A 115,343-nucleotide genomic window follows, 5' to 3' on the forward strand; every position below is an offset into this window, starting at 1 on the left:
GAGAATTAACACAGGAAAAAAATCAATAATCTAAATTAAATTAGAGGATTGTGTAAGGCGAATACTGTATCTGTACACATCGTATTCCGAAATTACATTGATCGATACACATCCCCTTGTTTCCATAATAGAATCAATAGTAGTTCTTACTATCCGATCAATGATTGTTTCCTTATTTAGCATTTTCAAAAGAAAATCTTCAATCATTTTGATTCGCATTTCTGTATTTTTTGCATGAATTATTTCTTCTACCAAGTCTTTCGCAATATCCATTCCAAATAATTGATCCAGTGGCGTTTCCTTATTTGCCAAGCGCTCAATGGAATCATTTACAAAGTGAATGATTCCATAAGGATAAAATCGAACAGCAAAGGTTTTCACAAAACCTGTTGGTTCAATGTAAAATGGTTCGGTGATTTGTCCAATGAGAGAGGCGCGAGGCTGCAGAATAAAATCTTCTTCACTAGTGAAACGTTTGATATTGTCTCCCAAAATAAATGCCATTTCCATACAACCATCGGGAACGATGCGCTGCCTTGGATAAGAGGATGCCTTCGGGATTTCCAAAGTCCAATAACATTTCACAAAGGAACTCAAATCGGGATGTGGTGAAAAAGTTTGGTAGTCCATACAAATTTCTTCAAATATCTTTCACGATTCTAGCCACATATCGACAATCAATCATAACTTAAAATCGAATGCCTATATTTAAATCATACCGCAGGCTAAAACAACGCCATCCCACTGTGGCCGACAAAAATTTGTATTGTTATCATTAATCATCACACATATTTGATGAATTTTCCAAGCATTCGAACAATCTTTCGAATCTTTCCCTTTCTTTGATTCGCAGTTTATAATAAACGGAAATATAAATACAAAAAGAAACAAACTGAACCGATTATCTATAGAATTATGTTTCACTATATTTTCTCTTATTTTGACTTTCTATTTCCAAGGAATAAAAACTTAAATCATTGAACCTAGATTTTTCTATGTGTCAATCAATCTTATTTCAAATATTCCCGAATCAATTAATTGAGGAGGAGTTTTTTTCCGGCTATCAAGAGATTGGCAGTTTATCTATGGATCCAAGATGTAATCGCTTGCATGATTTTGAAAGGAAAAGCAAAAAGAGTAGTCTTAATATAAATTCAAAAACTATCAAAAGAGATGAAAAAATAATTCTAAGGCATCAATTACACGTATCTCACTCATCTAATACCTCCTCATACTTGATTTGTTTTATCTTATTACGATTAGGATCATTTCATCCAATTCCGAAGAGACCATTTTTTATCGAATCATTTAAGATCATACTGTTACTTTATAAAAATCTTATCTCCTACCTGACCTCTCCGATTAGGTTTCTAGGGATATGTTATGATTGCTCCCTATGGGTCGGCGAAGTGGATTGTTCTAGGAAATTCAGAGAATAGTAGATAATGATTGTTTAAGAGAGATTTCTTTTAGAATCCCTTTGGCGATTCGAAATAGATTTTATATTTAAACTAAGTTGCTCCTGGACTTGCCTCTTTCGCTGCAAACACTTCCGTGTGTTTGCTACGCTTCGAGGCACGGCTCCCTTCGTCGCATGCCATCCGAGCATGCTCTATGTTATGATTGCTCCCTATGGGTCGCAACCATAACAGGCTCAGGGAACTGTTCAAGTCCCTTAGGCTTTGTTGTCATTTGAATGTTTGGATTGTTTTAAGGAGAGTTGTTATGCGGGCGGAGGGACTTGAACCCCCATGCCTCTCGGCGCCAGAACCTAAATCTGGTGCGTCTGCCAATTTCGCCACGCCCGCATTGAGCATGTATAAGCAGGTTTTTGTACTAGGGAATTCTGTCTAGTGAGTTTTTGTGATTCACTTGCCTTTGTTTTGAATTTTTGTTCTCATGTAAGATACCAATAGGACAACTCCGATGAACATACTGGAATTTATGCAAAATATCTCTACGCAAGTGTATTTGCGAGGGGATGTGATTTTTCGCGAAGGAGATCCACATGATGGAAGTATGTATTGTATCATGAGCGGGATGTTTGCCGTCACCAAACGGACGCCAGATGGAACGCAAGAAGTCATTAAAGGTTTAGGGCCGGGCGAGTTTTTCGGCGAACTCTCACTTCTCACAAGGAGGCCCAGGGCTATGACCATCAGCGTGGTTTCTGCCAATGCACGAGTCGGAATCCTCAGAGAGGATCAGTTTGAAAAATTGGCTCGGATCAATACACATTTTTTATTCCAACTGACCAAAAGTACGGTCGAAAAACTCCACCGGGCAGAAGCCAGGCTCACCGAACTGGATCAACTGTTAGAAGAAATCAAAAAGGAAGAAGAGAAATGAACGTCGACCATTTGCGAAAGTACATCACCGAAGTGCGAATCGATCATTTTTCAGAAGGAACCAAAGTCTTTTCTGAAGGCGAAGATTGTAACGGGAAAATGTTTTTTGTTTTTGCAGGTAAACTCCAGGTTTTCAAAAGAAAAGCCAATGGTGAAGATCATTATGTTCGAGATATCAACCCAGGAGAGTTTTTTGGAGAAATGGCACTGGTATTTCCATCACCGAGAGCTGCCACGGTGGTTGCTTCAGCAGAAGATACAAAGGTCGGAGTCATCACAAAAGAGATTTTTTTCTCTATGGGAAAAGAGAGTCCAGGATTTCTTTCTGTGATTCTTCATAGCATTATAAATCGCCTAACCTCCGTAGAAGATACCATCTCCGAAAGACAACAAGAATTGCATATTCTTATCAACGGAATGCCTTCCTTACAAATCGCTCCCGTTACCACAGAATCCGTCACATCCAATGAGGACAAAACACAAGATTTGCAAGAACCAGAGGAGAAAGACTAGGATGGAACTTCTGTTTCCCGAACCCTTTAGCTTTAAAAATAAGTTGACTAAATCCCTAAAATCGAGTTTGATTTGCGGGTGACTTTGCGGTTCTTTAACTATCCCATCCCCGTTCTACTGGTGACCCTAGGTTTTCTTGCGGTTCCCTTTTTAAATGTCTATATTACGGCTTCCTTATATGATCTTGATTTAGATCATTTTGGAATGATTCTTTCTAGAATCCAGCCATTACAATATGTACTCTCTGGTCTCAGTGCCATCATCGCCTATGGCCTTGTTACCAAAAAGAAATTTGGATACTACCTCTTCCTTTGTTTTACCTTTCTTATCCTTACTTATAATGTTTGGATGGTTTTGTCTGTCACTCTCGGAAAGAAGATCTTTCTTGCCGGTATCCGCATTCATACGGCTGACATCGTTTGGAATATGGTCACCACCACACTACTTCTTGGGACTGTATTTTATTTCCTACGGCGAGAAATTGCCGCACCTTACTTAAGTGGAATCCGTCGCGGTTGGAGAACTAAATACAGAGAAACACACCCTGTCCCCTTCCATTGGACCAATGCCGATGGCGAACGTGACGGAGATGGGCAAACTATCAATATCTCGCGTAACGGTATCCTCATCCCTATCCCCGCACATCACTTTCTAAAGGTCGGAGACCCCATCAATCTCCTCTTAAAATTAGAAAAGGAAAATAGAGAACCAGTATCTATTTCTGTACAAGCAAAAATCGTAAGGATCGACGAAGAGAGTGATGGATCCGAAATTGCCGGTGTCCAACTCTTCTTCCAAATCAACCAAAGAGAAGAAAAACAAATCTATGAAGCTTTTTTAGCTAGAGTGTTTGCACCGAGGTATCCTGTTTCCAATCCAGTAAACTTCTCAAGCAAAGATAACAAAATCTGCCAAGGTACACTTCTGAATGTTTCCCTAGAAGGATTGTATATTGAAACAAGTTCGGTTCTAGACCAAGATCAAATTTGTAACGTAAAAATCCAGACCCGATCGGGAGATATATCTGTAGGTGGTGTGGTTCGTTGGTCCAACCCACAAGGGAAGTATGGAAAACCTAGCGGGTTTGGAATTCAAATTGATACGATAGAAAACAAAAACCTATTTCGCATTTGGATTTGGAAACAACGTTTTAAGTTATTCCACGGGAGGTAGTTCTTCCCAAAACAAAGAGTCAGCAAGTTCTGCATCGCCGGGACTTGTGACTTTGATGTTATGGTAGTCGGTTTCCACAATTCCTACCCTTCTTTTTCCCATCCAAGTGCAAAGGTCCGTCGGATGTTTTTTTTGATCCGTTGGAAGTTCCACAAGCAAAAGTTCCTGAATCATAAACCCAGCAATGGATTGCGGAGTTTTGACAGAATACACTTCTTCTCTTTTTAATGGTTCTTCGGTATAGTTTTGGTGCAGACGCACTCGCACCAAACTTTCTGTAGATTTTCCTACAAGGGTAGCCCCACCGAAAATTTTGGTTTGTTCGATTAATTGATAAAGTTCATTTTGTTTGAAGTTAGGGCGTGCCACGTCATGGATAAAAATGATATCTTTAGAATCATAAGAAATGGATTCCAGTCCACATAACGTAGACAGATGGCGACTCTCCCCCCCAGGAACAATCCGGTCGTTCCCTTCCAATAGATCATCCAATTCTTTTTCAGTTTCTAAAATCCAATCGGGATGAGAGACAACAGTGATGGATTTGGTAAGTCCAAAACTTCGGAATCGTTTGACCGAATGCCGAAGGAGGGACTCCCCCCTAACTTTCAAAAATTGTTTGGGAACCTCCGTCCCCATCCTGGAACCTGTCCCACCTGCAAGTAGGACCACATACAATTGGTTCATTCGGTCATTCTACAACGAGGATTTCGTTTCGAAAGATCTCAAGCACTGGTTCTTTTTTGCGGATGAGTTTTCCTTCGCCGTTTTTACGAAGTAACACTTCTGCAGTTTCTGGAAAACTATTGTAGTTCTTGGTCGACATACTGGCACAGTAGGCACCAACCGCATCCATTACCACATAGTCACCGACTTCTGCTTCTCCCATAAGACGAGTGATGGGCTCTCCCCCCTCTTTTTGAGTGAACACATCTCCTGATTCACAACAGTGGCCCACAACCACATACTCTGTGTTTGATTTTGGGACTCCGCCTTCTTTTTTGACTGTGATGAGAGGGTGCTTTGCACCGTATAACGAAGGTCTGGTGTTTGCATCCATCCCTGTATCGAGTTTTAAAAATCGAAATCCTTTCGGGCCAGTATCCACCAAATCATCCACAGTGGTAAGGAGGGCCCCGCAAAGTGCAATGAGGTAGGTTCCGGGTTCAATTTCTAAAATGAGTTTTCTACCGTGTTTACTTGCAAATTCTTCGAATTGTGGTTTTACAGGAGCACCAATCTTTTGTAAGTCGGTCGAAGTTTCCTCAGCCATCCGCCCTACTTTGTAACCACCACCGAGGCTCACAACAGTCACTGTGGGAAAAGCTTCGGCATATTCTAAAGTATACTTAGCAACTGCCTTCCAGACTTCCGGGTCACTTCCTGATCCAATATGGGTATGTACTTTTTCTACTATGATTTTGTATTTTTCAACAATGGCTTTCACTTCCGGCAATTTTTCATGCCAGATTCCAAAGGAAGAAGTGACTCCACCCACATCCGTTTTTTTGGTATGTCCCGAACCCAGGCCCGGATTGAAACGAATAGAAACTGACTTTCCAGGGAAGGTTTTTCCAAAGGCTTCGAGTTGGCGAAGAGAACATGCGTTGAATTTTACGCCTTTGCCAATGAGTTCCGCGAATGCTTTCGGTAATTCTTGGGAAGTGAGCATGATGGATTCGGGTTTGAATCCAAAGTGAAGGGCTCGCACCACTTCATGTTCCGAAGAAGCATCGATGAGAATGCCCTTCTTTTTCATAATCTGAAGGATATTCGAATTGGGATTTGCCTTCATGGCGTAACGGACTTGTAACCCAAAGGCGTTCGGAAACGCGAGGGCTTCGTCACATTTTTGTTCAATTTCTTTCTCGGAATAGACAAAGAGCGGGGTTCCAAATTCTTTTGCCAAAGCTCGCACTTGGTCTTCTTTCAAAAACTTTAGTTTTTCGATTGATGTCATAGGATTTAAGATAAACCTTTCAATAGGTTCCATTCCATAAAGTCAAAAAAGTAGAAAATGGCAGGAAAGATTACACATATTGAAGCTCTCTCCCAAGTGAAAAAACATTTGGAACATGGAAATGCGACCCAACGTCGGATTGCCGCATTACTCTCAAGACCAGACGTTGCATCTTACGCAAACCTCGGTGCCGTGGCACCTGATATCTTTTACTTCTATCACGTGTTACAACCCAAACGCACAAAAAAGGCCGCTTTCTTTGGTGACCTGGCCCACCATGACCGAGTTGCCGAACTCATCCTTAGTTTTCTAGACCAAGTCTATGATACAGAGATGGGACTGTACCGGGACCGGTTCCTTGCTTTCACTTTAGGATACATCTGCCACTGCGTAGTCGACATCCAAACCCATCCTTATATTTTTTATATTTCGGGCGATTACTATAACAACGATAAGAAGATCTCTTACCAAGCACAAGTGAACCATATGAAGGTGGAGTTTGGACTGGATACCCTTCTTATCAACCACCGCTGGGGAATGAGTGCCAAAGAGTATGACTTCCCACAATACATTGACATCCGCCACAGAACCGTTGGAATCAAAAACAAAATGGATCCTGTACTTTGGAACTTTTGGTTGCAGTCCATCAAAGAAACCTACCCCGATGAATTTGCCTCTGCCTATTTAGGATCTGAAAAAAAGATCATCCCCGGGGATATTTTAAATGAATCCTATCTTGGATTTTACCGGTTTACCTCCACTTTGGATTCGAGAAGTGCTTTTATGCGTGGGCTTGTGAGTGTAGTGGATACTTTGACTTTTCATAAATACAATGCGAGTGTGCTCATGCTTCCGGCAATGGATGAAATCAATCCCAAGATTATGAACGATGAAAAGAGGGAATGGTTCTATCCTGCCGACCCCAAAAGAAAGTTTAACGACTCCTTTATCGAACTTTTGAACCAAGCAAGCCAAGCTAGCAAAGAAATTTTAACGAGAGCCTATGAATATAGTTTTTCTCCGGAAAGCAGATCGAAAATTCTGGATTCTCTTGGTGGTTATAATTTAGATACTGGTCTGCGTTACCACGGAATTGACCATATGAAGGAATTTTCTCCCCTCGTTTGATGGGGATTAAAAGTTAAGGGAATTTTATGAAACAAGAACCCGTTGGGCTCTTTGAAAAGTATTTTATCATTTGGTTTCGGATTGTCACAGAAAGGATTTGGACCGGAGACAAAAAATTAAGAAACACTGCCATAGCCATTTTCGCCTTTGGTGCATTGAATGTTTTTTTACTTACCGGTTCTATCAAAGACTTCTTTCGACTAGGAGAAGCTGCGGTCTATGACATCCCTTCCACCTTGTATGGATTAAATGACAAGGGGCAATACGAACCCATTGCCGAGTATTATAAATTTTCTCGAATCCCCGTTCGTTTGGAACAACTAAAACCAGACGAAACCACTCTCTCTCCAGATAACAGACACAAGGTGATCCAATGTTTTTTATCTACAGAAGATAATTCTTTTTATTCCCATAATGGAATTGATTTAAAAGGAATTGCTCGTGCCTTTGTGGTAAACTTGATGGCGGGGCGAGTGAAAGAAGGTGCCTCCACCATCACCCAACAAGTAGCACGGCTAAAATTTTTATCCATCGAAAGGTCCATCGCAAGGAAGGCTCGGGAAGCATGGCTTGCCTTTTTACTAGAGCTTGCTTATCCAAAAGATAAAATTCTAGAAGTATATTTAAATGAAATTCCTCTGGGACATGGAACCATTGGGGTCGGAGCAGCTTCTCGGTTTTACTTTCGTAAAGAAGTGCAAGATGTAAGTTGGGGAGAGGCGGCCATTCTTGCAAGCCTTACCACAAGACCCACCCAATTCAGTCCTATCGTCAATCCTGTTTCCAGCATGAACAAGGTGCGAGTCGTCTTTCGTAAGTTAGTCGAAAATGGAAGGATGTCTGTTGCCGATGCCGAAAAAGAATATGCCGCTCTCGAAGAATACTATACCAATCTCAATCGTTCCCCCAATGATTCCGCTTTTTCTGACAGATTAAACCGCTTTCCTTATGTTACCGAATACATCCGAAAGAACTTAATTCGTTCCATTGGTTCGGGCCGTTTGTACAATGGGGGCCTAAAAATTTATTCCACCATCCAGATCCGCCACCAAGAAGAAGCAGAAAAAGCCCTACTTCCGGCCCTTCAAAGACAAACTTTAGAATCCAACCAAAGAGCCTTTCGCAATATTGATGCCTTTGATGATTTGTATGGAAGCGGGTATTCTCTCATTGCTGATCTCTATGATCTGCCTGATTTTAAATTTCATATTTCTCGGACAGAACGTACGTTTTCTTCTGCCTACCAAGAAGACCTGCGAGATGAATTCTTTGCATTGAATTTATTAACTGGGGATGATTTCCTTGGGGACTTAATTGACAAAAATTATACGTCGCAAACCACAAAAGACCATTTACTTCCTGTAGAAGGTTCTCTTATCGCCATCCGTCCCGAAACCGGATACATCACAGCCATGGTGGGAGGTTCGGGGTTTCGTTCCGACAACCAACAAATCCGTCCTTTCCAAGCCTTCCGCCAACCGGGATCTGCTTTCAAACCCATTCTATATGCAGCGGCCATGGACCATTCAGGTAAAAACCCAGACCCCGAAAAAAATGTGACACCCGCAACTCTATTTGCGGACTCTCCCCTCCAATACTTAATGGAAGACGGAGACGAATGGGCCCCCGAAAACTATAGTAGCGAATACTCTGGATTTATTTTATTACGGAAAGCCTTGGAACAATCCAAAAATTCCGTGGCCGTTCGCGTTTTGGAACAAGTGGGACTTTCCAACCTAATGGAAAGTTTACGAGGACTATTACAACTTCCCGGTCGAGACATTCCTTATAACTTTAGTGTATCCCTTGGTTCCTTTGAACTCACTCCTTATGAATTGACAAGGGCCTATGCGGCTTTGGCTTCGGGTGGCAAAACGGTAAATCCAATCTCTGTTTTGTATGTGGAAGACAATGCGGGAAATGTCATCAAAGACTTTCGTAAAGAGTTCGATGAAGATGATCGCAAACAAATCATCTCCAAGGAAGCAGCCTTCCTCATCACTTCCATGATGAAAGATGTTGTAGAAGAAGGGACCGGACGCGGGGTTTTGTCGTATGGACTAAACCGCAAAGCCTACGGAAAAACAGGAACCACAAACAACTTTCGAGATGCATGGTTTGTGGGTTACACCCCAGAACTTGTGACTTCTGTTTGGTTTGGGTATGATGTGGGAACCATTTCCCTGGGACGAGGGATGACAGGTGGAAAATTGGCAGCTCCTGTTTGGGGAAGGTTTATGGCCCGCGCTCTCGACCGCGAACCGCATATCGATTTTCCTTGGCTTTCCGAGGTCAAAGTCACCAAAAAGACGGTCTGTCGGATGTCAGGCAAACTTCCGAGTAACCAATGCCACGACCTATTTGAAGAGTATTTTATTCCACAAACAGCCCCAAAAGAGATCTGTAATGACCACGGATCTTCCTGGAACGTAGTGGAAACAAAATCGAACACACCCGCAACAACAGTGGTGCATTCAGAAAAGAAAAAACAGGAAAAAGTAGAAAAACTCACCCCCACAGCCAAACCACCAAAACGAAAAAAGTCGGTGTTTAGTGGAGATGAGGAAATCGACTACTAAAAAGGCTTGTCAAGAAGACCTAAAATTTTGATTCTCACAGAAGGGGAAAAGGAGCAGGAATGGCAATAGGTAAGGATTCCATCAATAGCGTTATCGGACCAGGGTCGATATTTGAAGGTAAGTTTTATATCGCAGGTTCACTCAGAATCGATGGAAAATTCGAAGGTGATATCAAAACTGAGGATGCACTCGTTATCGGTGAAACCGGTAAAGTAAAAACCAACATCAGCGCAAGAGAAGTCATTGTATCAGGTACCCTCATCGGAAACATCAAAGCCGAAAACGAAGTCAAACTCGAAGGTACAGGACGTATGTTAGGTGATATTACTGCTCCCTACTTAGAACTACAAAAAGGTGTAGTAGCAAAAGGAAATATCACAATCACTGGCGGCCAAAAAAAGGACGTTCGTAAGATTGTGGAAGAATCCTTTGGTGGGATTAAGTCTTTAGATACCAAGGATTAACACACCCCTATTAACACATGCTACTTCGATCACCAGAAAAGTCTACGATCGGTAAGCATGTGTTACGTTGGGGAAACGTAAATGTAATCCAAGTTTCCCCCGGTAAGTATTTTTATAATCTCCAATCACAATCCAGTGTCCTTCATGGAACGATTGATCTCAACCGCAAACGGTATCGGATCCTTCCCCTACTCACTTCTTCCTTTATCTTAGCATTTTTTATCTCCATCATCGTAGACAAACAAACCTACGAAGAAAGTTTGATGGAAAAAGAATTCCTCAGTATGTCGACCGAGGTAGAAGAAAACGACGTAAAGGACAAAGAAGCAAAACTTGCCGATGCCAAATACCTCCAAGAAACAGAAGATAAAAAAATGGCCATCTTACGTTCCGCTGATTTGGATGCTCTGGCTGAAAACAAAAACAAAAAACTAAAAGTCACTCAGTACAAAGTCAAAAAAAATGAAACCCTATCTGACATTGCACGCCGGTTCAAAGTTTCTGCGGAATCCATTGCAGGAAGTTCTGGAATTAACCCAGAAGTATCTATCCTTCCTGGACAAATCTTAAACATCCCCAACAAACAAGGTTTAGTGTATAAACTAAAAAAAGGTGATACACTTGCCAAAGTTGCCGACTACTACAAAGTCAAAATCGATGATATTTATTCAGAAAACCAATTGGATGATTACGACCTATTCAAATCAGGGCAAAAAGTATTCCTTCCTGGTGCCGTGATTCCAGACACAGGGCCTGTGTGGAGAATCCCCGTGGTATCCAAAGTCATCACTTCGGGTTGGGGAACTCGTTCCTACCCACAATACAAATTTCATATGGCCCTCGACTTACGTGCCAATTACGAATCGGTTTATGCCGCAAGAAAAGGAAAAGTCACCTATTCCGGCTGGATGGGTGGGTATGGAAACGCCATCATCCTCACTCATGATGACAGTTACCAAACTTTATATGCTCATAATTCCAAACTCTTTGTGAAAGAGGGGGATTATGTGAGTGCCGGTAAAGTCATCTCGCGTTCCGGTTGTACAGGTTATTGTTTTGGCCCCCACCTACACTTCGAAGTCATCAAAGATGGAAAAAACGTAAACCCAACCAAAATCATCAAAGGATTTTCTTACAAATAAACTGGATACTTTCAATATGAACTACAACACTTATCACAAAAAACATTCAATTTTCCTAATATTCCTCATTTTGTTTTCCCATTTTATATTTTCCTGTAGTCCCAAAATTGGAGAACAAATCAACAAACGGATTGTAGATCCCTTCGATGAAACCAAAATTCTAAATGTTCACTTTGTCACTTCACGCAGGGAAATGTCAGTCAAAGACAATTGTGATCCGCAAAGTTTTGGATTCATCACCGACATCAATCCGCATTATGGAATCTGTTTGGTCAATATCCCGTCCAAACATATCATTGGTGATATCTCACAGGACAATGCCCAAGACAAAAACCAATTCTTTCAATTCAAAGGTCGCATCAACACTGACGATAAAGAATTTTTAACCAAAATCAAATCTTCTGCTTCGGATGAAGTGTTGGTTTTTGTACATGGATTCAATGTTAATTTTGATGAAGCAGTGCTTCGTGCAGGACAAATCAAATACGATCTAAAATTTCCCGGAGAAGTGGTAGTGTATTCTTGGCCTGCCGGAGCCGATCCGGGAATCCTTTCCCAAGTCATGGTGAAGTCCACTTACGAACTAAACTACACAGAGGCTAAAATCAACCGGGAACCATTCGCTAAATTTTTAACTGATATCACAGGGCTTGGAAAAAAAGTCCACTTAGTCGTCCACAGTATGGGTCACCAAGTGGTGCTACCATCGGTGGCAGCTCTCGCCAAACAAGGCAAAAAGAAATTTCTATCGGAACTTATCTTAAATGCACCAGACTTTGATAAAAATGAATTTGAACTGATCTTAAGTGACCTAACCAATTCCTCCGAACGAATCACTCTCTACTGTTCTCCTGGGGACAACGCCCTTGTTGCTTCTCAAAAAGTGAACGGAGCCCCTCGTGCGGGAATGTGTTTTAAGTATTCTGGAGTCGATGTGATCAATGTCAACGAAGTAGATGATCCTGTATTTGGTGTGGGTGGACTTGGGCATGGATACTATTCTTCAAGACCCATCCTCACAGACATCTACCAAGTGTTACTGGGCGTGTCTGTGGAAAGAAGACTTTTTATTCGGAAGTCCGGACCCAAAAACGGAGAAAATTTTGTCCTGAGAAAATAACTAAGGCACAAGTAGATCTTCTCCTTTGGTTAGGGAACGGTTTGTTTTGATGATCGCTCCCTCTTCTTTCTCCTCCCCTTCTTTTCCCTCATCGACTTTAGCTATTACTAATTTGAATTTAATTTTCTTGGCCAAACTCAAACTTTCTTTCGACAACTGAACAAGCCTGTCTCCACCCGCGATTTTGGGATGAGTGGGATTGGAAAGTCCTGCAAAGATAACATGCCTTGCATGGGTCACTCCAGGTTTGGATTTTGGGGGAGCCAGCGGTTCCATAGGAATCCATCCAAGTCCTTCTACCCAAACTTCCACAAACTTATGATTAAAAGTAATTTCCTTGGAAGATTCAGTAGGTAGATAGTTCCAAACCAAACGGGATGGAATACCGATACCACGTAACAAGGCCATGGTGACGTAAGAATGTTCCGTACATCCTCCATTGTTTTTTTCAATCACTTGGGGTGCAGGTTCGAAACTCCCTGACTTGTAAGGAATGGATGCCACATACTCTTGGGTTTTGGTAAGTACATCCTTTAGATTAAAACTCTCTTGAAAAAGAGCATTTCTTTTTTCCAAGACCAAGGGAGAATTCATTTTTAAAAACCAATCATCTTGCAGGTAACTTTTAAATCCTTTTTTACTTTGACTTTGATTCAGCGCTATACTCAGCTTTGGATCCAAATTCCATTGGATTTTATAGCGAGTGAGTAACGCTCGATATACGGTAATATCCTTTGTATCACCGGCCTTCATTGTTTGTATGGTCAGACTGAGAGAACGGTTTCCGCCGCTATCTATCTCGGACCTAGTCTCAGCGGGAAAATAGAATTCCCAAGTATTTTCCATTCCCCATAGGTTTTCGTTAAGGGATCAAAAATAAGAAACTGATCCTCACCTAAAACGGCCAATTTGAATAAGGCTCTGTGCGAAACAGGAAACTTGAACTCACTAATAGCCATTTGTTTTTTTGGAGAATATGTTTGGATGGTATTTCCCCAAAAAGAAGAAATAAGAAATATTTCCGTTTCGCTTCTCTTGATAATTCGTTGCACCGAAGGAAAAGGAAGAGGAATTTGGGAAACCAGTTCTCCCGTATTTACGTTGTAAACTTCCAATTGGTTTTTATCCAATCGGTAAATTTGATTTTCCAAACAAACAATGTCTTTCCAAGACTTTCCCTTATCCGGCCACGGAATTTTTTTTTGCACAACCAATGTCTGTGGATGGATCTCCCAAAGTGTATTTGCCGTTTGAAAGAAAAGGTTCCCACGACACTCCGTCCAACCAGTGACCTTTCCACCCTCCCAAGGAAGTCTCTTCGCTTCCCCAGATCCTAAATTCCAAACAACAATCGATATTTGTTTTGTGACATCTCTTGTTTGAAAAAATAGCCTACCTTCTGAATACAAAGTCGATTCAAAAAGATCCACAGATTCTGATTCAGGAAATTTAGGGGGTAGTTTCCAATTGTACTTCGCTTGCAGATCTGTCCAAGAGATTGGTTCTTCTGGGAATATTTCTGCCAAAAGAGAAGAAAGGAGAACTTGCAAAAGTAAAACCCAAACTATTTTTTTCATTCGATAATCCTTGCCTTTTTCAGAATGGCCTTTAGAGTTTTTCTAATTTATGGATTCTAAAAGAAAAGGAAGTCTTTTTTATTTTGGAGAGCGTATTCTCCTAGGAACGGATGGGATTGTCACCGAACCCCATTCTCATTATGCAGTTTCTATCTTAGTATCTCTCCGTGGATCCTTTCATTTGTATACCAAATCGAACACTGTAATTGAATCCAATGGTATCATCATCCCTCCCAATTATTACCATAGATTGGACGGCTCAAAGTCCGAGATGGTCATCATCCAATTAGATCCAAAATCAGAGGAATACAAACGGATTGAAATGGATCAGTCTCCTAAAACAATAGACAAAGAAACAAGATTGAAAATTCAAAAAATCGCCAACCCATTGTTTGGTGAATCACTAACCTGTGAATCTGCAAGGTCCCTCTACAACCAAATCCTTTCTCTCCTTGGTTCGGAAACTGTTTCAAAAAAATATGATAAACGAATCGAAATGGCAATTCAGAAAATCAAAGAACAAATTCCAAATCCAGTGACTCTCGCGGAACTTTCAGAAATTTCAGGAATTTCTACTGACAGGTTTATGCATTTGTTTAAAGATAATATGGGAATTCCTCTCCGGCAGTATCTGTTATGGCAACGCCTTCATATTGCCGCAAAATTGTTGCAAGGTGGCGAGAATCTCACAACAGCTTCGCATGCGGCCGGTTTTAGCGACCAGGCACATCTCTCTCGTACTTTTAAAAAAATGTTTGGAGTGAAACCCTCCCTATTTTTAGGAAGCCAATCACTGAATAAGGTATGTTTTTGTGAGAATTGAAATCTAAGTCCAAACAGAAACCAAACCAACTATAGGAAGTGGCCTCTGTTTGATCATATAAAATGAGTCAGAAGGATCGTAAACCAAGGTTATCTGAAGAAATCAAATCCCTAGAGTCCATTTGACAAGCCTTACAAAATTGATTTAGGCAGGTTTGTGAGAGAAGTCTTTCCAAACTCCACGAGCTTTTAGTTCGTTATCCACTGCCGCTTTTAAGTCCAATCGATATCCCAACTCAAAGAAAACATCTGCCACCACAAAGAGCGGTGCCGAAACTAAAGCTTGGAATAGATTGTCAAAGAGAGCAGGTCTACTTTTTTCGAAAATAAAATGTCCATAAAACTGCGCTCCCCATCCAATCACTTGGCCGAGACCAAAAATGGTCCAAGCAGTGGTCGCTGGCAATTGTGTTGTGATCCACTCGGAGGTCAAATAGAGTCCCCCGAAAACGAGAGTCGCCACAAAAGCAAATAAAACATCCAAAGTATAATAGTAACCAAGCACTGCTAAAGTGAATACAAGGGATGCAGACACGTGAAAGCCATTATATTCAAAAAGACTAAAACGGCTGAGGACAACAAACAAAGTGAAGGTGATTGTCGGAACACCAAGCACATGGATCAGTACATTACGTTTTTCCTGATGGTAAGCGGAATAAAACGCCATTTCTTTTGCAAATCTCAAAGGAGACCTCCGGGTGTAAAGATCCATACTACCAGAAACTGAGTTGTCTGACTTGAACGAACCTGTCATAGAGCTAAAAATTTAAGAATTTCTTTCGGACTCGAAAATGAGCTTTCTAAGGGTAAAGTTACGCTGAAAATCGGAAGCAAAGTCTTCAATGAGCATGGGAAACCGGTAAGTCCAATTGGAGTGGTCCGGGGTTCCCGGTAGGTTGATTCGATGTTTTTCGGGATTTTTTAAAACATCCGAAACTCCGAGAGCCAAATCCTGGAAAAGTTGGATGGAAAAAAGACTACTTGTTTGGAATACAAAACGAAGAAGCCCGACAAGTGCCTCTTCTTCCGATTCGGGTCTCGGTTTTCCGACTCGATCAAAGAAAAATTGAAGTTTAGATTCCAGATCTCCTTCGTTTTTCCACCAATCCATCGCCAAACTTGTATCATGTGTAGATAAAACAGAAATTGCGTTTTCTCGATACAATTCTTCAGGAATGAACTCACCCGTAGTGAAAGATCTTGTCCAACGAACTACATCGATTCCAATCATCTGGCGTTCAAATAAAGAATCTCGAATAAAACCAGGAACGGAACCTAAATCTTCTGCACAAGGAACCATTGAGGAAAAGGATTCAAAGATCTCTAAAATTTTTTCCCCAGCCTCTTTCCAATGTTTTTCCTCTTCTTGGATATGAAGTTCTGATAAAGGAAATAGTTTTGCCTTGGTCTCTTCTTCCAAATTTTGGTAGGAACCTTCTTTCCAAAAGTCCCAATAGAAAATATAATGATCGGGGATAAATTCGTGAATGAGACCTAATGATTCAAATTTTTTAGGATCTAATCCTTCTTTGATAAATTCCTCTTTGGCTATTCCAAATTGAGGATGAAACCAACCATGGAGAGCCGTTGTATCATCCTTTGGGATAGACCAAATTCTATACATTCCAATCACATGGTCAATCCGATAGAGATGAAAAAAATGTTCTAAATAAGACAAACGATCTTTCCACCAAGAGTAGTTTGTTTTTTCCAAGGCTTCCCAATTCAAAACAGGGAATCCCCAAGTTTGTCCGGTTTTAGAAAAGTCATCGGGTGGAGCACCTGCTTGCAGATCCATAATAAAAAACTCAGGATGTTCCCAAACATCACAAGAATTTCTAGAGGTGAGGATGGGCATATCCCCTTTTAGATAAAGGCCCGCATCTTCAAAGTGAACTTTTACTTCAGATAACTGATCATAGGCGATCTTTTGCAAATATACCCAAAAGAGAGCTTCTTCTCTTCGATTGGAGAATATATATTCCTTGGCATGGTTTGGATCCTGGAATTCCTTAGGCCATTCCCACCAAGATTTTCCTTCGAACTCTTCATACAAGAGCCGAAAGGCAGCATAGGAATAACACCAAGGATGTTCTTCTAAAAAGTATGTAGTCTTCCGTATCGCTTCTTTTTGGTTTTCCGTATAGAATTTACGGAGAATCTCTAATTTCAGATTACGAATGCGGAGGGGATGGTTTTCTAAAAATCGAATCTCACGTTTGCGAGATTTAATATTGAGATTTAATTTATGTAAGGATATATAAAGCGGATCAATGGCAAAGGCAGAGATGGCACTATAAGGAGAGTATCCAAAGCCTGTATCGTTTAAGGGTAATAATTGAATGATGCTAAAACCTACATCCTTTGCCCAATCGCAAAGAGGATATAAACTGTAAATGTCTCCACATTCAAAAGAATGTTCAGAAACAATAGAGGGCAGAGATACAAGTACCCCTGCCCTTCTTTGTTTTACATTTCGATAGGATCCCAAGTCTTTTAAGCGACTGTGATTTCTTTCGATAGGTATACGTCTTGGATGGCGTTGAGTAGAGCAACCCCTTCCTTCATTGGTTTTTGGAAAGCTTTTCTTCCAGAGATAAGACCCATTCCACCAGCCCGTTTGTTGATCACGGCTGTTTTTAAAGCGTCCTGTAAATCGTTTTCTCCAGAAGCTCCACCGGAATTGATAAGTCCCGCTCTTCCCATATAACAATTGGCTACTTGGTAACGAGTGAGATCAATTGGGTGGTCAGATGTGAGGTCGGAATAGATACGTTTGTCTGTTTTACCATAAGAAGATTCTTGGTTTAAAACATTGTATCCACCGTTGTTCTCAGGTAACTTTTGTTTGATGATGTCCGCTTGGATGGTAACACCTAAGTGGTTTGCTTGTCCTGTTAAGTCAGCAGAAACATGATAGTCTTTGTCTTTTTTGAACGCATTGTTTCTTACATAACACCAAAGAATCGTTGCCATTCCGAGTTCATGTGCCATTTGAAAGATTTTAGAAATCTCTACAATCTCACGTCCTGAATCAGCAGAACCAAAATAAATGGTCGCACCCACGGCCACACAACCTTGGTCATAAGCTTGTTTTACAGTCGCAAACAAAATTTGTTCACTTTTGTTTGGGTAGGTGAGAAGTTCATTATGATTGATTTTCAAAATGAAAGGAATTTTGTGAGCATACTTTCGAGCTACCGATCCAAGAACACCGAGAGTGGTAGCAACACCGTTACAACCGCCTTCGATAGCCAATTTGATGATATTTTCGCCATCAAAATAAATGGGGTTTTTTGCAAATGAGGCACCAGCAGAGTGTTCAATTCCTTGGTCCACCGGGAGAATGGAAACATAACCAGTTCCACCAAGGCGGCCACTTCCGAGAAGGGTTTGGATGCTACGAAGAACAGGTACAGACCTGTCTGTGGGAGCAAAAATTCGATCAACCCAGTCAGAGCCGGGTACGTGGATTAGTTCTTTAGCGATTTTTGGCGATTTGAATCCAAGAAGGGATTCCGCATCGTTTCCAAGATGTTTCGAGATTTCGTCGAAGTTCAAAGTTGTTCTCCTAAAAAATAAATTCTCGGGTTCTTCCAATGTGACAACATCTTTTTTTGCTCGTCGTCCATCCGCATGGCCTTAACTTGAATTGAGAGGCAAATTTGAGAGGATCCGCACAATTTCGAATGTTTTTTTCCCTAGCTTGGCTTTTCCTCACTCTCTCTTTAGGAGTGTGGTGGTGGATTTTAGGCTTTCGCCAAGCAAAAACTATATCGGAAATTTCTATCAGTGCCGCTCGCCAAGAGGAGCTAAACCGAGTCAATCGGATGCTTCAATTGGAAGGATCTTTTTTCCTTTCCCTATTGACCTTCGGTGGAGTGACTCTAGCTGTTTTATCTTATAGAGACCACAAACGTTCTAAACTTATATCTGACTTTTTTTCCACTGTCACTCATGAAATGAAAACACCTATCGCCAGCTTACAACTGCAAGTTGAAGTTCTCCTAGAAAACACTAAGGAACCAGAACTCAAAAGAAAATTAGGAAAGATTTGGAAAGAAAATCAGAGAATTGAATCCCAAATGGGGAATGCATTTTATCTTGCAAGTCTCATGCAAGGGGAATCCTTGTATATGGAACCACTCACCATTTCTGATTTATGTGAATCCTATTCCCACCATGAACCCGATTTGATTTGTAATGTTTCCGTTCCGAAAGAAACAAAAGTCTACGTTGATAAAAAAGCTTTTTTTGCAATGCTTAAGAATTTAAGCGAAAATGCAAAGCGCCATGGAAAAGCGAAGACCATTAAACTTACAATTACAAAAGAAAACAAAGACATTTGTTTTCTTTTAGAGGATGATGGTACCGGATTTGTTGGAAACAAAAAAAATCTTACGCTACCTTTCCTTCGCCATTCCAAAACAAGTGGAAGTGGAATTGGTTTATACATCGTCAAAAAATTAATCGAAAAAATGAAAGGTTCCTTGGAATTTCCGAACAGTTTGTACGGGTTCCAGGTAAAACTTAGTTTAAAAGAGGTTCCATGAAACCAAGGATCTTACTTGTCGAAGACGACGAAGGACTCGGTGAAACTTTAAAAGAAAGACTGGAGCAGGACCGCTACCGTGTCCAGTGGGCCAAAACAGTAGCAGAGGCGGAAACTCTTTTTTCTCCCGACCAATTTGATTTGGTGGTTCTCGATTTACGACTCCCCGATGGAAATGGATTCCAACTTGCCGAACTCTTTCTATCCAAAGAAAAGGACATCCCCTTTTTATTTCTCACTGCCCAAGCCGGTGCCCAAGAAAGACTTCGTGGGTTTGAACTGGGAGCCGCCGAATTTATTCCCAAACCTTTCCATCTCAAAGAATTTCTTATCCGTTTAGAACGGGTAGTGGCTCAAACCCGTCCCCATTTTGGTCAAAAATGGAAGATGGAGGAGAAAGAAATCCACCTAGATTCTTTCCTGGTGAAAAAAGAAGACGGAACTTCTGTATTACTCTCGAAACGGGACTGTGCCTTACTTGCCCTCCTCCTCTCCGATGCGAGAAAAGTCTTTAGCCGTTCCGAAATTCTAGACTACCTTGTGGGAGAGGAGAGTTTTCCAACAGAAAGGACTATCGATAACGCCATCGTTCGGCTTCGGGATGCCCTCGGAGAAGAATCTATCCGGAACGTCCGGGGGGTCGGTTACCAATGGGTAGCGGAGGTCTTCCCTCTAAAATAAGAATCCTTGGGTTGGGGAATCGGAAACTTCCGCCGATACTTTGAGTAATGAAACAAGGATTTTTACTTTCCCTCGTATTTGCCTTATCCTTGTTCTCAAATTCCCTCGGTGCCTGGGAAACCGACATCGATTACAACTATGAATACGAAAAAAATGGACCCTATACTAAGTTTTCTGATTGGGTTCCCTACAAACTCCACAAATGGGAACCAAAGTATCTAGAAGACTTTTATGAGTTGTACAACCTCAAACAACATTACAACGATAATGAAATCAGAAAAAATATTTATTGGCTGAAAATTGCCTTGGGGAAACGTTTCCGCCACCCCAAACACTCATTATGTGAGACTAAAACAGAAAAAGAATACTACAAATATCGTAATTTGATGTTTATGCACATCAACATTCAAATCATGCGTTCCTACATGAGACTTGCTTCCAAATTTGACAAACGCCATGTATATTTTTATAATTTAGATTTTGCACATGAACTGAAAGAAAGTTTCGGTGTGGCAGAAGCCTTTTACAAAGAAGCGCTTCCTTATTGGGAAAAGGCAAAAGAATATGCCGACAAAGCGAATGAAGTGCCGGTGGATTTGGATTTAGGGACCATCGAAACAGAACGGTATGAAATTGTTTCCGGCAAATTAGATTTCGGCCATATCATTGAAAACCATTTAGATCGACTTGATGGGAAAAAGAAAATTGTATCCGAGTATTTGGCAAAGTATCCCGAAGCTGATGCAAAAGTCTTGGACCTTGCCGATAGAGAAAATTAAAATTCCAAAAACAATACAGCAATATCATCATGAATGATTCGATCTTTATCAACGAGGCAATTGGCGATCATCTTTTGGATTAAGGTATCAGTATTATCGGAAAAAGAAATCATCTCCGAAAGCTCTTGTAGAAAAACATCGAGCCCAATATAACCACCACCCTCTTCCTCTAATTCATAAATCCCATCCGAATAGAGTAACAACCTGTCCCCTGGCTCAAAAGTTTTAGAAATGGTTTTTCCTTCCCATGTATCTAACAATAAAATCGGATACATTTCGTCCTTCACCAGTTTCATCACCCGTTCGTTCTGTTTCCAAAATACAACAGGAGGATGACCTGCAAAACTAAACTCAACCCTTCTTTCCTTGGGAAAAAGACGAAGTACACAAGCAGATATATGATGTTTAAAAATGATTGTTTTTAAGTCCAAATGCATGGCTGCCAAAATACCAGCAGGGGTTGCCTCTAATTTGGAATGTTTTTTAAAAGAAACCGCAGCAATTCCCGAAACAAGGGCAGAGGAAATCCCATGACCGGAAATATCTCCAAAGAAAATATCAATACAATCTTTGGTTGGTTTTTCGTAAAGAATTAGGTCACCCCCAATTTCATCGTAAGGCAAAAACCGAGATTGAATCTTTACGTTTGGAATTTCGCCGAAGTCTTTGGCGACCCAGGCTTCTTGGGTGAGTTTTGCTAAAGCCAAATCTTCTTTGACATCGGAATAAAATCTTTGCAGGACTTTTTCTTTTTTCATCAATTTGATTTCGTTTTTAGCTCGAACTAATCCTTGCGAAACAAAACCAGCAATCAAACCTAACAATTGCTTGGTTTCTTCCGACCAATTACCTATCCGTTCATATGTAGTGATTCCCAGAATCCCAATCACATTCCCCTCGTCTCTTAACCCCACCACTAAAATGGAGCGAACTTCTGCTCGTTTGAAAAGATCTAGATGCCAAGGTTCATCTGCCATCAAAGATGTGTCTGCAATATGAATCACACCATCCGATGCGAGGATTCCCAATCGTTCAGGATTCATCTTGGCGATCGGCAGTTTGGTTCCGGCTTCAAATAAAGACGGAATTCCATCTAACACCCATTCATGGGTCACAGAAAGAAATTGTTTGTCCGAAGAAATTTCTGCGGCAAAAACACGGTCGGCCCTTGAGTATTTTCCCAATTCTTCTAAGGCAAACTGAATGGCATCGGACACAAATTCTGCTTTGGAATGGACAAAGGTTTTGGATACTTCTGTTACAATCTGAGAAAACCGTAATAGGCCAGAAAGTTTGACTTCTGATTCTCGAATGGATGAAATCTCAATTTGTTGGCCCCAAATACGAACAAGAAATCCATCCTCCACTTGTCCGTGGGAATTCATTAAAAAGACACGTTGGTGTCCGTCCGACAAATCCACAATGTACTCGTAATTTTCTAATTGGTAGGTGTTCGCAATGAATTTGCGAAGTAAAAATACACTCTTTAAAGTAACGAGGTCTTTCAAATACTTACCATGGATGTCTTGGACAGACAAGTATCCATAGAATTGGGCCATGGCCAAATTACATTCCCGAATGATGCTATGGTTCCAGATGAATTCCATCTGTTCGTCCTGGGAAAGAGAGATTGGCATCGGGATGTCTAACTCGTAACACCAAATGGCGTCTTTGGACAGGTGGATAAAGCTCTCTAAATGTTGGTAACGCCCAAAATCGGCTTTTCGAGAACTCATCTAGATTCTAACCTCTAGGAATCTTCGGCCACTGCCACAAAAAAAACATACATAGTAGAGATTTCAAAAAATTTCCAAATTCTCTTCGGAAATGCTCCGATTCCGTTGACCAAATCACCCCTTTTGTAGATAGTAATTCGAAATGGCGGAGGCTTAAATAGTGCATTTTTGCACAATATTTGAGCATAAAGTATCCACTGGATGCAATTTGTGTAGATTCTGGGCGTGATTTTAAAATCATTTTGCTTAGAAACTCCACGAAACCCTTATATTTAGGTCGAAATGCCTTGGTATAAATCTTGCATCTCAATGGACATCAGATTACAACAATCAGACCGACCTCTGAAAGAAGGAGAACCAAATGCAGTTCGCAACCCCAAAATTTACTTCCGGAAAGGAAGTGGTTGAGTATGCCAAAAAAAATGGAGTCATTTTCTACGACTTCCGCTTCACGGATATCAAAGGAATGTGGCACCACGTTTCCTATTATGTGAATTCAGTTGATGAAGAAACATTCAAAGGGATTCCTTTTGATGGATCTTCCATTGCTCGTTGGCAGCCAATCAATGCTTCTGACATGCAACTACACCCAGAAATTTCTACGGCTTTTTTAGATCCGTTTACTGCTGACAAAACACTCGTTATGTTTTGTGACGTATGGGATATCTACAAAAAACAATACTATGAAAAATGCCCACGTTCCATTGCAAAAAAAGCATTAGAGTTCATGAACAAATCCGGAATTGCAGATACTGCATACTTCGGCCCGGAAAATGAATTTTTCGTATTTGATAGTTTGAAAGTACGTGATGAAATCAACTGCCAATACTACGAATTGGATTCAAACGAAGGGATCTGGAACACTCACTCGGAAATCCCTGGGTCCAATAACACAGGTAAAATCAACTTTAACTCCGGACACCGTCCTGGTACTAAAGGTGGATACTTCCCAGTGGCTCCGATTGACTCTCAAGTGGACCTTCGTGCTGAATTTGTAAAAACTCTGGAAGCCATCGGAATGGAAACATTCGTTGTGCACCATGAAGTGGCACAAGCACAAGGGGAAATTGGTGTTAAGTTTGGAACTTTGATTGAAGCTGCAGACAATGTGCAAAAGCTAAAATACATCGTTAAGATGGTGGCTCATAAACACGGAAAAACTGCTACTTTTATGCCAAAACCTCTTTTTGGTGATAACGGTAACGGTATGCATGTTCATATCTCTCTTTGGAAAGGTGGAAAAAACCTTTTCGCTGGAGACAAATACCAAGGTCTTTCTGACTTCGCATTCAACTATGTTGGTGGAGTTTTGAAATACGCTAGAGCTTGTGCAGCATTTACAAATGCATCTACTAACTCTTACAAACGACTCATTCCAGGATTCGAAGCTCCATCCATTCTAGCATACTCTGCTCAGAACCGTTCCGCTTCTTGCCGTATCCCTTTTGTTAGCGGCGAAAAAGCAAAACGTGTGGAATTCCGATTCCCAGACTCAACAGCTAACCCATATTTGGCGTTTGCATCCCTACTTATGGCAGGTATGGCTGGAGTAACAGAAAAAATTGATCCAGGTCCTGCACGTGAAGAAGATCTTTTCGAACTTTCTTTGGACGAAATCCGTGAAAAAGGAATTCGTCAAATGCCTCACACACTTCGTGAAGCAATGGAAGAAATGCTCGCTCAAAGAGAAATTTTCAAACAAGGTGATGTGTTTACAGAAAACTTTCTACAAACATACCAACACTACAAGTTTGAAACAGAAATTTGGCCATGGGAAGGTCGCCCTCACCCATACGAATTCCTCACTACTTACTCTTGTTAAGAGTAAAAGCCCCGGCAACCGTCGGGGCTTTTTTTTGTTTACCATTCTTTATCTCTTCAAAAAATGACAAAAGAACTAAAGATTTAGTTCTACCAAACGATCTAAGGTGATAGGGCGAGGTAGCTCAGATGGTTAGAGCACAGGATTCATAACCCTGAGGTCACGGGTTCGACTCCCGTCTTCGCTACCAAAGATCGAGAGGACAAGGTATGAAAAAAACAAACCGTTTCTTTTCAATTCTGGCTCTGGTACTATTTACCGGATCCGTGCAAGCAGCTGACTTTCCAAAATGTAAAGAGGCTTGTGATAAATTCTACACTTGCTCAGTTCAAGTAAACCCGAATGCCACAGAAGAGCAAAAAGCAACACTCAAACGTGGTTGTGAGTTCAACTGCAGCCGCCCTAAATATTACAATAAAATTGCAGGCTGCCTTACTGGCGGAGATTCTTGCAAAGCTTTCTCTACTTGCATTATGAAAGAAATGCAAGCCAACAAATAATAAAAGATCTCTAAGGTAAAAACGAACCAAGGTGAGGCTGTGTGATACAGCACTTACCTTTTCTTGCATCCAAGTCGGAACCGACTAGTTGTCGGTTCCTGTTTTTTGTGTGATCTGTTTGGAAAGGGATTTGGCTTCGTCTAGTCGAAGTGATAGGATTTTGGAAATTCCTGGTTCTTCGTTGGTGACTCCAAAAATGGCATTAGCTCTGGAAATTGTAGACTGAGCATGGGAAACAACAATGAACTGTGTTTTATCCTTGAACCGATCTAAAATTTGACAAAACCGAAGTTTGTTGGCCTCATCCAAGGCCGCATCAATCTCATCTAAGAAACAGAACGGGCTTGGTTTCACCATATAAATCGCAAAAAGAAGGGCAATCGCTGTGAGTGATTTTTCCCCACCAGATAACAGGCGTAAATTCTGAACATGTTTGCCAGGAGGTTCTGCCATAATTTCCACACCGGAATTGAGAGAATCTTCTTTTTCAGTCAGTTCTAGTGTAGCCCTTCCCCCATTAAATAGTGTTGAGAAGGTTTCTTGGAAATTCTGTTTGATCTTTTCAAATGTTTCCTGGAAAAGTTTTTCCGACTCTTCATTGATTCGTTTCAAAACTTCTTCAATATCTTTTTTAGAACTTTCAATATCCAACTTTTGTTTTAGATTGTGTTCGTAGATTTCTTTGATATTACGATACTCTTCAATCGCAAGTGGGTTAATGGAACCAAGAAGTTGGATTTCCGATTTTGCCGATCGTAATCTTCTTTCCTCGGCCTTTTGGTCGAGTTCAAGTCCCCCTCGCTCCGTTTCCAATTCTGAATCAGTTAGGGAGTAGTCATTGTATAACTCTTCCACAAGAGAATCAATTTGCACTTTGAGTGCAGAACTGGTTCTTTCCTTCTCCGAAAGTAAAGGCAAAAGATTTTGGAAGACTTCTTGGTTTTTGGAAATATTAGATTTAATTCCAGAAATTTCTTCCACAAGCGACTGTAAGGTTTCTTTTTCTGATTCCAAAATTCGACTCATAGACAAAAATTCTTGGTAAGACTCTGCAATTTCTTTTTCTAAAACTTCGACTTCCTTCTCTAAACCATCCTTCTTTTCACGAATGACGGATTCTTGTTCTTTTGCACCCAAAATTCGTTTTTGGATTTCACCAATTCGTTCATCAAGGACTGCAATTTCCTTTTGTTGGTTTTCTAATCGAGAATTGGATTCGAGAAGTTTTTTCTCGAGTTCCACGATATGGGTTCTTGTTTCTTCCCAATGATTTCGGTGTAAAATGATATTACTTTGGTTATCTCGAATTCCCCGTGTTAGGTTTTCGTTTTCTAAAATTAAATCTTCGATCGCTTGGTCTATGGTTTCTTTTTTGGAAAGGATCCCATCTTTATCAAAAAGTAAGTTTCTAAAATCATCTTCCCGTTTCAAAAACCCTGTGAGGTTTTCCTTATAACGATCGAGTTGGATTTCGCGAAGTTCCGCAATACCATTCGGAACCTTAGAAGACTCTAAATTTGTAATAGCAGATTTTAATTTGTTGGTAAAACTTTCTAAATCGGAAAGAAGAGCGACTTTATCGGCATTTCGAATCGCCTCTCCTTCGCTCGATTCTTTCTTTTTGTTTTCTAACTCTTGGATGAGCTCAAGGATTACCGTTTTTTGTTTGTCCCGAAGAGTGATATGGCGTTTTTCATTTTCTTTGATGCGACCTTCTTTTTCCTCAATAGACTTTTCTTCCTCTTTGATGGAAAGCTCCAATGAAACTCGGGTAGTTTCCAAACTTTGGATCTCTTCCTGGAGAGTGGTTTGAATTTCTCTTTGGCGTTCGTTTTCGAGTTCAATCGCTCGTTTTTCCACTTCCAGTTTGATGGTGGCTTGGTTTTCCGTTTCTAAAGCAGATAGAATTTCTCCAATCCGAAGCTCATACTCCAAAATAAAGGTTTTGTTTTTGGCAATTTTCTCTTTTTGGATTTGGCTTTTAGAAAGATGATCAAATAATTTTTTATCAATTTCAGCGATCTCTCTTTCTTTCACTTCTTTGGTAGTTTCTTTTTCAGAAATTAAATTGGTTTCGTTTTGGATGAGAGATAAAATCGATTTATTTTTTTCGCGAATTTCAAGTAAGTCTTCATCAGATTTTTTCATTCGACGTTTGAAATCACGTAGTTTGAGAAACCTTAAGTTTTTATCCGATTCATCCAAATCCGATTTGAGTTTGAAGTATTGCTCTGCTTTTTCAGATTGTTTTTCTTTCACTTCCAGGTCTTTGACCATGGAGTTCATAATGTCTTGGATGCGAAGTAAGTTCTGGTTGGTATCATCCAACTTTTTTGTGGCTTCTTTACGATCGAGTTTGAAACGAGAAACTCCAGCGGCTTCTTCAAAGATGGCCCTTCTTTCTTCTGGTTTGGAATTGAGAATTTGGTCTACTCGACCTTGTTCCAAAATGCTATAACTAGACTTACCAATTCCTGTATCGAGGAGAGTTTTTTCGATATCCTTTCTTGTGGTTCTGATATCATTCAGATAGTATTCGTTTTCCCCGTCTGGATACAAACGGCGAGTGATTTTGACGGATGGATAATCAATGTTGAAAAACCGGTCATCATTATCAAAAAGGATCGAAACTTCAGCGAAACCTGCAGCTCGCCTACTCTCTGTTCCGTGGAAGATGACATCATCCATCTTCTCGCCGCGAAGTCCTTTGGCACTTTTTTCTCCAAAGACCCATTTTACGGAATCCACGATATTTGATTTCCCCGAACCATTCGGTCCGACGACAGCAGTAAATCCAGGATCAAAATTGATCTCTGTTTCATCCGCAAATGTTTTGAATCCAACAATACTCAGGCTCTTTAAATGCATATATGTTTCGCCGTTCGATTTCCCTGTTTCCCGGTTGACACAACTTGGGAGACATAAGAAAAAACCTTAGATAGTATTATGTCCCAAATTATCGATCCCATTTCCAGTGAAATTTTTGAAAGGAAGCCGTACTTACAAAATTATTTCAGAAACTTCCAAACTGGAAATCTCTGGGAACTGGGTTCTGCCAAGAAGACGGGGGAATATTATGTCTCATTAAATGGCGCTCCCCTCTCTTCTTCCTTCTCTCCACTCACGCAAGCCCTTCGCCTTTTAGATACCTATTCTTTAAAACCCACTGACATAGTCATTTTATTTGGGCTTGGAAATCCCCACCTCATTCAAAAAATTAGCGAAACCTTAGCGCCCGGTCAAATTCTCATTCTCATTGGAGACGATGAAACCCTAATCCCCGTTATTTGGGACAAAATTTTAAAATCAGTAATGACAGTTCCAGGCCGCCATTTATTCTCAGGCGAACTTTTTTTCCCTTTGTTTTTTAACTACTTAGATTCTCTACCAATCGAACGTGTGAGTGGACTGAAAATCATTCGTAATCCTACAGACACAAATCGTAATCCCGTCTATCGTGAGTTAGAAGAAAAAACCCAAACTGTTTTTTCAGCCAAAATGAGTGACCTACTCACTAAGTTTGAATTTGAAAGGTTATGGATCAAAAACTCCATTTGGAACTTGGTCCATGTAGGAAAAGAGTCTCCCGTTCGTTTTCCCATCTCTTCTTTGAAAGATAAATTCCAAGGACTTACCGCTGTACTCGTGTCAGCGGGCCCTAGTTTACGAAAAAACCTTCCTTGGTTACAATCTGTTCGGGAAAAAGTATTTGTTTTCTCTTGTGATACTTCACTCAAAGTTCTTTTTAAAGCAGGGATTTTGGCGGATGGGGTAGTCACACTGGACGCCCAAACCAATTCCTTTTTCCATTTTATGGGCGAGACTCTCCACCAAATTCCCCTCTTTGCCGATTTGGTAAGCTCCCCCACACTTTTACGAGAACCTCTGTTTCAATCGGTAGTTCATTCGGTCACTGCAAAATACCAAGTCGATGCGGAAGGATCTCTTGTCCGAGAAGTCACTGCCGGCGGGGAACTCGCCGAACAGGTGTTTACTGAAGTGGGCGATATCCAATCAGGGGGATCTGTTGCCACTACTGCCTTTGATATGTTACGTTTTATGGGATTTACTTCCGTGTATTTTCTCGGCCAAGACTTGGCTTATTCCGGCAGAGAGATCCATTCCACAGGAACTCATCACAATGAAAAATGGCTGACCCTCCTAAACCGGAAAAACAGTTTAGAAAGAATCAATGAAGTGATCATTCGAAAAAGAGAAACCAGGTTTGTTCCCAGGGCCGATGGAAAAGGTTCTGTTCTGACCGATTATGTTCTGGATTTATATCGTCACTGGTTTGAAGAATCAGCAACCACTGTGAGTGGGATGCGACTTTTCAATGTGAATGAGGACGGGGCACTCATTGCAGGCATCGAATCGGTAAGCCCGGAAAAAGCAAAAAAGACCTTGGACGGTACTCCCGCCCACAGCTACCCTTGGCGAGATCTTCCCATTTGGAAATCGAACCATGCCGATGGAGATTCTTCCAGTGGCACTGTTTCCTCGCTGGACAAAAAAATTCAAAAAAAAGAATCCCAGCGGAATCAAAAAGGCAAACCACCCCACTACTTACATCACCAAGGTTCCGAATTACTATTCCGGCGAATCCAAAAGGACATTCAATTTATGGAAGATGGACTCGGACGATTTGAAAGAGAAACACCGAAAGAGTCGTTTCAGGATTCCGATATTTGGATTTGGATGAGAGAAGAGTCGTATTTAAGGAGAATGGTGCGTAAAACCGAAATTTATATTTTGCGTCATAAAGATTTGGAGTCGGAGAGAAAAAACCAACTTTTGATCCAATCGATTAAAAAAGAAATTCGTTACTTAAAACGAAGCCTTTATCCAATGATGGATTCATTTCCTGAAAAAGGATGAAAAACAGAATTGTCTTCAAACTCAGGAAAATAGTCAAAAAATAGTTTTTGAGAGACCACTCGATAAGCAAAAGGATTTTTTTTCACATAACCATCAGTATATGGTAATGCGGGCAATTGGTGGAAGTTAATTCTTTCTTCAAAATTGATAAAGTCGCGACGAGTGAGTTCTGGTCGTAATTCCAAAGCGGTTTCTTTCATCAAATTCCAATCCAATTTGAAACTCATCCTTGCCCCACGAAAGGCAGGAGACCTTTCCAGTAAATTGACGAGGCGTTTCACCGGACAATCCATATGGTAGTATTTGGTTACATAAACTTTGACAAAGCGTGCAGCAAGTCCCATCGGTTCCCAAATCAGTTCTGACTCAGTATTTTCTGATTCTTCTTTTTTGATTTCGCTAAGTACAACATGTAACTCTGGAATGGATAACCTTCCCGTCATAATGAGAGAAGATTCTTCCATTCCAAATTCACCGTAATACAACCATTTGTAGAAGTCTTGGATATCCGCTTCCGGATGGTCTTCTACAAATTTAGTAAGAAGGAATAATTTTTCCTTTTGTGTGAGTGTTGATTCTCTTTCGGTTTGCATTCCTAAGTTGCTCGTAGTTCTTTACCTAACACCAAACGTTTGATGTTTTCTCTATGAGAATAGGAAATGAGAAAAAAAGTAGCAACTAACACAAAAAAGATGATTGGTTGGTATTCAGAATCAGGAATGAACTTTGTTGTTCCAAAATACCAAATAGGCATGGATAATGTCGCAAGGATGGACCCGAGTGAGACAAATCCCGAAATCTTATATACGATAAAAAAGATCAGAACGGCACAAACAGTGACAATGGGAACCAGAGTCATGTACACACCGAGAGCGGTGGCGACACCTTTCCCCCCTTTGAAGTGGAGGAAGGGAGTGAACGTATGCCCAAGGATGGCAACAGAACCAAGTAGGATTTCTGTCGTGGTGAGAGAATAAGGCGATTCAATATAAGAGGCTAGAACGACCGGGATGGCACCTTTCAATGCATCTAAAAAGAGAGCAATGATTCCATACTTCCAACCGATGACCCGACCAACATTGGTCGCACCAATATTTCGGCTGCCGTGTTCACGGATGTCAATCCCACGCACTTGTTTGGCCAGGAGAAACCCAACCGGAATGCCACCCAAAAGGTAGCTAAATAGGACCATGGCAAGTATCATTCCTTGCCCTCCTTACCCTCGTTTCTGTTGCGGAGTTCGATCTCAACGGCTAGGCCATCTAACCCAAACTCTGTTACTATACTCTTTCGGTAAAAACTCAGTATATTTGACGGAAAGAGTTTCGTATCATTAACAAAGAATAAAATTTTAAAAGGAATCTGGGAAACTTGCGTGGCGTAATACACCTTCGGAGGTCTGTTCGATGCCTTCTGCACCTTATTTTTGCCCCCCCACTTGCTTAACCAGTCATTTAAGGCACGAGTGGTCAGCTTTTTCTGAGACTTTTCGTAGAGGGCTACGACTGATTCTAGGAGTTTGTGGGTTCGGAGTTTCTCTTTGGCCGAGAGGGAAAGAAGTGGTCGTTCCTTCAAAATCGAAAGTTTTGCTTCCATCCGGTCTTTGAAATGTTTCCAAGAATTGGATTCTTTTTCGGGAACGAGGTCCCACTTGTTGACCGCTACAATCATGGGTTTTCCGAGTTCTTGGATTTCCCCAAAGATCTTTTTATCAAATTCACCGAGTCCCTTCATGGCATCGATAAGTAGGACCACAACATCAGCCTCCCCCAAACTATGAAGGGTTCGTTTGTAAGAATAGAATTCTAAACTTTCGCCGGTTTTGGATTTTCTTCGAATCCCGGCTGTGTCTATAATTTCTAATTTATGGTTTTGAAAATAGAACTGATCAGATACAGAATCTCTGGTGGTTCCTGGCACATCACTTACCACTGCCCTCTTGTAACCAAGGAAGGTATTCAGAAGTGAGGACTTACCAGAGTTAGGTTTTCCGATAATGGCAATTTTGCAATAGGGGTCTTCCGGCATTTTGATTTTGTCGGGAAGGAAAAAATTGATCTTTTGGTAAAGTAGATCGAAGTTTCGACGCCCCAATGCCGAGATCGGAAGGAGTTCGTTTAACCCCAGTTTGTAAAACGGTTCCAAGTCATATTCATCTTGTTCTGTATCAACTTTATTGATGAGAGTCAAAACCATTTTATCTTTCAGAACTTCATCTTTTTTCAAAAGTTCGATGAGTTTGTAATCATACTTACGTAGGTCTTTATGATCGATCACATGTAGGATTAAATCCGAATTTCGTAAATGTTCGAAAGCTATTTCAATGATCTCACCTGAGATTTCGTCGATATTTTCGATATCTAAACCGGGTGTGTCAGACAATGTGAAAGGAATTTTAAACTCTGCCCTTTCGACTGTCTTTTGTAATACGTCTCTTGTCACACCAGCTGTATTTTCTGTGATGGCACTTTGTGCTCGGAGAATGGCGTTGAATAATGTGGACTTACCCACATTTTGACGGCCAACGATGGTGACCACTGGAAGTCCTTTCATTTGCGTAGGTGTTCCTTCATGGCTCTTTCCATATCGATTTTGGCTTCCTTTTTTTGAATGTCGTCACGTTTGTCGTAAAGTTTTTTTGGTTTGGCTAGAGCAACATCTATCTTTACCAAACGATTGTTTTTAAAGAAACAGCGAGTGGCAACGAGTACAAGACCTTTTTCTTTAATAGATCGATCTATTTTTTCAATTTCTTTTGCCTTAAGTAATAGTTTGCGAGGTCGAATTTCTGGATGGTTCGCATAACCTCCGTTTTTGTAAGGAGGGATTTGAAAGTTTTCTAAAAACACTTCCCCATTTCGCACTTTAGCAAAACAATCCGTCAGGTTTCCTTTTTTTTCTCTAAGGGCTTTCACCTCAGAACCTGTGAGTACAACACCGGCCTCGAACGAATCCAATAGTTCGAAATTGAACTTTGCCTTTTTATTGATTAAAGGATCGGTTCCGCGTGGTTTGTCGTCTTTTTTGGTTTTGCCCATATTGATTACGAACGAAGGGAATGGTGGGTTTGCACCAGTCTTGCAATTTCTGCTCCAATGAGATTTGGCATGGAATAAAAGTTATCAGCCGTAATCTGCAGGGAGTCATGGAACACATGTTCCGCAATGTAGCGAGACCCAAGTCCCACCCCTAAAAATACATAATTTTTCTCCTGGTTTTTCAGTACAGCTTCTTTCAGTTTTCTGGTGTCAAAAGATGCCAGTTCGTCCTCTATATAGGTCTTGGCTCTTTGGCCGCGGAAGTCCGATAAAATCACTATGATTTTGGTTTGGGCATCGGGGGAAAAATACCGTTCCGAATTGGTAAGGACTTGGTATTCTGGAATGCTGTCCCCATGCCAATTTTTGCAGAGTGCGCTAAAGACTTCCTCTTCTTTTTCGGCAGTATAGTCTTCCTCGGCAGATTTTAGATTATAAATGTCAACAGTGTCTTTGGAGTTTTTGATATCACAAAAAGTGTGGACACTGGTTTTGATATCATGTTCGTTTAAGATATGTAAGCTGACAAGAAGTGCCGAAAGCATGGCAATCGAATACTCGAAGTTAAAGATCCTTCGGCATTTTGACACGAGGAATGTCACTTCCACACCTTTTAGTTTTTCATCGTTTTTTTCGATTGTGGTTTTATCGAAGATTTTTGTATCTCCCCTGCCACTTTTGTAGGAAATGTATTTCCTGGCATCAACCCTAGATCCTTCATTTTTGTACATCCGGTTGATGTCAATTTCTGGATCAAAGAGTTGTTCTAAATTGAGTTCTACCTCTTCCAATTCTTTTCCAAACACAGACTTAAACTCTTCTAGACCGACCATAATGGAATAGTCCCAAAGAAGACGGCGTTTTTTTAAGAATTGTTTGTAGAGTTCTTCCGTTCGGTAACCCCAAGCCCCACCGCCACCTTGTGGTTCTCCCTGTCCTTGGTTTCCTTGGGTGTCTTGTCCATACCATGCATCCGGTCCTTCTTTGGTACCACCCCCGGTTTCTGGCGTATTGATCTCAATTCCTCGTTTGGTCTCTGCACCTGAATTCAGTTTTTTTGCAATACCTGTTAGTGGGTCACGTTTATGAAGTTCCGGATCCCACCAATTCTTTCGATTTAGTCCTGATTCAACGGTAAACGTTTTTTTTTTCTCTTCGATTTCCTCGAAGAGTGTTGAGACCACTTCCACACCCGAAAGAAATCCTTCGAGGAGTCTTTCGAGTTCCTTTCTTTCTTTGGGATCAGCAATTTGGTTTGTGTAATAGATCTTTCCCCCACGGATCGCGATATCTTTCACATCGGTTTGGTTGTAACGATAGATATGATTTTTCCATTTGAGAAGATTGGAGATTCCAAATCGATAGGGCATTAGGTTTGCCGAACCAATCGTACGTTTTTCTGCGAGTTCCTTTGCTTTGAGATGGAAGCGTGCCAAACTGCGAGGAAGGACACCTTCCGGAAGGTAAAATTCTAAAATTTCTTCTAGGACTTTCACATCTTCGAGTTCTGGAAAAAGAATAGGAGTAAAACGGTTACGAAATGCTCGAGAGATCGTGGTCACCGATTTGGAAGCTCGGAACGATTTCATCCCAAAAACAACAGAAGTCTCTGTGAGTTGGATCGGAAGATACTCACCCGACTCCGGTGGCAAAGTGAGAGACCTGGCATCATCGGTGAGCATATTCATCTTTTCGACAAGTTCCGCTCCAGCAGATTCGAGTCCAGAGATAAGGATGATATGACCCTTTCGGATAGAGCGTGTTAGGGGGCCGTCCACCCAAGCGACACTTTCGATATTTCCTTCTTCTGTCGGTTTCAAAGCACCAACTACATCAGAGGTATGCATTCCTTTGGATAACATCACGGACTCAAGTTCAATACCTGTGAGTTCGGTAAATAAAGGTAAGAATTCTTGTGGGTCTTGGTCTTCTCTGTATTCAACGAGAATGTTTTCTTTGGCTTGGATGGCAGTGAATACTTGGTCTAAGAAATGTAATACTGGTTCTGGTGTGGGGTAAGTGGAAAGGAGAGAGATGGTTTTTTTCTCATCCCAAGTTTTGATTTCTTTGTCGTTCCAAAAAATCGTAGAACCTTGCACATAACCTTTAGTAGGAACTACTTTGATTCCTCCACCAAACTCGGATTCAATGAGTTCTCTTTGTTTGGCTCTATCTTCTTTTTTACGGAATGGTTCTTCGAATAAATACAAAGCCTCTCTGGCAGCAACTGCTTTGTCTTTCGCACCGAATAGAACTAGACGATTACAATACTTTTGGAGAGTTCTTAAATTAAAGTGGTATTTTTCTAAATCACCCTTTCCAATTTCTCCAGACTTGATCCGAGCTTCTGATTCCAAACTAATTTTGATGATTTGTTTCAGAACATCTTCTGCAAGCATGGGATAGAGTTTTTTTAAGATATAAAACATCTCGTCCGGTGAGTAAGGATCTACATAGACAACGGCAAAATGTTTGGTAATATCAAAGGGAAGTGGTTTTCTACCTTCAAACCCTTCGCTTGGGTTTTGCGTTCCAATAAACCAAAACCCTGTTTTTCCATTCACTCTTTCCCCACTCCCTTCCAAAAGATCTAAGTAGGTGGATTCATAAACGGAAGAAAATCGTTTGATGATATTGGGTGCACAAAGGTTCATCTCATCGGCAACAAAACTAAGCCCTTCCGAAAGAGCATTGGTGAGTGGCCCATTCGACCAAGTAAATCCTTTCCCATCTAGGAGAATTCGGTAGGATCCGATCAGGTCTTCGGGAAGTGTGTCTTCATTGAAACTGAACCGAAGTGTAGGTTGTTTGCGAAGTGAGTTGATATAATAGACAAGAGCGTTTTTTCCTACACCAGCATCCCCTACGAGTAGGACAGGAATTCCCTCGAGCATAGGGTATAGAATTTTTTGTAAGGTTTGTTTGACCGAGTCGGTTTCGACCAGGCTAGAAGGAAAAATAGGAAACTTATTGGAGTGCGGGAGAACCGGCACTTTCACATCGGCAATGGTTACAAAATCCATATCCTTCAGATTTCTACTCAATTCCTAGGTGTAAACCAAATTCTATTGACCGGTACCTCCACCAAAAACCATGATGATTCCATGGATTTCGCAAATAGAATGAATGGGCTTGACTCTTCCCCCATCCGAAAGGCCTTTGAGCTAGCACGGAGTATCGAAAACCCGATCAATTTGAGTATTGGCCAACCTCACTTCCCGTGCCCACCTAACATCATTGAGGTTTTGACAAAAGCAGCACAGGATGGGAAAACTTCCTACACCTTAACCGGTGGGATTCCTGAACTAAAATCTGCGATGGCAGAAAAATACCGAACCCAAAACCAAATTTCTTATGCTCATGAAGATCGAATCCTTGTGACTTCAGGAATCTCTTCCGCTTTATTTCTTCTTTTTAATGCCCTTGTCAATGAAGGTGACGAATGTTTGGTGATCTCTCCTTACTTTCTAATGTATCCTGCGATGTTAAAATTCTATGGTGGAAAAGTAGTTCCCCTCGAGGAAAGTTTCAATCCCACTGATTTAGAATCACTCAAATCTCGGAAGTTCAAACTCATCATTTTTTCCAATCCATCCAATCCTACAGGAAAAGTTTTATCCAAAGAACAACTGCGTGCTCTTGCTAATCTAGCAGAACACACTGGAGCTTATCTCATCAGCGATGAAATTTACGAACTCTTTGATTATGATAAACAGTTTTTTTCCATTGGTTCCGAGTATGAAAAAACCATAACACTCACTGGTTTTTCCAAAACCTACAATATGACGGGCCTTAGGCTTGCGACCATCCTTGCCGAAGACAAGGTTATCAAAGCTCTCACCACCTTACAGCAGTATACCGTAGTTTGTGCTCCTTCCATCACCCAATGGGCAGGAATTGAAGCCCTTAAAACGGATATGAGTGCTTACATCCAAGATTACAAAGAAAAAAGGGATTTTGTCTACGAATCCTTAAAGGATTACTACCCCATCCAAAAATCAGGTGGGGCCTTTTATTCCTTCTTTCCCGTTCCAGGGACAGATGAAGCGTTCATCCAAAAGGCAGTGAAAAAGGATCTGATTCTTGTTCCAGGATTTATCTTCTGCGACAAAAAGAATTTTGTAAGGCTTTCCTTTGCCACGGAATGGGATACACTCAAACGAGGTATGAAAGCACTTCAGGAACTTTCCAAAGAAAGTGAATAGGTTTCATTCCAATTAAGATAAGGAAATAGAAGATTTTATGGATGAATCGAACTGGTTATTCCTTTGGAGCCTATCGACGTCCGTAATTCTATTTTTCTTTGGAGCAAGTCTCGCCAGTTTTTATACAACTCTTGGGGAACGAATCCTTACTTTTTGTTATGGCAAAAAGAGGAAGGATTTTCATGGCTTAAATCGATGGAAAGTTATTTTTACAAAACCAAGTCATTGCCCGACTTGCGGACATTTGGTGACTAAAACCCATCTCACACCGATCTTTGGTTGGTTTTTGACAAAAGGAAAGTGTTTTCAGTGTAAAACTGACCTTCCCAAACTTTACCCACTGACAGAATTTCTTTTTGGCCTTGTAGCAGTGTTTGTTTTTTTTGTTTCGGAAGACATTCCCGGCACAATCGCCCTTCTCTTTTTATTTGGCCATCTACTGATTTCTATGATGACAGATGTGGCAAAGTTTTCTCTCGACTATGAAAATCTACCTTTCCTGATTGGATTTGGTTTTTTGTCCAATTACCTTTTGTTTGGTGAGAGTATCAATTTAGAAACACTTTGGGTTTATTTAGGATTTTTAGTTTTTTATCTTTTCATTTACTTACTCTTTCGCGGAGGGACGGGACTCGGTGATGTCCTCTTTTCCCCAGTGTTTGCCGCGATCGCAGGGAATCCTTTTTGGATTTTGTATTTCAACTCGTCGTATCTACTCGCAGTAGGATTTAGTTTTCTCCTACGAAAAAAAGGGGAACCCTTAAAGGGAAAAAAAATTCCGATGGGTCTTTACTTTTCACTTGGATTGTTTTTAACTTACTTTTCCAAATTACTTGTCCATTACTACAACTGGGAGGGATTCTCTATTTATGGAAACATCGAATGAGCTACAAAATATGCGAAGACTTTACACTCGCTCCGTTCTTTCGGAAGAAACGGCCGGATCAAATCCATTAGAACTTTTTAATCTTTGGTTTTCGGAGGCACAAGCAGAAGGAGAACAAGAACCCAATGCTATGTCTTTGGCTACGGTTGACAAAACAGGACAACCTTCCGCAAGGATTGTTCTACTGAAAGGACTAATCCGGGAAGAATTCCAATTCTTTACCAATTACAATTCCGATAAAGGAAAAGATATTGCAGATAACAATAAGGTAGCTTTGAATTTCTTTTGGCCGAAACTCGAAAGACAAATTCGTATCGAAGGATTAGCGAGTCGCATAGCTCGGGAAGAATCAGAAACTTACTTTCAAGTAAGACCAAGGGAATCCCAAATAGGAGCACTCACATCAAATCAAAGTTCGGTGGTGCCTTCGAGAGAGTTTTTGGAAGAAAAGTTTGCCTCACTTACCAAACAATGGGAAGGGAAAGAAGTGCCGATGCCGGAAAACTGGGGTGGGTATTCGGTTTTCCCCACCAAAATTGAGTTTTGGCAAGGAAGGGTAGGAAGACTCCACGATAGGATTCAATTTGAAAGAAAAGAATCGGGATGGGACCGTTCCAGGTTATCTCCATAGTATAGGGAATCACTTCTGTTTTGATCCAGTGTTAGGTGGTTCCTCTCAGAGTATCAGTTTAAAACCAAAAAAACTCTAGAGGATATGAATTGAACTTATAAATTAACCGTGTAAGTTTAACAAATGTCCTAACTTTGTTTTTTTCGTATGTAAGTAACGAGAGTTTTCTTCTATAGGATCAATCTCAATCGGAACTCTTTCTGTTACATGTAAATTGTAACCTTCCAGTCCCACAATCTTACGAGGATTATTGGTGATGAGTTTCATTTGTTTCACACCGATATCCCGTAAAATCTGTGCCCCAATTCCGTATTCGCGGAGGTCAGGAGCAAAACCCAATTTTTCATTGGCTTCGACTGTATCGAGTCCCCCTTCTTGCAAAGAATAGGCTTTGAGTTTATTGATGATTCCAATCCCGCGTCCTTCTTGGCGCATATAGAGTAACACCCCATTCCCTTCTTTTTCAATCATTCGTAAGGCATTGTGGAGTTGAGGTCCACAATCACAACGTTGGGAAGAAAATATATCACCTGTCAGACATTCACTATGCACTCGCACAAGCACTGGTTTATCGGGATTGATCTCTCCCTTAACGAGAGCCATATGGATTTTATCATCAATTTGTGTGGAGTAAGCTTTTATTTTGAAGTCACCAAACTCTGTGGGAAGATTCGCTTCTACCTCTAGATGGATTAACTTCTCTTTGTGTCTTCTATAACGAATTAAATCTTCAATAGTATAAATATTCAGTCCATGGGTTTTTGCAAATTTTTCCAAATCAGGAATTCGAGCCATAGACCCGTCGTCATTCATAATTTCACAAATCACACCACTAGGGTAAAGACCAGCTAACTTGGATAAATCGACTGCTGCTTCCGTATGCCCTGCTCTTCTTAAAACTCCACCAGTCACTGCTTGGAGTGGGAACAAATGCCCTGGACGAACTAAATCTTCGGATTTGGTATTTGGATCGAGAAGGACTTCTACGGTTTTGGCTCTGTCATGAGCAGAGATCCCTGTGGAGGTTCCATGTTTGGCATCTACAGATACGGTAAAGGCAGTCCCGTGTTTGTCTCCCAAACTTAAATCATCCACCATTTTCCCAAGACCCAAAGTTTGAAGCCGATCCCTTTCCATCGGAACACAGATGAGTCCACGGCCATGGGTTGCCATAAAGTTAATTTTGTCTTTGTCCGCGAATTGGGAGGCGCAGACCAAATCACCTTCATTTTCTCTGTCTTCAGAGTCGACGAGAATGATCATTTTGCCTTGGCGGATTTCTTCGATTGCTTCTTCGATCGGACGTATCATAGGGGAAGGCCTCTATATACTAAAACTCTGAAAGCCGTTCCGAATTAAAGAAGATTCCCAAAGAAATTCATTGATTTTTCCCCTTTCTTTTGTCTAAATAATCCGGATCGGAGGCCTTGTGGAACTGAAACTGAACGCAACAGGAAAGATCAAAACCATTGAAATTGCAGGGAAATTTGATATTGAATCCACAGAGGAATTTGAATCGATCTTTGCCAAACTCATCGAACCAAATCCAAGTATTGTATCCATTGATATGAGCCGTCTTGACTATATCGATTCTTCGGGAATTGGCTCTCTTATCAAAAGTCTCAATTCTCTAAAAAACAAAAAGGGGAAACTCATTCTTGTCGGTATGAAACCTATGATTCAAAATGTATTCAAATTAGCGAAACTGGATATGTTTTTCGAAATCATGAATGCTAATGATTTCCAATCAAAGTATGTATCGAATGACTCCGATTCTGATATCGATGATTTATTGAAACGAAACTAAGTTCCTGACCTTTGACTCAAATAGTTTTCAATGTACTTGGCAAGTACATCCACTTCTACATTCAAACGTTGGTCTTTTTTCCAGGTACCAGCGTTTGTTTTTTCCATGGTTTCAGGAATTAAGATCAGTTGGATATTTCCATCCTTAACATCCACCACAGTCAGGCTAATTCCATCTAAAGTGACCGATCCTTTTTTCACAAAATAACGCCGAAGTTCTTCTGGAATTTCCACCCAAAATTCTTCTACTTCGGCTTCAATTTGTTTTCGACTAATGACCTTGGCCATTCCGTCCACATGACCCTGCACCATATGACCACCAAAACGTTGTCCAAGAGCCATCGCCCTTTCTAAATTGACAGTAAACCCTTCTCCTAACCTAGATAAGTTGGTAAGTTCCAAAGATTTAAAAGATGCGTAAAATTTGAATAAATTCCCTAAGTCAGAAAACTCAGTGACTGTCATACAAGCCCCATTGATGGCGATGGAGTCTCCTATTTTTAGATCAGGATTTTCCCATTCTGTTTCGATTGTGAATTGGATCCCCGAATCAATGGGTTTAATTTCGACTACTTTTCCGATTGTTTCCACAAGACCAGTAAACATAGACTTAAGTGCTCCTTGGCGGTTTTCTAATCAAAATACGGTTCGTTCCGACTTGGTATTCCGAAATCAAAAATTCGTTCTGATAAACAAATGGAATTCCTTCGGGTAAGGATTTTTCTTCATTTCGAATCTCGATGATTCGATCTGATTCGGTGAGTTCTTCATTTAAAAATGAGGGGAAAAAATTGCCGGATTCGCATAACAGAGTATTGATCCCAAGCCCACCCAAAATCTCTAAAAATTTACCACCGTCACTGGGAAGAAGGCCCACTCCTTCAAAACGAGATAGGGATTGGATTCGATTTTCCAATTCTATAGGGAGAGGTTTTGTATCATCCTCCGAGATTATAAAAAAAATACATTTTTTGTCACCTATCCGTTCTGTAAGTTCAATCTGTTTTGTAAAGAACAGATCCGAAGGAAGGTGCTTCGGATCTAAAACAAAGACACGATATGGTTGGTAAAGATTTTCTTCTAACCGATGGATTTCTGCCGTTTCCTTTGCGTATTGTAATAAAAAAGAGATAAGACCAGAGCCTGCTTCAAAAAAAGGTTCTAATTCTGTGATTCGTTTTCCCGGCTTTTGCGAAAGAAACATTTCTTCGGTGATCCGAAAGTGAAGGGAGGGAGAATCAGAAACCACTGTTCCTGGGCCTACAGCAACCGCATCCACCTTGGCACGTAAGAGCTGTAAGGTGAGATCCATTTCTTCCGAACTTACCCTTTCTCTTTTTTTATCCTTAGAAGCAAAATTTCCTTCCTTCGATGTTGCTGACTTAATCCAAACCCAAGGGCGTCCCGTTTGGATTCTGGTTAAAAATCCTTGTAAGTAAGGGAGAGAAACTTTGGCAAGCATGGGGTCGAGGGTCACTGAAATTCCGATCTTGGTATACTTTTCCCAGTCTCCTGATTGAATCAAAGGATTGGGATCTTTCCAGCCGAGTTTGATCTCCTTTGGTTTTCTTTCGATCACCAAATCACGGCAAGGTGGAGTTTTTCCAAAATGAGTACAAGGTTCTAAACTGACAGAAAGAATTTCATCGGTAGAAGGAACCTCATTGCTATAGCGAGAATAAAGTTCCCTTTCTGCATGGTTTCCCCCATAAACTTGGGTATGGGCACTTGCCAAGACAGAGCCCTCGGGATCGGTTAATACGGCGGAGACGGGTGGATTGGGCCCGGTTTTTCCCATTGCCAAAAACCCAAGAAGGGAATGCAGAGAATAAGTTTCCTTTCGTTTCTCTGCATTCATAAACTTTTTGTTATGCGAATCTTTTTTTCCTGAGTTGGTCGTAAATCTCAGAAATCGGAGCCGCAATGTAAATCGAAGAATAAGTTCCTACAATCACTCCAAAAAGAAGGACAAAAGCAAAATCATACAATTCCACTGCCCCACCCACAATGATGGCCACAACGGAAATCATTGTCGTAAAGGAAGTATTGATGGTCCTACCTAAGGTTTGAGTAATGGAAACATTGATAATATTGGAAAGTGCTAAGTTATCTTTTCCATGAGCATTCTCCCTGATTCGGTCAAACACCACAATCTTATCGTTAATGGAATAACCAAGGAGAGTGAGAAGGGCCGCAATGATCGGAACACTTGGTTTGATTTGTAAAAACCCAATCAGAGCCAGTGTCATCAGAATATCATGGACAAGGGCAATGGAAGATGCCAAAGCAAACTTAAACTGAGAACGAATACTCAAATACAAAAGAATGATGGCAAGCGTTGTTAACAGAAGTGTAATCCCCACTTCAGTTAACTCACCACCAACTACCGCACCCACTTGGTCTGCAGAGAGAACTTTTTCTTTCGGAAGTTTGTATTCGTATCTTACGAGTTGCACGAAGCGATCAATCGCAGAAGTAGAAGATTCTCTACTTTCTTCTGGAATTTCTTTATACAAAGATTCGATGGTATCTAACGATCCAAGTCCGATATCCAATTGGTAAATATTCTTTTCTTTTTCTAAAAGGATAACGACGGCTTCAATTTTTTTAGTTTGGAAGTATCCTTCTAAATCATTTCGAGTTTTGTCTGCCGGAAGTTCTAAGACAGTTCGAAGTCCGCCGTTAAAATCCAGTGAGTGTGCAAACCCACCATACTTTGCGAAGGTGACAACAAATCCGAAAACAATCGCAAACAATGAAAAACTAAGAGTAAAGTATTTATACTTTGTAAAATTAATATTATGCATTTTTAGTCTCCTTTTTCCCAAAGAAGAAAGGTCTTAAATTCAAGTGATGGACACCCAATCGGTTGACTGTCAGTTCCATAAATAATCGTGAAAGGAAAAGCGATGTAAAGAGAGTGGTAACAATACCCCAACAAAGTGTGATCGCAAAACCTTTGATTGGTCCATTTCCAAGACGAATCATTAGAATTCCCGCAATGAGTGTGGTGACGTTTGCATCCATAATGGTCCAGAATGCATTTTCAAAACCGCGAGTGACAGCTATTGAAAGTGCTCTGCCCTCTTCGATTTCTTCCCTAATCCTTTCATAGATAATTACGTTTGCATCCACCGCCATACCCGCAGTCAAAATGATCCCTGCAATTCCCGGAAGTGTTAAAGTAAAGTCCATAAGTGTCAGAAGTGCTGCCAGGATGATTAAATTGATAAGCAGGGAAAGGTCGGCAATGAATCCACCTAACCTGTAATAGAATATCATATAAACCATCACCAAAAAGAATCCAATCGCAACAGCTTTGACTCCCACTTCGATTGATTCAATTCCCAATGTCGGTCCAATGAATCGCATTTCCAAAACAGATAAAGGAATAGGAAGTGCACCTTCCGAAATTACGTTAGCTAATCGAATGGCTTCTTGTTCGGAGAAACTTCCCGAAATTTCAGCCCGACCACCAGCAATGGGATCATTGATGACTGGATTGGAGATCACCTTATCCCCCCAAACAATCGCTAGGTTACGTCCGCGATTCTCTGAAGTGAGATCAAAAAATTTCTCTGCACCATTAGGAGTGAGAGTAAAACTTACCATCCATCCATACGAATTGGAATTATAAGATGGTTGCGCATTGGTCATATCATTCCCAGAAAGGGCAATTTTACGTTCCAAAACCACAAAACTACGAGGGAGGAGTGCCGACTTAGCAGAATTTCCCCGAGCCCACATCGCATACACTTTAAAGTCTTTAGGGATATTATATTTTTTTTCCAAACCTTCTAAAAACGCATCTTGCGCTTTTTTCCCAGCCTTGTTTTTCACAAGTTCTTGGAAAAGATAAATGTCAGTGTTTTCTCGTTTGCCTAAATCCATCATCCGGCGTTCACTATCTGCGATTTGGCCTTTAAAAACAAAAGGAGTTGGTTCTTCTAAACGATACTCAACAGTTTCTGTGTTTTGTAAAATTTCCAAGATGGCTGCAGAATTCGAAACACCAGGAAGTGATACTTCAATGGCATCTTGTTCTTTTTGGATACGAACTTGTGGTTCCGTTAGGTTTTGCGTGGTAAGACGATTGTCAATAATCATCTTCGCTTTTTCTAATTCTACAATTTTACGCATGGGAGAAAGATCAAAACTAGATTCAATTTCTGAGAGTCTAGACTTTGCTTTTTCTTTGTCTTCTGGTTTTGTCGCAGGATTATTTAAGGTTACGTTTAGCTCAGATAATTCTTTTGCATATATATCTTTAAGTTTAGAAGTGTAATCATCAAAGTCTCCTTTGAGAACCACACGCATCCCACCTTGTAAATCGAGACCCAATTTAATGGATAAAGACTTACCACCTCGAATTGTTTCTTCAATCCATGTGGGTTCTAATTTGTTTTTAGATTCGCTTACTAAAGACTGATTCTCTTGAGAGATCTGATTGATCTTTGCTGACGTGATGAATCTTCCTTTCACAGTATAAAAGGGATTTTCTTTTGGTGGGAGTGTTCCTTGTGGTTCAATGGTCCAACCGGAAGCTTTACCGTAGTCTTTCGCCCAACGCTCAAAGAGCGCGTTTATCAATATTTTTTGATCGGCTTCAGGAAGTGCATATACATCTTCTCTCACAACGATCTTTAAAGTGCGATCGGCAAAGTTCGGATACAGGATTGTAAAGGAAACTGCCAGAATCAAAAAAGGAAGAATCAATAGTCGATACGATTGCAAGTTAGTTTGCTCCTAAAATTATTATCTTCTATAAGAACGACTGCTAGATCCCGGGCGAGCGGATCTAAGTCTGTAAAAAGCAAAGAGTATGATGATCCCAAGGATCATCATCGCTTTTTTATATTTAGCAAAAAAATCAGAGAAATTAAAGAGTGATTTTCCTGTTTCTTTGTTTGAGGAAAGATTCGGTGCTTGGTTGGAACCTTCTGTTTTTCCGACTTTCAAATCAGCAGAAAATCCAGGAAGACCTGATGGTTCCACAGAAACACTAGAATCCATCCACAAACCGTTATTTACCACTTCCTCTTCTTCTAGAACGACAGGTTGTTTTTCCAAACCAGGAAAGGATTTATCCGTTACCGTAGTGTTTGAGTTCGGGTTCACAGCCAAATTGGTGTTTTGCGGAAGGGTCTCCGTAGTTGTTGCCAGTTGGTTTTGTTTGGATTTCTTTCTGGATCTCTTCTTTTTTCCCGTAGTCGGTGAGGTTGTAGTCACAACACTGGTTTGTTTTTTAGTTGTGGTTACGTTCGTTTCTTCTTTCGGTTTGGTGGTTGTCGATTTCGGTTTATCATTGACCTTATCTAAAAAATCCAATCCCTCTTGTGCAAAGAGGGGGGCCGAAAAACAGAATACTAGGGAAACTAAGAAGAGACGTTTCATCTTAGGCTTTCTTCTTCAGAATAGCGCTAGTTTCAAATGTGATGTTAGTGTTCGCAGCAACACTCAAAACAACCGTTTCGTTATTGTCTTTAAACTCTACAATCTTTCCATGAAGACCGCTGTTTGTCACAACGTTATCCCCTTTTTGGAGATTGGTGATCATCTCTTTCCGTTTCTTCTCTTCTTTTTTGTTCGGAAGGATCACAAGAAAGTACATAGCAACTAACATGATCGGAATGATGATGAGTGACTGTAGGGACGACTTTGCACCCTCTTCTTGGGCAAGGATTAGGATATCTGGTGTTAAAAAATTAAAATTGAGCATAGCTATTTATCCAATGTTTATAGGCCTTATGTTAAATTCAATGTTTCACGAACGAATCGGAGAACTTTTTTCTCAAGGAGAGCCGCTTTGGCAGTTTCGTACCCTGTTCGTATATCACTTACGGCACCGAGTAAAAACATGGCTACCCCCGCGTTCAGGGCGACCATCGCCGTTCCCCCAGTCGATGCACTTGGGTCGAGAACTGCCCGAAATAAGGATTCCGCCCCTTCCTTCGAAGAGGAGAACACTGTATTTCTGTCCAATTCCTTAGAATTTAGGTCCAATTCCTTAGGATCAAAGGTCAATTCTCTGGTCTCTTTTCCATCAAAATAGGCATAATCGGTTCCTTCAAAGATAGAAAACTCATCGAGCCCGTCCTGTGAATGGCAGACAATAGCACGTTTGGAACCAAGCCTTCCGAGAATTTCCGCCATCGGTAAACAGAGAGACTTATCATAGACACCCACAATTTGGTGGGAAGGGGAAAAGGGATTGGAAAGAGGTCCAATCAAATTGAAAAAAGTGCGAAATCCGAGGGCAGTACGAACGGGTCCAGCATACTTCATCGCTGGATGCCAAGCGGGAGCAAATAAAAACACAAAGCCAGTGCGCAGGAATTCCGCTTCCGAATCTGCTGTGGACTGATCGAGTTTGTAACCAAGGCCAGAAAGAATATCGGAACTTCCCGAAAGAGAAGATACGGAACGGTTTCCATGTTTGGCAACTTTAAAGCCGAGACTTGCCAAAGTGAGGGCCGAAAGTGTGGATACGTTTAAAGTACCTTTGCCGTCCCCTCCTGTCCCACAAGTGTCTAAAAAATCAAAATCAAATTTTTTAGAGGGTTTGATTGCATGACTACGCATCGCACGAACAAATCCGTACAATTCGTCCGTGGTTTCCCCTTTCATTTTCATGGCTGTGAGAAAAGAAGCAAGGACTGGCTCAGGAACATCCCCATCCATTACTTTGCTTAAAAAATGTTCGGCGTGAGTGTCCACAAGGTGGTGGCCGGACACAACTTGCCCGAGGATTTCCTTAATTGTGGGAACGGTCATAAAAAATCCTTTTTAGGTTAGTGAAAGTTAACAACTGATAATTGGTCACAATATAACGAAGTCCTGAAATCACAGTGATGAAAGTTGTGAATAACATCCCGAAATAAGGAACAAAGGACGCTATGGAATCAAAAAAGTCTTTAAAACTTAAAACTTCGGTAGTTTTGACAAGCGTATAAAACTCATTCGCATGTTGGGAGGCTACTTCGAAAGTAGAGTAACCTGCTAGTTTTCCCATAGCATAGGTTTCATTGATCAAGGCTCGTCTTTTGCCAGAGATCAGCATAAACACAACAAGGATCATAAGGATGGCCCCCATCTGGAAGGCAGTTTTGACCTTTCCCATCATGGTGGTGCGAAGGCTTTTTCCAGAGCGGACAGCAATATAACGAAGGAAGGTTATGAGCATATCGCGCCCAATGATAAGAACGACCATCCATACTTCGATAGGTTCGTGGATGAATAAAAAGGTAACAAAACAACCGATGACTAAAAATTTATCAGCCAAAGGATCTAGGAACTTTCCAAATTCTGTTTGTTGGTTCCACTTCCGTGCCAGATATCCATCCACAAGATCAGTGAGGGAAGCAAGGGCAAAGAGAACAAAAGCAAAAATTTGGTATTCCCATTCCTTTTGAAAGAGGGCAAAAATAAAAAATGGAAGTGCAAGAACCCGCAGAACAGTGAGTAGGTTCGGAATATTGGCAATGGTTTTCCAGTCTTCCAACTCAAACCACCCAAGTCCCTGCCATATCTAATTCAAAAAAAGAGTCCACACGAACCTGACCGAACTGGCCGAGTTTCAAACCCATATCTTCTACATAGACAACTTCATCAATCTCAGGAGCATCTTGAAACCTGCGAACCATGGCTCCTTTTTCCAAAACCTCATCCACAACAGCAGGATAAATTTTTCCAATTCGATTTTGGTGGATGGATTTCAAAGTTTCGAGATAAGCCTCACGCACCAAGTTCACACGGCGTGCAATTTCTTTGTCTTTGATTTGTCCATCCATGGTCGCACCTTTCGTTCCCTCTTGTGGAGAATAAGGAAAAAGATTTACCTTTTCCGGTTTCACATCTTCGACAAAGCGAATGATCTCTTCCACATCTTCCATTGTCTCCCCAGGGAAACCGAGGATAAAGGATGTACGAATTTCCAATTCAGGCCGAAGGTCCCTTGCTTTTTGGAATAACGATTTGAAGTAAGAGTATTCGCCAGTACGATTCATGGATTTTAAAACAGACTTGGAAACATGTTGTAAAGGGCTTTCCAAATACGGGGCAATTTTTGGAATTTCTTTATAAAGATCGAGTAACTTTTCTGTTTTTTTGTCTGGGTAAAGATAGAGAAGTCTCAAGAGTTCTAATCCTTCTACATCCGCAACCGAGCGCACCAAATCCAAAAGTTTGTCCGTGTCTTTTCCATAAAACACAGTGTCTTGTGAAACAAGACAAATCTCTTTGGAACCTGCTCTCACGGCACGTTTGGTTTGTTCTAAAACATCAGAACTTTCAGTATCTCGATACTTTCCTCGTAGATTAGGAATGATACAGAAGTGACAACCTCTGTTGCAACCATCAGAAATTTTTACATAAGAGTATGGTTTGGAATAGTTTTCAATTCCCTTACTTGTAACAAGCCTTTCCAAAAGATCGGCATTGAATTCAGTTAGGTCTTTGAATTCTAGAGGAAAGTTTTTGCGTAAAATCTCCCCTGCTTTATCATATTTACCGGTTCCAAAGTGAAGGTCCACTTCCGGAAGGTCGTCGGAAATTTCCTTTCCGGCACGTTCCGCAAAACAGCCCACAACCACTAACTTTTGTTTGTTCTGCTTTTTGATATCGATGGAATCCAAAATGGTTTGGATGGTTTCTTTGGTGGCGTCTTGGATAAAAGTACAGGTATTGACTAAGTGGAAATCGCTGGCTTCAGGACCGGCCGCAGGAAGGAGGCCTTCCTTCAGTAACGACTGATGCATGGCCATCGAATCAACGGTATTTTTAGGACAACCGAGAGTCGTGATAAAAAACGACTTCGGTGTCTCTTCGGTTTTTTCCTTAACCTTGGGCATTATTCGCCTAACTCTCCAATGATGGACTGAGTAGAATCATAAGGATTTGGTTTGCGGATAAAGATTTTTTTGACAAGTTTTCCTGGTTTTCCAAGAACCGAACGTTCTTTCCCATTTTGAACCATTTCCACGGCCCCACCGTCACCGACTTTGATCTCCAATCTATCCCGAGCTTCTAAGTGTTTGACTTCGCCGGCAGATACCAGTCCTCGTTCTCCCATCTGACCATCTAACACAAATTCAACATAACTTGGTTTGGAGAAAAAGAGGGTAACTTGGATCGGAACATCTCCTACAGGAGATTTTACGGCAGCCCCTTCTCTTTCTTCTTTTAATGTCACAAGGACTTTGGCTGATTTTTCAGTAACGGCTTGTGTCACCACTCGGATGTCTCGGCGAAGAGAGGTTAGTTCCTCAATGCGATAAGAAAGGATGGTTTCTTCGCCTTCTGCTGCCTGGAAAAAGTATACATTTTTCTCAGGGAAGATATTGAATCCAAGGTTTGCTTTTCCATTGGAAACACCTTTGATGAACATCTTACACTGTTGGTTGTTTACACTAAAACTCACACCACGGTCTTCGGTTAAAATAAATGGAACACTGGCGTTTTCTGGAACACTTTGGGAAACAAAGTTAATCCCAGAAGGAATGTCTGAACTGGCAACGGCTTCTACAGTAGATCCCACTTCTGTAGTTTCCTCATCGATAGATCCAGATCCTGAGTCTTCAAAACTAATGTAGATGATGTAAGCTGAGATTACAAAAAGAAAAATGGAAACAAGACTTATGATTTTATTGCGATCTAAACTAAAAGCAGTGGTGGTCGGACGAGTGAGCTCTTCGAGGGGAGCTTGTGATTCCTCAATTTGTTCCCCACGGTAAAGATTGAGAAGCATTGCTGTGTCTAGTTTTAAGTAACTTGCATAATTTTTTAGAAAACCAAGGGCAAAGGTTTCTGCAGGGAACTGAGAATAGTCTTCTGTTTCTAAAGCAATGATGTACTTAGCTGCGATATTTGTTTCTTTGGCTACATCTTTGACGGAAAGTTTTTTATCTTCCCTAGCTTCTCTTATGATTTGACCGACTCGTTTTGTATTCAAAATGATATCCTCTTTGCTTAGTTCTCGGATACAAGTGGGTTGTTTACAATTTTGGCGTTCCCGCTCATGTGGAAATTGAAAACTCCATCTTGGATTTCTTCAGAAAAATTAATATTGGAAAATGAAATGGTGGTTACTTTCCCACGACCATCGGTAGCCACTGCTTTTTTGATTAAGTAAGATTCGGAATCCACAAAAAGTTTCATTTTTTCAAATCCACCAATCTTTTCTCTTTGGTCGAGATCCAAAACAAAGTATTTGGCAGCGTCCCCCATAGAACGAGGTTGTTCGATGGTATCAAATTTATAATGGTATTTACGAAAAAGGCGGTTCAGGCCATCGGGACTGTTTGTGGTAAAAATGGGACCAGAAGTATTTTTACGATCGAGTGTTAAATCCTGTTTTCCCACAGCGCCTAACCTCTTAATAAAGATATGAAGGGTTTTTCCATCAGAAACAATTTCGTCCCCTTCCGGTTCTGCGAAGTTGTATCTAATTTTGCCGGGACGTTTGTAGAAACATTTCCCGCGCATCTGTTTTTCCTTTTTGTTGTCTTCTGTTTTGATGAGAAAATCAGCAGAATAGGAATTGATATCGCTAAAGTTTTTCTTTATCTTTTTGACCACTTCCGAAGGTGAGTGCCAATTGTGAGCCGGACTTGTTTGGGCGCCGAGAGCCACCCCAAATACAAGTAAAAAAGATCCGATCCATACTTTCATAGTTTCCCAGTTTTTCAGACAAAGTTCTCTTGTCGATGATTTACGCTGAACGCAGGATTTCCCGAGGTTTCGCCCCGATTTGTGGGGAAACATAACCCCGCATTTCCATAAGTTCCATAAGCCTTGCGGCTTTGTTGTAACCGATTCTCATCCGGCGTTGGAGGTAACTGGCACTGGCTTTTTTTTCGGTGACTACGATATTCCAAGCCTCGTCAAAAAGTTCTTCATCTTCATCGGAAGCCATTTCAATGCTGGTCTCATCGTCCCAATTCATTTCCACATACGCAGGAGCCCCTTGTTTTTTGGCCTCTTCCACAATGGACTCAATTTCTTTCTCTTCGATAAAGGGAGCTTGGATTCTTTGGAGGTCACTCGATGTCGGAGACCTGTACAAAAAGTCTCCTTTTCCAAGAAGGGTTTCGGCCCCGCTTGTATCCAGAATGGTTCTAGAATCCGTTTTTTGTGCCACTTGGAAGGCCACCCTTGCCGGGCAGTTCGCTTTGATGACACCGGTGATCACATCCACCGACGGCCTCTGGGTTGCCATCACCAGATGGATTCCGACCGCTCTTGCTTTTTGAGAAATCCTTTGGATTTGTTCCTCGAGATCCTTTCCCGAAACCATCATAAGATCCGCAAGCTCATCAATAAAGATCACAATGTACGGAAGTTTCTGAAAACCTTTGGCATGGGCATACTCATCCACTTTTTCATTAAAACTTTTGAAGTCCCTACTTTTCAATTGGGAGATCATTTGGTAACGACTTTCCATTTCTTGGATGGCCCAAGAAAGTGCCTTCGTTGCTTTTTTTGGATCAGTAATCACCGGCATAAGAAGGTGAGGAATTCCTTCATACAGAGTCATCTCCACCATCTTCGGGTCGATCATGATGAAGCGCACTTCTTCTGGGGAACGAGTGCAGATGAGACTTGTGATCATCGCATTGATACTCACTGACTTTCCAGAACCAGTCGTTCCTGCCACAAGTAAGTGAGGAAGTTTGGCGATATCAATCATTACCAGTTTTCCCGATATGTCTTTTCCAATACAGATCGATAAGTCTTTGGCTTTGTGTTGGAGGATGGTATCTTTTAGAATTTCCGACAAAAACACATCTTCTCTGATTCGGTTCGGAACCTCAATCCCGATGGAAGCCTTTCCCGGAATCGGTGCCACAATCCGAATGTTTTTTACCTCAAGGTAGGCTCTAATTTCATCAGAAAGAGATACGATTCGGTTGAGTTTGATTCCGTTCGGAATGGTGATCTCATAACGCGTGATAATTGGTCCTCTTTCTTTTGTGACCACCTTCGACTCAATTCCAAAATGTCCAGTCGACTCTTCAATTTTACGAGAGATAAGATCTAGTTCGGAATCATTTTTTAGGATATTGGCCACAGGCACTTGGTGAGAAACAAGAAGCCTTGGAGAGATATAATACTTTCCTTTCTTTAATTTAGGTTTCGGAACCATGGAGCCAAACATCAGCTCTTGTTGTTCTACCTTTGGTTCTAGTTTTTTCTTACCGAAATTTCCAGAACTTAGATTGGAACGAACGAGGGGTGAGGCCTCTTCCACGGCCAAAGTTTCGAGAGTTTCTTCTTCAAACTCTTCGGAACTAGAATCCACTTCTTCTTCTGCCTCTTCGTGATCACTCCTGCCACTTTTTTCACTCACATCCCAACCAGTTTCTTCCACAAGGGAAAGACGCACCGATTCGGGAATCTGGATGGCTTCTGTTTTCGAGAGAACTTCCTCCTCCTCTTCTGAAGAAGTCAGTTGGTCCGATGATGATTCCAAAGCTTCCGAAAAATCCTCTTCCGATTCATAGTCCTCCGTTTTCTCTTCATAAAAATCAACGGGTGAAGACAAGCCGGAAGTTTTGAAAACTGGGTTTTGTCCACCAAACGGAAGTTTGATAGGGTCTAGTTTGGGAAGTTCTAGTTCATTTAAGTCTGCAACTCTGTCTACTTTCGGTTTCCATTTGGCTTCTGGAAATTGAAATAGAATTTTGGATTCTCGGACAGTTTCCCGTTCTTCCAATTCTTCCGGAAATCGCCTATTATCAGTTAGTTTAAGTCTAGAAATTAAAACTTCATTTTTTTCTATTTCTGCAAACAAATCCAACTTTGATTCTGATTTTTGAAAACGAAATACCTTTCCTGACTCATCAAAAAAACCTTCAAATTTTGCTGCATTGCGGTAACGAACCGATTGTGTTTTGGGATTGGAAACTTTCGAAATAGAAAAATCTTCTCTTTCATTCGATTGTTTTTCTTCGTTTCTAAAACGATCCAAATCCATTCCGGCCCTTTGTGTTTTCCGCCCCAATTTTTCATCGGCAACCACATTCCAGAAGTGATTGGCAATGTCTTCTTTGGATTCTTCTTCCGTTTGGACAGAAAACCATTGTTTGCTTCGAATTTCATCCACTGGGGCACGGCGAGTGGAAACAACAGAATCCAAAAAACTAGGAAGCCGGAGATGTGGGAGTTCTCTTTGTCCTCCCATCAATCGATAAATTCCATTGGAATATTTATGAATCGCATCAAAAGTAAAAGACCAAGCCCCGTCCTCAAGCCAGATCACTGCAAAGTATAAGTATAAAAAGAAAACGACAAGGATACGCCCAGTCTCTCCAAAAAGATAAGAAAAAACCCAAGAGAAAAATTGACCGAGAATCCCACCACTGTCCCCTATGTGACCAAGGGGGGTTTCGAGTAGATTCAAACTCACAGTAGTTGCCACAAGGAACAATGGAAAAAAGAGAGCTTTGCCAAGCCTATCAAAGTCCGGATTTCGTAGTGAAAGAACACCTAACATCAAAACAAAGCCGGCAAATAAAAAGGAAGATTTCCCAAAAAGATAAAGGAGGGTGAAGGCGATGTAATGCCCGAGCCTTCCAAACCAATTGAAAAGCGACCCATCCTCTCCTTCCTGAAAAGAAAAGAGAGAGAGAAGTAAAAACACACCGGAAAATACTAATAGATAGGGAAGGAAGTCTTTACGTGGCAAAGTCCATTCCCATACGGATTTTTTAGGGTCCATACGGGAAATATCGGCCGGTTTTGAGACATAGATAGAAAAAAAATGGAAGCCGAAATACCGAACTTTAAGGCGGAATTTTATCCCTTAAAGTTCGTAAAATTGGCGTCAAAATTGAAATTTGCGTTCCGAATGGCTGCCATTACCTCTTGCAAATCATCCTTTTTTTTGCCCACAACCCGAACTGATTCCCCCTGGATGGTGGCCTGGACTTTCAATTTTTGGTCTTTGATGAGGGTTGTGATTTGTCTCGTTTGTTCTTTGTCCAAACCGTTTTGAATCTTTACCTTTTGGCGGACCGTCTGTCCTGTAGCGGATTCAATTTTGGACTCAAAATCAAAGGCTTTGAGGCTAATTCCCCTTTTGGCCATTTTGGTCGTTAGGACATCGATCACTTGTTTGAGTTTGATCTCATTTTCCGAGGTCAAAACCAAGGTATCTTCGGTGAGTTTGATCTCGGAATTGGAACCTTTAAAATCAAACCTGGTTTGGATTTCGGTCATGGCTTGGGCCACAGCATTTTGTAATTCCGGTCTTTCGATTTTTGATACAATGTCAAATGATGGATCTTGTGCCATACATTCCTCCTAACTCTTTCCTATTATCCTAAACTCTTTTTGGCAAGTCCCAATGCAAATTCCAAAGCGGACTTTAGGTTTTCTGGTTTTTTACCACCACCTTGCGCCATATCTGGTCTCCCACCACCTTTCCCATCTAACAAAACTAAGGTTTCTTTTAAAAGATCTCCACAATGGATTCCTCTTTCATTGAGTATCTTATTGCACATAAAGACAAGAGAGCTCGTATCTCCCTCAATAGATCCAAATAGACAAAGGATTTCTGGTTCTTTGGCTTTGAGGCTATCGGCCAAATCCTTTAAGGACTTCGCATCTACAGAAGTAAAGACCTCCGTTACCACTTTTCCTTTGGGCAAAGAAACTGCCTTTTTCAATAGTCCATCCACAAGCTCTGGATTCATTTGGAAACTGAGTTGTTCCTTCTTCTTTTTGGCTTTAAACAGGGCACTGGATTTTTCTTCGAGTTCCGTCTCCAAATTTTCGCGTAATTTACGCAAAAATTCCACCGCAGCATTCCCTTTTTTGGAGAATAAACTCTGAAGATCTTCGGGGGCAGGAACTACAGTCGTGATTCCAAATTCTTTAAGATCACCAAACGTTTCTTTTGCGTTTAAGTTATGTGTTTCCACTTTTGAAGCTAGAGTTTGAAACTGAGATAAAAAGTATTCCACAACAGAATCTCCACAGATGGCTTCTACCCTTCTATTTCCCGCACCGGGACTTCCTTCTTTGATGATGGCAAAGTATCCAATTTCTTTTGTGTTGGAAACGTGAGTTCCTCCGCAGAATTCTTTGGATTTATCGCCCATAGAAATCACACGAACCAAATTTCCATACTTTTCATCAAACATGGACAAAGCACCAGACTGTTTTGCCTTTTCAATGTCCAATACTTCTGTATTCACTGGAATTTTTGCATTCACGGCTTCGTTTACATCTTTTTCGATTGATATAATCTCTTCCCGAGAGAGAGCCTTAGGATGGGAAAAATCAAAACGTAGATAATCAGAAGAAACAATCGAACCTTTTTGAGCCACATGGTTCCCTAGAACGCGGCGGAGTGCCCCATTTAACAAGTGTGTACCGGAATGGTGGTTGGCTAGATTTTGACGTCGCTCTGTATCAATCTCAGCTTCAAGGAGTTCTCCGACAGAAATTTTTCCTTTTAGAATCAGACCCAAATGGAGGAAGGTTTCATTTTCTTTTTGTGTGTCCTGGACTTGGAACTGGAAACCTTCTTTTTTAAGATAACCCCAGTCTCCAATCTGACCACCACCCTCTGCATAAAACGGGGTTTGATCCAAGACCACAACCGCTTCCTCTCCTTGTTTTGCTGAAGTCACAGACTTACCGTCTACAAAGAGATAGATTACTTTTGCCGAGGTTTTTGCGGCAGTGTATCCCAAAAATTCGGTTTTGAGTTCGGGACTTGCGGAAATACCTGTGAGGTATTGGACTTTTTTTCCTTTCCAACTAGCACGGGAAAGGTCACGGTCTTTTTCTAGTTCTTCTTCAAATCCTTTGTCATCAAAACCAAAACCCCGATCCTCTACAAGTTCCTTGGTCATCTCACGAGGAAACCCATAAGTGGAATACAATCGAAAACCTTCTTTTCCGGTAACAACCGTTTGGTTGTTTGATTTTAAGTGGTCTAGAAGGGATTCTAATTCTTCGAGTCCTACTTCTAAGGTATGAAGGAAGAGTTCCTCTTCTTTTTTTAAGATGGATTCAATGTCTTTGGCTTTGTCTTTCAGTTCTGGATAACGAATCGAATACAAATCCTTTAATGTCGGAATGAGTTTGTATAAAAAAGGTTCGTGGATTCCTAGTTTTCTTGCAAATAAAGACGCTCTTCTTATAAGCCGACGAATCACATACCCTCGTCCCGTGCGGTCAGGATAGATTCCGTCACCTAACGAAAAGAATACGGAACGCGAATGATCAGTAATCACTCGAAACGATTGTTTTGTGGATGCGTCATAGGTTTTGCCAGAGAGTTCTTCAATTTTACGAATGATTGATTTTAATTCATCGGTGTCATAGACCGAATCCACTTCTTGTAATAACATGGCCACTCGTTCGAGTCCAGAGCCTGTATCAATTCCGGTTTGTTTTAGAGGAAGGAGTTCCCCGGAAACCGTTTGGTTGAATTGGTTAAATACTAAATTCCAATATTCTAAATAACGATCACAATCACATCCGGGTTTACAATTTGGATTGTTTCCACAATTCGGACCACCTTTTTCGGGACCACGGTCCAAATACAATTCCGAACATGGACCACAAGCCCCGCTATCTCCCGCAGGTCCCCAAAAATTATCTTTTTTTCCGAGCCGAACAATCCGTTCTTCTGGAATGCCCGCATCCATCCAAATCTTTTTGGCTTCATCATCATCTAAGTAAATCGTCACCCAAATTTTATCTTTGGGAATATGTAAGTGGTTCAGTGAAAAATCTAATGCGTATTCGATGGCCTCTTTTTTGAAATAATCTCCAAAGGAAAAATTACCAAGCATCTCAAAGAAGGTACAATGCCTTTCGGTTTTACCCACAACTTCCAAATCTGTGGTGCGAACACATTTTTGCACAGAAGCCGCTCTTGTGTAAGGTAGCTCGACTGCTCCCGTAAACAGAGGTTTGAACTGAACCATACCGGCGGTTGTAAATAAAAGAGTGGGATCTCCCTTCGGGATGAGGCTAGAAGAAGGCACGATGGTATGGCCTTTTTCTTTAAAGTAATTGGTATACAACTCAGCAATTTCGCGGACAGTTTTCGACATCATACACTTACAGCGAAATCGGTTTCACCTCCTAGGGCAAGGAAATTAGAAGTTAACTCTCCCGTAATTCCTTGTATTGGAGAAAAGAAAAAAGAGCAAAACAGAGAAATACCCCACCCAAAATTCCAAAGGTGAGCTGCATACCAATGGTGTCAGCAAGCAGGGCAGAAAAAAATCCAGACACTGCGGGTGTGAATTGGAAACAAACTGTATAAAGGGAAAGGATTCTTCCTCGGATTCCATCTTCGGCCCGTTTTTGTAAAATGGCGGGAAGTAGACTCGAAACCACGCCCCCCGAAACTCCAAAACAAAACAAAAAGAAAGAGGTAGCAGAGGCTTTTCCAAAAGGAACAAAACCCAAAAAGAAAATAGAGGAGAGGGTAAACACAATCAGTAAAACAAGGCCCTTTCTTTCCAGGTGGTGGAAAAGGATGGTAAGAACCCCTCCGAGAAATAACCCCGGCCCTAAAAACACAAGGACGGTCCCCCGAGCCAGTTCCCCAAGTCCTAACTCATTGCGAACATACTTAGGAAGAATGACTTGGATGGGACCAAGAGCAAGCATACTAAGAACTGCCATGTACATCACTTGCCTGGAAACCGAATCTACTTTTAGGAATTCCAAAACTGTTTTGAGATTTGCAGATAAAGAAGGAATCTTGTCAAGTTTTGACCCTTTCGGATCAATATTTACATTCTGACTTTTACCATCATATCGTAACAAAGTAAAGGCGATCATTGAAAGTAAATGAAAGGATGCCAAAACCAAAAACAATTTGGGGTAGTCATTTCCTTCCCGAAACCAACCCACAGCGAGTGGGCTCATTCCAAAAGCAAAGATGAGAAGTAAATTTCCGGCTATGGTATGAAAGACCAAGCGGTGCGACTCCATCACCTCTCGTAAAATCGCCATTCGTCCCGGAAGGACTGTCGTCATTCCAATCCCATTCACAAATGCCAAAGGCAATAAAAATAGTGGATGGTTATGAAAAAACTCGGTGCATGCACCTAACAGAAAAGAGGAGATAAATAGGAAAAATTGAAAACTCACCACCACCCATTTTTTGGAGTAGTGATCGAGCAAGTAACCCGTGTATAAGAAAAAAATAGGAAAGGGCAAAAATAGAAAAAAGAAAACGATCCCTGAGAATCCTTTCACAGCATCTAGGGTTTGGCAAAAAATTACAATCGAATACAAAAAACAACTACTGGCAAAGGTACCAATTGCGAAGGCAAAATAAAATACGAGTTGGTTCAACAAAGGGTACCTACCTAAAAAAAAAGCCTCCCGTAGGAGGCTTTGGTTCGGAAAAAAAAGAGGATTTCCGATTAACGTTTTGAGAACTGAGTTCCTCGACGAGCTTTGTGTAGACCGTATTTTTTACGTTCCACCATACGACTATCGCGAGTAAGAAAACCTTCTTTTTTCAAAGCTGGTTTGAAAGCCTCATTAAAAGCTACGAGTGCCCGAGCTACAGCATGTCGGATCGCTCCTACTTGGCCTACCACTCCACCACCAGATACATTCAGAGCAATGTCGTATTTATCACGAGCTTCTAAAATGAACAGAGGCTCGAGAGCACGGCGAACCAAATGATCTCCATTTTTGATGTAATCATTTACTTCTTTGTGATTTACTGTGATTTTACCAGTTCCAGATGCGATTTTCGCACGTGCAACGGATGTTTTGCGTCGGCCAACTGCCCAAACTGCTTTTTGCGCCATATTATTTCAACTCCAGTTTTAGGGGCTTTTGAGCTCCTAGGTTGTGGTCATTGCCAGCGAACACGCGGCAATTTCTCAGCATTTGATCACCTAACTTAGATTTAGGTAACATTCCTTTCACTGCTTCCATGATCACTCTTTCCGGATTTTCTTGAATGAGTTTATGGAATGCAATGGCAGTCATACCACCTGGGTAACGTGAGTGATGATAGTAAATTTTTTGTTCTCTTTTGCGGCCAGTGACTGCCACTTTAGAAGCATTAACGATAATGATATTATCTCCACAATCCTGGTTAGGAGTGAAGGTAGATTTGTGTTTTCCGCGAAGTCGGGAAGCTACTTGACTTGCCAATCTTCCGAGAGTCTTATCAGTTGCGTCCACAACAAACCACTGTTTTTGTACGGCTTCTTTTGCGATAGAAGGGGTCTTGTGGGCTTTAGACAATAGTTCCATAAGTACGAGATTTTCCTCTTTTATGTCAGGATTTTCGGTTTTCACACCGGGTCAAACAAATTTATTGGATGTAAGCCTTGAAAGAATCCGAAATTATACGAACCTTGTTTGGAACCACTCCTCCCCCTGAGGATGATTGTTATTTTTTGGCCCCGAACCGACTCGTGACAACGGATTCCCTTTCGGAAGGCACCCATTTCCTTCATGAGTGGTCTTCTGCCCCCATTTTAGCAAGAAAACTTGTCGAAGTCAATGTCTCCGACATCACAGCCTCTGGTGGGAGACCGAAAGAATGTTTTCTAAATCTGGGACTATCTCCCCTCTCCCGTAAAAAGGAATGGATTCGCGCCTTTTCCAAAGAACTTCGTAAATCTTTAGACCAATATGGAATGAAACTAGCCGGGGGCGACACCTTTTCTGCTTCCAAAACCCAGCTCACACTCACGGTTGTGGGCACAGTGGAAAAACCCTGGCTTCGTTCTGGAGGAAAACCGGGAGACTATCTTTATATCACGGGATCTCTCGGTAAAAGCCAACTCGGCTTTCAGGCTTTGAAAAAAAAATCCAAGGGCAAACAATACCAAGAGGCAATCGCCCAGCACCTATCTCCTAAATCTCGTTATATGATACTTAATTCTCTCCAAAAATTCCAGGTTCATGCCTGTATGGACATTACTGACGGTCTCATCCAAGATGCGGAACGCTTGGCGATAACCTCGAGGGGAAAACTAAAAATCCAAGTGGAATCGGTTCCATTGGATCCTTTGGCCCTGAAGGAACTTGGCCTGGATTTATGTTTGGGTTCAGGGGAAGAATTGGAACTTTTGTTTTTATCTCCCGAAATTTTGCCGACAGAACTTGCCGGAATTCCTGTGACAATGGTGGGAAAATTAGATAAAGGAAAACCGGGAGTTCAATTTTTGAAGACGGGAAAACGTTATATCCCCCAATCGATTGGTTATCTTCACTTCACAGAAGAAGAATAAGGTAAAAAAATCCTAAACTCAATCTTAGGCTCTTTGGCGCTATTCATATGATCAAAAATGTTAAAGGCGGAAATGGTCCCACCGAATTTTTGTATCGTTTGCCGAACAAAGCTCAGTCCAATCCCGAAGTCTAGAGAGCCATGTTTTTCATAAATGTTTTTATGTAGTCGAAAAAAAGGTTCAAATATTAGCTCTAAATACTCATTCGGAATTCCGTCTCTCATCTGAAAGTCTTCACTCAGTGAATTCACGATGGAAATTACAAAGCCATCTTTATTGGATTGGAACAAAGAGTAGATTTTACTAGAAGTTGCAGAGAACCTCATTGCATTTAACAATAATTCATAAAAAACATTATGAAAATACTTTTGGTTCCAAACGATGGGATTACTTTCGAAGTTTTTTGAATCAATTTCGCCCATAACAAAAGATTGATTTTTGAGTAAAAAAATAGAACTCATTTCAGATTTCACGTTCATTAATTCTTTTAAAACTTGGACAGGTGTTGTTGGTTCGGCTGGAATTCGATCAAAGATTACCTCTTCAATTTCGGTGAATCGATTTAGTACCTTTTTTGCATAAACTGCATTTTCTTCCAAAAGATCGAGAACTTCGCTATCCAAAATATAATTCCCATTCTCTGCTTTGGGCATAATTTTTATGATATCAATGATTTGTGTTAGAATTCCAAACCCTGCACCTTGCGCCAAACTTGTTCTAAGTCCATAAAACAAGTTTTTGTGCATATCTTGCGTATTGAATTCACCTTTTTTCAGGCTATGGTTCTTATAACTATACCAATCTAATAGTTTCTCAAGAGAAATGATTTTCTGTTTTTCATATTCCGAATATTGATATTCTTTTTCTTTATTAGAAAGTTGGTATTTGATTCGAGAGAGAAGTTCAGCAGGGATGACTGGCTTGATGATATATTCTTGGACGTGTTCTTTCATTACCTTAATGATCGATTTTGGATCTTCTGTTGAAGTGATTACGATGATAGGAATGGACTTGTTTATCTTTCGGACCTCCCTAACAAATTCCAAACCATTACCATCAGGTAATTGTAAATCTGTCAAAATCACACTTTCTGATAAAAAAGGATTGGCTTCGATATACTCCAAAGCCGTTTTTATTTCTGCAAAACTAGTTACTTCCATTCCCTGCTTTTGAAGTAATCCGCTATAGAGAAGCGAAATGGTAGGATCGTCTTCAAGAAGTAATACTTTTGTTAGAGTTTGGAGTTTTTCCATCGGTACATCCGACGAAAGAATAGATTAAAAGGTAAGGATTTCTCTCCTTACCTTTTAATTAGTTAGCTAGTTATCTTCTGATTCAGAATCAGAATTCAGTGGTTCCGCATTGGAGCGAGGTTGGTCCGTTTTGTCTACTTGGTTGCCTTCTTGAACCGAGTTCTGATTTTGGGAACCACCACCCCTTCTGTCCCTATGTTTCTTTCTAGGTGGGCGCTTTTTGTTTGGTTCTTTTTTACGATTCTGTTGTCCGAACTGATGGCTATCAGGTTTCGGTCTTTGTCGTAAAGAAATTTCCCAAAAGAAAGCGGTTTGTACTGCCGATTCGTTACCTTCTGAAATCGCAACGATCTTGTAGACCATAAACGCATCATAGAAGTAGTCCTTCTTTTTGAAAAAGGAGTTTTGTCTTTCTTTTTCATCATCAGTGACTTGGAAACGTGGTTGGCTAATAAAAATTTTTACCAAATTGTCTTGTTCACGTTTAGGAATTCCCATTCGTTCAAAAACAGGCTGGAGACTTTCTTTAATGTTATGCGCTAGGTGGCCACGGTCATTTTCATAAAGATCTTTGACGATATCATAGAAAATTAACGAATAAAAGATTGCCGGTGTCATCTCTTCTCTTGCGGAGAGGAGTTTGTCTGTGACTGCGAGTCTTTTACCCAGTGGTGTTTCCATAAAATGTTCACGCCACTCGGGATCAGTTTTCTTTAGTTTATCAGCAGGTTCTTTGAAAAGTACATCAAGCAAATGGTTCTCGGCAAGACCTTCGAAAATAATCGAAGTCTTCCAAGTTCTAAACATCTTGTTGTATTCTTCTAAAAGTCTAGCAGTGGACGACTTATCCAGTTCCAAACGGTTCTTTTTGATTGCCAGTTTGGTTTTTTTCTCGATGTCAAGTCCGAGTAAAACAGAAAACTTAACCGCTCGTAACATACGAACCGGATCTTCTTTGAAGGAAATATCTGGATCCCCAATGACCCGAACGATTTTCTTTTGAATGTCCTCGAACCCACCAACGTAATCCAAAATGGAATCGTTTTTAGGATCGTAAAACAAGGAGTTGATGGTAAAGTCGCGTCTTGCCGCGTCTTCCTTTGCTGTACCGAAGGAATTGTCCCGTTTGATGAGATAATCGTTATCTGCTTTGTGTTTTTCCAAACGATGTTCCGGTAGTGATCGGAACGTAGATACTTCAATAATTTTACCTTTAAAAATGATATGTACAATTTTAAATCGTTTACCGATGATTCGGCAGTTATTGAAGACCCTTTTGATTTGGTTGGGAGTCGCACTTGTGACTATATCAAAGTCTTTTGGGCGTTTGCCCATAAGCAGATCTCGGACCCCTCCACCGACTAAATAGGCCTTGTAACGAAACTTGTTCAATCGATTGATGATTTTGATGGCATCTTCATCGATATTGGCCCTGCGGATAGAATGGGATTCTCGATAGTATCTCTTTCCCTCGGGGTACATCAAAAAGGAATCGACAGAGTCGGCTTTCTTTCTGAAAAGAGAAGTGAGAAATTTAAACATATTGGATTCATCCACTTTCCCCTGAAAAATGGCATGGGCAAGGAAAAAATTGGCGGAATAACGAACATTGGCAGAAACTTACGTCACAACCGCCTACGAAAGGCTCCAAATTGCACACTTACGTTGGCGAAAGCGCGCCCAGAAGTGGATTTCCCGCAGTCGGGAGAAAGTGAGCTTTGTCCTCATCCCCAATGACGAAAAACCTTTGGCTCAAATTGAAATTTCTGTCGGGATGCTTGGGTTTTTATTCGGACTTTCTCTCTCACTTGTCCTACTTTCCTTTGGGCTTCTCCTTTACTTTTCCTTTATTTTTGACCGCAATCTTTCCTTAGAGAAAAAAACAGAAACCCAACTTGTCTCCTTTTTGTTCTACGACCTACTCTCCCAGGATTTAAGAGACTCCGTAGAGGAATTGGAGTCCACTGCTGAATCTTTAAACCTTCTTGCTTGGGAAGAAATTCCGGAAAAAGAGATGATCACCCAAGATTATTTACTGAAAGAAGAATTTCGCAAAGATGCAAGTGAACTTGATTCTAATCTGTTGTTATTCCAACAAGTGGTTACCACCTACACTCAGTTTGGTGTTAGGCTAGGAAATCTTGTTCCCAATTTTCAAAATGCTATTGATTATCTTTCCATGAGAGAAAGTATTTTTTATTCCATGCCGAGGGGCCGCCCTCTAAAACCTGGTGTGGGAGTTGTGACTTCTACTTTCGGTTACAGGAGTGATCCTTTTGGAATTTTACCTGTGGGCGAGTACCACTCCGGGATTGACTTTGCAGCGGGAGAAGGAACTCCGATTTATGCCACAGGCCCCGGAATTATTGCTGTTGATACTGCAGTGGGAGGGCTTGGAAAATCGGTTCGGATCAACCATGAAAATGGATTTTTTACTCTCTATGGCCACTGTTCTCTCATTTTAGTAAATCCGGGAGACCGCGTCAAACGGGGGGATAAAATTGCCCTAGTCGGACAAACAGGAAAAGCTACGGGAGCCCACGTTCACTACGAAGTGCGGATCGGACTCGATGCACCTCTCGATCCAGAAGAATACATTAACTTAGATTAAATCTGCTTATATGAAGTGGAAAACTATCCTGAAATATTTGAATTGGTAAAGCAGTGAAAATGATTGGGATTGGTTCGAAACCTTGTTGTTGTTTACCAACAGGAACAAAGTTCGAACCAGTTCGAATGTAAATTCTTTTGTTTAGAATTTTCCTATTAAATTAAAATCAATAGAATACACACCAGCTCCGCCAACCACTAGGGCAATGAGTAGTCCTGTCGCAAGGATATGAAATTCATAACCTTCCCCTTTTTGGTTTCCGTTCCAATTGATAAAAAATCCGTTTTGTCTATGAGCGAGAACTGCCGCACCGATCATAATTATGGCAATGGAAGCCGCAGCAAACTTGGTAAGGAACCCCACAAGGATGAGGGCTGATCCGAAAGATTCTCCAAGAATGATGAGAACCGCCAAGATCCCAGGAAACTTCATCGTTCCTGTGAAAAATCCGTAGGTTCCTTTGAATCCGTATCCACCAAACCAACCGAGTAGTTTCTGGGCACCGTGTGGGAAAATCACAACAAAAGCAGTGATTCTTAAGATGAGTGGGATGATATCCCCGGAAGTAGAAAATAGATAATCGAACATATGGTTCTCCTTAAATCAATAATAGATAGTTTAATATTAAACTATCTATGGTCAAGCTAATTTTACTGAAATTTCCAGGTTTCTACGATTTGAAATTCTCCTTTCCCCTTTGGGGGTAAATTTTACCCTTTCCCCTATGTTAGATCGAATTCCGATTCCGAATCCCTTTGGCTGGGAAGGTTTGTCCACTTTCAGCCTTCTTATGATGTTAGCCTTTCTTGTTGGTTCTTACCTCCTCCCCAAAGAGCTGGAGAGAAGGAAGTTGGATCCAAACCATTCCGATTGGTTGATTTTTCTTGGGATTTTGGGTACCTTAATAGGAGCCAAAATTTTCTTTATCTTCGAAATTTGGGACCAAGTCTTTATCGATGTTCCAGGATACGATGGGCAGTATACCTACCCCCTCACACACTGGAATGGATTTCCAGGACATCCGGGTCTCTGGTCTTCTTTATTTAGCGGAGGAGGCCTCGTATTTTTTGGGGGCCTTATCTTCGGCTGGCTTTTTATCACTCTTTACTTTCGTCACCACAAACTAGACATCGGGGCCTATTACGATGCAGTGATACCTGCACTTAGTATGGGTTATGCGATCGGAAGACTTGGATGTTTTGTGAGTGGGGATGGTTGTTATGGTTTTGCAACGGATGTTAGAATTCCGTTTTTCGTATTTGATTTCCATGGCGCCCATCCTTCCGGTGTTCCTGTTTGGAATACACCTGTTATGGAATCCCTTATGGCATTCGGATATTTTGCCTACTTTCAATTTTGGGCCAGATACCAAAACTTCCGTAAATGGAGTATTGGAGCGCAGTTTCTCATCATCCATGGATTTGCAAGACTCATCATCGAGTTTTTACGTGTGAACAAAGCGGTGATTCCGTTTATTGATCCGCCAACTCTTGTGAACATTCCTGATGCCAATGGAAACCCAACCTTTCTTACAGGTTACTACTGGCATGGATTTTCGCAGTCACAGTATATTTCTATAGCCCTCATTCTATTCGGAATTTACCTAATGATTTCCAAAAAACTTTGGTTAAAGGAGAAAACAGCAGTATGAACCCTTCTCCCTTTTTTGAAATTGAAAAAAGAAAAAACGTAGCCATCCTTTGGTTGAATCGTCCTGAAAAAAGAAATGCTATGAATTGGCCTTTTTGGCGAGACCTTCCCGATATGGTGGATGAGATCAATGCCGATCCGCAGATTCATTGTTTTGTGATCGCAGCTAAGGGGAAATCTTTCTCGACTGGACTTGATTTAGAAGAATTCTTCCAGGAATTCAAATCAGTTTTCCAAGGGGAATTTGCAGATGGTCGGGAAAAACTCTACCAACTCATCCTTACGATGCAAAAAGGAATCAATGCCATCTACAATTCTAAAAAACCATCCATTGCCTTAGTACAAAAACACTGCATTGGTGGTGGGCTTGACTTGGTATCAGCATGTGACATTCGTTATGCGTCCAAAGATGCCAGTTTTTCACTTAGGGAATCCAAAGTCGCCATTGTTGCTGATATGGGATCGTTACAAAGACTACCCCATCTCATCGGAAATGCCCATACAAGGGAACTTGCTCTAACCGGAAAAGACATCACTGCTGAGGAAGCGCTTTCCATGGGGCTTGTGACAAAAGTCACAGAAGACTTCGATACTCTACTCCAAGCGGGACTTAACACGGCAACAGAAATTGCAGAGAACCCGACCATCGTGATCCGTGGGGTCAAACAAGTGCTAAACCATGGAATCGGCAAAACCATAGAAGATGGATTGGACTATGTAGCGGTTTGGAATGCGAGTATGCTTGATTCCAAAGATTTCCGTTCCGCTATTGGTGGGTTTATGGAAAGAAAACGACCGGTCTTCAATCCAGAAACCCGGGTAGACTAAATTAACAGTAGATGTCGAGTAACCGTTCGCTTTTTGCCTGTGGACCTACTTTTTCTTCCACAGCCAACTTCATGAGTTTTTCTGAGAGTTGGTTTTGGGCCTGGAAAATTTCCTTTGGCAAATTGACGACCGAGTTAATAGGTGTAGATGGAACCATAATAGGACCTCCTTTTACAATCTTTACTCCCTGTTCTACCCATCGACGAATCCCGTATTTTCTGAAGTAAAAAACCTCAAATGAATTCTTTTTTTTCCCTAATCCGCGAAGCCAAACTCCTGGAAGAGGAAAAGGAATTCACTCGAGCCTTTAACGTTTATGCCGAAAGTGAGTCGCATACAACCGACGAATCCTCTCTCATCAAAATCAAAGCGAAAAAAGCCTGGTGTTTGTATGCAGTGGGAAATCCGAAAGAAACAGAATCTCTCTTCCAAGACATCATCAAAAACTATCCTTCTCACCCATTGAGTATCACCGTATACTCACGTTATCTGATCAAATTAAAGAAATTTAAATCAGCGAAAGTTTTACTCCAAAAAAGTATTACCTATTTTCCATCTTATTTAGAAAACTACCTACTCCTAGCTTCCCTCCTAAAAGATATGGAACGTTCGGAAGAAGCCATCAAAGTTTTAAAAAAAGCTCTATCGCAAGAGCACCTAAGTAATGGCCGAGGGATTGATCGTAAAGACATTTGGGCGGAACTTGGGTCTTTGTATTTTTCCCGTGGGGATTTTAACTCAGCCCTTGCCTCTTTAAAAAAATCTCTCAAAATGGTGGAACCAGAAGAGTTCTTTTATTATGATCTTCTGGCACTTTGTTATTTGGAAGCGGAAGATCCAGAAAATGCACTGTCCTCTATCAGAACGCATATCCAATACTGTAAAGAAATTGATCCAGAAACTCTCATCATCTTAGCACGAGCCCATTGCCGGTTGGGTAAGTTGGAAGAGGCTGCAAACAACCTCATCCAGGCCTATTCCATTGAAGATTCCCTATATTTAAAAGCAGCCGATTTTATCGACTTTGCTCCCCTACTGAGAAACGGTTTTTTTACAACCTTGGAGAACATTGAATGGGAAGAACCATAAAACAAGAGTTTGGTTCATTAGAAGAAGAAATTCTATCTGTAAAAAAAGTTCTATCAAAAGAAAGGGAATACGAACGTTCTTTATTTTTAGAAAAAGGTTCGGATGCAAAGTCCATTAAATCAGCCGCACTAGAAGACTTACGATTTGTTGTCGGAAATACTTGGAGAGCCGATTTCAACATCTCTCCTTCCAACCAAGCCAGAGAATGGTTAAAACCAGGAACCCCAGTTCTTCTAAAGAGCGAGACAGAATCTATATTTGGAAATATCTACAGGGCCAGTGATTCCAAACTCACCGTCCAGGTTCGGGGCGATTACGAATGGGAAGACCAAGAATTTCAAATCTCCAAATGGTTCCCAGAATCTACTTATGATTTGTATAATGAAATCATTTCCAAAGTTTTAGAAGATAAAGAAAGTTTATCGCACAAAAAACTCAAATGGATTTTAGGATTTGGATCGGGGGACAAACCCACTCCTCCGAAAGAAGGCTTAAACAAACCACCGTTAGATCGAATTTTCCAAATTGCCGACTATGGAGTTGTTTTTGGCCCCCCAGGAACCGGAAAGACCACCTTACTTTTGCAAGCTGTGGAAGAGATTAAATCGAGAAAGGAATCGGTATTAACCCTTTGCCCTACAAACTTTGCTTGTGATTATATTGTGGAACTCGCATTAAAAAAAGGGATTCGTGTGATTCGGTTGGGTAACTCCACCAAAATTAAAGAAGAAGTTCTACCCCACCATATTGATCATCTCATCCAAACACATCCTGACCAAAAACAAATCCACAACTGGCAGACCGAATTAAAAGCCCTTCAGAAAAAAGCCAACTCTTGGAAACGTAATTTTGGAAAAGAAGAGCGAGAAGAACGAAAACAGGTTCGTAAAGAAGCTAAGTTTTTACTTTCTACCATTAGAGAAGCAGAATCGAATATTCGCACCAAGTTACTTGACAATGCAGAACTGATCGTATCCACCTTTTCGGGTTTCGGGAATGAATTCAAAAAAGGGAGGGTATTTGATTTTGTATTTGTAGATGAATCCACACAAAGTTTAGATCCCGGCTGTTATATGGCACTCTATGCGGGAAAAAAAACCTTCTTTTTTGGTGATCCCAAACAACTCGGTGCCAGCTACTCCCATCCTGACCAACAAAACATTGTTAGCTTTTTAGAAAAGGCTGTAACCTTTGACTCCGGGGAACGAATTCTATTTTTAGAAAAACAATTTAGGATGAAACCAGAAATCCTTGGGTTTCCGAACCATACCTATTACGAAAGTAAAATTCTCACTCATCCTGAAGCAGAATGGAGTACATCTTTCGACATCACCCCAGTTTTAGGATCGAATCCCCCGATTATTTGGATTGATACGGCAGGGAGTGATTCGGAGGAAGAAACCGAAGGCGAAGAACCAAGTTTTTTCAATCATACAGAAATTCATTTGATCGAACGATTGTTTCAATTAGGACTCCCAAAAGACCTAACCACCATTATCTCACCCTACCGAGGACAAGTAGAAAAATTAGTATTTGCCTCTCAAGGGAAATGGTTTACCCAAACCATTGACTCCTTCCAAGGAAGAGAATCTGAAATAGTCATCCTTAGTCTCGTTCGTTCGAACTTAGACGGAGAAATAGGCTTTTTACTCAACCCGAAACGGATGAACGTTGCTTTAACCAGAGCCAGGTCCCATTTGCTCCTGATCGGAGATTCTGGAACCCTTTGCCAAAATAAAGAATTCCAAGATCTTTATTCCTATATTGAATCAAACGGTGAAATCCGTTCGATTTATGAATTTATGGAATGATATCAAAAACAGATCCAAAACAAAAACAATAACTAAGGTCTTTTTCTGTTCTCGATAAAAATTCCGCTGATCGTTTAAAGCAACGGATCTAGTTACAAAACAACCCACTTGGGCTCATCCAAGGTATAAACCAAACGGTAAGCCCCATCCGAACCAGGAGGAATTTCGGCGATCCCTTCAAAATCAAAATCCGTTGTATCATCTGCATTTTCTTTCACGGCACTAGTCACTAAAATTTCCCAGGCCTTGGCCGTATCTTCACCTAACTTGGATGCTGCGTTTACTTCAGATCCAAATACATCCGTATCTCCAATCTTTAAAATTTTCCCATACCCAAGTCCCACACAGAGTAATATTTGTTCCTCGGCAATTCGATCCACATTGTAGCGTTTACATGCTTTTTGCATTTGGATCGCACATTGGATGGCTTTGTTTGTGTTTCGGAATAGCACCATAAGACTATCTCCTTCATCTTTCATAAGGATTCCATCGAACTCGTCGAGCACAGGAATCAATATCCTTTGTGATTCATATATCGTTTGTAAAAAATGTATGATCCCAAATTTGGCAACACCACGAGAAAATCCGGATAGATCCGTAAACATCACGCACCATGTTTCGCCGAAAAGATCCCAAATTCGTTTGTCGATAAACTCTTGGTTAGATCCAGGGATCAGTCTTTCTTCAAGAAGTTTTTCTAATCGTTCTTCGGAGGCGGATGTGGCAATGGCTCGTTTTTGTCCCATGGATGCGAGTATAATGACAAACAAAAGAAAGTCAAGGTATGAAAGGAACAAAAGATAATGAAAAACGGTTTTATCAGTTGTAATCTATCTAACAAGCGATTGGATTCAGTTTAGTTTCAAATTTTCATTGATCATTTATCATTCAAAATGTTTTTCTAGTTAAATCTATAAATAGGAAAAAAGGAGATTATATGAACGATACAAAAAGTTCGCGCACATTACTTTGGGTAGGAAGGGTTCTCAGTGGCCTAGTAATCGCATTTTTGCTTTTTGATGCTTGGGGAAAACTTTCTGAACTCGAAATCGTAATTAAGACTATGGATGAATTAGGCATTCCAGGATCTCTTTCTATGACGATTGGAACCATCCTTCTTGTGATCACTGTTTTATATGCCATCCCGCAAACTTCAGCTTTCGGTGCCCTTCTACTCACAGGCTATTTAGGTGGCGCTGTTGCAGTTCATGTTCGCATAGGAAATCCACTTTGGAGTCATACACTATTTCCGGTTTATGTGGGTCTATTACTTTGGATTGGACTAACATTACGAAACCAAAAAGTAAAAGATCTTTTCTGGGGCTTTTAATCGGAACTGGATTCTTTAAATACGGAAACATAATTCTTTTTTCAAAATAGTATTTTAGATTATCTTGATGTTTATGTTTCCGATTAACCAATGGCGAATTCTTTGCATTTCTAAAATTATGATCAAATTCTAAAACAATTCAAAACTAAACAATAGACCAAATCGCAAGTTCTATCCATTCATTTTTAAGATTTGTATCACAAGGGGAATCATACAGAATGAAATCCCAAGATAAATACCGACACGGAAATAATTTAAAAAAACCCATTTCTTAATTTCACTTCGTACATTATCAGAGAAATGCGAGTTATTGGTTTCTGCTAAAGTTTGAAATCGAATGATTTTTTGTGCAAAATAAACAACTGTCCAAACTCTTACCAAAAAATGTATCAAAAACAAAATCAGTAAAAAAAGACCTATTCCCTCTATTTGATAACAGAACAAAACAGAAACTAAAAAAATCACTTCATGTAGGGAATGAAATACAATCCAAAAGTATTTTAGATTAGCAGACTTACTCTCTATATTTAGAAGCTGGAGGTTTTGAAGGTTCCCAGTAGCCCAACGCGGAACAAAAATCAGGGTTTCGAAAATTTGAGCCCCATTCATTAAAAAATAAATAAGTAAGTTCAGTAATAAAGAATATGTTGCGATCGATAAGGAATGATCGGACACATAAGATACCAGTTCCTGAATATAAAATGTGGAAGCTAAGATAAAAGACTTTGTCGTAAAAACACTCTTCATTAGGATTTCCCTTCTAAATTCTCTGACATTTTTTCCATAATCCCAATGGCCGATTCGAAATAACGATGCACTACTTCCAACTCCCGATTCGTGAAACTGGAAATCAAAAGATCAGTATCTGTTTGCAATTTTTTAAAAATTGGGCCAAACAATCCATTTGCCCTTTCCAGGTTTGGAACAATCAGCACCTTTCGTCTATCGGTTGGCAAAAATTTTCGTTTTACTAATCTACTTTTCTCCAGCCGATCAATTACACCTGTAATGGCGCCAGTGGTAAGACCTGATAACTTAGCCAGCTCTCCCGCAGTCATTTCCCCATGCTCTATTAGATATCCTAAATACTTATGGTCTGTTCCCGAAAGCCCTGCTTTTTTAGCTATGGCTTCGTGCATTATCAGAGCTGTTTCAAAGTATTTACGTGTGGTCTTTTTAAAAATGGAATTTTCCATTGGTGGCAATTTCCCTTATAGACTATATATCTTAGTTACAAAGATAATAAAAATATAACAAACTTTTTTTTCTGAATTTATTTTTTATTGGGGATAATTGTTATCTTTTAGAGATTTTTAATTCAATGGAATCCCAATGAGAGAAAACAATTTCAATTGGGACAGATCGTTAAAAAAACGAATTTAAATAAAAAAAAGACCCTCAGTTTCCCTTGGGTCTTTTTCTTTAACAACGGAAGAACTCGAGATTTTTTCTCGGCTCCAGAATCAAAACAAAAATCTTAATTTTGTTTTAATATGTTTTTGTTGGTGTAAGGAACTTCTTCCAAACCTTTGGTTAGGTCAGAAAGTGGGATCTTTTCTTTCGGAAGATCTTTTAAGCTACCATACTCATACCCACGAGGATAGTGCTCTTTGTCCGTTGGGCTATAGAAAGGGTTGTATTCCTTCACGAGTCCTTTGGAATATCTCCAAACACTTACTTCCGGGTCTTGGTTGACAACAAAACAACGTGGGCTCATATAACCTTCGTTTTTTGCCGTTTGGACTTTGATAAAATATTTTGGAGCCCATACGTTATGGTTACGGGATTCAAATACTTTCACAACGGTTCCAGCCGGAACAAATTCTACCACTTTTGAGTTAGAATCTGCTTCAGAATACAAAGGAACCGTAAAATCCAAACTTGCTTTGTTGGTTTTGGCATCACAATTTTTATGCCAAACCACTTCAGCGTTTTTGGAACAAGCTGTGACACTTGCTCCGAGAATCATGAGTAATACAATTTTGTTTTTCAATTCCATTCTCCTATTGGTGATGGTGGAGGCACTCGTCTAAACGAGGATCTCCGACCGGAACTAAGCTGTGTTTTTCCAACTTTTTGAAGACGAACAAACCGAAAATTCCCACCACACCTACAGTTCCACCAAAGGCAAGAACGAAGTGAAGGATGGAAAACTTCTCGAAGTTTGCAGGGAATACCAACCAGAAAAGTTCAAAGAACTGAACTGCTAAAATCCATACAGCCAACTTCCAAAGGAAATCGATATTTCTTTTGTTCGGACGATTGAGTAAAAGTAGGAAAGGAATCACAAACTTCACAAATGGAAGTGCAAGAGTTGTGTAACCCCATCCGCCAGTCATACGCATTTCATAGAAAAAAGTTTCTTCTGGGATGTTAGCATACCAAATGAGCATAAATTGTGAGAAACCCACATAAGCCCAGAAAGTAGTCATACCCAAAAGGAATTTGGCAATATCATGGTAGTGGTTTTCGTTTACTGCTTCACCAAGGTATCCATTTTTCTTCAAAATGGCGATGACAATGAGGTATGAAGCAAGCGAAGTTTGGAAAGCTCCTGCAAACGCATAAACACCAAACATAGTAGAAAACCAGTGTGGGGAAAGCGACATGAGAAGGTCAAACGACATGAAACACCAAGAAAGTGCAAAGAAAAGGATGAATCCACCAGAGATTTTTGCCAAAGTTTTGGTTGTATCTACCACCTTGTCTTTATCTTGACCGACAGATTTTCCGTGAAAGATGTAAGCAAAGATCGTCCAGACGCCAATGAAAAGCACACAGCGAATGATGAATGCTGTTGGATTTAAATAACCCGACTTGTGGTGGATGAGGTGGTCGTTTTCACGAACAGATGCATCTGCCCATTCATAAAGATCGTGCATTCCAAAAACCACACCCACAAGCAGAAGTCCTGCAATAGGAGTGAAGAGTCCATAGGTTTCAAAAAGTCTTCGCACTGTGACAGACCAATGAGATCCCGTTAAGTGTTGGATTGCGGTAAAGAAAATTCCTGTGATGGCAAGACCGATCACAAAGTAAGTTCCAATGAGTAGAACATGGTAACCTAAGTTTGTGTGGTGGAAATGACCTGCTTCGTCCATGTGACGAGATGTTTCATGCCCGAACCCGAGGAAAGCGATGAGAAAACTCACCACTCCCACTCCGATCATGGCAATGAGGGCATTACGAAGGGTTGCCGGCAGTTGGAACTGCAGTAATTTTTCGTCTAGTTTCGCTGCTTTTGTAGAGCTCATAATTTCCCCTAGTTCGCCTTTTTATTTTGAACTTCATATTCTTGAAGTTTTCTTATGTAAGCAATGAGCTTCCATCTGTCTTCTGGTTCGATTTGGTAAGCATAACTTCCCATAAGTCCCCGACCCATAGTGATGATATGATACACTTGTCCATCGGACCAACCTCTGATTTTATCAGAAACAACAGAAGGTGGTGATTGTTGGAACCTAGGTGCAGGACCCACAACAGTTCCATTTCCAAGGCCTCTTACCCCATGGCAAGGTGTGCAGTATGTTTGGTAACGTTTTTCACCAATCATCAGATCACCTAAGTTTGCTTTGGCGATAGGATTTTTAAGTCCTTTGTCAGCTCCAGGCAGTGTATCAGGAGTTGCTTCTGCTGCATACGGATAAGGAAAGTATCCCACGGGAATCGCACCTTTAGGAGGAATCCGAGACGCAGAACCGTTCGTTGCAAAAGAATCATCTTCTTGCGACTCACGTGCAGGAGAATCATACATACTAGGAAAGTATTCATAAACGGGAGTTTTGTAATCGCAATTCACAAGAATAAGAAGTCCCGCAATTGCTAAAACTCGAAAGATGTTTTGTTTCATTTTTGGTTCTCCGGTTTCACCACGGTTACTTCCGATCCACCAAGGCCTTTTACGAAAGAAAGAACTTCTGATTCGTTATAACCCTTTGCAGATTTAGGAATCCAAAGACCGAACCTGTGTGATGTCAAATCCGGGTGAAGGATTCGACGGGTTGCTTTGGGAATGCCGCTTAAGAAACATAGGGCAGCTACAGTGTAAATCCCTGCAGAAAATACAGTTAATTCAAAGATGATCGGCACATAGGCAAACCATGCATTGAGAGATTTTCCAGAGATATTGAGAGGCCAGTCATGGGCATGAGTGAGATACTGAAATAGAATCCCGATCGTACATCCAAAGATACCTGCAAAGAAAGTGACCCATGGAAGTCCCGATCTGGGAGTTCCCATAGCTTCATCAATCCCGTGAACAGGATAAGGAAGGATACAATCAAAACCGATATAGTCCTTTTCTTTGGTTTTTTCAGCCGCATGTATGATGGCTTCGGGAGTCTCGAAAAGACCGAGAACTCCTTCATTCATTTCTTTGTATTTGTGAAACTGTTCTAATTTTGGCAGATACATACTAGTGGTGTGCTCCTTCTTTCTGTGGCATCACTGTTTTTACTTCTGCAATCGCAATCACCGGCATAATTCGGCACCAGAGAAGGAAGAGAGTAAAGAAGATACCAAAAGTTCCGATTAACATAGCGTAGTCGAAAAGTGTCGGTGTATACATCGCCCAACTGGACGGTAGAAAGTCACGGTTCAGAGTCATCATGATCACAAATCGTTCAAACCACATACCAACGTTTACCACAAGAGATGCGATAAACATCACAGGGATATTGTAACGAAGTTTGCGAAACCAGAATACTTGTGGTGACAATACGTTACAAGAAATCATGATAAAGTAAGCCCAACCGTAAGGACCAAAAGCTCTGTTCCAGAACGCAAACACTTCGTATTCGTTTCCGGAATACCAAGCGATAAAGAATTCTGTTCCGTAAGCAAGACCTACGATAAGACCTGTTACCATCATAATCTTGTTCATGTTGTCCAAGTGTTTCATGGTGATGTAGTTCTTAAGATTGAACACTTCACGAGCAATGACCATAAGCGTTACCACCATTGCAAATCCGGAGAAAATCGCACCGGCAACAAAGTATGGAGGGAAGATAGTCGTGTGCCAACCGGGAAGGATGGAAACCGCGAAGTCGAAGGATACAATTGTGTGCACCGAAAGGACCAGTGGTGTGGAAAGAGCTGCCAAAATCATGGAGACAATTTCTAAATGAGACCAAGATCTTGCCGATCCCACCCAACCAAAAGCAAGAACGTTGTATAAGTTCTTTCTCCAAGTTTCCGTGGCACGGTCCCGAAGAGTCGCTAAGTCAGGAATGAGTCCTAAATACCAGAACACCATAGAGATGGAAAGGTAAGTCGAAACCGCAAACGTATCCCAAATGAGTGGAGACCGGAAGTTTACCCAAAGTGGGCCTCTTTCGTTTGGATAAGGGAAGAGCCAAAACCCAAGCCAAGGACGACCTACGTGAAGGATGAGGTTCGATGCAGCAACAAGTACGGCAAAGATGGTCATCGCTTCTGCGGCACGGTTAATCCCTGTTCTCCAACCTTGACGGAAGAGGAAAAGAACCGCAGAAATCAATGTTCCTGCGTGACCGATACCAATCCAGAATACGAAGTTTACGACGAAAAATCCCCAACCTACCGGGTTATTAATCCCAAGGAGGTAAAGACCTTCATAAAACAAATAACCGATAATGGCTACGTCGATCAGGGTGATCGTAAGAACCAAAAGAAAAGTATTCCACCAAAGTTTGGTAGGAAAATCTTCGTTTGGTTTTGCGATATCAACGGTTACATCTTTAAGCGACTTCCCGCCTGTTACCAGGTCGGGGATGTCTAATTTATCTCGAACTGCTTGTGCTAATGACATTCCCTTTGTGTTCTCCCTGTTAAACTTCGTTTCGAACGCGAGTCATATAACTGACAGCAGGTCCGATGTTTAGGTATTCCAGAAGTTTGTAAGACCTAGGGTCTTTCAAGAGCTTCGCTACTTTAGATTCAGGATCATTTACGTTACCGAACACAATGGAATTGGAAGAACATGTTTGTTCACATGCAGCCTTCACTTCTCCATCTCGCAATGTTCTTCCTTCGTTTTTCGCTGCGATTTTTTTCTCAGCAACTCGAGAAGCACAGAAGTTACATTTTTCCATAACCCCACGAGAACGAACGGTTACATCTGGGTTCAGACCCAAGTTTCTTGGAGGGCGAGCCTTAAACGTAGGGGTTGCTTCTCCGAGTAAATTGTGTTCGTTCCAATGTTCTAACCAGTTAAAACGACGCACTTTGTAAGGGCAGTTGTTCGAGCAGTAACGAGTTCCTACACAACGGTTGTAAACCATATCGTTGGTTCCTTCCGAACTGTGAACAGTCGCAGCTACTGGACAAACTGTCTCACAAGGAGCATTGTCGCAATGTTGGCACATGAGTGGTTGGTGTGCGATTTCGAGCGATTCTGGTTTTTCAGGATCCCCAATATAGTAACGGTCGATCCGTAGCCAATGCATCTCACGACCCATTCTTACTTCGTCACGTCCGACCATTGGCACGTTGTTTTCAATATTACATGCAACAACACAAGCACCACAACCAGAACAAGAAGTAAGGTCCACTGCCATTCCCCATTTGTATCCTGGGTAGGCAAATTGGCTTCCTGGTTGGTCAGAAGGAGCATTCGCCCCTTGTGCTCTTTGTAATTTTCCATCGATTAGGATTTTTGGAATCTCTGGTTCTGGAATTCCCGCCCCTGGATTTTTTGCATAATCTTGGAGTTTTGCGGAAATGATGAGAGGTCTTTCTTTCCACTCAACCCCCATCATCACACCAGGACTCATCATATGGTGATCTTGTGTGGTAGCGAGTTTGTATTTCTTTCCAGTCGGTGAGAGAGTGATAGAAAGGCCTGAGTATACGAAAGATCCGTTTACTTCTTTTGCAAGAATGGATGCATTTTTACCCACTCCATTCCCAATCTCACCCACGTTCGTTCTTCCGTAACCAAGAGCAATTCCTACTGCTTCTGGATGGAGGCCCGGTTGGATGAGGGCCGGAAGTTCAAATGATTTTCCGCCCACAGTGACTGTGACAACGTCATTCAACTTGATTCCCGACGAACGAGAGTATTGCGGGCTAATCGCAACATAGTTATCCCAAGTGACTTTCGATACAGGATCGGGAAGTTCTTGGAGTTGGGAGTTGTTTGCTCTTTCTCCAGAACCGAGAGCGGTGCTTTCGTAAAGAGAAACAGTGAGTCCCGATTTTGAAGCTGCGAGTGGTGCGATAGTTCCACGGAAAGATCGTCCTGACTTGTCAGCTTTTGGATTTCCAGAAACAAGAACCCCTTTTCGGAGTAAGTCTTCCCAATTGGTCTTTTTCGAGTATTTTGATTTCAGGTAATCATAAAGAGAACTCGCACCAAGAAGTGATCCGCCCGCCCAAGTGATGAGCATGTCCTCGAAAGCTTTCGATTGGAAGAGTGGTCGGATGGTTGGTTGTTGGATGGAAACAATCCCAGATACCGATTCGTTATCTCCCCACGACTCTAGGAAATGAGAAACAGGTGCCAACCAATTGGAAGCAAGAGCTGTTTCATCTGCACGGTCAGACACTTGTACTACTTGTGCTGCTTCGTGAAGGAGTTTTTTCCACTCATCTCCGTTAGGCGCCTCGTAAACAGGATTCGTACCAAAAAGAATGACCACACCGGCCTTTCTTTCTTTTAAATCTTTTGCGAGAGTTTTTAAATTGGCAGCATAGTTAGAAAGTCCTTCTTTCAAAGGATTTCCAGGATCGATTGTTTTTCCATCGTTACCAAGCATGCTGTTCAGCATATTGACTGCGATTTGAAGATCAACGGCATCCTCAGTGAGAGTATTGGACCCGCCAGCCACTACAAGGGATTCTCCCTTAGCAGAAGCAAGAGCTTTGGCTGTGCGTAAAACCACTTCTTTGGAAATTCCAAGCTCCGATGCAGATGTTTCTACATTGATTCCGGAAACACCAGTAGCGCCACCCACTCCCAAATCAGAAAGGGCTTTTGCAATCACAAGAGCAAACTTTCTTTGGTCACCAGGTTTGATGGGAACTCTTTGGTCAGCATTGGAACCCGTCATAGACGGATGTGTTTCTGCCGCAATGAATGCGTTGAAGGATTTTACATTCTTACCTTGTAAGTCTCTTCTTTTGGAAAAGTCATTATGGTAGTTTGTATTGTTTAAGAAATCACTGTCGATGGATAGGATGACTTTTGCTTTGTCGAAATGGTAGTTAGGAAGCACTGCCTTTCCGTAAGATTTCTCTTGAGCAATAGTGATCGCATCATCAGAAGAAGAAAATGCCACTTCGATGTGTTTTCCACCACCTACTGATTTTAAAAATTCAGAAATGAATTCTTGTGTAGCAGGAGAAGTAAGAGGTTTTGTGACAACAATGGTTTTTCCTTTGTTGGCGTTTAGTTTCTCTTTTACATCTTTATCTAAAACGAACCAGTCGCTAGATTTTGCCACACCGTTTACCACTTGTTGTGGTTCTTTGGCACGATCTGCATCGTACAAATCAAAAATAGAGGCTTGTCCAGAAGCACAAAGAGCACCTTCCGAAATCGGATGGCTTGGATTTCCTTCGAGTTTCAAAGGTCGTCCGTCTTTTGCTTTTACTAAGACACCACAACCAACAGAACATCCACCGCATACTGATGCGTAGTGGTAAGAATGTCCATGTTTTACGAAGTCATACTGTTCTACTTCATTATTGTCTGGGTTCTTGATAGTGAGGTTCACATAAGGAACAATTTTTTCGGCAGGTTTTTGGATACAACCCACAGTAGTCATAACTACAGAGGCACCCATAAACTTAAGGAAAGTTTTGCGATCGAAATCACCCTTTTTGATTTTTGCAATCAGGGGATCCGGGGATTTATAGAATTCTTGCTTTTGCAATTCACGTTCGCGAGAAGTACCGCGAAGTTCATAAGACTGCCAAAGCGATTTTTTTTCTTTTTGGAAACTATCGTCTTTCATCATAAATTATTACTTGTCTCCCGATTATCTGTGACACGTAGAACAATCGTTAGGAGCATTGTTCTCTCTATGGCAATCGACACAAAATCCCATATTGAGGGACTTGGACTGTTTAACCTTTACCATCTCTGCCATGTTACCGTGGCATGTGGAACAATCGACACCGCGTTGTACGTGTCTTGAATGGTTGAAGTATACGAAGTCTGGTTGGTCATGGACCTTCACCCAGGGAACTGGAGTGTTACTGTCGTACTGTTCTTTAAGCCACTTAACATGTTCTTGGTTACCCGCTACGTTACCTGCTCCATGACAGTTCATACAAGTGGAACTTGGAGGAATTGTGGCATGGGCCGAATTTTCAACACCGGTATGGCAATACTTACAGTCGATTTTGTTATCGCCCGCATGTATCTTGTGGTTGAAGGGGATGGGCTGGTCGGGTGAATAGCCCACATAACGGCTAGGTGAAAAAATCAAATATGCAAGCGCTGCAATCGCAACGATAGGCACAGAGATCTTGAGTATTTTTATATTCATTCGCAGATTTCCTGAATCCGTTTACACTGTCTTCTGACAAGGAAAGGTAAAATAAGAAAAAAAGCAAGTATGTAAGGGTTTTGGTTGCGAAAAAACATGAAAAGAGACATAATTCCAAATTTTTTCGAAACTTTCTTTGTTGAAACCCAGTCTCAACTAGTTGCCTCAATCCCACCAAACGAGCGTTATTTTTCCTCTAAAAATTTAGAATGGGTTAGAATCGGCCTAAGATTTGCATAAAGAACTACTCGCACCCATTCCTTTAGATTCGCGTAATTGTAAACCGCTTCGTAATAGAACGCAAAGTCTCTGCTGCATGAGATAAACTTTTAGAAGAAGAAGCAACTAGGTCAGAGCCTGTGGCAATGTGCATAGTTTCATTATTGATACCAACGACAGACTGGGAAATCTGTTCGATAGCCCGCTTTTGTTCATCAATGGCCCCACGAATGGACTCCGATTCACGACCTACTTCAGCGGAGCGTTCATCCACTTCCTGGTTGTAATTCAGTTGGGATTTGGTAGCTTCCGAGAGACGTTTCATCACACTTTCCACTTCGGCAATGTCTCGGATGATGAGATTCAGGAGGTCCACGGAAGAACGAATGCCTTTGGCTCCCTCCTCCAATTCCTTGCTGTTCTTTCCAATCATATCCTCAATGGCTTGGATGGAATGGGCGGTTTTGTCGGAAAGTTTGGAGATCTCTTCGGCAACAATGGCAAACCCGCGCCCTGCCTCCCCTGCTCTTGCTGCTTCAATGGCAGCATTGAGGGCAAGTAAACTGGTTTGGTCCGAGATTTCATCGATGATCCCAATGACCTCTTTCATTTCAGACGAAGATTCCAAGATAACACCAATCACGTCCTTCATTTGGTTTAAGGACTCACCACCGAGTTTGGCTTGTTTGGTAATGTTTTCTGTATTGGCAAGGGCTGCCTTAGTATCCTTTTCGATTTGGATGGCCCCTTTGGAGAGTTCTAAAATCTTTTGATTAAATTCAAGGATGTTGTCGTGTTGTTTGACAGTGGAGGTCGCCGTGGTTTCCATACTGGCCGCCACTTCTTCTGTGGTGGCTGAGATCTCCTCTGCCGAGGCAGCCGTTCCTTGTGCCATATCCGAAAAACTAGCAGAAGACTCACGGAGTCCCTCCGCCGATGATGCTATCTCTTCTGCTACAGACTGAATTTCTCCAAGAGAATTACGAATGCTTTTCACAAAACCATCCAGTGCCAAATTCATTTGTCCAATTTCATCATGATTGGTGAGAGTGAAAGATTCCGTTAAATCTCCAGCGGCCATCTTATCTAAAATCGCAACCGATGTTTCTAAAGGGAGTAGACGTTTTTTAAGAAATCGAAAGATTCCAAAAACAACAAGAGCTGTAATTAAAAACACAACCACAAGAGCCGTGATTGCCACTTGTATGAATCCAGAATTCATATCAGACTTAGGAAGCACCACGCCAATAATAGTATTCCACTCTTCTAGGCGTTTGATAAGAAAGGCAAAGTCTTTTCCATTTTCCGTATATTCAAAGTAAGCTCCATCTTTTGCTTCTAAGATGGGACGACCTTCTGGAATTTTACTTAAATCTAATTTTAGAATTTTGGATTTGTCGGGGCCTGCAAAGACAACTCCCTTGGTCGTGATGGCAGTTACATACCCATTGGCTCCCACATGGATTCCTTCTCCCATTCTTTTGGAAACTTGTTCCAAATTCAAAGCGATCCATAAAATTCCTACAAGCCGGCCATTATCTTCAATGGGAAAAGAAACCAAACTCACAGGCAAACCGGTGATAGGTGATTCTTGGACAGATCCTATTAAAAATTTCTTCTTTAGTGCAACAACAACATGGTCCCCTGTTTTTGATTCTTCCAACTGGTATCCTATGGAACGCGGGATTCCTGCAGCAAAGATTTTGGCATTTTGAATGGGCTCTGATAAAAAGATATTTTCGTATTCCCCATTCGCATCTTGCATCATACCAACGAGAAGATCGGTGGCAAATTTTGCCTTTCCGGATTGAAAGGATTCTACTATCTCTCTTTGTTTAGAAAGAAGTCCTGCAATTCGAAGTTGTGACTTATAATAATTGGAAAGTTCAGCACCGGCACTTTTGCCTGCGTTTTCCATTTCTCCTCGATAGACTTTAACAAGAAGCCCCCAATTTAAGTACAAAATGAGAGTCGATACTACCACAGATAAAATGAGGATGGAAAGAAAGGTATAGAGGCCGAGGATGTATTTTAAACTTTTCATATAGCACCGTATGTGACGTGTCATTACATACGGTTTTTTAGAAATGGAAAGGATTTCTTGGAAAAATATTTCCAAAATTTAAGGTTAATTGGGAATTAAGAATGGAGATCAGGTGTAAAAATTTAGTACAAGTCTCTATAAGTTCAAAACGGACTGTTCGCTAGGGCAAAAAAAAAGGCCCTGATTCTAACATCGAAGGGCCCTAAAAACCAGACTTACACAATTTAGCCTAGTTATACTTTCGAATTTTTTGAAGATTTCCCCTGAATTTTTTTTAGCCAAACCAAAGAAATTTTCTTTGTGACTAGGCCCCTCGTCTCTTTTTTCAAGAAACCGACGGTCGGTGTGGCCACTTTGAAGGATTCACGCTCCAAAACGGGTTCAATACTGTATCCGGGCCCTGCCAGCTCTTGTAATTGGCCGAGTTTTTCGGATGGTAGGATGAGAAGTCTCTCTGGTTTTTCTGTCCAAAGTTTCTCTAATTTATCCCGATCGTATACGTTTCTAAAGTTTCTTTCTGCATAAAAACCATAGGACCTTTTGGAATTGGACAACCAAAAGGTGTACACTACTGGTTCGTTTGGTTCTAGCTCCTTAATTTTTGCACCAAACTCTTTGGCTGGTTGGTAACTGGTGAGGAGAGGATAAAATCGAAGGCTAATGGCACTGAAAAACAAGGCAGCTCCCACAAGAGTGACAAGGACTTCCAATGGAATGAGTTGGGCCGACAACATGATAAAAAGAATTCCAATGGCACCAAATACATAGTAGAGAATTCCTACATCAGCAACAAAAACAGGAATGAGAAAGTATCCGACTAAATACACAAGACCTGCAATTAAGAAAGAGGGTCGAAGGCGCTCCACACTGGAACGAAACAAACTTTCTTCCATGATCTTTCCAAAGTACAAGGCAGCTCCTGGCAACACCCAATAGGTATATTGAGGGAGGGGAAACCTGGAAAAAGAAATTAAGAATAAAAATAGAAAAACCCAAAACGGAATCACAAAATCGATTTCTTTGTATTCGTTAGCGCGGATTTTACGAAGGATTTCTTTCCAACCTAGAGACTTGATATAGTTGTAAGTGCGAAATGCGATGTAGATAATCATCGGCACAACTCCACTAAAGAAAGCCCAAGAAAAGGATTTATAAAAGTAGAACGGATCAAACTTCACATCATACATTTCTTTGTAAAAACGACCGAAAGATTGGATCCACAAAAAGAAAGAGGGGCCATAAGAGTTAAAACTTTTATAAAGTAAAACACACCAAAAGGCAGGAAGAGAAGCGAGGACAAAAATCCCTGTGGGAACTCTCATCGATAATAACAACTTCCAATCCCTGCGAAAAAGAATGTCTCCCCCAATGGACAAAGCGGGAATCACAACAGAGATAGGACCTTTGGTGATAAATCCCATAGACATCATCAGATACATTAAGTAAAAGAAGTTTGGATTTTTCTTTCTTCCTAAGTAGTAAAAATGATAAGTAAAAACCAAATAAGCAGTTAGATACACATCAATTTTTGGATCCACAATCATGGCATAAAAACCAGGAGCTAGTAGATAAGCAAAAGATGCCAAATAACCTTGCCTTTCCTTTCCCCCTGTTAAAATGGTGATGCGGTAGATTGAGAAAACAGAAAGTAAACTAAGTAAAATCGCAGGAATTCTAAACGCAATATTACTAATTCCAAATAGAGAAAAGGATGTGGCGATTGTCCAAAAAGTAAGGATGGGTTTGTCTAGGTAACGCCTGCCATTATCGAACAAAGTAAAGAAATCACCAGATAACACTAGTTCACGGCTGATACTCGCATACTGAGAGCTATCAATATCAATCACATCCAAAGGAAGTGTGAATAAAACCGGAAGGGATGCGATCAGTAATAGAATTCGATAAAAAATTCTTTCGGAGGGTTTCAATGTGTCTTTCATTCTAAAGCACCAATTTGTAGGAGGCATTGCCCAAATCCTTTACATGAATTGGGTTCTTGGTCATAACATTGGAGGATATCGCTATTGTGTGTAGTACATCCATCCATACATTGGATTCGGCCTGTGCGTTTGACATCCGGTGCCAGGGTGAGTTTTAGTTCTTCCTCAGTACAAGTGACAAATACTTCGCAAGCTGCTTGGCATTTTTTTTCTACGATATCTTGGCAATTCAGAAAAAAGACAGCTATCGCAAGAGTTAAGATCCATTTACCGTGTTTCACTTCGAATTCCTTTGAGTGCTAACATTCCGCAAGCACCGTTGATGTCCCGACCAGGACTTCTTCGGTTGAGAATGGGAGCTGTGGTTTTAGCTTTTAAATGCATAACAAAATCTTTGACTTCATCGTCTGTGGGTCTACGCCATCCGGTAAAATCGGTATTGAGTGGGATCACATTGATTTTACACTTATTGACACTACGTGCAATTTTTGCGAGTCGTTCCGCATTGTCACGACCCATGTTCACATCGGGGATCATGACATATTCAAAAGTAATGGCACGGTCTAGTTCTTTTGTGAATCGTTTCGCTGATTCCACTAGTTTATCTAACGGATGTTTGTCGTTTACATCCATAATCGAAGAACGGGAATTGGGATTAGGATGATTCAGAGAAATCGCAAAATTAAACGGTTCTTTGTTTTCGATAAATCGATTGATGCCTGTTGTCACACCAGCAGTAGAGATCGTGATTCGAAGGGCTCCAAGACCAAAACCTTCCTGGTCACGAAGTATATGAGCGGCCTTCATCACCGAAAAATAATTGTGCATGGGTTCGCCCATTCCCATAAAAACGATATTTGTGGCACGGTCTCCGACAAGGCGTTCCACTTGCAAAATTTGGTCGAGGATTTGCCAAGTATGCAGGTTGCCCTTATATTCCAAAAGCCCAGTGGCACAGAATTTACAATTGAGAGTACATCCAATTTGAGATGAAATACAAATGGTTTTACGGCCACCATCCCCCGAGGGAATCCAGACGGCTTCGATCTCTTTGTTTTCGCCTACGTAAAAAGTAAATTTGCGGGTTCCGTCTTCTTTGGATGCTAAGTCCCTTCCGAGTTCGATTTCAGGAAAAGATGTATGTTGTTTTAATTTTTCGCGGGCTTCTTTGGACAGGGTGGTGAACTGGTCTAAGTTCGTATAACGACTCTTATAAATCCCTGTATAAATTTGTGCCGCTCGGTATTTTTCCAGACCTAAGGAAACACATAACTCTTCTAGTTCTTTTTTGGTTTTCCCTTTGAGAACCGTTATTTCCTCTTTCATTTGTTTGGATTTTCCACCTTTAGCCAATCTTTTCTACGCCCCCCGTAGGGACAAGAATTTCCGGCAATTCTCTAATTCATACTCTAGAATCGGCTTCAGAACAAGTCTAAAATTGGAATCTGGTCCCCTTCTCAGTGAAATTACTGCAGCCAAATGGACATTGACTTACATACATTGATTCAAAAGCCTAGTATCTAGTGAGGAAAAATTACGAATGAATAGCGACGCCTTTATGGAATATGCCTTTATCGTCATGGTCGCGCTGATAGGAATCGAAATCTTCGTTTCCTACATCAAAGGAAAACAATATTACCGATTGAACGTTCTCATCGCCGATGTGAGTACAGGTGTGATTTTTGCATTGATTGGAGTGGTCATCCTCCTTGGTGCCTTGTATGTCTACGACCAAGTGGAAACAAACTTTTCACTCTCCGCTCTTGGATACAATTTCTTTCCATTGGAAAGCCCATTTCGTTTTTCGCCAAGTTTTTCTGTGAATTGGTATGCTCTCGGAGCTTGGGGTTTTGCAGTTGTCTTTGCTGATTTTATCTATTACTGGTTCCATAGACATTGCCATGAAATCAATTTGTTTTGGGCCACCCATGTCACCCACCACTCCACACAAGAAATGAATTTATCTGTTGCCTTTCGAGGGAATGGACTACAAAGAATATTCGAATATATTTATTTTCTTTCGATGGCCCTCCTCGGAATTCCTTGGCCGATGTTTTTACTCAGCCACAGAATTCTAAAAGTTTACCAATTTGTGGTCCACACTCGTTTTGTTGGGAAGTTAGGATTTTTAGAAGAGTTTATGGTGACTCCCTCCAACCACCGAGTCCACCATGGAATCCAACCAAAGTACATTGACCGCAACCACGGGGGAATCTTTATCATTTGGGATCGTATGTTTGGATCTTTTGAATGGGAAGAAGAAGAACCGATCTATGGTCTAACAAAACCCGTGAATTCTTTCAACCCGATCACGGTAAACCTACATGTATTCAAAGATATGTTCTTTCAAATTTTGAAATGTAAATCTTTGGGTGATGTTTTTAAAACCATCTTTGGACCTCCAGGATGGAAACCCAATTACCTAGTCACAAGTGCAGATGCAGCTCCCGAACCAGACAAAGTGGTTAAGTATGATCCAAAACCACCTATGGGTGTGATGATTTATGTTGCTCTCCAAGCGGCAGTACTTATGGCTGTGGGCCTTGTCATTTGGAAGGTAGCAAAAATCAATTTGGAAAAAGATATGCTAACTCTTGGAATTCTATCAATTGTGATCGTTTTTAGTTTGTTTTCCATAGATCGAACGATGGAGATGAAACGTTGGTCCAGAAGAACGGAAGTGGTTCGTAATGTTCTCTTTATCCTAGCTTTTGTGGCCGCTCTTGTTTACTCCAATATTCCGAATATTGAAATTTTTGCCATTCCACTGATTGGCCTCTCGTTTGTGTCCTTAGTATGGATTGTCATCAAACGAAAGACCTTTTTTGATTTGAGTAATATTTCTAATACTTGGTATTAGATTTAATTTGTTTTAGAACGGACTCCGAAGGGAACAAATGGTTCGACTTCAGGAGTTCGTCTCCTAAATTTAAAAAAGCTTTCGTTTTATCCCCATGTTTTTTGCATAAATTGATATCCTTATAACAAAGTCCAATATCCACAAACGGTGGTTTGATGGTCTTTGTTTCTCCTTGGCCCCCGGAAACCGACTGGTAATACAAAAAATCATCCTCAATCCATCCAAAGATATTCCCATACGCAAAATAAGCAGACTGTCCTTTTACTTTTCGTAAGTCCCGACCCATTACACTAAAATAAACTTCCCTTTCCATAAATCCAAGGATGGTCGGAATTAAATCGAGTTGAGAGGTGATGTCTTCGCGAAGTTCCGGTTTAATTTTCCCAGGTGCATAAATCAAGAGTGGAACACTACGGTCTTCGTAATAGTTGAGAAACCGGTGGTGGCTATGGTCAGAAACAAAAAAGAAAATGGTGTCCTTAAAATAAGGGGATTTTTTTGCTTTTTCCATATATTCATTCAATGCAAAGTCCGCATAGTGAAGGACATTTAAGTATTCGCTGTCTTGCGTGGTCGATTCAAACAAACGATACTTTTCATCGGGAACTTTATAAGGATAGTGAGTGGTTCCTGTATGGATGACAGAGACAATCGGTTTTTCTGGTTTCACTAGAAGGAGTTTTTTATGCATCGCATCGAGTGAGGCTTCGTCCAAATAACTCCATGGACCCGTTTTGTATTCAGGAACTTTTTCTAATTCGCTCTTGCCGACAAGAGTATCAAAACCCCAATGGTACATGATACTTCCCTTATTGTTAAAACTGAGATCGGTTCCCGTTACAAAAAGAGTTTCATAACCAATGGTTTTTGCAATATTACCAAGGCCTGAAAAACGATTCAGGATTTGTGGTGTGCGAACCGCCGTTAGCCCTGGCCTATCGGGAATTCCTCCCATAAGGGCCATAAGACCGTTGGTCGTTCGTCCCCCACTGGCAAAAAAATTCTTAAAGAACATCCCTTGGCGGATGAGTTGGTTGAAATAAGGTGTGACAACTTTTCCATCTACCTTACCCGTTCCAATGATATCGATGAACTTCCCCGTCCAACCCTCTAACACAATCACAACGATATGTGGCAAAGGTTTACTAGTTGCGACTGTGGTTTTTCGAAGTAAAGGATACTCTTCGCTAACAAAGTTGGATCCCGAATAGGCCACTTCCTTTTGGACAATCACGCTAGCATCGGCAAGTTTCATATAATGACGATCGTCGACTTTCGTCATCTTTAAGTCAGTGATCACTGTAAATCCGGGATTTAAAACCAAGTCATTGATGATGGTTTCTTTGGTAATGATGGCGTCACTTGTCCGAAGCGGACTTGTTTGGATGCCTCCACGGATCCCAAGAACTAAAAGGGCCAAAACCACAAGGAACTGTAAGCCAGCCCATTTGTAGTGTAAATTGACATGGGAATAAGGAAACTTAGATTGGATTTTATATATTCCAAAACTAATTCCTCCGATGACAAAAAGTCCTAACAAAAACAAAATAGGATTTTGGGAAAAGGCAGAACCCACAAGGGGTAACATCTCAAAACCAAGGTAAGCAAAAGCCTCATACCCTAAATGTTTGTTTCCATTCTCATAATAAATCAAATCGGCAATGAGAAGGAAAAGTAGCAGGATAATCAAAATGACGGGAAAGGTTCTCCACACTGCCCTGTAAATTCGGTTGCGATTGAGAAAGTGTAAAGAAGAATACAATAAACTCACACCAAGTAACACGCATAAGACGGAAATATCAAACCTAGCACCTTTTAAAAATGCCTTTAAAATGATCCAAGTTGATTTGTCATGGATTCGATAAGAATACATGGCAAAAAAGCAGGCCCGGTAGATGGTAAGAAATACAATCCCAAGGCCAGCGAGTAGTAAGTGAAACCGAATGTAAAACGGCAATTTAGAAAATAGTTTTTTCATAAATAAAAATTAAGTAACTTCCGTAAGACTAAAAAAGTGATCAACTGATCTTTGACTGTTCCAATGATTATGGTTTTACCATTTTGTAAATGGTTCCCGATTGGTAGTCTGCTACAAAGATTTCCCCATCATTGTCCTGTCCAAAGGTCGGGATGAGAAGGTTCCATTTCCCAAGAGCAAAGGTTTCTGTAATCCTTGTATTTTCTCCCGGCTTGGGAACAGGAATGGCCCAAATTTTTCCTTGGATAAAATCTCCAAAAACATACATTCCTTTCAAACTAGGAATGGCAGTTCCTGTATATACATACCCACCAGTGATGGATTGGCCTTCTTCTCTTCCATATTCATAAAAAGGAGGTTGGTAAAGCGCCGTATTACAACCGTCAGTAAAACAATGGAATCCTTCTGTTTGGTTCCAACCGTAGTTTTTTCCTGAAAGGATGATATCTACTTCTTCATAGGCATCTTGGCCTACGTCCGCCACAAGCAAACGTCCGTCAGGTGAAAAACTCATCCTCCAAGGATTCCGAATTCCATAAGCAAAAGTTTCTGGGGCGAAACCGGCTTTTCCCACAAAGGGATTATCCGTAGGAATGGAATATGGTTTTTTCGACTGGGTGTCTGGGGATACAGAGATTCTTAAAATGGAACCAAGTAAGGTATTTGGATTTTGTCCGTTGTTCTTTGGATCCGCTCTCCAACCACCATCTCCAAGTCCAATGTATAAATGTCCATCTAGACCAAATGCCAACTGTCCTCCATTGTGGTTGGGATAAGGCTGCTCCACTTGCAATAACACGCGTTCGCTTACGAGTTTCATGGTATCGTAACTGGTCGGGTTTTCTACAACCCATTCAGAAACAATGGTGATGTCTTTACTGGCAATGGACTTTACATAATTGGTATAGAGTTTCGGTTGTTTGGGAAATTGCGGATGGAAGCTTAGACCAAGAAGACCTTCTTCGCTATCGGTAATGACGGGAAATTTGGCAAGCACTCGACTTGTCTTTTTTTCTCTATCAAAAAGGATGAGGTTTCCTGCTTTTTCCAGGGCAAAAAGAAAGGGTGTGTCCCCCGGTGGAAATTGGATGTCTGTAGGTTCTTTTACTTTCACCACTTCTTGTAAAGAGATGGCGATTTGTTTGCGGTTAGCATCCACTCCGATAAACAAAGGTTTGGATCCGAGGACTTGGCCATCGGTTTCATACTTCTTATTGAAGTTTTTTAAAACAGTTCTGCCTAAATCGTCACAAGAAACAGAGACTGACAAAAGGGAAAATAAGACAAAGATTTGGATTTTCATAATACTTAAGGTTCCAGTCATAAGATAAATGGCTTGGATTTGTGTCCGCAATCAAAAAACTTTGGTGAGACCGATGAAACTTTTTCGAATTCTTTGTATCCCGATCTTCCTTTACTTTGCTTATTTGCAATTGAATGACCCAGACCCTTACCTCTGGTTCCCCATTTATGCTTTTGTGGCTGCCATTGCCCTAGCAGGATTTTACCGTAAGGTACCCAAGTTCGTTGGGTGGATTCTGATTCCCATTTATTTAGGTTTAGCGGGATATTATTATACCCAAGCTCCCTACTTTGGGATGGAAGTGGAAGAAGTCAGAGAATATTTAGGACTATTCATTGCGAGTGGTGCAGTGGCAGTTCTTGTTTTTAAAAAGTAGAAACTCAATCGATTTCAGTCATCGATAAAGAGTCTTTAGAAACTAATTTGACTAAAAAAAGAATTCAAAGTAAAAGAAATCTGAGAAGAGAATGAGTTTGCCGATTATTTTTCGGCAATCACCTTCCCATCTTCCAAAATCATTTTGATGAGTTTTGTCATCTCTACTGAATATTCCACATCCAAATGTTTGGTGACACCTTCACAAAATCCATTGATGATAAGTAACTTCGCATCGTCTTCCGACATTCCGCGCGATTGCAGATAAAACAATTGGTCATCATCTATTTTCGAAACTGTGGCTTCGTAGTTGAGAGTTCCTTCTTCCCCTGACACATCGTTGTAAGGATACGCATGGGACTGAGAACGGTTGTCCATCATAAGCCCATCACATTTGATATGGCTGTAAGAACCTTTGCTGGATGGTTCAAATTTCACAAGACCACGGTAAGAATTGATTCCCCCGTCAAGGGCAACCCCTTTGGCAAGGATATTGGAACGAGTGTTCTTTCCGACATGAATGATCCGAGCCCCCGTATCTTGCACCTGTCCACTTCCCGCAAACGCTAGGGAAAGCACATCTCCAGTAGAATGATCACCCTTTAAGATGATCCCAGGGTATTTGATGGTATTGGCTCCAATATTACAATCGGTCCAAGTGATGTGGGCGGCTTCTTCGCATATCCCCCGTTTCACGGTCCAATTGTACATATTCTTTTTCCAATTTTGGATTGTGGTATAAAAGATCTTAGAATTTTTTTTAGCCACAAGTTCAACTACGGCTGTGTGGAAATTGGTTCCTTTGTCTTGGACAGAAGTACAACCTTCGCTGTATTCTAAATGAGCCCCTTCGTCTGCAATGAGGAGGGTCCGTTCATATTGTCCGGAACTTGCTGCAGTGACTTTAAAATAAGCCTGGAGAGGCATCGGAGTTTTGACACCTTTAGGAATGTAAGCAAAAGATCCACCGCTAAATACTGCTGAGTTCAGAGCTGAGAATTTATTATCACCAATCGTTACCACAGTTCCCAAATACTCACGAACGAGTTCTGGATACTCTTTGATCGCAGTATCAATGTCGCAAAAAATAATTCCAAGGTCGGTGAGTTCTTTTTTGACATTGGCATAGATGGTTTCGGAATCGTTCATAGTTTCGATTCCGGCAAGGTATTTCCTTTCGTGTTCAGGAATTCCTAACTTTTCAAAACTACGTAGGATCTCAGGATCAACCTCGTCCCAAGATTTTTTTTTCTTTTGGTTGGAACCTACGTAATGTACATAGTCGTCGATATTAATATGAAATTGAGGAATGAACCCCCAAGTGGGCATCGGTTTTTGTTCGTAGACTTCAAAGGCCTTCAAACGAAATTCAGACAACCAACTTGGTTCGTTTTTGATATGAGAGATGGATTCTACAACCTTACGAGTGAGTCCCTTTGGAAAATTATCAGGTTTGTAAAATTCAAAAGGTGCCTTGTCTAGGCTGGCTGTAGTTTCCATGTCGTCTCCAATCTCTATCTTAGAGAATCTCTAATTAATTTACAGAAGCAAAGTAAGCTTTGGATCCAGTAGGATCTGCTTTCATCGTTTTCTTTCCTTCGTCCCAATTCGCAGGACATACTTCACCGTGTTTTTCCACAAATTGGAAAGCTTTGATGAGGCGTACTGCTTCTTCAATGTTACGTCCTACAGGAAGATCGTTAACAGTTGCTTGGCGAATGATACCAGCAGGGTCAATGATGAAAGTTCCACGAAGGGCAACTCCAGCATCAGGACCTGACTCAATCAGAACTCCAAAAGACTTTGCGATCTCTTTTGTTTTGTCAGCTATGAGTGGGTATTTGATCTCTCCAATACCACCTTCTTTTCGGGCAGTTTTTTTCCAAGCTAAGTGCGAAAATTCGCTATCAACGGAAACACCCAAAACTTCTGCTCCGATCTTTTTAAAATCTTCGAGTTTCGCATCGTATTCAATAATTTCTGTCGGACAAACAAATGTAAAATCGAGAGGATAGAAAAATAGAACCACCCATTTTCCTTTGTAATCAGACAATTTGATTTCTTTGAAACTGTCCCCGATCACAGCGGTTGCTTTAAAATCAGGGGCATGTGATGTCACTTGTGGCATAGAGTCACTCCTTAGAATTATTCTAAGTACAATCCTTAGATTCTGTCTAGATGTTTTTGGGTCACGGACAGGTTTTCCAAAGACCACTCTTCTTCAGTGATGGATTCCAGAAATCGCCTATCGTGGCTTACTACTACCAAAGCAGATCCAAGACAGGTTAAAGAGCTCTCGAGTGCCTCTAAAGATTTTATATCCAAATGGTTCGTTGGTTCGTCTAAGAGAAGAATTTCTGGACTGGATTCCAGATGGAGAGATAAAAATATTTTTTTGATTTCTCCAGGACTAAAAACGGCTGATTCAAAAACACGTTTCGGATCACTCCCGAGTCTATACACTCCAGAAAGAACCTTGGCTTTCTCATCAGCCTGTAGGTTTTCAAATTCCCGTAACAAATGTTGGACTTCTTCTTTGGAAAACTCTTGCGGCAAATACAAATAGGGAATTTGTTTTTCTTCAAATTGTTTTACTAAAAACTTAAGGAGTGTGGATTTACCGGTACCGTTGTTTCCTGTGATCGCAATTTTTGACTCGGGAAGGATTTGTAAATGTGCATCCAATTGTAATTTCATAAAACCAAAATCGATACTCTCCTCAACACATAAGAATAAATGTTTTCTTCTAGAGGTTTCTGTTTTCCAAACAATTCCTAAATTTTCTTTTTCAGGAAGTTTGGCAAAGATATCCTTTTCTTTTTGCTGCGAGTGTTCAGCTCTTTTATCTAACTGATTTTTGATTCGTCCTGCTTGGCCATCTTTTCCACTCACTCGTGCTAAGTTCTTTCGAGAACGACCATCATGGTCACGAAGATCCAAACCCTTTTTTGATCTAAGTTTATGTGAAAGACTTGCTTCTTCCCTTCTTCGTTTCAGTTCTGCTTCTAGTTTTTTTCTATCCTGGCGTGCGACTTCCCAATTGCGGATCCTTTCCTCGGCTTCCCTTTCCATTTCCCTTTTGCCTTGGGAATAATTTCCTGGCCTTTCCACAGAAAAGTTTTTTTCAAGAAATACACAATGGGTGGCCAACTCATCTAACAAAGATCTGTCGTGACTGATTAAAATTCCAATGCCTTGATAATAGGAAAGCGTATTTCGAATGATCTGAATGCTTTCGAAATCTAAATGGTTTGTGGGTTCATCCAAAATCAATGCCGATGGAGATTTTGCAAGAGCCATCGCCAAAATCATTCTACGTTTCTCCCCAAAACTTAGCAAATCATAGTCTTCCGGAGATTTGATTCGAATCTTCAAAAGATTTTTAAACCGACCTGATTCTTTGGAATCATCGTATAAAAAATCCTCCAGACTTTCCCGAGGAATGGATGTATCTTGAGAAACGTAAGTGACAAATTCATTGCCTTGGATGATTCCGCTATAGGGGAAAAGTGCCCCCGCGATGAGTTTTGCCAAAGTGGATTTTCCACTTCCATTTTTTCCGACAATTCCTGTCCAACCTGGACCAAAATGGAGGTTGAGATCTTGGAATAAAAATTCGGATTGGGATTCGTAAAGAAAGTTTAAGTTATGAATGGTAATATGTTCGTACATGCGACAAGCTCCTGTGGTTTCCAAATGGGAAATAGGCAAACAAGTCTTGTCCTAAAGAATTAGGAGGAAGATGGATTTAGTATTTTTGTTTTTGTTTGCCTAGTTTTGGCTTCGCAATCTCATCGGTTTATACCTCTCTTATGAATGTTAGACTGTAAAAGTTAAAAAATATTGTCAAGAGATTAGTTCCCCTTGGCCATAAGGAATTTTTCCATAAACTCGGTGATGTCCCTGATGTTTCGGTTGATCATCTTACGAAGTTCTGGCGGGATATTTTGTGATTTGATCACTCGGTAATAGTTCAAAGCATTTTTTAACATCTTACGACGTGCAAACTCTTGGGCCTTCATAAGCATAGGTTTGTATTTATAATAAGAATATTCCATAATCGAATAGTTCTTCGACAAACGAAACGCATGCGGAATTTTTCCAAAGTCATAAGTGAGCGTTAAAAAGGGAGCGTCGTCTGCTTCGGGGGGTTTGAGTTCCAAAACCCCATGGATGATTTTTTCCGGTTCGTCTTCCGTGGCTTTTTCAGCCATCTCATCCAATGGAATGGGAGATTCTTCCTCAGCGATCTCTCCTAGATTTCCATCGACAATCTCAATCTCGGGGGCTTCTGCATCCTCGAGGGCTGGCCCTTCTCCCGAACCAGTCCCACCCGCCTCTTCTTTGAGTTTACGATCCCGAAAGACTTCATCTGCATCGGGAAGGCCAATCCGCAGGTCTTCACTGGTTAACGGCCGATTGGTGAGCTCTACTTGGATCGGTAGATCTGTCTCGATGATGGTTTCTGATTTCTGTTGGCTTGGATCCTTTGCCGCAGGCAAGTCTGCCTTTGGTGAAATTAACTTTTCTGTTTGCGGATCGATAGGATCTGGGAGTTCTAGTTCTTTGCGAAGAGCATCCGTTGTGGAATCAAACCAATTCGGTTCTTCGCCCGTCCGACCTTGTTCTTGTGGGTGGAGAGGAGGTTCCTTTTCGTCCCTACGCAGATCATTCGGATCTGGGAGATTAATAGGTTCAAGGCCCCAATCCTCAGGTAGTTTTAAGTTTGGTTGGTCGGGGAAATATGGTTTTAGTAAATCATTGAGAGAGGCTTCCTCCCCTTTGGCTTCAAGTTCCCTAGCTTTCTTTTCAATCTTCTTTAAAGCTTGGTTTTTTAAAAAGTCTTCCCGCTCTTGGAACCGATCTTTTTTTCTTCTATCCTCTCCTGACCTTCGGTCTTTTCTTCCTGCTAGGTTGGTTCTCCGATCGGCATTTTTTCTACGTTCCTCACCAGACCTTCGGTCTACGAGAGGAAGGTCTTTGAACTGTTTCCAATCATTGGAAAAAAAAGTGTCTTCTGGAAGATCAAGTTCAGATACATCCTTTTTGGCGATCTGATCAGCAAGCGTCTGTAAGTCGATAGGTTGGCGTGGACCACCAGGTGCGTTAGGACTTCCCAAACTAGCTGGCATACCCGGTCCACCAGGCATTTCTGGGGGAACATAAAAAGGACCAACAATTCCCGATCCCGGTGGTGCCATAGGAGCACCTGGAAATCCAGAAGCCAATCCCCCTGTCGTCAAACCTTGGTTTAGTGATTGTAAGAGTTGGTCTTGGTTTTGTGTGACCTTGGGATCAAATCCTGGTGTTTGCGGTGATGATTGTAAAAACTGGTATACGATTGGGTGGACCAATTGGTTTCCACCGGAAACGTTTTGGTTGATCTGAGGGCCAGAGATGGGGCTTGGGCCTTGCGCAGGTGAAGGTTGGATTGGTTTTCCTGCGGGTGTTGCCGTCTCAACAGCGTTTGGTGGAAGCGGTGGAGGTGGTAACGAAGAACCCTGCTGCGGTATAGATCCTGCACCTTGGGGAAAGGGTTGGGGTGATTGCGGAAAGTTAGGTGGCGGTGAACTTTGTGCAAATTGAATGGCACGCGCAATGGATTCTGCAAATAGCTCAGATACTTCTTTTAAGGCACCTACGAGGTCGGTGAGATCTTTTTCGGGTTTTGTCCCAACACCAGGTTTTGGATCTTTTTTCTTGGGTTTCTCTTTTCCTAACGGATCTTGTTTGGATTTGTCGTCTTTTCCTGGTTCGCCTGGTTTTCCAGAAGGAGGATTGTCTTCTAAAAACTCTTCTAAGTCCTGGATGTTTTTCTTTATTTTTTCTTTGATCTCTTGGTCAGGAATTCGGTTCCCCGTCCTTTCAAAGATCTCAATGGCTTCTTCTACTTGTTCGGCTTCAACAAGGGCCTCTGCATTGAGGAGGGGCCTTCTATGAAAGGAATACTTCGAATTTTTGGAAATGATATCGTCTGCAGAAAAACTAATATCAGGAGTTTCGCGCCTTGGTCGGTCTCCAGAAGAAGACTCCGAGCCTTCTTCACCGAAATCACCTAACGGAAGATCGCTGAGAGACTTAGGTTGTTTTTGTTTCTCCCGTCTACCACCTCTACCGGACTTTGGTTCTTTTCCAGAATTCTCACCACTAGTTTCTCCCGAGTCCTCTTCATCCTCATCAAAATCAGAAAGTCTTTCCGACAGAGGTTTTGGTTTGGATTTTGGTTCTTTAGGATCTGTTTGGAAATTCAATTCCTGGCCACGACCACCGGAAGAAGACTTTTCTTTCTTTTGTGATTTAGATCGCGGCTGCGGCTGTTCAACCTCTTCGGATTGTCTTTGTTTTTGTCTCCGCTTTTGGCGCGGACTTAAGTCAGCTGAGGACCTAGCTCCCCCCTCGCTCCCAGCGATCTCATTAAGGTCGGCACCAGCGCCGGAAAGACCGAGTAACATCATGAGGGTGGTTAACATATAAGGGTTCTACTCTTTATTTTCGAGGTTTACTATACAGTAACTTAAGGTCGAATCAAAGAATATTCGATTTCCTAGCATTTTACGGGGGTTTTGGGGCCAAAATGACCGCAAGTTCTTTTTCTGCTTGACACAAGAGAAATTCTTGCGTTCCATGGTGGCATGAAATCCGTTGCGAAAAAAAATCTCAGCTTTGCCTCCTCACCGGACAATGCAGACGGGTTGCAGTTGAAAATCACATTTGACGAAGACACAAAAACTGCCTTTGGTGATTATACCTGCCCCGAAAAATACCAGGGTTTACCGGATCAAATCCACCCAGGAATTATATCCACCATCCTAGATGAAATCATGGTTAAGATCAATGAAGCGATGAATTTTGAAACCACTACAGGTGAATTAACCATTCGTTTCCTTCAACCTGCGAAAGTGAATGAACCATTACACTTACGTGGTTGGTTTGTGAAAAAGAACAAAAAAATCATAGAAAACCGTGCTGAAATAGAAAATGAGATCGGCAAAATAGTGGCCCGCGGAAAAGGTAAATATATCGAAGCTGAAGACTGATTTATGCCGGTGTGGTGGAATTGGTAGACGCAGTGGATTCAAAATCCACCGATGGTAACATCATGCCGGTTCGATTCCGGCCATCGGTACCAACAGTAATTTAGTTCGAAGCTCGTGCGCAAGCCTTTTGATAAAAATCCTCTTCGATGGTATCAATGGCTTGTAAGACAAGGTTTATCTCTTCTTCTTTCATCTCATCAAAGATTCCTCTCCCCACTTTTAGAATTGTAACTCCCAAACGAATTCCCTTTTTATCAACTTCTGTATAAACTGTACCCTTCGATTCCATCTTAACGAGTATATCTTCCATAATCAAAATGATTTTACGAACCAGTTCTGCATCGGAAAACACTTTGAATAAAGCACCAATGTCTTTTCGAAAAGCATCGGCTTTCTTTTTTTCGACTTTAGCAATGAGTGAATCCATTGCAAATTCTGATTCCAACAGACTAACTTTATTTTCTCTTCTATCAAGTTCCATCACCAGCTCTTCTTCAAACTGATGGGCGGTCACATAGGAATGGAGCGCTGCAAGGCCCGCTTTTAAGGCCATGGGAAAATGTTTTCCAAAACGAAAGATAGACATGGTCAAGTTTCCAAGGATTCCCCAAATTTTTGTAGGATGGTTTACAAATCCAGATAACGCATCAAAGGCGGAGTCCAATTCCTTTCGTTGGGAATATTCAGGATAGAGATACTCTAAAAAAAAATGCAACAACTGGTTTATTTTAGAGCGAGGGATAGAAATAAACTCAGGATATAACATCAAATTCTCTTCAGAATATCTTTTGATAAGAGATTTTTGATACATTCGGATCAACTCTTGAAAAAGTGGATGGTCGAGTACTTTTGAAGATTCTTTTTTTGGTTTCATAGCTACTATTCTCTGGAATCTACATTACATCATCAAAATAGGTTTCATACCTTTCCCAATTGACTTTTTTTCCTTTGGGATTGTAGGGAAGGTTATTATTTTTTTTCACATCCATCCCAACAAACAAAGAGTAAATGCCCACTGCGAGTGAGATGGCGGTTTCTTTTTTATTTTGTGTAAGGTATTTCATATCGCGACTACGGTTGACATAACCAATTTCGATAAAAGCACAAAGGGCATTGGTATAAGTCGGAAGGCTGTATGTAGAGATATAAGGTTTTTGGATGGGACCAAGCTCTGGATAAGGAGAGTTTTTTTCTTTTAATTGGATGGGGAGTCCATATTGGACAAAACGCATCAGTTCCTTAGTTACATAATGGTTGTCACCACCGAATCCTTCTTTTCCCCCTTCCCTTCTCCATTCCTCTTTTTTTCCTTTTTCCCTTTCCCAAAACTTTCCTGTTTCCGAAAAGTCTTCGTGGGTTGTGGCATAGGGGCCAGGTTTTCCGATTTGTTTTTCCCAATTGGGATCATCGGCATAACGCCAACTAATCATGTTTTGGCGGTACCCTTCAAACTTGGAAACATCAGCATCTTTCCCATTTTTCTTAGTCCAATACCCATGTAGGTAAATCCAAGTGTCTGCCATAGCATTTTCCAACTTGGACCATCCTGATTGAAAAATCAGCCAATCCGACCAAGGGCCGCTAAGAAATGAGTTCTGTGACTTTTTCTTTTCTGATATTTTTTTGATTTGGGAAAATGTTTTATAACCTGGGGTGAGGACTGCCCCCATTCCCCCTGTTTGACCTTTGCTGGCCGGATTCAAATGCAGTGACAAAACCAGATGAGGTTTTTGTTCATTGATTTTAGACAAACGTCCTTTTCGACGAACACCTGTTTTTGGATCAGGAAAATCATACAGCCGGTAGGCGGCATTAGGATCATCAGAAGTCGGATCATCATCAAAAGATGATTCACGAGTGAGTTTACTTTCCAAAGTCACACGAGGGAAATCTGTTTTTTTAGAAAACAGTTTGAGATATCCTTCGAATTCCTTCCAACCCGCCTCTGTTTCTGTTAATTTTAAAATCCGGTGCACTTCTTTTGCTAAGTCAAGGACTACTTTTCTTTCAGTGATGTTTCCGTGTTCTGTGCCTTGTTTGTAAGTTTCCAAGTAAGTTTGTGTGACACTATCGTATTTGTCTCCGTGTTGTGCCTTGGGATCTTTGGCAACTCCCCCGTGGCCTGGATCCACAACAATCCGAAAGACCGGTACCGCTTCCAAGGAAATGGAGAAGAAACCAAACACGAGTAATAAGAAAGATATACGGACAAAGAAAAAAGGTAAAAAATGCACGATGGGTCATTCTCCGCACCCAGGGGGGCGGAGAAAAGAAAAAGTTTAGAGTTCTATTTTGTCGGCTGGCTAAAGATTTGGTTTCTGTTGTCGCTTAAGTCTTTGCTGTATTTATCAGCGATTGCTTTTTTGTCGGCTTCTGCCTCTTTGAAATCTGATAAAATTCTGATTCCATAATCTTTGGCAATTCGGTAATGTACGATGGCATCGTAGAACCTGTCATCCCGAGACATATCTGTTGCCAAACCCATTTGTCCATAAGCAATGCGAAGTTTTTGTTGGCCTTCCGCAATCTCACGGTAAGGAACCACTACTTTCGATCCTTCTTGTGAAGATTCAACCAGTTGGGATTGTTCTTGGCCTGTAATTAAATCAGCACATTCAGCAAGTAAGTTCTGTGTTTTGGTATCGTAGTTTTTAGAAAACTTACCAAGAAGTGTAGAAATATCTTTTTCCAAAGTTACCATCGCTTTTCCTGAAGCAATGTAAGCACGGCGGTAGTAATAACGTAAGACCACTTGGTAATCTTTTTTAATTTTGTCTAGGGCAGTTTTGGAATCGGGAACTTCATCACCAAAGTTAGCCGTAACAATCGTTAATAGTTTGATTGCGTTGATAACACGGTCTTTGCTATTTTCAGAAATATTTTTATATTGTTTGCGTTCTAAGTTGTTCCCTTGGTCTAGTTTGTCGAGTTCCTCAAAGGACTCTTTCCCTTTTTCAGGAGCCCCAGACTCTTGTGCAGACAGAGACAAACAAAAGAAACAAAACGAAAGGATGATGAAACTATTTTTTAACACGAAACTTGCTCTCCTTAAACCAAGGAGCAGAATAGCCGAGATTACAGGGGTTTGACTACTATTTTTTATCCTTTTGAAAAAAGAGTAATCCATCGCCGACTGGATACAAAGTATAACGATAAACTTGGGATTTTACCTCATCCCAAAGAGAGATGACGGCCAAATCCGATGGTTTTTTTGGATCGGGATGGAGGACTCTGCCGTGCCACAACATATTATCGAATAAAAAACTGGATCCAGGTTTAGCATCTTTCCATAAGATACGAAAAATATCAGGATAGGTAATTTTATCACAATCTACAAAAAAGAGATCCGAATTTATCCATTCCTCTCGGTTCTCATTTAAGTAGTCCAAAACGGAAGCAGTGACCCGCTTAACATGGATTTGGTCCCAGGTCCCCATTTTTTTGGCATAATCATCCAAAAGTGCTGCTTGTGCTTCATGGCGGTCCACGGTCACAAACCGGGTATGAGGAGAGCCTGTGGCCATCCAGAGAGTCGAATACCCAAGTCCCGTCCCTAATTCCAAAACCTGATTCGGTTTCAATAGAGAAAGCAAATGAGACAACACGGCTCCCGTGGCAGCAGTCACAATAGGAATATTCTTTTCTTTGGCATAAGTTTCCATTTCCGAAAATATGGGATTTGGTTTGTACACCAAATTAAAATCTATATAAGATTCTAATTCTGGAATATAAATACTTGGCCTTGGTTTCATTTTTTGGGAGGTAAAAAAAGAGAAAGTCGGTCTTTAAGAATTGGGGGAACTTTTTTTCGGACCAGATCATTTAACTCGCGATAACTATAACGTTTCGAAGGATGGATGAGAACAATGGCTTCGTTTTCAAATGCGGATGCATGTGCAATGATTTCATCAAAATGGGTATGACCCCATTCCCGAGCGCGGCTCACATCTCTTTTATCGCAGAAGTATGTACATTCCATAAAAAGAATTTTACTTTTACGAACATCTTCGTTTTCTAATACATATTCAATTTTTGTATCTCCAGAAAAGGAAACAAAGGGAACTGAAATTTCTTCTGTAGGATCTTCGCCTAAATCTTTTTTATTTCGAATTTCTTCGGAACTGAGGCTCGTCCATTCCTTCTTCAACTTCCGTTTGGTTTCATAGACCGTATAACCTTGCGAAGGAACTCTATGAAAACTTTCCAAAGGCCTAAAAAAATAACCCGGCTTTAAATCCACCCTGTCCCCAAACTCGAGACCAACAAGTTCGCAATCATAATCAAAATCTTCAATTTCGGAATACAGTTTTAAAATTTGTGACATCTTGGGTTCTAAAGATTTGGGAAGGTAAATTTTCGGAACCGGAAGTTTACGAAGACTTCTTTGAGACACATAGTAAGGGATTCCACAAGAATGATCCAGATGGGCGTGCGATAATAGAATTTTTCCGATATGGATTTTATCAGGATTGATAAACCCAAAATCAAACATAAAGTCAAGAGAAGGACAAATGATAGAAGTCCGAATTCCCCCTTCAGACAAACCTTCAAATTTGGTTCCTTTGTATTCGAAACTAGCAGTTAACATCAATCTTCCGGATTTATTACTTTTACTGATCCCCGAAAGGAAGATTCCAAAGTTTTGGGTCCCACAACGGTAACAATCAACTTGTCAGTTTGGAAGTAAAGTTTACCCACTTTTTTTAAATCTGAGAGAGTCAATCGATCAATTTCTTTCCTAAAGTTTTGTAAGTATCCTTCTGGCATTTTATGGTCACGCCTTCTCACTTCGCTTGCGAGAGTTCGTTTATCATCTTCAAATTGAAATACAAACTGATTGATGATAGCGTTTTTAGCACGAACCAGTTCTTCTTCTGTTAAAGAGTCAATGAGTTTTGGTTGGATGAGTTCTCGCATAAGAGAGAGAACTTCTTTTGCAGATTCCGTTTTTGTCATCGCAAAGAATTGAATGGTCCCATAGTTTTCTTGGAACTCGGTATTACTTCCAGCTGAATAGGCAAGACCTCGGTTGTTTCGAATCTCTCTCATATAATAAGAGTTAAAACCACCAGCCCCAATGATATAATTCAAAACTTGAATGGCATAAAAATCGGGATGGTTATGCTCGGGGAGGACACCAGTCATAGAAATAAATGTTTGGTTTACATCTTTGACCACCAAACGGATATCCTTTCCTTCTTTTTTTACGTTCTCAGACAAGATAGATGGAGTAATGAGTTCAAAGTCCTGTGTTTTTAATCCTTCTGCCAACTTCGGAAAGAATTTCTCCCAGGACTTCAGATCAAAATCACCAGTCACAAGGAACCTTCTTTTGGGTTCTTGTAAGATTTCTTTTTGGAATTGGACAAGATCAGCGAGTTTCAGGGATTCCAAAGAAGAAAGCTGCATAGAAGTTCCTGCAATGGTTCCACGAAACAAAGCTTCCTTTGCTTTTCTCGATCCAAGTGCCGTAGGGTTATCATTTCTACGTTTAATTTCTTCACCTAATTTTCCTTTGGTGGTTGCCATCAAAGACTCATCTAAATTCGGTTCCCTAAAGAAAGACTCCAAAACAGGAAGGACTTCCTTCTCTGTGGATTTCAGGTAAGCAATGCTAAATATTGTTTTTTCATAATCGATAGAAACGGAAAAAGACGCTCCATAGAACTCGAGTGTTTCTAAAAACTTCTCTTTCGGAAATGTGGCCGATCCGGACAGTTCCCAACTATCTTCTAATAATCTGGCAATTTCGACAGACCGATTCCTCAAATGTTTTTTTCCATGATAAACATAGATATCCGCATACACAATCGGGAACTCTGCATTTTTTAAAGAGAATACTTCCACACCTGATGGTTGTTCTACTGAAGTGATTTTCGGGACTTCAAACTCCAATGGTTTGAATTTTAAATCCCGAACAAACTCCCCCATCTCCCGAGCCGAGAGATTAGAAACAACAGCTAAAAAAATATATAAATAAATACGTTTCATTCTGATTTTTTCCTTACATCTTCCAATACACCCACTACGACTTTATCTTTAGAAAGATAAGTGGGAATCAGTGTTTGGATATCATTTGATGTGGTCTTCATAATGGAAGAATATTGGCGAAAAAGCCCGGTCCAATCCCCATATAACAACTGATAATAACTCAGAAGATCAGCAATGCTTCCATTTTCATCCAAGGTTTTAATAAAATCGGAAACCATTTGGTTTTTTACTTTATCTAACTCCTCTTTTGGAATTCCAGTTTCTTTAATTTTATTCAGTTCTTCCCAAATGATTTTTTCGATCACTTCTGGTTTGGCATCCTCTTTGGGTTTAATAAAGAATACAAAATAATTTTGGTATCGTTCTCCTGGATATCCGTTGGCGGCTCCCACACTCACTGCCAGTTTTTCTTCCAATACAAGACGTTTGTACAACCTTGAACCTGTACCTGAGGTCAGTATCGTTGACAATACATCAAAGGAAGAATTATCCTTATGGGGATAGGGTGGTTTTAGCCAACCCACCATCATCTGACTTCCCGAAGGGTGATAGACTTTGAATCTTTTTTCCCCAGGAAAAGATTTTTCTTCCACTTTATAAGTAGGTCTCGGTTTACCAGGTTTTAGATCAGAGAAATACTTACGAATGATTGATTCGGTTTCTTCAAAATCAATTTGTCCCACAATGGAGATCACCATTCGATCTGGTGTGTAGTGTTTTTGAAAAAATGCTTTGGTATCCTCTATTTTTAAAAAGGGAAGGCCTGTGGAATATCCAATTACCGGTTTTCTATACGGATGGCTTTCAAAAGCCAAAGAGAAAAATTTTTCCCGCAAAACACCTGCTCCACTATCGTCAGTGCGCATCCTACGTTCTTCAATCACAACATCTCTTTCTGTATAATATTCTCTTAAGATAGGATTTTTTAATCTGTCGGATTCAATCTTTGCCCAAACTTCGATTCGGTTATTGGGAAGTTGGATTTGGTAATTCGTGACATCTTGTGAAGTATAAGCATTGAACCCAACTTCTCCATTTTGTTCATAAATATAAGAATCTTCGTTTTTAACAATAAATGCGTCTTGGAGTTGGATGAGATTTTTTAACCTTCGATTTAAGGTTTCGACCTGTTTTTGTAAAGATGGTGGGATGGTTTCTCCCCGTGTGGTGAGGTCTCGAATTTTAAGTTTGAGATCATCTAGCTCTGTTCCCCAAACTTCGATTTGTTTTTGGTATTTTTCTTCTTTATCAAAATCAGTGGTTCCCACATTCTTTGTTCCCTTAAAGAGCATATGTTCCAAAAGGTGGGCCGTCCCGGCTTCTTCTGGCGTTTCATCTACGGCTCCCACAAGGAATTTGATGTACAAAGCCACGGTGGGCGATGTTCCCCGATTCATCAGCACAACAGTGAGGCCATTTTCTAAATGAATGGTTTTTATCTTTTCACGAAATTGAGATTCGGAGGTTCCAAAAAATTGGTCCTGGGAAAAAAGAGGTAAAAATTGTAGTAAGAAACAAAGGAAAAAGATTCGTAATTTCGACATCATCTACTAGTCTTGAAGGTGGAAATGGTTCGTAAACTTCTAATTTTAAGCCTCTTTTGTTCCTGCCGCCTCTTTACGATTGCAGACCCAAGTTACGTGGAACGCGCCCTGCAAAATGAAACTGATGTTGGTTTTATCTCTCGAGAATTTTTTCAAATCAAAGTGGAAATCCCTGTTACTTTCAAAGAAGTTTCGGGGGTAGCTCGCAGAAAAGACTGCAAACAGAGAGCCTTTATCGAAAGAGAGTCTTTAAGTTTACCTTACCTTCTCCAAGTCCAAAGACAAAAACATAAGTTCGGAGAGGGTATAGAAGAATATTCAAAATCTCTTGAAGGAAAAGACAGGCAAACTAGGCTCATAACCAACGCCCCACAAATTACAACAGCCACCACTAGTGCCACAGCGTCCACACCCGCATCACCCACCACTGCCCAACAAAGTCCCCAATCCACCCAAGGCCAAACCGCTACAAATTCATCGCAAACTCAGGGTATCGGACAGAGCCTAGACGAAGTTAGGGGGAATCCCCAAGCGAAAAAAGACAACCCTGTTGAAAACTTACACAACTTTGCTTGGTTCTTTGATGGTCTTACCCTATACAAAGAAGATTACTCAGATCGTACAAAATGTGCTTTCCTATTCCGCAACATCCAACCTAAATTAATGGAACGTGTGGAGAAAACTCCCATTTCAGAACCTAGGAAATTGTAAATGAACAAAACTTTAACAAGGATTATCCTTTCTTTCGCTATTGTTACCCTCGTTTGGAATTGTAAATCCAAAGAAACCAAAGAAGTTGTGCCACAGGCCAAAGATACAGAAAACGAAGTCATTCTCGAGTTTACAAAAGCAAAGGAAGGATTTATTTCTGAGACTTTGTTCCAAGTAGCAGTATCGAGTGTTTTGGATACAGAATCAGCACGAGCGGAAGAAGCAAAGACCATTGCTGAACAAAAGTCTCTCAACTTATTGAAAACATATACCATCCCCAATCTTTCTGATAAGGGAAGAAAAGAACTTCGTGAAATTTCTAAAGAAGGAAAAATTGTCGATAAAAACGTTTCTGTTGGAGGAAGGTATTTTTTCTTATACCAAATTCAAAAATCCAACCTGAAACGCCTTGTGACTAAAGACTTAGAATGATCTAAAACTTAAATAGAAAACGATTTGTTAACTTTAGCTGGTATACAAATGTTTTTCACAAAGTTACAATAAAACAACTTTGCATCTAATTGTAACTTCCCCTTACCTTCCACTTGGAAGGTTAAGGGTTTTAAGTATTCAAAATATTCTGGTTTTTTTGGGTGAACCGGCCCCTTTAGTTTTAAATCTGCATTCAAAACCTTAAGTCCCTCTGTACCAGATAGGAAAATTCTATGGGGTGCTTCCATTTGGAACCCAAAGTCTTTTGGTAAAAACAATTCTAAATCATACTTTCCCGGTGATTTTTGTTTAATAGAAATTTCAATGGGGTGCGAATCCAAAGGATCCGCTGACAACCCACTTACAAAACCACTGCCATTCACAAATCCCAAAGAAAACAAAAAAGAGAATAAGGCAAAAACTTGAATTTGTTTCATACAAAGATTAGACTTATAAAACTTTCCTTAAAACCACGCAACGATTAGAATTTGTGCCTTTTTCGTTATTGGAAACTTGCCAACAGTTCGAAAGTTTTGTGAAACTTTGCGTATGAACAAAGGTTTTATTCCAACTAAGCCCAGTCCCCTCTGCCATCCTCACCACATCTTCATCCAAATAGAGTATGGAATTTCCTTTTTTCACTTCGCCTACTTCCATAACCATGTAGGCACCTTTTTTTAGAACCCTTGCTGATTCTTTTAAAGTAGAACGAATAAACTCATTCCAATCGTTCAAATTACTAAAGATACTAAGTTTTCTATCTTTTGATTTTTGAATGTCTAAAAACCAATGTCGCAACCAATTGTCACCTTCATAGTCCACCTTATCAAGAAAAGGTGGAGAAGTTACAATCAAGTCCACAGATTCCGATTCTAAGTTGGGAACAGAATTAGCAGAATTCAGTGAATACAAATTGTTTTTTGAAAATTCATGATAAAACGGTGGAATGGGAAGTGCCAAATCACGTTTCATCTTTTGATAGATTCTTGGTTTGATTGGCCGATAGTCTGGAATTTGGCCACGTTTGATATTATTTTTTGCCTGAGCTTCTGGAGGTATCGAAACTTGCGGAAAAGTATACACAGAAAAAAATCCAGTGCTATGCCCATGTAACCTAGACAAGGCGATAAGAGCAATGAATTTCATTTCCACAGACGGATCTTCTGCCATACATTTCTTTAAGTTTTTAATTTCCTTTAGAGTTTTGGGATGAAAAAAAGGAAGGAGATTCACATCAAAAGGATCATCCTCCACTTCTGCATCTAAATCCAAGGAATTTAACTTCTTTTCTAAATCCTCAAGCCTTGGCACATACTGCCTCGCACTTGCAAGAAAAATAGATAAAGGATGGATGTCATTATGAACTGCCACATGCCCTTCAATATTGGCTTGAATGGCAGTAGTACCTCGACCACCAAACGGATCATATACGACCCTGTTTTTCTTTTTTAAAAATTCCTTCATAAAGAAAGAAGGAAGTTCCGGCTTAAATGATGCTCTATAACTTACGGTATGATGAATCGGATGTCCTTGGCGTTGTTTTGCAGTCCAAAACTCACCAAATACAATCTTATCGGAATCCTTTAATAGTCTGCCTGCTCCTGCCATCCTTTGCAAAAGCCTCCTCTCTCTTTATAGAAAGATCGGAGGAAAGGCGTTCTTTAAGTTGGATTTTTATTAAAACCTATGGGACATAGTCTTTATAATTCGGGAAGAAGGATTCTATCTCTGCAAGTGGATTTGCTTTGATGCGAACTTCTTCACCAACCCGATCGTCCAGATAACTAATGCTATGTGCATGTAAAAGTTGGCGTTCAAAGCCAAGTTCCGCAAGTAAGGAATTAGTAAGTCCCGTTTGCACAAAATCTAAAAACATTGTCTCTCTTGGGCCATACAATTTATCCCCAAGGATTGGAAATCCTAGATAAAGAAAACTCGCTCGAATTTGATGGATCCTTCCGGTAATGGGTCGCACAAGCACCAAACTAATATTTTGTGACTCATTGAAATTTAAGGGGATAAAACTTGTTGAGACTGACTTGGCATCTGCAAATTCGGATGATGAAAATTTCATTTTTTTACGAATCGCAGAATCCAAATCCTTTCCCATAAAACCCTCAAGGGTAACTTCCTTTTGAAAATAACCTCGAACCACAGCCAGGTATTCTTTCTTCACAACTCTTGATTCAAATTTCTTTTGGAGCCAGGTGCGGCCCTCTTCTGTTTTGGCAAAGATCACAATACCTGAAGTTTCCCGATCGAGCCTATGCACTGGAATCGCTATGGAGTAAGTTTTCTCCAAAAGATTGAGCAGTGTCCTTGTGCGGTATCTGCCGGCCGGATGCATTGGCAAGTTTCCCGGTTTGTCCACAAAGAGAAAGTCCTCTGTTTCCTTGAGGATGGTATAATTTGTATCAACTTCGGGTTCTTCGATCCGGCCTGGGATAGGTTCATAGGTTAAGGTATCTCCTTCCTTTAGAACCAAATGGGGAGTGGCTACGATGCCTTGGACTTTGACTCGACCTGCTTCCAGTAAGAAGATCCATTCTTCTGGTTCATGGTAAGGAAACTTAGTGGTTAGGAAAAAATAGACCGTCTTACCCGTATAGGGATAACGAATCAATGACTTGTAGACAGTCATTCCTTAGGATTCGGTGATGGGCTCATCCGAAGAAAAATCATCATCCATCGCTCCACCAAAAGGATCCCCAGGTTCATCCGGAGTCCCCACAACGGTGGGCTCATCACCTGCCTCTGATTCCGATGATTCGATCGGCGGCTCCTCCGACGAGTTCGATTCACTAAGAGGAGTAATCTCTTCTTCCGGTTTTCCAGCATCCAGATAAGCCCCGAGAATTTCTAAATCTTTCTCTGTTAGGTTGTAGAACTGGCAACCAACTCGGAAGTTCGTTTCTTGGTTACGGATATTTTTTATGATTCCTCGGATCGTAACTCGTTTTCCCTCTTCTAGACTTAAATCAAATAAAATCGTTCCATTCAAAGTCACTGATCTAGAAAAGGATCGAGAAGGTGCATGGATAAAACTGATACCGCCCATACTTAAGTCCATCACTTGACAGACATCACGTGATTCTTGGAAAACACCAGTACTAATAATATCACGACTGACCGCATTGGAGAAAGTTTGGATTTGTTTATAAATTTCGAAATCGAGAGGTTTTTCTGCTAAAACCTGCACATAACCAAGATGTACATAACCTTTATACTTAATGGGAACACAGATTTCTGAAGTGTAGGTGTCTGGAATCTTAGAACTATCGAAAATTCTTAAATACTCATCAAATGGAAAAAAATCTGCGGAAGCTGATGATTTTTCCTTACGATCTATGATAAAAATATCTTTATCATAGTGGTGCATGAGTCGCAGGCGGTTGTCCATACGGCCGGCAAAAAAAATAGAAGATAAAGGGAAAGCTTTGGTGAGTTTGGCTCTGTAGGCAAGAAGGATGGTATCCACTTTTTTATCATCAAATCCAATGGCTTTGGAAACATCATTTACGTTGATGATATTAGAAACAACCATTCCTGTTTGGATTTGACTTGCTTCCACCCTGGCTCCTTGTCTTGATGCAGCGGTAATTTTGATTTTAACAGGTGTTAAAATCTCGATTCCGTTTCCATCGCCACCAGCCACAATAAAATGTGCTAAAAACTTACTACCATTATGGACAACAGATAAGATTCGATCTCTAGTTGGAAATTTTAGATTAGTATTAATGATGAGGGCTTTATTTTTTAAGGCAATGATCTTTACTGGATATTCTTTGTCCAAATTGAAAATGTATGCCGGAAGTTTACCGAACAGTGCGGTGATTACCTTTAAAATACCTTCGGGGTCTTTGATTTCCTTATCCATAGTCAACCGTGAAGTTTATGAAGCAACATAGATCGCTTGATGTCCACCAAAGTTTTGGCTCCGGTAACACTCATTGATTGTTTTAGTTCTTCCGAATATTTTTGTAAAAGAAAACGAATTCCCGCATCTTCCCCACCAACTAGGGAAATGGCTACGGGTCGTCCCAAAAGAACCGCATCAGCACCAAGAGCTAACATTTTAAAAACATCCATTCCCGAACGAATGCCACCATCCACAAGAAGTGGAATTTTTCCTTTCACAATCTCAGCAATTTTCGGAAGTACACGGGCTGTTCCCGGCATTCCATCTAAAACCCTTCCGCCATGATTGGAAACCACGATGGCGGAAAACCCACCTTCTAGGGCCAGTTTCGCATCCTCTGGATTCATAATCCCTTTCAGAATAAAAGGTAACTTGGTTTTTTCTTTCAGCCGAACCAAACGTTCTAAAGGTCTAGTAATACTGGATAAATTCTTTTGTACCATGGTTTTGAAATTCACAGCATCAATATCCATTCCAAGAGCGAACACTCCGTCCGCTTCTGCCTCTGAAAAACGATCCATCAACATCGATTCATCTTCCCTAGGTTTACAAATTAAAATTCCTTTTCCAGATGACTTCTTTAATGCCTCTAACATGATTTTGTATTTTTCAGGAGAAGCACCATCTCCAAGCCAAGCAAGGCTTCCATTTTGAACAAAGGAACGAACTACCAGATTTGCATAATCCGCATCCGTCATCACAAAGTTCATATTGGTTCCCACCCCGGTCATAGGAGCAGCCATAATTGGAGTTTTTAAATCAAAACCTAGAAACTTAGTTTGGATCTCAGGTACGACATGCTCTCGGATATAACCTGGCAAAATCGAATATTCGGCAAGAGCCTCGCTATTGTCCTGGAAGGTCTCCATTCGACCCACCCCACCCATTCCGGGGATTCCTGAGGCACAATTGGTCCCATCACATTGTTTACAAACCCAACAAATATCTTTACCAAACCGAATTCTTGCTTGGTCACCTATTTCTTTTTCAGTAATGGAAAACTGTTCATCTACCTCAAATCGAATGGTATCTTTTACCTTTTCAAAAACAAGTTCTGCATCTTTTAAATTGTCTGCAACAATGATGACATGACCCGACTTATCAATGTTATTTGTAGGTTCTTTGATTATATCGCCCGGTTTGGATTGGATAAAAACTTCAGAAACTCCATCGATTTTTTTTGTCTCTTCCACTCCAGCAATCGATAGCAACTTCCCCGATCTGGAAAGTAACGAACGTTCGATGGATACTCGGTTAAAAACAGGATCTAAATTATCAGGGGTTTCTCCGAGAGAAATAAGAAGGGCAGCACGGTTTAAATTCACACCTGTGGACAAAGGATAAGTGAAGGCAGACATAAATCCACCAGAGAGTCTTGCGGCAATTTCACCTATTTTTACGCCATCTTTCGTAACTTTGATATCGCCCTTACCAGCACCTAAATGAATTCCGAGAGCCCGCATTCCCCCAGCCATCACTCGTTCCACCTCCCCCAAAACTTCTTTGGACATCGCAGAAGGCATGTTATGCCCAACTTCAATAAAATAGGGTTCCCTTTCGATGATTCGGTCGGCAATTCCCGTCATGCGGATCTGACCTTGGAAAGCCAAAGCATCAACGGAAAGTTCAGGGCCTTCCATGTATTCTTCCAAAATCAACTCCCCAGTCGGACAAAACCGTTTGGCATGACGAAATGCAGTGGGAAGGTCATCTTTGTTTGTGACTTTGATCACACCCCGTGCTCCCATATTATCTGCAGGTTTCATCACAAGGGGAAAAGTCAAAGAATCAAGTGCATCTTTCGCATCTTGCAAAGACCAAACTGCGGCAAACCGAGGAATGGGCATTCCAAATTCCTTTAGTCTTTGGCGCATCTTTACTTTGTTAGATGCTGCTTCCGCATCCACAAAACGAATTCCAGGAAGTTGTAAGGCAGAAGCCACTGCAGCCACTGTCATACTCGCATCTGTGCCGGCAGTAATCACTCCGTGTATTTGAGAATTTTGTGCAAACTTTTTTGACTCCCGAACCATCCCCTCTACATCCTTTGTGGACATAAGGATGGCTTCGTCAGCAATTTGAAATCCGATAGAAGACGGATTCATATCGGCAACCACAGTATGTAGTCGCATGGTTTTTGCGGTTTGAATGATGGGAACTTGCAACAACCCCCCACCAATGATGAGGATTGTTTTACCTTCTACCGATTTCAAATGGTAAGACTCTCCACCTCTAACAAAACCTCACTCTTTTTTACCTTTCTTGTGATGGATCCTTTTTGGATGATTCCGCCAGCATATAGATAATCCCCATTCGTTGGATAGAATGTCGCCGATTGTCCCGGAGTGACACTTTTTACATCTTCTAAAAATTCGACCTTCCAAGTATTTCCAAGGGAAGTCACCAAACAATGAACAGGCGCACTGCGGTAGCGGATTTGCACTTTCATTTCTTTTGTTTCACCCACTTCCATCGGGGTAAGTGCTTGATAGGTGATTTCTTCTAAAACGAAAGATTCAGATACAGTTTCTTCTTCTTCTCCAAGGACCACAGTTCCATCATCTTCAATGGATAAAACATAAAGAGGATTTTTCCAAGCAATTCCAAGGCCTTTCCTTTGGCCAATGGTGAATCCTTCTTTTCCTTGGTGTTTGCCAATGATTTGACCGGAAGCCAATTTAAAAAATCCAGGAGTGAACTCCATCCCCTTTTTTTTAAGGAAAGACCTATAATCATTTTCAGGAATAAAACAAATTTCTTGAGACTCTGGTTTTTCGGCAACGGGTAGGCCCATACGTTTTGCTATTTCACGCACCTCAGCCTTATCCATCTCACCCAAAGGGAAAACCGTATTTTTTATATTTTCTTGGGACAATCCGTACAAATAGTACGTTTGGTTTTTTTTCATATCCACAGCATTGCGAATGGCGAAACGACCATCCACTTCGATGACACGAGCGTAATGACCCGTTGCAATCTTTTCTATACCTAAAGTTTTTGCTTGTTCAAAAAGAGCACCAAACTTGACAAAGGTGTTACATTCCACACAAGGATTCGGTGTCCTACCATCTTTATAATCATTAATAAAACGATCGATCACTCGCTCTCCAAACACCTTTTCCATTTTAATTACGTAAAATGGAATATTCAAAGAAAGACCTACGTCTCTTGCATCACGAATGTCTTCAGGAGAACAACAAGATTTTTTAGTGGTATCGCAGGCAGGAGCTTCATATTCCCAAGTACGTAGGTTCACACCGATCACATCGTAACCGGCTTCCATCAGAAGTCCTGCGGCCACAGCGCTATCAACCCCACCACTCATCGCCACTATGATTTTTTCTTTTTCTTTCACCTTAGTTTTTGGTGCGAACGATTCCCACACGGCCACGGACGAAGTCCCAAAACAAAGGACGTGTCCGAAGTATGTCGAGACCGATCACCCAAACCTCTTCCCTATCCTTGTCCCCTGGCAAATGGAAATTCTCAAGTGAAATTCCGGTGAGGAACTGGACTTGTTTGTATTCTTCTCTAATCCCGGACTTAGCCACTAAATACAAAACTGATGCCGATTCCCTCTGGATTGCCGTTTTGATCTTATTGCCAGCAAGAAATACCTTCTTTTCTCCAAGAAACCGGTCATTTGGGCCACTCGGCAGAAGGTTTAAGGAAGACCCGGTGTCAATAAGCCCAAAAGAGGAATGACCCTCGGGATACTCGAATTGTACATAGTAGTGATCCCCTTTCTTTTTCGTATGCAGAAGTTTCAGATCGGTAGATAGGTAAGCATCCGGGTGTTCACAAAAAGGAGAATCCCCAGAAAAAAGTTTTAATTCTTCTCCAAACCAAAAGATACAACTGTCTCGGAAAAAATCAAGGCCCAGGAGGCCAGGAATGGATTGCGGTAAAATTCCTTTTTTATTTTTCAAAGTAAACTGCGGACCACCACCCAATCGGAATTCCGATTTTTCTTCCGATGTTGGTGATTCATAAAAACTCAAATCGGATCCAGTATCCCATAAAAAAGAAAAACTTTTCCCCTGGGACTCAGCTCCCAAAAGCAGAAGATGGCTTCCCTCATCGATGACAGTTATGGTTGTATGGGGTGGTAAAGTTTTGGTTGTTGGGAACTTATAAGGAACAGGAGTTTGGTGGGAGCGCACAGGGCCTGGGATACAAGCCCAAAAATAGAAAAAAACAAGAACTACACTAGTTTTTTGATACAGCGAGAATTGGGGCATCTGGTGTAATCTACAATACAATCACGATATTCAATCCCCGTGATTGTATCCTTAGTCTTGTATTCGATAAAACAAGAGTAAGGTTGGAAATCATACGAAGAAAGACCCAGGGCGCGATTACGAATGG

The 115,343-nt window shown here is 40.9% G+C and carries 103 protein-coding genes and 3 tRNA genes (1 of these 106 running past the window's edge); 33 read left to right on the top strand and 73 right to left on the bottom strand.

The features are described 5' to 3' along the window. Window positions 1–30: 30 nt before the first annotated feature. Entirely contained in the window at window positions 31–630 is a 600-nt protein-coding gene (locus JWG40_RS06435) for a DUF6597 domain-containing transcriptional factor (protein WP_205285031.1), read from the bottom strand. A 1,096-nt stretch (window positions 631–1,726) separates the two neighbouring features. After that, window positions 1,727–1,808, bottom strand: a tRNA-Leu gene (locus JWG40_RS06440). A gap of 118 nt (window positions 1,809–1,926) precedes the next feature. On the opposite strand from JWG40_RS06440, the gene JWG40_RS06445 reads away from it, so the two are divergent. The 3 genes from JWG40_RS06445 (at window position 1,927) to JWG40_RS06455 (ending at window position 4,034) form a co-directional block, all read left to right on the top strand. Continuing rightward, a complete protein-coding gene (locus JWG40_RS06445) occupies window positions 1,927–2,349 on the top strand; it encodes a cyclic nucleotide-binding domain-containing protein (protein WP_205285032.1) in 423 nt (140 codons plus the stop codon). Beyond that, window positions 2,346–2,861: a Crp/Fnr family transcriptional regulator gene (locus JWG40_RS06450; protein WP_205285033.1), complete on the top strand. Its 516-nt coding sequence runs from the start codon at window positions 2,346–2,348 to the stop codon at window positions 2,859–2,861. Before JWG40_RS06445 ends, JWG40_RS06450 begins: the two co-directional genes overlap by 4 nt. Window positions 2,862–2,939: 78 nt before the next feature. Next, a complete protein-coding gene (locus tag JWG40_RS06455) occupies window positions 2,940–4,034 on the top strand; it encodes a PilZ domain-containing protein (protein ID WP_205285225.1) in 1,095 nt (364 codons plus the stop codon). Here JWG40_RS06455 and JWG40_RS06460 read toward each other — a convergent pair. Then, a complete protein-coding gene (locus tag JWG40_RS06460; RefSeq protein ID WP_205285034.1) occupies window positions 4,017–4,721 on the bottom strand; it encodes an IspD/TarI family cytidylyltransferase in 705 nt (234 codons plus the stop codon). The two genes, JWG40_RS06455 and JWG40_RS06460, sit on opposite strands and share 18 nt — an antisense overlap. 4 nt (window positions 4,722–4,725) lie before the next feature. Then, window positions 4,726–5,994 (bottom strand): diaminopimelate decarboxylase, encoded by a 1,269-nt coding sequence (locus tag JWG40_RS06465; RefSeq protein ID WP_205285035.1) that lies wholly within the window; start codon window positions 5,992–5,994, stop codon window positions 4,726–4,728. A 57-nt stretch (window positions 5,995–6,051) separates the two neighbouring features. Between JWG40_RS06465 and JWG40_RS06470 the strand changes: the two genes are divergently transcribed. The 5 genes from JWG40_RS06470 to JWG40_RS06490 are packed head-to-tail and all read left to right on the top strand — an operon-like array spanning window position 6,052 to window position 12,427. Beyond that, window positions 6,052–7,122: a zinc dependent phospholipase C family protein gene (locus tag JWG40_RS06470; protein WP_205285036.1), complete on the top strand. Its 1,071-nt coding sequence runs from the start codon at window positions 6,052–6,054 to the stop codon at window positions 7,120–7,122. 26 nt (window positions 7,123–7,148) lie between these two features. Next, window positions 7,149–9,701, top strand: a complete 2,553-nt coding sequence (locus JWG40_RS06475) for a penicillin-binding protein 1A (RefSeq protein ID WP_205285037.1) — start codon at window positions 7,149–7,151, stop codon at window positions 9,699–9,701. Between the two features lie 59 nt (window positions 9,702–9,760). Further along, complete coding sequence (locus JWG40_RS06480; RefSeq protein ID WP_002974102.1) at window positions 9,761–10,165, top strand: bactofilin family protein; 405 nt, start codon at window positions 9,761–9,763, stop codon at window positions 10,163–10,165. A gap of 17 nt (window positions 10,166–10,182) precedes the next feature. After that, window positions 10,183–11,307 carry a M23 family metallopeptidase gene (locus JWG40_RS06485; RefSeq protein WP_205285038.1) on the top strand — a complete coding sequence of 375 codons (1,125 nt, stop codon included), beginning with the start codon at window positions 10,183–10,185 and terminating at the stop codon, window positions 11,305–11,307. A 16-nt stretch (window positions 11,308–11,323) separates the two neighbouring features. After that, entirely contained in the window at window positions 11,324–12,427 is a 1,104-nt protein-coding gene (locus tag JWG40_RS06490) for an alpha/beta hydrolase (protein WP_205285039.1), read from the top strand. Here the strand turns inward: JWG40_RS06490 and JWG40_RS19895 are convergent, their stop codons facing one another. Both JWG40_RS19895 and JWG40_RS19900 read right to left on the bottom strand, forming a co-directional pair. Next, entirely contained in the window at window positions 12,428–13,273 is an 846-nt protein-coding gene (locus JWG40_RS19895) for a transglutaminase-like domain-containing protein (RefSeq protein WP_232369227.1), read from the bottom strand. Next, entirely contained in the window at window positions 13,222–14,004 is a 783-nt protein-coding gene (locus tag JWG40_RS19900; protein WP_232369228.1) for a hypothetical protein, read from the bottom strand. The genes JWG40_RS19895 and JWG40_RS19900 overlap by 52 nt, the downstream gene beginning before the upstream one ends. Before the next feature lie 49 nt (window positions 14,005–14,053). On the opposite strand from JWG40_RS19900, the gene JWG40_RS06500 reads away from it, so the two are divergent. After that, window positions 14,054–14,827 (top strand): helix-turn-helix transcriptional regulator, encoded by a 774-nt coding sequence (locus JWG40_RS06500; RefSeq protein WP_205285040.1) that lies wholly within the window; start codon window positions 14,054–14,056, stop codon window positions 14,825–14,827. Between the two features lie 144 nt (window positions 14,828–14,971). Here JWG40_RS06500 and JWG40_RS06505 read toward each other — a convergent pair whose 3' ends face one another. From JWG40_RS06505 to JWG40_RS06515, 3 genes are all read right to left on the bottom strand, one after another. Further along, complete coding sequence (locus JWG40_RS06505; protein WP_205285041.1) at window positions 14,972–15,511, bottom strand: Mpo1 family 2-hydroxy fatty acid dioxygenase; 540 nt, start codon at window positions 15,509–15,511, stop codon at window positions 14,972–14,974. Window positions 15,512–15,592: 81 nt separating this feature from the next. After that, window positions 15,593–17,317, bottom strand: a complete 1,725-nt coding sequence (locus JWG40_RS06510; RefSeq protein WP_205285042.1) for a 4-alpha-glucanotransferase — start codon at window positions 17,315–17,317, stop codon at window positions 15,593–15,595. Between the two features lie 5 nt (window positions 17,318–17,322). Further along, on the bottom strand, window positions 17,323–18,387 hold the full coding sequence (locus JWG40_RS06515) for a class I fructose-bisphosphate aldolase (RefSeq protein WP_002981248.1): 1,065 nt from the start codon (window positions 18,385–18,387) through the stop codon (window positions 17,323–17,325). A 128-nt stretch (window positions 18,388–18,515) separates the two neighbouring features. Between JWG40_RS06515 and JWG40_RS06520 the strand changes: the two genes are divergently transcribed. From JWG40_RS06520 to JWG40_RS06530, 3 genes are read left to right on the top strand one after another with little or no spacing between them, the layout of a single operon-like run. Continuing rightward, window positions 18,516–19,379: a sensor histidine kinase gene (locus JWG40_RS06520; protein WP_205285043.1), complete on the top strand. Its 864-nt coding sequence runs from the start codon at window positions 18,516–18,518 to the stop codon at window positions 19,377–19,379. Further along, entirely contained in the window at window positions 19,376–20,059 is a 684-nt protein-coding gene (locus JWG40_RS06525) for a response regulator transcription factor (protein ID WP_205285044.1), read from the top strand. The genes JWG40_RS06520 and JWG40_RS06525 overlap by 4 nt, the downstream gene beginning before the upstream one ends. Before the next feature lie 47 nt (window positions 20,060–20,106). After that, on the top strand, window positions 20,107–20,838 hold the full coding sequence (locus JWG40_RS06530; RefSeq protein WP_205285045.1) for a hypothetical protein: 732 nt from the start codon (window positions 20,107–20,109) through the stop codon (window positions 20,836–20,838). Here the strand turns inward: JWG40_RS06530 and JWG40_RS06535 are convergent. Further along, the gene (locus JWG40_RS06535) at window positions 20,835–22,574 is read right to left on the bottom strand and encodes a PP2C family protein-serine/threonine phosphatase (RefSeq protein ID WP_205285046.1); all 1,740 of its coding nucleotides are present in this window, start codon (window positions 22,572–22,574) and stop codon (window positions 20,835–20,837) included. The genes JWG40_RS06530 and JWG40_RS06535 overlap by 4 nt on opposite strands. A gap of 361 nt (window positions 22,575–22,935) precedes the next feature. Between JWG40_RS06535 and glnA the strand changes: the two genes are divergently transcribed. From glnA to JWG40_RS06550, 3 genes are all read left to right on the top strand, one after another. Further along, window positions 22,936–24,396 carry a type I glutamate--ammonia ligase gene (gene glnA / locus JWG40_RS06540; RefSeq protein ID WP_205285047.1) on the top strand — a complete coding sequence of 487 codons (1,461 nt, stop codon included), beginning with the start codon at window positions 22,936–22,938 and terminating at the stop codon, window positions 24,394–24,396. 113 nt (window positions 24,397–24,509) lie between these two features. Next, a tRNA-Met gene (locus tag JWG40_RS06545) sits at window positions 24,510–24,586 on the top strand. 19 nt (window positions 24,587–24,605) lie between these two features. Continuing rightward, window positions 24,606–24,896: a Cys-rich protein gene (locus tag JWG40_RS06550; protein WP_205285048.1), complete on the top strand. Its 291-nt coding sequence runs from the start codon at window positions 24,606–24,608 to the stop codon at window positions 24,894–24,896. A gap of 84 nt (window positions 24,897–24,980) precedes the next feature. On the opposite strand, the gene JWG40_RS06555 is transcribed toward JWG40_RS06550, so the two are convergent. Continuing rightward, window positions 24,981–27,764 carry a chromosome segregation SMC family protein gene (locus JWG40_RS06555; RefSeq protein WP_205285049.1) on the bottom strand — a complete coding sequence of 928 codons (2,784 nt, stop codon included), beginning with the start codon at window positions 27,762–27,764 and terminating at the stop codon, window positions 24,981–24,983. Window positions 27,765–27,842: 78 nt separating this feature from the next. On the opposite strand from JWG40_RS06555, the gene JWG40_RS06560 reads away from it, so the two are divergent. Beyond that, entirely contained in the window at window positions 27,843–29,774 is a 1,932-nt protein-coding gene (locus JWG40_RS06560; protein ID WP_205285050.1) for a motility associated factor glycosyltransferase family protein, read from the top strand. Here the strand turns inward: JWG40_RS06560 and JWG40_RS06565 are convergent. The 5 genes from JWG40_RS06565 to JWG40_RS06585 are packed head-to-tail and all read right to left on the bottom strand — an operon-like array spanning window position 29,738 to window position 35,835. Beyond that, the gene (locus JWG40_RS06565; protein ID WP_205285051.1) at window positions 29,738–30,367 is read right to left on the bottom strand and encodes a hypothetical protein; all 630 of its coding nucleotides are present in this window, start codon (window positions 30,365–30,367) and stop codon (window positions 29,738–29,740) included. The genes JWG40_RS06560 and JWG40_RS06565 overlap by 37 nt on opposite strands. Window positions 30,368–30,369: 2 nt before the next feature. Then, window positions 30,370–30,978 carry a glycerol-3-phosphate 1-O-acyltransferase PlsY gene (plsY, locus tag JWG40_RS06570; RefSeq protein WP_205285052.1) on the bottom strand — a complete coding sequence of 203 codons (609 nt, stop codon included), beginning with the start codon at window positions 30,976–30,978 and terminating at the stop codon, window positions 30,370–30,372. Further along, the gene (gene der, locus JWG40_RS06575; protein ID WP_205285053.1) at window positions 30,975–32,327 is read right to left on the bottom strand and encodes a ribosome biogenesis GTPase Der; all 1,353 of its coding nucleotides are present in this window, start codon (window positions 32,325–32,327) and stop codon (window positions 30,975–30,977) included. Before der ends, plsY begins: the two co-directional genes overlap by 4 nt. Next, complete coding sequence (gene smpB / locus JWG40_RS06580; RefSeq protein ID WP_205285054.1) at window positions 32,324–32,812, bottom strand: SsrA-binding protein SmpB; 489 nt, start codon at window positions 32,810–32,812, stop codon at window positions 32,324–32,326. Before smpB ends, der begins: the two co-directional genes overlap by 4 nt. Window positions 32,813–32,817: 5 nt before the next feature. Then, entirely contained in the window at window positions 32,818–35,835 is a 3,018-nt protein-coding gene (locus JWG40_RS06585; RefSeq protein WP_205285055.1) for an AAA family ATPase, read from the bottom strand. 81 nt (window positions 35,836–35,916) lie between these two features. On the opposite strand from JWG40_RS06585, the gene JWG40_RS06590 reads away from it, so the two are divergent. The 3 genes from JWG40_RS06590 to pdxH are packed head-to-tail and all read left to right on the top strand — an operon-like array spanning window position 35,917 to window position 38,534. Further along, complete coding sequence (locus JWG40_RS06590; protein WP_205285226.1) at window positions 35,917–37,017, top strand: pyridoxal phosphate-dependent aminotransferase; 1,101 nt, start codon at window positions 35,917–35,919, stop codon at window positions 37,015–37,017. Window positions 37,018–37,054: 37 nt separating this feature from the next. Continuing rightward, window positions 37,055–37,903, top strand: coding sequence for a prepilin peptidase (locus JWG40_RS06595; RefSeq protein ID WP_205285056.1), 849 nt, complete (start codon window positions 37,055–37,057; stop codon window positions 37,901–37,903). Continuing rightward, window positions 37,887–38,534, top strand: coding sequence for a pyridoxamine 5'-phosphate oxidase (pdxH, locus tag JWG40_RS06600; protein ID WP_205285057.1), 648 nt, complete (start codon window positions 37,887–37,889; stop codon window positions 38,532–38,534). The genes JWG40_RS06595 and pdxH overlap by 17 nt, the downstream gene beginning before the upstream one ends. A gap of 102 nt (window positions 38,535–38,636) precedes the next feature. Here the strand turns inward: pdxH and JWG40_RS06605 are convergent, their stop codons facing one another. After that, the gene (locus JWG40_RS06605) at window positions 38,637–39,845 is read right to left on the bottom strand and encodes a bifunctional 3,4-dihydroxy-2-butanone-4-phosphate synthase/GTP cyclohydrolase II (RefSeq protein ID WP_205285058.1); all 1,209 of its coding nucleotides are present in this window, start codon (window positions 39,843–39,845) and stop codon (window positions 38,637–38,639) included. Window positions 39,846–39,963: 118 nt separating this feature from the next. Here JWG40_RS06605 and JWG40_RS06610 point away from each other — a divergent pair, with 118 nt between their 5' ends. Next, on the top strand, window positions 39,964–40,341 hold the full coding sequence (locus JWG40_RS06610) for an STAS domain-containing protein (protein WP_205285059.1): 378 nt from the start codon (window positions 39,964–39,966) through the stop codon (window positions 40,339–40,341). Here the strand turns inward: JWG40_RS06610 and JWG40_RS06615 are convergent. The 17 genes from JWG40_RS06615 to rplM all read right to left on the bottom strand — a co-directional run bounded on the left by JWG40_RS06615 (window position 40,338) and on the right by rplM (window position 59,591). Beyond that, window positions 40,338–40,946: a riboflavin synthase gene (locus tag JWG40_RS06615; protein ID WP_205285060.1), complete on the bottom strand. Its 609-nt coding sequence runs from the start codon at window positions 40,944–40,946 to the stop codon at window positions 40,338–40,340. The two genes, JWG40_RS06610 and JWG40_RS06615, sit on opposite strands and share 4 nt — an antisense overlap. A gap of 4 nt (window positions 40,947–40,950) precedes the next feature. Then, the gene (locus tag JWG40_RS06620) at window positions 40,951–42,198 is read right to left on the bottom strand and encodes a dihydrofolate reductase family protein (RefSeq protein WP_205285061.1); all 1,248 of its coding nucleotides are present in this window, start codon (window positions 42,196–42,198) and stop codon (window positions 40,951–40,953) included. Window positions 42,199–42,208: 10 nt separating this feature from the next. Next, window positions 42,209–43,147: a protein translocase subunit SecF gene (gene secF, locus JWG40_RS06625; RefSeq protein ID WP_205285062.1), complete on the bottom strand. Its 939-nt coding sequence runs from the start codon at window positions 43,145–43,147 to the stop codon at window positions 42,209–42,211. Continuing rightward, the gene (gene secD / locus JWG40_RS06630) at window positions 43,140–45,074 is read right to left on the bottom strand and encodes a protein translocase subunit SecD (protein WP_205285063.1); all 1,935 of its coding nucleotides are present in this window, start codon (window positions 45,072–45,074) and stop codon (window positions 43,140–43,142) included. Before secD ends, secF begins: the two co-directional genes overlap by 8 nt. Window positions 45,075–45,095: 21 nt before the next feature. Continuing rightward, on the bottom strand, window positions 45,096–45,734 hold the full coding sequence (locus JWG40_RS06635) for an SRP-less Sec system protein (RefSeq protein WP_205285064.1): 639 nt from the start codon (window positions 45,732–45,734) through the stop codon (window positions 45,096–45,098). 1 nt (window position 45,735) lies between these two features. Next, window positions 45,736–46,059, bottom strand: a complete 324-nt coding sequence (gene yajC, locus JWG40_RS06640) for a preprotein translocase subunit YajC (protein WP_002973971.1) — start codon at window positions 46,057–46,059, stop codon at window positions 45,736–45,738. A 26-nt stretch (window positions 46,060–46,085) separates the two neighbouring features. Beyond that, window positions 46,086–47,114, bottom strand: coding sequence for an anthranilate phosphoribosyltransferase (gene trpD, locus JWG40_RS06645; RefSeq protein ID WP_232369230.1), 1,029 nt, complete (start codon window positions 47,112–47,114; stop codon window positions 46,086–46,088). After that, window positions 47,095–47,841 carry a CDP-diacylglycerol--glycerol-3-phosphate 3-phosphatidyltransferase gene (gene pgsA / locus JWG40_RS06650; RefSeq protein WP_205285065.1) on the bottom strand — a complete coding sequence of 249 codons (747 nt, stop codon included), beginning with the start codon at window positions 47,839–47,841 and terminating at the stop codon, window positions 47,095–47,097. Before pgsA ends, trpD begins: the two co-directional genes overlap by 20 nt. Window position 47,842: 1 nt before the next feature. Next, a complete protein-coding gene (locus JWG40_RS06655; RefSeq protein WP_205285066.1) occupies window positions 47,843–49,189 on the bottom strand; it encodes a MiaB/RimO family radical SAM methylthiotransferase in 1,347 nt (448 codons plus the stop codon). After that, a complete protein-coding gene (locus JWG40_RS06660; protein ID WP_205285067.1) occupies window positions 49,189–50,289 on the bottom strand; it encodes a helix-turn-helix domain-containing protein in 1,101 nt (366 codons plus the stop codon). Before JWG40_RS06660 ends, JWG40_RS06655 begins: the two co-directional genes overlap by 1 nt. Before the next feature lie 17 nt (window positions 50,290–50,306). After that, window positions 50,307–51,008, bottom strand: coding sequence for a LolA family protein (locus JWG40_RS06665; RefSeq protein WP_205285068.1), 702 nt, complete (start codon window positions 51,006–51,008; stop codon window positions 50,307–50,309). Window positions 51,009–51,048: 40 nt separating this feature from the next. Beyond that, window positions 51,049–54,057: a DNA translocase FtsK gene (locus JWG40_RS06670; RefSeq protein ID WP_205285069.1), complete on the bottom strand. Its 3,009-nt coding sequence runs from the start codon at window positions 54,055–54,057 to the stop codon at window positions 51,049–51,051. A gap of 77 nt (window positions 54,058–54,134) precedes the next feature. Further along, complete coding sequence (locus JWG40_RS06675; RefSeq protein WP_205285070.1) at window positions 54,135–54,632, bottom strand: YajQ family cyclic di-GMP-binding protein; 498 nt, start codon at window positions 54,630–54,632, stop codon at window positions 54,135–54,137. A gap of 23 nt (window positions 54,633–54,655) precedes the next feature. Next, entirely contained in the window at window positions 54,656–57,415 is a 2,760-nt protein-coding gene (alaS, locus tag JWG40_RS06680) for an alanine--tRNA ligase (protein ID WP_205285071.1), read from the bottom strand. A 49-nt stretch (window positions 57,416–57,464) separates the two neighbouring features. Continuing rightward, on the bottom strand, window positions 57,465–58,670 hold the full coding sequence (locus JWG40_RS06685) for an MFS transporter (protein WP_205285072.1): 1,206 nt from the start codon (window positions 58,668–58,670) through the stop codon (window positions 57,465–57,467). A gap of 71 nt (window positions 58,671–58,741) precedes the next feature. Beyond that, window positions 58,742–59,137, bottom strand: a complete 396-nt coding sequence (gene rpsI / locus JWG40_RS06690) for a 30S ribosomal protein S9 (protein WP_205285073.1) — start codon at window positions 59,135–59,137, stop codon at window positions 58,742–58,744. A 1-nt stretch (window position 59,138) separates the two neighbouring features. Continuing rightward, complete coding sequence (rplM, locus tag JWG40_RS06695; protein ID WP_002973943.1) at window positions 59,139–59,591, bottom strand: 50S ribosomal protein L13; 453 nt, start codon at window positions 59,589–59,591, stop codon at window positions 59,139–59,141. Between the two features lie 77 nt (window positions 59,592–59,668). Here rplM and thiL point away from each other — a divergent pair, with 77 nt between their 5' ends. After that, window positions 59,669–60,577 carry a thiamine-phosphate kinase gene (gene thiL / locus JWG40_RS06700; protein WP_205285074.1) on the top strand — a complete coding sequence of 303 codons (909 nt, stop codon included), beginning with the start codon at window positions 59,669–59,671 and terminating at the stop codon, window positions 60,575–60,577. Here thiL and JWG40_RS06705 read toward each other — a convergent pair. Continuing rightward, window positions 60,556–61,830 (bottom strand): hybrid sensor histidine kinase/response regulator, encoded by a 1,275-nt coding sequence (locus JWG40_RS06705; protein ID WP_205285075.1) that lies wholly within the window; start codon window positions 61,828–61,830, stop codon window positions 60,556–60,558. The genes thiL and JWG40_RS06705 overlap by 22 nt on opposite strands. 66 nt (window positions 61,831–61,896) lie before the next feature. Then, the gene (pcnB, locus tag JWG40_RS06710; RefSeq protein ID WP_205285076.1) at window positions 61,897–63,372 is read right to left on the bottom strand and encodes a polynucleotide adenylyltransferase PcnB; all 1,476 of its coding nucleotides are present in this window, start codon (window positions 63,370–63,372) and stop codon (window positions 61,897–61,899) included. A gap of 67 nt (window positions 63,373–63,439) precedes the next feature. Here pcnB and JWG40_RS06715 point away from each other — a divergent pair, with 67 nt between their 5' ends. After that, complete coding sequence (locus tag JWG40_RS06715) at window positions 63,440–64,441, top strand: M23 family metallopeptidase (protein ID WP_205285077.1); 1,002 nt, start codon at window positions 63,440–63,442, stop codon at window positions 64,439–64,441. A 141-nt stretch (window positions 64,442–64,582) separates the two neighbouring features. Here the strand turns inward: JWG40_RS06715 and JWG40_RS06720 are convergent, their stop codons facing one another. Further along, on the bottom strand, window positions 64,583–65,029 hold the full coding sequence (locus tag JWG40_RS06720; protein WP_205285078.1) for a DoxX family protein: 447 nt from the start codon (window positions 65,027–65,029) through the stop codon (window positions 64,583–64,585). Between the two features lie 136 nt (window positions 65,030–65,165). Here JWG40_RS06720 and JWG40_RS06725 point away from each other — a divergent pair, with 136 nt between their 5' ends. Both JWG40_RS06725 and JWG40_RS06730 read left to right on the top strand, forming a co-directional pair. Beyond that, entirely contained in the window at window positions 65,166–66,092 is a 927-nt protein-coding gene (locus JWG40_RS06725) for a prolipoprotein diacylglyceryl transferase (protein WP_205285079.1), read from the top strand. Further along, complete coding sequence (locus JWG40_RS06730; RefSeq protein WP_205285080.1) at window positions 66,089–66,919, top strand: crotonase/enoyl-CoA hydratase family protein; 831 nt, start codon at window positions 66,089–66,091, stop codon at window positions 66,917–66,919. Before JWG40_RS06725 ends, JWG40_RS06730 begins: the two co-directional genes overlap by 4 nt. Window position 66,920: 1 nt before the next feature. Here JWG40_RS06730 and JWG40_RS06735 read toward each other — a convergent pair whose 3' ends face one another. Continuing rightward, complete coding sequence (locus tag JWG40_RS06735) at window positions 66,921–67,076, bottom strand: hypothetical protein (RefSeq protein ID WP_205285081.1); 156 nt, start codon at window positions 67,074–67,076, stop codon at window positions 66,921–66,923. Between the two features lie 80 nt (window positions 67,077–67,156). On the opposite strand from JWG40_RS06735, the gene JWG40_RS06740 reads away from it, so the two are divergent. Further along, window positions 67,157–68,008 (top strand): tetratricopeptide repeat protein, encoded by an 852-nt coding sequence (locus JWG40_RS06740; RefSeq protein WP_205285082.1) that lies wholly within the window; start codon window positions 67,157–67,159, stop codon window positions 68,006–68,008. Beyond that, the gene (locus tag JWG40_RS06745; protein WP_205285083.1) at window positions 67,993–69,819 is read left to right on the top strand and encodes an AAA domain-containing protein; all 1,827 of its coding nucleotides are present in this window, start codon (window positions 67,993–67,995) and stop codon (window positions 69,817–69,819) included. Before JWG40_RS06740 ends, JWG40_RS06745 begins: the two co-directional genes overlap by 16 nt. Window positions 69,820–69,911: 92 nt before the next feature. Here the strand turns inward: JWG40_RS06745 and JWG40_RS06750 are convergent, their stop codons facing one another. Beyond that, on the bottom strand, window positions 69,912–70,565 hold the full coding sequence (locus tag JWG40_RS06750; RefSeq protein WP_205285228.1) for an adenylate/guanylate cyclase domain-containing protein: 654 nt from the start codon (window positions 70,563–70,565) through the stop codon (window positions 69,912–69,914). A gap of 191 nt (window positions 70,566–70,756) precedes the next feature. On the opposite strand from JWG40_RS06750, the gene JWG40_RS06755 reads away from it, so the two are divergent. Then, window positions 70,757–71,149 (top strand): DoxX family protein, encoded by a 393-nt coding sequence (locus tag JWG40_RS06755; RefSeq protein ID WP_205285084.1) that lies wholly within the window; start codon window positions 70,757–70,759, stop codon window positions 71,147–71,149. Window positions 71,150–71,320: 171 nt separating this feature from the next. Here the strand turns inward: JWG40_RS06755 and JWG40_RS06760 are convergent, their stop codons facing one another. The 13 genes from JWG40_RS06760 to rlmN form a co-directional block, all read right to left on the bottom strand. Continuing rightward, window positions 71,321–71,896, bottom strand: coding sequence for a hypothetical protein (locus JWG40_RS06760; RefSeq protein WP_205285085.1), 576 nt, complete (start codon window positions 71,894–71,896; stop codon window positions 71,321–71,323). Continuing rightward, a complete protein-coding gene (locus tag JWG40_RS06765; RefSeq protein WP_232369231.1) occupies window positions 71,896–72,345 on the bottom strand; it encodes a MarR family transcriptional regulator in 450 nt (149 codons plus the stop codon). Before JWG40_RS06765 ends, JWG40_RS06760 begins: the two co-directional genes overlap by 1 nt. 281 nt (window positions 72,346–72,626) lie before the next feature. Next, window positions 72,627–73,142 carry an Lsa16 family lipoprotein adhesin gene (locus JWG40_RS06770; protein ID WP_205285230.1) on the bottom strand — a complete coding sequence of 172 codons (516 nt, stop codon included), beginning with the start codon at window positions 73,140–73,142 and terminating at the stop codon, window positions 72,627–72,629. Between the two features lie 10 nt (window positions 73,143–73,152). After that, window positions 73,153–74,403, bottom strand: coding sequence for a hypothetical protein (locus JWG40_RS06775; RefSeq protein ID WP_205285086.1), 1,251 nt, complete (start codon window positions 74,401–74,403; stop codon window positions 73,153–73,155). Window positions 74,404–74,411: 8 nt separating this feature from the next. After that, complete coding sequence (locus tag JWG40_RS06780; RefSeq protein ID WP_205285087.1) at window positions 74,412–74,999, bottom strand: c-type cytochrome; 588 nt, start codon at window positions 74,997–74,999, stop codon at window positions 74,412–74,414. Next, window positions 74,996–75,562 (bottom strand): DUF3341 domain-containing protein, encoded by a 567-nt coding sequence (locus JWG40_RS06785; RefSeq protein WP_205285088.1) that lies wholly within the window; start codon window positions 75,560–75,562, stop codon window positions 74,996–74,998. The genes JWG40_RS06780 and JWG40_RS06785 overlap by 4 nt, the downstream gene beginning before the upstream one ends. Before the next feature lies 1 nt (window position 75,563). Next, complete coding sequence (nrfD, locus tag JWG40_RS06790) at window positions 75,564–76,937, bottom strand: NrfD/PsrC family molybdoenzyme membrane anchor subunit (protein WP_002981581.1); 1,374 nt, start codon at window positions 76,935–76,937, stop codon at window positions 75,564–75,566. Window positions 76,938–76,956: 19 nt separating this feature from the next. Continuing rightward, on the bottom strand, window positions 76,957–80,085 hold the full coding sequence (locus tag JWG40_RS06795; protein WP_205285231.1) for a TAT-variant-translocated molybdopterin oxidoreductase: 3,129 nt from the start codon (window positions 80,083–80,085) through the stop codon (window positions 76,957–76,959). A gap of 24 nt (window positions 80,086–80,109) precedes the next feature. Next, window positions 80,110–80,622 (bottom strand): cytochrome c3 family protein, encoded by a 513-nt coding sequence (locus JWG40_RS06800; RefSeq protein WP_205285089.1) that lies wholly within the window; start codon window positions 80,620–80,622, stop codon window positions 80,110–80,112. 262 nt (window positions 80,623–80,884) lie between these two features. After that, window positions 80,885–82,885 carry a methyl-accepting chemotaxis protein gene (locus tag JWG40_RS06805; RefSeq protein WP_205285090.1) on the bottom strand — a complete coding sequence of 667 codons (2,001 nt, stop codon included), beginning with the start codon at window positions 82,883–82,885 and terminating at the stop codon, window positions 80,885–80,887. A gap of 233 nt (window positions 82,886–83,118) precedes the next feature. After that, entirely contained in the window at window positions 83,119–84,825 is a 1,707-nt protein-coding gene (locus tag JWG40_RS06810; protein ID WP_205285091.1) for an ArnT family glycosyltransferase, read from the bottom strand. Next, entirely contained in the window at window positions 84,822–85,106 is a 285-nt protein-coding gene (locus JWG40_RS06815; protein WP_205285092.1) for a Cys-rich protein, read from the bottom strand. The genes JWG40_RS06810 and JWG40_RS06815 overlap by 4 nt, the downstream gene beginning before the upstream one ends. Next, a complete protein-coding gene (rlmN, locus tag JWG40_RS06820) occupies window positions 85,093–86,151 on the bottom strand; it encodes a 23S rRNA (adenine(2503)-C(2))-methyltransferase RlmN (protein WP_205285093.1) in 1,059 nt (352 codons plus the stop codon). Before rlmN ends, JWG40_RS06815 begins: the two co-directional genes overlap by 14 nt. A 214-nt stretch (window positions 86,152–86,365) precedes the next feature. Here rlmN and JWG40_RS06825 point away from each other — a divergent pair, with 214 nt between their 5' ends. Next, complete coding sequence (locus JWG40_RS06825) at window positions 86,366–87,685, top strand: sterol desaturase family protein (protein WP_205285094.1); 1,320 nt, start codon at window positions 86,366–86,368, stop codon at window positions 87,683–87,685. Here the strand turns inward: JWG40_RS06825 and JWG40_RS06830 are convergent. Further along, complete coding sequence (locus JWG40_RS06830; RefSeq protein ID WP_205285095.1) at window positions 87,669–89,663, bottom strand: LTA synthase family protein; 1,995 nt, start codon at window positions 89,661–89,663, stop codon at window positions 87,669–87,671. The two genes, JWG40_RS06825 and JWG40_RS06830, sit on opposite strands and share 17 nt — an antisense overlap. Window positions 89,664–89,730: 67 nt before the next feature. Beyond that, window positions 89,731–90,966 carry a PQQ-dependent sugar dehydrogenase gene (locus JWG40_RS06835; protein ID WP_205285096.1) on the bottom strand — a complete coding sequence of 412 codons (1,236 nt, stop codon included), beginning with the start codon at window positions 90,964–90,966 and terminating at the stop codon, window positions 89,731–89,733. A 73-nt stretch (window positions 90,967–91,039) separates the two neighbouring features. Here JWG40_RS06835 and JWG40_RS06840 point away from each other — a divergent pair, with 73 nt between their 5' ends. Next, on the top strand, window positions 91,040–91,342 hold the full coding sequence (locus JWG40_RS06840; RefSeq protein ID WP_205285097.1) for a transmembrane 220 family protein: 303 nt from the start codon (window positions 91,040–91,042) through the stop codon (window positions 91,340–91,342). A gap of 104 nt (window positions 91,343–91,446) precedes the next feature. On the opposite strand, the gene sufB is transcribed toward JWG40_RS06840, so the two are convergent. From sufB to JWG40_RS06860, 4 genes are all read right to left on the bottom strand, one after another. After that, complete coding sequence (gene sufB, locus JWG40_RS06845) at window positions 91,447–92,841, bottom strand: Fe-S cluster assembly protein SufB (RefSeq protein ID WP_205285098.1); 1,395 nt, start codon at window positions 92,839–92,841, stop codon at window positions 91,447–91,449. A 34-nt stretch (window positions 92,842–92,875) separates the two neighbouring features. Beyond that, window positions 92,876–93,469 carry a peroxiredoxin gene (locus tag JWG40_RS06850; RefSeq protein ID WP_002973954.1) on the bottom strand — a complete coding sequence of 198 codons (594 nt, stop codon included), beginning with the start codon at window positions 93,467–93,469 and terminating at the stop codon, window positions 92,876–92,878. A 35-nt stretch (window positions 93,470–93,504) separates the two neighbouring features. After that, on the bottom strand, window positions 93,505–95,013 hold the full coding sequence (locus tag JWG40_RS06855; RefSeq protein ID WP_205285099.1) for an ATP-binding cassette domain-containing protein: 1,509 nt from the start codon (window positions 95,011–95,013) through the stop codon (window positions 93,505–93,507). A 182-nt stretch (window positions 95,014–95,195) separates the two neighbouring features. Continuing rightward, window positions 95,196–97,811, bottom strand: a complete 2,616-nt coding sequence (locus JWG40_RS06860) for a hypothetical protein (protein WP_205285100.1) — start codon at window positions 97,809–97,811, stop codon at window positions 95,196–95,198. Between the two features lie 162 nt (window positions 97,812–97,973). Between JWG40_RS06860 and JWG40_RS06865 the strand changes: the two genes are divergently transcribed. Continuing rightward, window positions 97,974–98,378: a PaaI family thioesterase gene (locus JWG40_RS06865; protein ID WP_002973585.1), complete on the top strand. Its 405-nt coding sequence runs from the start codon at window positions 97,974–97,976 to the stop codon at window positions 98,376–98,378. A gap of 5 nt (window positions 98,379–98,383) precedes the next feature. Further along, a tRNA-Leu gene (locus JWG40_RS06870) sits at window positions 98,384–98,470 on the top strand. An 8-nt stretch (window positions 98,471–98,478) separates the two neighbouring features. Here JWG40_RS06870 and JWG40_RS06875 read toward each other — a convergent pair. Genes JWG40_RS06875 through JWG40_RS06905 form a run of 7 tightly spaced genes read right to left on the bottom strand, consistent with a single transcriptional unit; the run spans window position 98,479 to window position 105,916 of the window. Next, complete coding sequence (locus JWG40_RS06875) at window positions 98,479–99,252, bottom strand: hypothetical protein (RefSeq protein WP_205285101.1); 774 nt, start codon at window positions 99,250–99,252, stop codon at window positions 98,479–98,481. Window positions 99,253–99,271: 19 nt separating this feature from the next. Continuing rightward, a complete protein-coding gene (locus tag JWG40_RS06880) occupies window positions 99,272–100,612 on the bottom strand; it encodes an N-acetylmuramoyl-L-alanine amidase CwlD (protein WP_205285102.1) in 1,341 nt (446 codons plus the stop codon). A gap of 53 nt (window positions 100,613–100,665) precedes the next feature. Next, on the bottom strand, window positions 100,666–101,412 hold the full coding sequence (locus JWG40_RS06885; RefSeq protein WP_205285103.1) for a hypothetical protein: 747 nt from the start codon (window positions 101,410–101,412) through the stop codon (window positions 100,666–100,668). 58 nt (window positions 101,413–101,470) lie between these two features. Continuing rightward, on the bottom strand, window positions 101,471–102,130 hold the full coding sequence (locus JWG40_RS06890) for an O-methyltransferase (RefSeq protein ID WP_205285104.1): 660 nt from the start codon (window positions 102,128–102,130) through the stop codon (window positions 101,471–101,473). Continuing rightward, window positions 102,127–102,966 carry an MBL fold metallo-hydrolase gene (locus tag JWG40_RS06895; RefSeq protein WP_205285105.1) on the bottom strand — a complete coding sequence of 280 codons (840 nt, stop codon included), beginning with the start codon at window positions 102,964–102,966 and terminating at the stop codon, window positions 102,127–102,129. Before JWG40_RS06895 ends, JWG40_RS06890 begins: the two co-directional genes overlap by 4 nt. Further along, on the bottom strand, window positions 102,966–104,369 hold the full coding sequence (locus JWG40_RS06900) for a M16 family metallopeptidase (RefSeq protein ID WP_205285106.1): 1,404 nt from the start codon (window positions 104,367–104,369) through the stop codon (window positions 102,966–102,968). Before JWG40_RS06900 ends, JWG40_RS06895 begins: the two co-directional genes overlap by 1 nt. Beyond that, window positions 104,366–105,916, bottom strand: a complete 1,551-nt coding sequence (locus JWG40_RS06905) for a M16 family metallopeptidase (RefSeq protein WP_205285107.1) — start codon at window positions 105,914–105,916, stop codon at window positions 104,366–104,368. The genes JWG40_RS06900 and JWG40_RS06905 overlap by 4 nt, the downstream gene beginning before the upstream one ends. Before the next feature lie 21 nt (window positions 105,917–105,937). Here JWG40_RS06905 and JWG40_RS06910 point away from each other — a divergent pair, with 21 nt between their 5' ends. Continuing rightward, window positions 105,938–106,624, top strand: a complete 687-nt coding sequence (locus JWG40_RS06910) for a hypothetical protein (protein WP_205285108.1) — start codon at window positions 105,938–105,940, stop codon at window positions 106,622–106,624. Continuing rightward, window positions 106,625–107,056 carry a lipoprotein gene (locus JWG40_RS06915; protein WP_205285109.1) on the top strand — a complete coding sequence of 144 codons (432 nt, stop codon included), beginning with the start codon at window positions 106,625–106,627 and terminating at the stop codon, window positions 107,054–107,056. An 8-nt stretch (window positions 107,057–107,064) separates the two neighbouring features. Here the strand turns inward: JWG40_RS06915 and mpl17 are convergent, their stop codons facing one another. From mpl17 to JWG40_RS06955, 8 genes are all read right to left on the bottom strand, one after another. Beyond that, window positions 107,065–107,493 (bottom strand): cell surface protein MPL17, encoded by a 429-nt coding sequence (gene mpl17 / locus JWG40_RS06920; protein WP_205285110.1) that lies wholly within the window; start codon window positions 107,491–107,493, stop codon window positions 107,065–107,067. Window positions 107,494–107,506: 13 nt separating this feature from the next. Continuing rightward, the gene (locus JWG40_RS06925; protein ID WP_205285111.1) at window positions 107,507–108,664 is read right to left on the bottom strand and encodes a DNA methyltransferase; all 1,158 of its coding nucleotides are present in this window, start codon (window positions 108,662–108,664) and stop codon (window positions 107,507–107,509) included. A gap of 76 nt (window positions 108,665–108,740) precedes the next feature. Beyond that, on the bottom strand, window positions 108,741–109,697 hold the full coding sequence (locus JWG40_RS06930) for a pseudouridine synthase (protein WP_205285112.1): 957 nt from the start codon (window positions 109,695–109,697) through the stop codon (window positions 108,741–108,743). A 3-nt stretch (window positions 109,698–109,700) separates the two neighbouring features. Then, a complete protein-coding gene (locus JWG40_RS06935) occupies window positions 109,701–110,933 on the bottom strand; it encodes a PilZ domain-containing protein (protein WP_205285113.1) in 1,233 nt (410 codons plus the stop codon). 2 nt (window positions 110,934–110,935) lie between these two features. Further along, entirely contained in the window at window positions 110,936–113,188 is a 2,253-nt protein-coding gene (locus tag JWG40_RS06940) for an alpha-hydroxy-acid oxidizing protein (protein WP_205285114.1), read from the bottom strand. Beyond that, a complete protein-coding gene (gene mnmA, locus JWG40_RS06945) occupies window positions 113,185–114,330 on the bottom strand; it encodes a tRNA 2-thiouridine(34) synthase MnmA (protein ID WP_205285115.1) in 1,146 nt (381 codons plus the stop codon). The genes JWG40_RS06940 and mnmA overlap by 4 nt, the downstream gene beginning before the upstream one ends. A gap of 1 nt (window position 114,331) precedes the next feature. After that, the gene (locus JWG40_RS06950) at window positions 114,332–115,216 is read right to left on the bottom strand and encodes a hypothetical protein (RefSeq protein ID WP_205285116.1); all 885 of its coding nucleotides are present in this window, start codon (window positions 115,214–115,216) and stop codon (window positions 114,332–114,334) included. After that, a protein-coding gene (locus JWG40_RS06955; RefSeq protein ID WP_205285117.1) for a hypothetical protein crosses the window boundary here: on the bottom strand, window positions 115,180–115,343 show its 3' portion. 64 nt of this gene lie beyond the right edge of the window; 164 of the gene's 228 nt are visible here — the last part of the coding sequence; the start codon falls outside the window, past its right edge — the gene reads right to left on this strand; it ends in the stop codon at window positions 115,180–115,182. Before JWG40_RS06955 ends, JWG40_RS06950 begins: the two co-directional genes overlap by 37 nt.

Origin of the sequence: Leptospira abararensis, from assembly GCF_016918735.1 — a bacterium.
GTDB lineage: Bacteria > Spirochaetota > Leptospiria > Leptospirales > Leptospiraceae > Leptospira_A > Leptospira_A abararensis.

Bases quoted from the DNA above. Each gene is read 5' to 3' on its own strand.
- JWG40_RS06470 (WP_205285036.1), top strand. From the start codon at position 6,052: ATGGCAGGAAAGATTACACATATTGAAGCTCTCTCCCAAGTGAAAAAA.
- JWG40_RS06765 (WP_232369231.1), bottom strand. From the start codon at position 72,345: ATGGAAAATTCCATTTTTAAAAAGACCACACGTAAATACTTTGAAACA.
- alaS (WP_205285071.1), bottom strand. From the start codon at position 57,415: ATGATGTCGAAAACTGTCCGCGAAATTGCTGAGTTGTATACCAATTAC.
- JWG40_RS06810 (WP_205285091.1), bottom strand. From the start codon at position 84,825: ATGAAAGACACATTGAAACCCTCCGAAAGAATTTTTTATCGAATTCTA.
- JWG40_RS06525 (WP_205285044.1), top strand. From the start codon at position 19,376: ATGAAACCAAGGATCTTACTTGTCGAAGACGACGAAGGACTCGGTGAA.
- mpl17 (WP_205285110.1), bottom strand. From the start codon at position 107,493: ATGAAACAAATTCAAGTTTTTGCCTTATTCTCTTTTTTGTTTTCTTTG.
- yajC (WP_002973971.1), bottom strand. From the start codon at position 46,059: ATGCTCAATTTTAATTTTTTAACACCAGATATCCTAATCCTTGCCCAA.
- JWG40_RS06910 (WP_205285108.1), top strand. From the start codon at position 105,938: ATGGTTCGTAAACTTCTAATTTTAAGCCTCTTTTGTTCCTGCCGCCTC.
- JWG40_RS06935 (WP_205285113.1), bottom strand. From the start codon at position 110,933: ATGGATAAGGAAATCAAAGACCCCGAAGGTATTTTAAAGGTAATCACC.
- JWG40_RS06745 (WP_205285083.1), top strand. From the start codon at position 67,993: ATGGGAAGAACCATAAAACAAGAGTTTGGTTCATTAGAAGAAGAAATT.
- JWG40_RS06775 (WP_205285086.1), bottom strand. From the start codon at position 74,403: ATGAGCTCTACAAAAGCAGCGAAACTAGACGAAAAATTACTGCAGTTC.
- JWG40_RS06565 (WP_205285051.1), bottom strand. From the start codon at position 30,367: ATGCAAACCGAAAGAGAATCAACACTCACACAAAAGGAAAAATTATTC.
- JWG40_RS06590 (WP_205285226.1), top strand. From the start codon at position 35,917: ATGGATTTCGCAAATAGAATGAATGGGCTTGACTCTTCCCCCATCCGA.
- JWG40_RS06485 (WP_205285038.1), top strand. From the start codon at position 10,183: ATGCTACTTCGATCACCAGAAAAGTCTACGATCGGTAAGCATGTGTTA.
- secF (WP_205285062.1), bottom strand. From the start codon at position 43,147: ATGCATAATATTAATTTTACAAAGTATAAATACTTTACTCTTAGTTTT.
- JWG40_RS06925 (WP_205285111.1), bottom strand. From the start codon at position 108,664: ATGGCAGGAGCAGGCAGACTATTAAAGGATTCCGATAAGATTGTATTT.
- der (WP_205285053.1), bottom strand. From the start codon at position 32,327: ATGAAAGGACTTCCAGTGGTCACCATCGTTGGCCGTCAAAATGTGGGT.
- JWG40_RS06805 (WP_205285090.1), bottom strand. From the start codon at position 82,885: ATGAAAAGTTTAAAATACATCCTCGGCCTCTATACCTTTCTTTCCATC.
- sufB (WP_205285098.1), bottom strand. From the start codon at position 92,841: ATGGAAACTACAGCCAGCCTAGACAAGGCACCTTTTGAATTTTACAAA.
- JWG40_RS06855 (WP_205285099.1), bottom strand. From the start codon at position 95,013: ATGTACGAACATATTACCATTCATAACTTAAACTTTCTTTACGAATCC.
- JWG40_RS06445 (WP_205285032.1), top strand. From the start codon at position 1,927: ATGAACATACTGGAATTTATGCAAAATATCTCTACGCAAGTGTATTTG.
- JWG40_RS06450 (WP_205285033.1), top strand. From the start codon at position 2,346: ATGAACGTCGACCATTTGCGAAAGTACATCACCGAAGTGCGAATCGAT.
- smpB (WP_205285054.1), bottom strand. From the start codon at position 32,812: ATGGGCAAAACCAAAAAAGACGACAAACCACGCGGAACCGATCCTTTA.
- JWG40_RS06840 (WP_205285097.1), top strand. From the start codon at position 91,040: ATGAAACTTTTTCGAATTCTTTGTATCCCGATCTTCCTTTACTTTGCT.
- JWG40_RS06795 (WP_205285231.1), bottom strand. From the start codon at position 80,085: ATGAAAGACGATAGTTTCCAAAAAGAAAAAAAATCGCTTTGGCAGTCT.
- JWG40_RS06555 (WP_205285049.1), bottom strand. From the start codon at position 27,764: ATGCATTTAAAGAGCCTGAGTATTGTTGGATTCAAAACATTTGCGGAT.
- JWG40_RS06865 (WP_002973585.1), top strand. From the start codon at position 97,974: ATGAAATCCGTTGCGAAAAAAAATCTCAGCTTTGCCTCCTCACCGGAC.
- JWG40_RS06850 (WP_002973954.1), bottom strand. From the start codon at position 93,469: ATGCCACAAGTGACATCACATGCCCCTGATTTTAAAGCAACCGCTGTG.
- pcnB (WP_205285076.1), bottom strand. From the start codon at position 63,372: ATGTTTAAATTTCTCACTTCTCTTTTCAGAAAGAAAGCCGACTCTGTC.
- JWG40_RS19900 (WP_232369228.1), bottom strand. From the start codon at position 14,004: ATGAAAAAAATAGTTTGGGTTTTACTTTTGCAAGTTCTCCTTTCTTCT.
- JWG40_RS06635 (WP_205285064.1), bottom strand. From the start codon at position 45,734: ATGAAACGTCTCTTCTTAGTTTCCCTAGTATTCTGTTTTTCGGCCCCC.
- nrfD (WP_002981581.1), bottom strand. From the start codon at position 76,937: ATGTCATTAGCACAAGCAGTTCGAGATAAATTAGACATCCCCGACCTG.
- JWG40_RS06560 (WP_205285050.1), top strand. From the start codon at position 27,843: ATGTCCCAAATTATCGATCCCATTTCCAGTGAAATTTTTGAAAGGAAG.
- JWG40_RS06490 (WP_205285039.1), top strand. From the start codon at position 11,324: ATGAACTACAACACTTATCACAAAAAACATTCAATTTTCCTAATATTC.
- JWG40_RS06550 (WP_205285048.1), top strand. From the start codon at position 24,606: ATGAAAAAAACAAACCGTTTCTTTTCAATTCTGGCTCTGGTACTATTT.
- JWG40_RS06530 (WP_205285045.1), top strand. From the start codon at position 20,107: ATGAAACAAGGATTTTTACTTTCCCTCGTATTTGCCTTATCCTTGTTC.
- JWG40_RS06755 (WP_205285084.1), top strand. From the start codon at position 70,757: ATGAACGATACAAAAAGTTCGCGCACATTACTTTGGGTAGGAAGGGTT.
- JWG40_RS06535 (WP_205285046.1), bottom strand. From the start codon at position 22,574: ATGAGTTCTCGAAAAGCCGATTTTGGGCGTTACCAACATTTAGAGAGC.
- JWG40_RS06665 (WP_205285068.1), bottom strand. From the start codon at position 51,008: ATGAAAGTATGGATCGGATCTTTTTTACTTGTATTTGGGGTGGCTCTC.
- JWG40_RS06905 (WP_205285107.1), bottom strand. From the start codon at position 105,916: ATGATGTCGAAATTACGAATCTTTTTCCTTTGTTTCTTACTACAATTT.
- JWG40_RS06780 (WP_205285087.1), bottom strand. From the start codon at position 74,999: ATGAAACAAAACATCTTTCGAGTTTTAGCAATTGCGGGACTTCTTATT.
- JWG40_RS06655 (WP_205285066.1), bottom strand. From the start codon at position 49,189: ATGCCCAAGGTTAAGGAAAAAACCGAAGAGACACCGAAGTCGTTTTTT.
- JWG40_RS06720 (WP_205285078.1), bottom strand. From the start codon at position 65,029: ATGTTCGATTATCTATTTTCTACTTCCGGGGATATCATCCCACTCATC.
- JWG40_RS06895 (WP_205285105.1), bottom strand. From the start codon at position 102,966: ATGTTAACTGCTAGTTTCGAATACAAAGGAACCAAATTTGAAGGTTTG.
- JWG40_RS06605 (WP_205285058.1), bottom strand. From the start codon at position 39,845: ATGATACGTCCGATCGAAGAAGCAATCGAAGAAATCCGCCAAGGCAAA.
- JWG40_RS06465 (WP_205285035.1), bottom strand. From the start codon at position 5,994: ATGACATCAATCGAAAAACTAAAGTTTTTGAAAGAAGACCAAGTGCGA.
- JWG40_RS06860 (WP_205285100.1), bottom strand. From the start codon at position 97,811: ATGTTAACCACCCTCATGATGTTACTCGGTCTTTCCGGCGCTGGTGCC.
- JWG40_RS06800 (WP_205285089.1), bottom strand. From the start codon at position 80,622: ATGAATATAAAAATACTCAAGATCTCTGTGCCTATCGTTGCGATTGCA.
- JWG40_RS06835 (WP_205285096.1), bottom strand. From the start codon at position 90,966: ATGAAAATCCAAATCTTTGTCTTATTTTCCCTTTTGTCAGTCTCTGTT.
- JWG40_RS06950 (WP_205285116.1), bottom strand. From the start codon at position 115,216: ATGCCCCAATTCTCGCTGTATCAAAAAACTAGTGTAGTTCTTGTTTTT.
- JWG40_RS06785 (WP_205285088.1), bottom strand. From the start codon at position 75,562: ATGTATCTGCCAAAATTAGAACAGTTTCACAAATACAAAGAAATGAAT.
- JWG40_RS06735 (WP_205285081.1), bottom strand. From the start codon at position 67,076: ATGGTTCCATCTACACCTATTAACTCGGTCGTCAATTTGCCAAAGGAA.
- JWG40_RS06480 (WP_002974102.1), top strand. From the start codon at position 9,761: ATGGCAATAGGTAAGGATTCCATCAATAGCGTTATCGGACCAGGGTCG.
- rlmN (WP_205285093.1), bottom strand. From the start codon at position 86,151: ATGAAAGAGGAAATAACGGTTCTCAAAGGGAAAACCAAAAAAGAACTA.
- JWG40_RS06705 (WP_205285075.1), bottom strand. From the start codon at position 61,830: ATGGAAAAACTCCAAACTCTAACAAAAGTATTACTTCTTGAAGACGAT.
- rpsI (WP_205285073.1), bottom strand. From the start codon at position 59,137: ATGGCGCAAAAAGCAGTTTGGGCAGTTGGCCGACGCAAAACATCCGTT.
- JWG40_RS06890 (WP_205285104.1), bottom strand. From the start codon at position 102,130: ATGAAACCAAGGCCAAGTATTTATATTCCAGAATTAGAATCTTATATA.
- JWG40_RS06460 (WP_205285034.1), bottom strand. From the start codon at position 4,721: ATGAACCAATTGTATGTGGTCCTACTTGCAGGTGGGACAGGTTCCAGG.
- JWG40_RS06760 (WP_205285085.1), bottom strand. From the start codon at position 71,896: ATGAAGAGTGTTTTTACGACAAAGTCTTTTATCTTAGCTTCCACATTT.
- JWG40_RS06520 (WP_205285043.1), top strand. From the start codon at position 18,516: ATGTTTTTTTCCCTAGCTTGGCTTTTCCTCACTCTCTCTTTAGGAGTG.
- JWG40_RS06475 (WP_205285037.1), top strand. From the start codon at position 7,149: ATGAAACAAGAACCCGTTGGGCTCTTTGAAAAGTATTTTATCATTTGG.
- JWG40_RS06500 (WP_205285040.1), top strand. From the start codon at position 14,054: ATGGATTCTAAAAGAAAAGGAAGTCTTTTTTATTTTGGAGAGCGTATT.
- JWG40_RS06930 (WP_205285112.1), bottom strand. From the start codon at position 109,697: ATGACTGTCTACAAGTCATTGATTCGTTATCCCTATACGGGTAAGACG.
- JWG40_RS06825 (WP_205285094.1), top strand. From the start codon at position 86,366: ATGAATAGCGACGCCTTTATGGAATATGCCTTTATCGTCATGGTCGCG.
- JWG40_RS06750 (WP_205285228.1), bottom strand. From the start codon at position 70,565: ATGGGACAAAAACGAGCCATTGCCACATCCGCCTCCGAAGAACGATTA.
- JWG40_RS06900 (WP_205285106.1), bottom strand. From the start codon at position 104,369: ATGAAACGTATTTATTTATATATTTTTTTAGCTGTTGTTTCTAATCTC.
- JWG40_RS06730 (WP_205285080.1), top strand. From the start codon at position 66,089: ATGAACCCTTCTCCCTTTTTTGAAATTGAAAAAAGAAAAAACGTAGCC.
- JWG40_RS06875 (WP_205285101.1), bottom strand. From the start codon at position 99,252: ATGAAACCAAAAAAAGAATCTTCAAAAGTACTCGACCATCCACTTTTT.
- JWG40_RS06675 (WP_205285070.1), bottom strand. From the start codon at position 54,632: ATGGCACAAGATCCATCATTTGACATTGTATCAAAAATCGAAAGACCG.
- JWG40_RS06670 (WP_205285069.1), bottom strand. From the start codon at position 54,057: ATGGACCCTAAAAAATCCGTATGGGAATGGACTTTGCCACGTAAAGAC.
- JWG40_RS06915 (WP_205285109.1), top strand. From the start codon at position 106,625: ATGAACAAAACTTTAACAAGGATTATCCTTTCTTTCGCTATTGTTACC.
- trpD (WP_232369230.1), bottom strand. From the start codon at position 47,114: ATGACCGTTCCCACAATTAAGGAAATCCTCGGGCAAGTTGTGTCCGGC.
- JWG40_RS06740 (WP_205285082.1), top strand. From the start codon at position 67,157: ATGAATTCTTTTTTTTCCCTAATCCGCGAAGCCAAACTCCTGGAAGAG.
- JWG40_RS06830 (WP_205285095.1), bottom strand. From the start codon at position 89,663: ATGAAAAAACTATTTTCTAAATTGCCGTTTTACATTCGGTTTCACTTA.
- JWG40_RS06585 (WP_205285055.1), bottom strand. From the start codon at position 35,835: ATGGATTTTGTAACCATTGCCGATGTGAAAGTGCCGGTTCTCCCGCAC.
- JWG40_RS06620 (WP_205285061.1), bottom strand. From the start codon at position 42,198: ATGAATGCAGAGAAACGAAAGGAAACTTATTCTCTGCATTCCCTTCTT.
- pdxH (WP_205285057.1), top strand. From the start codon at position 37,887: ATGGAAACATCGAATGAGCTACAAAATATGCGAAGACTTTACACTCGC.
- plsY (WP_205285052.1), bottom strand. From the start codon at position 30,978: ATGATACTTGCCATGGTCCTATTTAGCTACCTTTTGGGTGGCATTCCG.
- JWG40_RS06595 (WP_205285056.1), top strand. From the start codon at position 37,055: ATGGATGAATCGAACTGGTTATTCCTTTGGAGCCTATCGACGTCCGTA.
- JWG40_RS06435 (WP_205285031.1), bottom strand. From the start codon at position 630: ATGGACTACCAAACTTTTTCACCACATCCCGATTTGAGTTCCTTTGTG.
- rplM (WP_002973943.1), bottom strand. From the start codon at position 59,591: ATGGAACTATTGTCTAAAGCCCACAAGACCCCTTCTATCGCAAAAGAA.
- JWG40_RS06725 (WP_205285079.1), top strand. From the start codon at position 65,166: ATGTTAGATCGAATTCCGATTCCGAATCCCTTTGGCTGGGAAGGTTTG.
- JWG40_RS06615 (WP_205285060.1), bottom strand. From the start codon at position 40,946: ATGTTTACTGGTCTTGTGGAAACAATCGGAAAAGTAGTCGAAATTAAA.
- JWG40_RS19895 (WP_232369227.1), bottom strand. From the start codon at position 13,273: ATGGAAAATACTTGGGAATTCTATTTTCCCGCTGAGACTAGGTCCGAG.
- glnA (WP_205285047.1), top strand. From the start codon at position 22,936: ATGCAGTTCGCAACCCCAAAATTTACTTCCGGAAAGGAAGTGGTTGAG.